89 protein-coding genes and 4 tRNA genes are annotated in these 96006 nt (G+C 44.6%); 81 read left to right on the top strand and 12 right to left on the bottom strand.

Translation table 11 applies throughout. From position 1 onward, the window contains the following. Positions 1-236 precede the first annotated feature (236 nt). The 11 genes from GT1_RS15820 (at position 237) to GT1_RS15770 (ending at position 12088) form a co-directional block, all read left to right on the top strand. Positions 237-1757, top strand: coding sequence for an oligosaccharide flippase family protein (locus GT1_RS15820; protein WP_188399538.1), 1521 nt, complete (start codon positions 237-239; stop codon positions 1755-1757). 42 nt (positions 1758-1799) lie between these two features. After that, positions 1800-2012, top strand: a complete 213-nt coding sequence (locus GT1_RS15815; RefSeq protein ID WP_188399537.1) for a hypothetical protein — start codon at positions 1800-1802, stop codon at positions 2010-2012. After that, complete coding sequence (locus tag GT1_RS15810) at positions 2009-2662, top strand: hypothetical protein (protein WP_188399536.1); 654 nt, start codon at positions 2009-2011, stop codon at positions 2660-2662. Before GT1_RS15815 ends, GT1_RS15810 begins: the two co-directional genes overlap by 4 nt. Before the next feature lie 18 nt (positions 2663-2680). Further along, positions 2681-3454, top strand: coding sequence for a hypothetical protein (locus GT1_RS15805; RefSeq protein WP_188399535.1), 774 nt, complete (start codon positions 2681-2683; stop codon positions 3452-3454). 183 nt (positions 3455-3637) lie between these two features. Then, complete coding sequence (locus GT1_RS15800) at positions 3638-4948, top strand: O-antigen polymerase (protein ID WP_188399534.1); 1311 nt, start codon at positions 3638-3640, stop codon at positions 4946-4948. A 22-nt stretch (positions 4949-4970) separates the two neighbouring features. Beyond that, entirely contained in the window at positions 4971-6170 is a 1200-nt protein-coding gene (locus GT1_RS15795; protein ID WP_188399533.1) for a glycosyltransferase, read from the top strand. Between the two features lie 37 nt (positions 6171-6207). Then, positions 6208-7311 carry a glycosyltransferase family 4 protein gene (locus GT1_RS15790; RefSeq protein ID WP_188399532.1) on the top strand — a complete coding sequence of 368 codons (1104 nt, stop codon included), beginning with the start codon at positions 6208-6210 and terminating at the stop codon, positions 7309-7311. A gap of 641 nt (positions 7312-7952) precedes the next feature. After that, entirely contained in the window at positions 7953-8117 is a 165-nt protein-coding gene (locus tag GT1_RS22785) for an ATP-binding protein (RefSeq protein ID WP_223226301.1), read from the top strand. Positions 8118-8166: 49 nt separating this feature from the next. Beyond that, the gene (locus GT1_RS15780) at positions 8167-8493 is read left to right on the top strand and encodes a YdcF family protein (protein WP_188399531.1); all 327 of its coding nucleotides are present in this window, start codon (positions 8167-8169) and stop codon (positions 8491-8493) included. A gap of 114 nt (positions 8494-8607) precedes the next feature. Continuing rightward, a complete protein-coding gene (locus tag GT1_RS15775) occupies positions 8608-10005 on the top strand; it encodes a sugar transferase (protein ID WP_188399530.1) in 1398 nt (465 codons plus the stop codon). 112 nt (positions 10006-10117) lie between these two features. Beyond that, positions 10118-12088 (top strand): LTA synthase family protein, encoded by a 1971-nt coding sequence (locus GT1_RS15770; RefSeq protein WP_188399529.1) that lies wholly within the window; start codon positions 10118-10120, stop codon positions 12086-12088. A gap of 11 nt (positions 12089-12099) precedes the next feature. Here GT1_RS15770 and GT1_RS15765 read toward each other — a convergent pair whose 3' ends face one another. Beyond that, a complete protein-coding gene (locus GT1_RS15765) occupies positions 12100-12993 on the bottom strand; it encodes a radical SAM/SPASM domain-containing protein (protein WP_188399528.1) in 894 nt (297 codons plus the stop codon). A 203-nt stretch (positions 12994-13196) separates the two neighbouring features. On the opposite strand from GT1_RS15765, the gene GT1_RS15760 reads away from it, so the two are divergent. Then, a complete protein-coding gene (locus tag GT1_RS15760; RefSeq protein WP_188399527.1) occupies positions 13197-13586 on the top strand; it encodes a hypothetical protein in 390 nt (129 codons plus the stop codon). Positions 13587-13668: 82 nt separating this feature from the next. Here GT1_RS15760 and GT1_RS15755 read toward each other — a convergent pair whose 3' ends face one another. Then, a complete protein-coding gene (locus GT1_RS15755; RefSeq protein WP_188399526.1) occupies positions 13669-14328 on the bottom strand; it encodes a hypothetical protein in 660 nt (219 codons plus the stop codon). 172 nt (positions 14329-14500) lie between these two features. Between GT1_RS15755 and GT1_RS15750 the strand changes: the two genes are divergently transcribed. From GT1_RS15750 to GT1_RS15725, 6 genes are all read left to right on the top strand, one after another. Next, on the top strand, positions 14501-15883 hold the full coding sequence (locus GT1_RS15750) for a mannose-1-phosphate guanylyltransferase/mannose-6-phosphate isomerase (protein WP_188399525.1): 1383 nt from the start codon (positions 14501-14503) through the stop codon (positions 15881-15883). Between the two features lie 100 nt (positions 15884-15983). Continuing rightward, entirely contained in the window at positions 15984-17342 is a 1359-nt protein-coding gene (locus GT1_RS15745; RefSeq protein ID WP_188399524.1) for a phosphomannomutase, read from the top strand. A 15-nt stretch (positions 17343-17357) separates the two neighbouring features. Further along, a complete protein-coding gene (gene galU, locus GT1_RS15740; RefSeq protein ID WP_188399523.1) occupies positions 17358-18278 on the top strand; it encodes a UTP--glucose-1-phosphate uridylyltransferase GalU in 921 nt (306 codons plus the stop codon). Between the two features lie 36 nt (positions 18279-18314). After that, positions 18315-19787 carry a glucose-6-phosphate isomerase gene (locus GT1_RS15735; RefSeq protein ID WP_376742011.1) on the top strand — a complete coding sequence of 491 codons (1473 nt, stop codon included), beginning with the start codon at positions 18315-18317 and terminating at the stop codon, positions 19785-19787. Between the two features lie 55 nt (positions 19788-19842). Continuing rightward, positions 19843-20517: a response regulator transcription factor gene (locus tag GT1_RS15730; RefSeq protein WP_075757196.1), complete on the top strand. Its 675-nt coding sequence runs from the start codon at positions 19843-19845 to the stop codon at positions 20515-20517. A 65-nt stretch (positions 20518-20582) separates the two neighbouring features. Beyond that, positions 20583-21065 carry a hypothetical protein gene (locus tag GT1_RS15725; protein WP_188399521.1) on the top strand — a complete coding sequence of 161 codons (483 nt, stop codon included), beginning with the start codon at positions 20583-20585 and terminating at the stop codon, positions 21063-21065. A 33-nt stretch (positions 21066-21098) separates the two neighbouring features. Here the strand turns inward: GT1_RS15725 and GT1_RS15720 are convergent, their stop codons facing one another. Beyond that, positions 21099-21728 (bottom strand): hypothetical protein, encoded by a 630-nt coding sequence (locus GT1_RS15720; protein ID WP_188399520.1) that lies wholly within the window; start codon positions 21726-21728, stop codon positions 21099-21101. Between the two features lie 171 nt (positions 21729-21899). On the opposite strand from GT1_RS15720, the gene GT1_RS15715 reads away from it, so the two are divergent. From GT1_RS15715 to GT1_RS15695, 5 genes are all read left to right on the top strand, one after another. Continuing rightward, on the top strand, positions 21900-23819 hold the full coding sequence (locus GT1_RS15715; protein WP_188399519.1) for an ABC-F family ATP-binding cassette domain-containing protein: 1920 nt from the start codon (positions 21900-21902) through the stop codon (positions 23817-23819). Positions 23820-24314: 495 nt separating this feature from the next. Then, positions 24315-24911, top strand: a complete 597-nt coding sequence (locus GT1_RS15710; protein WP_188399518.1) for an RNA polymerase sigma factor — start codon at positions 24315-24317, stop codon at positions 24909-24911. A gap of 46 nt (positions 24912-24957) precedes the next feature. Beyond that, on the top strand, positions 24958-25182 hold the full coding sequence (locus GT1_RS15705; protein ID WP_188399517.1) for a DUF1659 domain-containing protein: 225 nt from the start codon (positions 24958-24960) through the stop codon (positions 25180-25182). Positions 25183-25234: 52 nt separating this feature from the next. Then, positions 25235-25447, top strand: coding sequence for a DUF2922 domain-containing protein (locus tag GT1_RS15700; protein ID WP_188399516.1), 213 nt, complete (start codon positions 25235-25237; stop codon positions 25445-25447). A 22-nt stretch (positions 25448-25469) separates the two neighbouring features. Beyond that, positions 25470-25613, top strand: a complete 144-nt coding sequence (locus tag GT1_RS15695) for a YvrJ family protein (RefSeq protein ID WP_188399515.1) — start codon at positions 25470-25472, stop codon at positions 25611-25613. Between the two features lie 86 nt (positions 25614-25699). On the opposite strand, the gene GT1_RS15690 is transcribed toward GT1_RS15695, so the two are convergent. Further along, positions 25700-25840 carry a hypothetical protein gene (locus GT1_RS15690; protein WP_158027104.1) on the bottom strand — a complete coding sequence of 47 codons (141 nt, stop codon included), beginning with the start codon at positions 25838-25840 and terminating at the stop codon, positions 25700-25702. A 164-nt stretch (positions 25841-26004) separates the two neighbouring features. Here GT1_RS15690 and GT1_RS15685 point away from each other — a divergent pair, with 164 nt between their 5' ends. Both GT1_RS15685 and GT1_RS15680 read left to right on the top strand, forming a co-directional pair. Beyond that, a complete protein-coding gene (locus tag GT1_RS15685) occupies positions 26005-28179 on the top strand; it encodes an ATP-dependent RecD-like DNA helicase (RefSeq protein WP_188399514.1) in 2175 nt (724 codons plus the stop codon). Continuing rightward, positions 28173-28832, top strand: coding sequence for a ComF family protein (locus GT1_RS15680; protein ID WP_188399513.1), 660 nt, complete (start codon positions 28173-28175; stop codon positions 28830-28832). Before GT1_RS15685 ends, GT1_RS15680 begins: the two co-directional genes overlap by 7 nt. A gap of 1 nt (position 28833) precedes the next feature. On the opposite strand, the gene GT1_RS15675 is transcribed toward GT1_RS15680, so the two are convergent. Then, positions 28834-29436 carry an HD-GYP domain-containing protein gene (locus GT1_RS15675; RefSeq protein WP_075757257.1) on the bottom strand — a complete coding sequence of 201 codons (603 nt, stop codon included), beginning with the start codon at positions 29434-29436 and terminating at the stop codon, positions 28834-28836. Between the two features lie 276 nt (positions 29437-29712). Between GT1_RS15675 and GT1_RS15670 the strand changes: the two genes are divergently transcribed. From GT1_RS15670 to GT1_RS15480, 39 genes are all read left to right on the top strand, one after another. Next, positions 29713-30111, top strand: a complete 399-nt coding sequence (locus GT1_RS15670) for a flagellar protein (protein ID WP_188399512.1) — start codon at positions 29713-29715, stop codon at positions 30109-30111. A 137-nt stretch (positions 30112-30248) separates the two neighbouring features. Then, a complete protein-coding gene (gene flgM, locus GT1_RS15665) occupies positions 30249-30542 on the top strand; it encodes a flagellar biosynthesis anti-sigma factor FlgM (protein ID WP_188399511.1) in 294 nt (97 codons plus the stop codon). Positions 30543-30569: 27 nt separating this feature from the next. Further along, positions 30570-31067, top strand: a complete 498-nt coding sequence (locus GT1_RS15660; protein WP_188399510.1) for a flagellar protein FlgN — start codon at positions 30570-30572, stop codon at positions 31065-31067. 31 nt (positions 31068-31098) lie between these two features. Further along, a complete protein-coding gene (flgK, locus tag GT1_RS15655) occupies positions 31099-33003 on the top strand; it encodes a flagellar hook-associated protein FlgK (RefSeq protein ID WP_188399509.1) in 1905 nt (634 codons plus the stop codon). Between the two features lie 11 nt (positions 33004-33014). After that, positions 33015-34292: a flagellar hook-associated protein FlgL gene (gene flgL / locus GT1_RS15650; protein WP_188399508.1), complete on the top strand. Its 1278-nt coding sequence runs from the start codon at positions 33015-33017 to the stop codon at positions 34290-34292. Positions 34293-34347: 55 nt separating this feature from the next. Next, positions 34348-34911, top strand: coding sequence for a DUF6470 family protein (locus tag GT1_RS15645; RefSeq protein WP_188399507.1), 564 nt, complete (start codon positions 34348-34350; stop codon positions 34909-34911). 126 nt (positions 34912-35037) lie between these two features. After that, a complete protein-coding gene (fliW, locus tag GT1_RS15640; RefSeq protein ID WP_188399506.1) occupies positions 35038-35496 on the top strand; it encodes a flagellar assembly protein FliW in 459 nt (152 codons plus the stop codon). A gap of 1 nt (position 35497) precedes the next feature. Further along, positions 35498-35728, top strand: a complete 231-nt coding sequence (gene csrA / locus GT1_RS15635; RefSeq protein WP_188399505.1) for a carbon storage regulator CsrA — start codon at positions 35498-35500, stop codon at positions 35726-35728. A 91-nt stretch (positions 35729-35819) separates the two neighbouring features. Continuing rightward, positions 35820-36206, top strand: a complete 387-nt coding sequence (locus tag GT1_RS15630; RefSeq protein WP_188399504.1) for a flagellar protein FlaG — start codon at positions 35820-35822, stop codon at positions 36204-36206. A gap of 43 nt (positions 36207-36249) precedes the next feature. After that, on the top strand, positions 36250-36642 hold the full coding sequence (gene fliS, locus GT1_RS15625) for a flagellar export chaperone FliS (protein ID WP_188399503.1): 393 nt from the start codon (positions 36250-36252) through the stop codon (positions 36640-36642). A gap of 30 nt (positions 36643-36672) precedes the next feature. Then, complete coding sequence (locus tag GT1_RS15620) at positions 36673-36984, top strand: hypothetical protein (RefSeq protein WP_188399502.1); 312 nt, start codon at positions 36673-36675, stop codon at positions 36982-36984. Between the two features lie 267 nt (positions 36985-37251). Next, a complete protein-coding gene (locus tag GT1_RS22655) occupies positions 37252-38466 on the top strand; it encodes a flagellin (RefSeq protein WP_188399501.1) in 1215 nt (404 codons plus the stop codon). Positions 38467-38606: 140 nt separating this feature from the next. Beyond that, positions 38607-40511 (top strand): glycosyltransferase family 2 protein, encoded by a 1905-nt coding sequence (locus GT1_RS15610; protein WP_223226299.1) that lies wholly within the window; start codon positions 38607-38609, stop codon positions 40509-40511. Between the two features lie 25 nt (positions 40512-40536). Further along, on the top strand, positions 40537-43098 hold the full coding sequence (locus GT1_RS15605) for a hypothetical protein (protein ID WP_188399499.1): 2562 nt from the start codon (positions 40537-40539) through the stop codon (positions 43096-43098). After that, positions 43085-44428, top strand: a complete 1344-nt coding sequence (locus GT1_RS15600) for a metallophosphoesterase (RefSeq protein ID WP_188399498.1) — start codon at positions 43085-43087, stop codon at positions 44426-44428. Before GT1_RS15605 ends, GT1_RS15600 begins: the two co-directional genes overlap by 14 nt. A 2-nt stretch (positions 44429-44430) precedes the next feature. Then, entirely contained in the window at positions 44431-45780 is a 1350-nt protein-coding gene (locus tag GT1_RS15595) for a Gfo/Idh/MocA family oxidoreductase (RefSeq protein ID WP_188399497.1), read from the top strand. Between the two features lie 22 nt (positions 45781-45802). Then, positions 45803-46567 carry a glycerophosphodiester phosphodiesterase gene (locus tag GT1_RS15590; protein WP_188399496.1) on the top strand — a complete coding sequence of 255 codons (765 nt, stop codon included), beginning with the start codon at positions 45803-45805 and terminating at the stop codon, positions 46565-46567. 122 nt (positions 46568-46689) lie between these two features. Next, positions 46690-47466: a phosphorylcholine transferase LicD gene (locus GT1_RS15585; RefSeq protein WP_223226298.1), complete on the top strand. Its 777-nt coding sequence runs from the start codon at positions 46690-46692 to the stop codon at positions 47464-47466. A gap of 8 nt (positions 47467-47474) precedes the next feature. Next, positions 47475-48155, top strand: a complete 681-nt coding sequence (locus GT1_RS15580) for an NTP transferase domain-containing protein (RefSeq protein ID WP_188399494.1) — start codon at positions 47475-47477, stop codon at positions 48153-48155. Further along, on the top strand, positions 48142-50319 hold the full coding sequence (locus tag GT1_RS15575) for a sugar nucleotide-binding protein (protein ID WP_223226297.1): 2178 nt from the start codon (positions 48142-48144) through the stop codon (positions 50317-50319). Before GT1_RS15580 ends, GT1_RS15575 begins: the two co-directional genes overlap by 14 nt. A gap of 80 nt (positions 50320-50399) precedes the next feature. Continuing rightward, positions 50400-51617, top strand: a complete 1218-nt coding sequence (locus GT1_RS15570) for a glycosyltransferase family 2 protein (RefSeq protein WP_188399492.1) — start codon at positions 50400-50402, stop codon at positions 51615-51617. A 44-nt stretch (positions 51618-51661) separates the two neighbouring features. Continuing rightward, positions 51662-54013, top strand: coding sequence for a polysaccharide pyruvyl transferase family protein (locus GT1_RS15565; protein WP_188399491.1), 2352 nt, complete (start codon positions 51662-51664; stop codon positions 54011-54013). Between the two features lie 43 nt (positions 54014-54056). Beyond that, positions 54057-54650: a hypothetical protein gene (locus tag GT1_RS15560; protein WP_188399490.1), complete on the top strand. Its 594-nt coding sequence runs from the start codon at positions 54057-54059 to the stop codon at positions 54648-54650. A gap of 19 nt (positions 54651-54669) precedes the next feature. Then, positions 54670-55911 carry a glycosyltransferase family 2 protein gene (locus tag GT1_RS15555; RefSeq protein WP_188399489.1) on the top strand — a complete coding sequence of 414 codons (1242 nt, stop codon included), beginning with the start codon at positions 54670-54672 and terminating at the stop codon, positions 55909-55911. A 74-nt stretch (positions 55912-55985) separates the two neighbouring features. After that, positions 55986-57548, top strand: coding sequence for a glycosyltransferase family 9 protein (locus GT1_RS15550; RefSeq protein ID WP_188399488.1), 1563 nt, complete (start codon positions 55986-55988; stop codon positions 57546-57548). A gap of 16 nt (positions 57549-57564) precedes the next feature. Then, positions 57565-58926 (top strand): class I SAM-dependent methyltransferase, encoded by a 1362-nt coding sequence (locus GT1_RS15545; protein ID WP_188399487.1) that lies wholly within the window; start codon positions 57565-57567, stop codon positions 58924-58926. Positions 58927-59027: 101 nt separating this feature from the next. Then, the gene (locus GT1_RS15540) at positions 59028-60614 is read left to right on the top strand and encodes a glycosyltransferase family 9 protein (protein ID WP_188399486.1); all 1587 of its coding nucleotides are present in this window, start codon (positions 59028-59030) and stop codon (positions 60612-60614) included. Beyond that, positions 60607-61797, top strand: coding sequence for a DUF5672 family protein (locus GT1_RS15535; RefSeq protein WP_188399485.1), 1191 nt, complete (start codon positions 60607-60609; stop codon positions 61795-61797). Before GT1_RS15540 ends, GT1_RS15535 begins: the two co-directional genes overlap by 8 nt. Positions 61798-61846: 49 nt before the next feature. After that, a complete protein-coding gene (locus tag GT1_RS15530; RefSeq protein ID WP_188399484.1) occupies positions 61847-64672 on the top strand; it encodes a LicD family protein in 2826 nt (941 codons plus the stop codon). Further along, positions 64669-65100 (top strand): adenylyltransferase/cytidyltransferase family protein, encoded by a 432-nt coding sequence (locus GT1_RS15525; protein WP_223226296.1) that lies wholly within the window; start codon positions 64669-64671, stop codon positions 65098-65100. The genes GT1_RS15530 and GT1_RS15525 overlap by 4 nt, the downstream gene beginning before the upstream one ends. An 11-nt stretch (positions 65101-65111) precedes the next feature. Beyond that, a complete protein-coding gene (locus GT1_RS15520) occupies positions 65112-67427 on the top strand; it encodes an HAD-IA family hydrolase (protein ID WP_188399483.1) in 2316 nt (771 codons plus the stop codon). Positions 67428-67549: 122 nt separating this feature from the next. Next, positions 67550-68422 (top strand): glucose-1-phosphate thymidylyltransferase RfbA, encoded by an 873-nt coding sequence (gene rfbA, locus GT1_RS15515; RefSeq protein WP_376742010.1) that lies wholly within the window; start codon positions 67550-67552, stop codon positions 68420-68422. Between the two features lie 29 nt (positions 68423-68451). Then, the gene (gene rfbC / locus GT1_RS15510; RefSeq protein WP_188399481.1) at positions 68452-69015 is read left to right on the top strand and encodes a dTDP-4-dehydrorhamnose 3,5-epimerase; all 564 of its coding nucleotides are present in this window, start codon (positions 68452-68454) and stop codon (positions 69013-69015) included. A gap of 16 nt (positions 69016-69031) precedes the next feature. After that, the gene (gene rfbB, locus GT1_RS15505; RefSeq protein WP_188399480.1) at positions 69032-70051 is read left to right on the top strand and encodes a dTDP-glucose 4,6-dehydratase; all 1020 of its coding nucleotides are present in this window, start codon (positions 69032-69034) and stop codon (positions 70049-70051) included. Continuing rightward, positions 70048-70878: a dTDP-4-dehydrorhamnose reductase gene (gene rfbD / locus GT1_RS15500; protein ID WP_188399479.1), complete on the top strand. Its 831-nt coding sequence runs from the start codon at positions 70048-70050 to the stop codon at positions 70876-70878. Before rfbB ends, rfbD begins: the two co-directional genes overlap by 4 nt. 20 nt (positions 70879-70898) lie before the next feature. After that, positions 70899-71921, top strand: a complete 1023-nt coding sequence (locus GT1_RS15495; protein WP_188399478.1) for a class I SAM-dependent methyltransferase — start codon at positions 70899-70901, stop codon at positions 71919-71921. Positions 71922-72061: 140 nt separating this feature from the next. Continuing rightward, entirely contained in the window at positions 72062-73666 is a 1605-nt protein-coding gene (gene fliD / locus GT1_RS15490) for a flagellar filament capping protein FliD (protein WP_188399477.1), read from the top strand. 17 nt (positions 73667-73683) lie between these two features. Continuing rightward, the gene (locus tag GT1_RS15485) at positions 73684-74037 is read left to right on the top strand and encodes a hypothetical protein (RefSeq protein ID WP_188399476.1); all 354 of its coding nucleotides are present in this window, start codon (positions 73684-73686) and stop codon (positions 74035-74037) included. 12 nt (positions 74038-74049) lie between these two features. Beyond that, positions 74050-74685, top strand: coding sequence for a hypothetical protein (locus GT1_RS15480; RefSeq protein ID WP_188399475.1), 636 nt, complete (start codon positions 74050-74052; stop codon positions 74683-74685). A 210-nt stretch (positions 74686-74895) separates the two neighbouring features. On the opposite strand, the gene GT1_RS15475 is transcribed toward GT1_RS15480, so the two are convergent. From GT1_RS15475 to GT1_RS15460, 4 genes are all read right to left on the bottom strand, one after another. Beyond that, the gene (locus GT1_RS15475) at positions 74896-76473 is read right to left on the bottom strand and encodes an IS66 family transposase (protein WP_188399474.1); all 1578 of its coding nucleotides are present in this window, start codon (positions 76471-76473) and stop codon (positions 74896-74898) included. 97 nt (positions 76474-76570) lie between these two features. After that, the gene (gene tnpB / locus GT1_RS15470) at positions 76571-76927 is read right to left on the bottom strand and encodes an IS66 family insertion sequence element accessory protein TnpB (protein ID WP_188399473.1); all 357 of its coding nucleotides are present in this window, start codon (positions 76925-76927) and stop codon (positions 76571-76573) included. Further along, complete coding sequence (locus GT1_RS15465) at positions 76917-77294, bottom strand: IS66 family insertion sequence element accessory protein TnpB (RefSeq protein WP_188399472.1); 378 nt, start codon at positions 77292-77294, stop codon at positions 76917-76919. Before GT1_RS15465 ends, tnpB begins: the two co-directional genes overlap by 11 nt. 223 nt (positions 77295-77517) lie before the next feature. Further along, complete coding sequence (locus GT1_RS15460; RefSeq protein WP_188399471.1) at positions 77518-77682, bottom strand: hypothetical protein; 165 nt, start codon at positions 77680-77682, stop codon at positions 77518-77520. A 253-nt stretch (positions 77683-77935) separates the two neighbouring features. On the opposite strand from GT1_RS15460, the gene speE reads away from it, so the two are divergent. Then, complete coding sequence (speE, locus tag GT1_RS15455) at positions 77936-78784, top strand: polyamine aminopropyltransferase (RefSeq protein ID WP_188399470.1); 849 nt, start codon at positions 77936-77938, stop codon at positions 78782-78784. Positions 78785-78899: 115 nt separating this feature from the next. Here the strand turns inward: speE and GT1_RS15450 are convergent, their stop codons facing one another. Continuing rightward, the gene (locus tag GT1_RS15450) at positions 78900-80012 is read right to left on the bottom strand and encodes an aminopeptidase (protein WP_304626425.1); all 1113 of its coding nucleotides are present in this window, start codon (positions 80010-80012) and stop codon (positions 78900-78902) included. A 157-nt stretch (positions 80013-80169) separates the two neighbouring features. Here GT1_RS15450 and GT1_RS15445 point away from each other — a divergent pair. The 6 genes from GT1_RS15445 (at position 80170) to GT1_RS15420 (ending at position 84411) form a co-directional block, all read left to right on the top strand. Next, positions 80170-80245: transfer RNA gene (locus tag GT1_RS15445), tRNA-Asn, on the top strand. A gap of 3 nt (positions 80246-80248) precedes the next feature. Beyond that, positions 80249-80323: transfer RNA gene (locus tag GT1_RS15440), tRNA-Glu, on the top strand. A 110-nt stretch (positions 80324-80433) separates the two neighbouring features. Beyond that, a tRNA-Val gene (locus GT1_RS15435) sits at positions 80434-80509 on the top strand. 108 nt (positions 80510-80617) lie between these two features. Beyond that, positions 80618-82264: a PAS domain-containing sensor histidine kinase gene (locus GT1_RS15430; RefSeq protein WP_188399469.1), complete on the top strand. Its 1647-nt coding sequence runs from the start codon at positions 80618-80620 to the stop codon at positions 82262-82264. Between the two features lie 108 nt (positions 82265-82372). Next, entirely contained in the window at positions 82373-82891 is a 519-nt protein-coding gene (locus GT1_RS15425) for a transcription repressor NadR (protein WP_075758238.1), read from the top strand. 188 nt (positions 82892-83079) lie between these two features. Further along, on the top strand, positions 83080-84411 hold the full coding sequence (locus tag GT1_RS15420; protein WP_188399468.1) for an MFS transporter: 1332 nt from the start codon (positions 83080-83082) through the stop codon (positions 84409-84411). Positions 84412-84623: 212 nt separating this feature from the next. Here GT1_RS15420 and GT1_RS15415 read toward each other — a convergent pair whose 3' ends face one another. Then, positions 84624-86543: a sigma 54-interacting transcriptional regulator gene (locus GT1_RS15415; RefSeq protein WP_188399467.1), complete on the bottom strand. Its 1920-nt coding sequence runs from the start codon at positions 86541-86543 to the stop codon at positions 84624-84626. A gap of 574 nt (positions 86544-87117) precedes the next feature. Between GT1_RS15415 and GT1_RS15410 the strand changes: the two genes are divergently transcribed. From GT1_RS15410 to GT1_RS15365, 10 genes are all read left to right on the top strand, one after another. After that, positions 87118-88428 carry an MFS transporter gene (locus GT1_RS15410; RefSeq protein ID WP_223226295.1) on the top strand — a complete coding sequence of 437 codons (1311 nt, stop codon included), beginning with the start codon at positions 87118-87120 and terminating at the stop codon, positions 88426-88428. 34 nt (positions 88429-88462) lie between these two features. After that, positions 88463-89671: a CaiB/BaiF CoA-transferase family protein gene (locus GT1_RS15405; protein ID WP_223226294.1), complete on the top strand. Its 1209-nt coding sequence runs from the start codon at positions 88463-88465 to the stop codon at positions 89669-89671. A 50-nt stretch (positions 89672-89721) separates the two neighbouring features. Continuing rightward, complete coding sequence (locus tag GT1_RS15400) at positions 89722-90624, top strand: hydroxymethylglutaryl-CoA lyase (protein ID WP_223226293.1); 903 nt, start codon at positions 89722-89724, stop codon at positions 90622-90624. Positions 90625-90733: 109 nt separating this feature from the next. Next, the gene (locus tag GT1_RS15395) at positions 90734-90952 is read left to right on the top strand and encodes a ferredoxin family protein (protein WP_075757259.1); all 219 of its coding nucleotides are present in this window, start codon (positions 90734-90736) and stop codon (positions 90950-90952) included. 150 nt (positions 90953-91102) lie between these two features. Then, complete coding sequence (locus GT1_RS15390; protein ID WP_223226292.1) at positions 91103-92149, top strand: 3-methyl-2-oxobutanoate dehydrogenase subunit VorB; 1047 nt, start codon at positions 91103-91105, stop codon at positions 92147-92149. A 1-nt stretch (position 92150) separates the two neighbouring features. Beyond that, complete coding sequence (locus GT1_RS15385) at positions 92151-92900, top strand: thiamine pyrophosphate-dependent enzyme (RefSeq protein WP_188399466.1); 750 nt, start codon at positions 92151-92153, stop codon at positions 92898-92900. Next, on the top strand, positions 92900-93451 hold the full coding sequence (locus tag GT1_RS15380) for a 2-oxoacid:acceptor oxidoreductase family protein (RefSeq protein WP_075757262.1): 552 nt from the start codon (positions 92900-92902) through the stop codon (positions 93449-93451). Before GT1_RS15385 ends, GT1_RS15380 begins: the two co-directional genes overlap by 1 nt. Positions 93452-93557: 106 nt before the next feature. Continuing rightward, positions 93558-94277 (top strand): hypothetical protein, encoded by a 720-nt coding sequence (locus tag GT1_RS15375; protein WP_188399465.1) that lies wholly within the window; start codon positions 93558-93560, stop codon positions 94275-94277. Positions 94278-94386: 109 nt separating this feature from the next. Continuing rightward, positions 94387-94773, top strand: a complete 387-nt coding sequence (locus tag GT1_RS15370) for a zinc ribbon domain-containing protein (protein ID WP_223226291.1) — start codon at positions 94387-94389, stop codon at positions 94771-94773. Positions 94774-94878: 105 nt separating this feature from the next. After that, a tRNA-Arg gene (locus GT1_RS15365) sits at positions 94879-94953 on the top strand. A 765-nt stretch (positions 94954-95718) separates the two neighbouring features. Here the strand turns inward: GT1_RS15365 and GT1_RS15360 are convergent. Beyond that, on the bottom strand, positions 95719-95922 hold the full coding sequence (locus GT1_RS15360; RefSeq protein ID WP_188399464.1) for a DUF5652 family protein: 204 nt from the start codon (positions 95920-95922) through the stop codon (positions 95719-95721). Positions 95923-96006: the final 84 nt, after the last annotated feature.

The following is a 96006-nucleotide window of genomic DNA, read 5'->3' as shown; positions in this document are numbered from 1 at the left end:
TCAACTTTCACAATGGATAGCGGCCTTGCCCAATTACATCAAGCTTTATTTGCCTATATCTATCTGCGAAAGTTGAGATAGTAAAATTAAAATTACTAGAACCCTTTATATAAAATAATACAATTAGCATAAATGTTAGTCCATTAATTATTAGCTGTGAAAAGAACCAAGGTATCACAATTCAAAACTATATTCCATAATTACAATATATGTTAGTTAAGGATTAAATTTATTTCATGGATAACCAATTAAAGATAGGTGTTTTACTATCGTATGTTAATATTTTTGTTACATTACTCAGAGGCTTACTGTATACTCCTATTTTACTTCGCTTACTGGGACAGTCTGAGTATGGATTATATTCATTAATTGGCTCTTTAATAGTGTATTTCAGCATGTTAGACTTGGTACTGGGGACCGCGATTGTTCGCTATACGGCAAAAAATAGAGCTATCGGTGATAAAAATAGCGAAGCAAATCTTAATGGGATGTTTTTATCATTATATGTTGTGATTGGTCTCCTGACTGTTATTGTGGGCACTGTTTTATATGATAATCTGGACAATCTATTTTATGCTGCTTTAACTAATGAAGAGTTAAGTAAAGCTAAGCTTATGACTGCTCTGTTAATATTCAATTTTGCTATATCTTTTCCTCTCAGTGTGTTCTCTTCATTAATGCAAGCCTATGAACGTTTTGTTTTTTTAAGACTTTGCAATATTTGCCGTGATGTATTGCATCCTATGGTTGTATTACCATTGTTATATATGGGCTATGGTTCGGTCATGATAGTGGCCATTTTTACTATTTTAAACATAGGATGTCTCTTGTTACATGTTTATTATTGTTTTCGATATTTACATATTTCATTTCGGTTTACTTCTTTCGATTTTGTGCTTCTGAAAGAAATTGCAGTGTATTCGTTTTTTGTTTTTTTAAATGTGGTTACTGATAGAGTGTATTGGAGTACAGGACAATTTATTTTAGGCATGATTTCCGGTACGTCAGTGGTAGCCATTTATGCCGTTGCCATGCAGTTTGTGATGATATATAATGCGTTTTCCACTGCTATTAGTGGCATTTTGTTGCCTAAAGTGACTATGATGACAGCCAATAAAGCTAGTAATACTGAGTTGTCCGCATTAATGATTAGAATAGGCAGGCTACAATATATCGTTATCGGATATATTTTTGCGATGTTTGTTTTGTGCGGACGAATGTTTCTTTACTTGTGGGCTGGTGCAGCCTATGAGGAAGCATATATAGTGATAGTCATGATTCTATTAGTGATTAGCTTTCCGTTAATCCAGAATACAGGTATTACTATCTTGCGAGCGAAAAATCTCAATAAATTTATTATGACTGTTTACGCCATAGCAGCCTTTATCAATGTTTTAATTAGTATTCCGCTGGCAAAACAATATGGTGGCTTAGGATGTGCAGCCGCGATAGCTGGTGTCCAGTTAGTTGCCAATGTTTTTATTACTAATACCTACTATTATTATAAGATTGGGCTGGATATGCCTTTATTTTGGAAAAGCATGATGAGAATGTCGCTGCCAATCCTGATTTTATTGATAGTTGGATTTTTAATGAGTCCTTTGTTCAATGAATACACCTGGACTAACATGCTTCTCCAAAGCGGAGTCTTCTCGCTGGTGTATATAGTTGCTATGTTTTTTGTTGGGATGAATCAATATGAAAAAGGGTTATTACAAAAGCTATTTATTGCCCTATATGAGAAGATTAGACTCTGATGGTAGATAAAACTAAAACATTACTAATAGGAGAGTTGTCTAATGGGAGAAAAGCTTAAAGATTTAGGTAGTATTAAAATTAAAGGAACAGAATTTATTATTGAATTAAACGAACCGACAGCGAAAGGTCTTCAGCGGGACATACATATACAGAATGAGTTTTTTCGCTTAGAATTAAAAGAAAAGGATTTTTTTGATATGGCATGTGTAATACTTGCAGCAAAAAAACAGCTTGATAACTTAAAAAGGAAATGAAACTAATGTATATTGAAAGAAAAAAGATAGATAATTTTTTTAAGATGATGAATCAAAGTAAGATTCGCTATGTTTTAATTAAAAATATAGGTAATGAACTGCCTAACCAACTTAAAAAAAATAAAGATATTGATATTTTAGTTCATCCAGAAGATAAAAGAATCTTCAAAATTCTTATGAAACAAAATAAATATTTACGTATTCTTCATCCTTACGGCAAGGAACAAGGATGGACATTTTTGTATCAAATGGATGAATGTTATATGTTTTGTAAAGAGGGACTATACGTCGATGTTTGTTTTCAATTATGTTGTAAGAGTCTAATGCCAAAATCATGGATTCCACTGGATGCTAGTATAAATATTTCAATTTGGGGAAATAGATATTTTGATCAAAGAGAATCATGGTATGTGATGGATGATCAAAATTTATTTGTTTATTTATTAGTTAGATGTATATTTGATAAAAAAGAATTTAGCCCAAAATACATTAAAGAAATTGATAAATATACATTTTTAACTAGGGAGCAGGGAACTACTGAAAAATTGAGTAAAATATTTTTTAAATATACGCCCCATCTTTTAGAGAAGCTTGATAAAAAGCAATATAATCAAATTCTTCAACAATATATTTCGTTTGTGGGTTATTAATATAGAGAGGGAGAAAATATGAGCAATCCTGGTGTTATAAATCTGGCTAGTTTAGTGACATTTGACAAGCTTAATTTTAGGGTGGAAGACAATATTGGAGAAGCAATACATATACACTTTAATAATATTAGAATTGACTTGACCATTGAAGAATTTTATGTGTTCTGTGCAAATATTACAGTTATACTTGATCAGCTTATTGATGTACCAGATTTTTCTGTTAGTGATATTGATCCTATATTTTTATCTGAAATGGGTTCAAGGTTACTTGATTTAGAGAGAGTAACTTGGGATGAAGTACACCTAAGTGAATTATTGATTGATACAAAAGGGGTTTTTAACTTACCAGTTATTAAAAGCCTTGAAAAATCTAGAGTTTTTAGAGCATTAAATGGAGATACAGAAGAGAATTCAAACAAGAAGCAAACTAATTATATTGGTGAAACAAATAGCCAAAGGTTGGAGAATAATTTTAATTTTGTAAAAAGCAATGAATTTAATGTTAATAAGGCACATATTACTCTATATAATAATCAAAATAATATACGTGATGGCCAGCATAGAGCTTCTTGCTTGTATTATCTTTATGGAGATATCAAAATACCTGTAATTCGATATTGGTTTAAAGGTAATAAATATAGCATTAATAAGTATCCATTGCTCCACGCCTTATGCGTATGGAATTATAGTAAATTACGGCGAGTTTTGGCTTTGTTTTATGGGCAGATTAGACAAAAGGCAAAAAGGGTAAAATGCGTAGTATTTAAAATTTTATTTTATTTAAAAAGATGAGATTAAAATCTGAAGCTTAAAGCTGGGAAGCGACTGTGTGTCACGAAAGTGAACTAATACGTAACATCCTGAAACATATTATGAAAATCAAAAAGTAATTGCAAAGAGTTTAACTTATTTTTAAAATTCGTGTTTTGTAAGTGAAGGAGGCACATTTAAAAGTGCTTGTTAAGAAGAGGGTCTATGATTGAAATATTAATAATTACTATGATTATCGGGTTTGCAATACCGATTATGGTACATAAAGAATTAGATGTATATATGCCTAGTTGTTTTTTATTAGTTAGTTATATAATTCCAATTGCAATTGGTACATTATATTATCTGCTTACTGATTTTTTTATAAACACTCATATAGTAATAGTTCTTGGAATTATTACATTCTTCATGACGACTAGTTATGCAGTTTCATATTGTTTTTTTTACAAAACCAGATTTAATATTTTCACTAAAATTTTCAATATTTTTTATTTAGATTTTTCGAAATCTGTAGTTTTAGAGCGTGTACGCTTAAGTTTGTTTTGCTTACTTTTTATCTATTTTTTTCTATTAGTAATACTTATTCAGTTAACCGGCTTGGATCCCATATCGTCACCATTATGGTTTAGAATTAAAGCCAGTCATGAGTATGGTATAATATACGCTCTATTTCAGTTTATTCCACTTTATTTAGTTATTTATGCTTATTATAATAATTTTTTGCGGAAAAAATGGTTAGATAAGGCAATATATTTATTTACATTTATTTTATCGCTAGTATTAATGTTTTTTTCGGGGTCACGAATAATGTTGCTACATGTAATGTTTATTCTATTAATACTAAGAAAGATTTTTGAAATACGAACATTATCCATAATAAAAATAATGCTATTTGGTATCTCTGGAATAATATTTGCAATTTATTATCAATTATATCGACTAAATGATAGCATTAATCTAATTACGTTTGTTGATATAATAACAAATGTAAATTTAGATAATACATTATTATGGGAATTTGTATTACGTTTTGATGGTTTTGCAAATTTATATAAGGTATTAGTGGAGATTGATATAGGAAATCTTGAATTTCTGTATGGGCAATCAATTATAAATTTCTTTTTAATGTTTATTCCCCGGGGGATATATCCTGACAAACCTCTCATGACAAATATGGATATTCATAAACATTTTTTAGGTGAATTTACAGCAGGGGTTGCAGATTTTAATTCAGGATATATGATGGCTGAAGCTTATCTCAATTTTCATATTATGGGTGTAGTAGTTTATTCAATTATCTGGGGTATGTTTGTGGCTGCTCTGGACAGACATTACAAGGTTTGTAAGAAAGACAACAAAAAATCTGGCGGTTTTTTGTTATTCTATCTACCAATTCTATTTTATATGGCCTTTCCCACACATGGCTTTAATGGTATGTTTACACAACAAGTCGTTATTGTTTTTACTTTATCAATAATACAAGTGCTTTTACTACGAACACGTATATTAATTTAATGTAGTAAGCGAGGAATTAATTATGAAGATCTTATATTTGACACCCTATTATCCGTATCCACCAGTTTCTGGTGGAGTTCGATGTATATTAGAAAGAATGAAAATGCTTAATAACGCTGGATTTTGTTTGGATTTGGTGGGGATAACTAATCGTGAATTGACGAAAGAAGATACTGACTGTTTAAAACCATATGTAAATAGTATCGATTATCATAAGAGGCAAGCAGGTTTAATATTAGCTTGGAAGGCTGCTTTTTCACTAGTGGCAGGAAAAAGTTTATTTCTCTCGTTAATTTCAAAAAACTTTTACAAAGTTGTTTCAGAGCTATTAAAGAAGAATATCTATGATGCTGTATTATGTGAGCATACTTACCTAGCATATTGGTTTTTGCAAAAATTTCCAAAACATGAAAGCAAAATGATTACAGTAGTACATAACATTGAGTTTGATTGGTATAATCATATGTATATCAAAGAAAAGAATTTAATAAAAAAACTATATTACTTTATTGAAAAACAAGCTTTCAAAAAGAACGAAGATATATTATTTAGCTCTAAGTCTAAGTTTTTGTTTTTAAGTAGTTCTGAATTATTATGTATATCAAAGAAGTATTCGATATCTTCTCAGAGTCTGATTATTCCTGCGCTTCCTATTGCTCCTAAAAAAAGTCCATACAATCATTTTGAGAGGCAACCAATTATTCTTTTTGTAGGACGTTTGGATTCACCACGAAATACAGATGCTATTAAGTATTTTATTAATGAAATATTAGCAAAACTGGTATTAAAGCTTCCTGAGGTTAAATTAAGGATTGTTGGTAGAGGTGACGATGGTACTTTTTCTAAGTTTGTTTTGAATTCGCCTTATAGACACAATATTTCTTTTCAAGGGGCTGTAGATGATTTAGATTCGGAATATAATAACGCTAAAATAGTAATTGTTCCAATTCACGAGAGTATTGGAGTTCAAACGAAGTTGTTTGAGGCAATCAATTACTCTAGCTTAATCGTTTGTACACCGGCTGCAGTTAAAGGAACGATTTTTAGTCAAGAAAATGGTGTTTTTATAGGTGAGACTGATGAAATTTTTTTGGAAACTTGTGCAAAAATAATTACCAATACATTAGATATTAACTCTAAACTAAATGAAATTACTGACATTTTCAATCGTTACAATAGTTTTGTGTATATAGAATCTTTAAAAAAATTCTTGACTAACTAACATTTATAATCTTGCAATTATAAGGTAGGTTGATATTTTGAATATTGTTATTGTAACGCTTGCTAATGGATCAGATCACCAAAGATATACTAAAGTTGTAGCTAATAGGCTAAGTTTAACGGATAATGTACTGTTAATATGTACGTCCCAGTTTGATGCTGATAATTTAAACGAAAAAGTGAGAGTTAACAAAGCACTTTGTTGTGATAAATCAAGAATAGAGATTAAAGCATTAAATATTAAGACATGGGTAAACATTTTTATGGATGTTAGTAGATTCCGACCTGATGTTATACATTTTTTTTGTGCCCATCCTCTAAATCTTATTTTATCGCTATTGTTTTTTAAGATTAGGAAAATTTATACAATTCATGATTTCAAGCCGCATCCTGAAGAGAATGTAAGTGTTTTTGTTTCGATTTATAACCAAATAGTAAAAAAAATTGCAAATATAATTGTAGTACATAGTCAATTGGCAAAAACAATAATAGATAGTTCGTCTCAAAAAGAAACTATTATATTGCCTTTATGTGGCCCTTCCGTAAAGTCCGATTATAAAAAGGATTGTACAAGTATTCTTTTTTTTGGAAGAATTAGACCTTACAAAGGATTAGAACTTTTTATAGAAGCCGCTGAAGCCGTTATTTCAGAAATTCCAGATGTTAAATTTGTTATAGCGGGAGAAGGCGATATAGGAAAGTATCTTACTTTAATAAAGCATAAGGATAACTTTACTATTTATAATAAATATATTAGCGAAGAAGAGACTGATGCATTATTTGAAGAGTGTAGGGTAGTTGTTTTACCTTATTATTCAGCAACTCAAAGCGGAGTAATACCACTTGCATATTCTTTTAATAAACCTGTAATTGCTTCCAGAGTTGGTGCAATACCAGAGATGGTTGTACATAATAAAAACGGTATCTTGATTGAGCCGGAGATAAAGCAACTGGCTGAATCTATTAAGAGGATTTATAGAGATGATAATTTATATGAAAATATGTGTATTTATATTAAAAAAACATATTTTCAAAATTATTCTGAAGATAATATGGGCAGTAGATTTGAGCAATTTTATAAAAATCTTGACAATCGAATGGTAGAACAGGTGCGTGGAGGAAAAAGACCAAAGCCAAATTAGGCTAGGAATCAACGACTACGCTGGATGAATTGCTATTCATGATGGTACGGGAAGATTTAAAGAGCACTAAGCGGGACATGTTCTGCGAAGAGGTATAAGCGTCAAACCTGCACACGAATTGTAATAGACATGGCTATGTATGACAATAATCCCAGATATAAACGTCAAACGGACACAAGTAAGCCCATTGCCTTCCGTATTAAACAAGGGAAACAATAGGTTTGCAACATTAAGCTGTACCAGACATATAATGAGCAATATGGCACTACCTATATTTTTGTAATGTTGACAAATTTGTATGGGTTGCATGATAATTTTGACCTAATGGGTTTTTCATGTTTTGTCTGCTGTGATGAAGAAGTTTCATGACGCCAAACTGGCAGGTTCTCCAGCGGTTTCATTATGGGCTGCTGGCAATACCAGTGCGTGCTTTTTGTGTTAACCTTAAAATCAGTTGCAAGCTTTATATTGCCCCTAGGAATTTTTATTATTGTTCAATTATTTGTGCCTTTTTATTGCCGTGTATGACGATGGATAGCTATCCGATCGGGATTTTTTTGTTCTGCCCGTGGTCAGTGAGAATCTGCTCCGCAGTCTGAAAAGGTAGCGTCAAGAAGAGCTATAGAGCAAGGGTATTCCGTGTGCTTTACGACCACTGGCAAGATGGTACTAGAGCTATCTTGGATCGAATGCTACATCACGCCTACTTTATTAGTATGCGGGGAGACAGTTATCGGTTAAAGGAACGCAAAGCAGTTTGGTTATATCAATTCCCAGCAGCTCGTTCAAAGGGGCCAGAACCTTAAGCATGATTAGGATTAGTGGCTTAATTTTCAACTGGCCTTAACCACTGGGTTGGGCGTCTCATTGTCAAGTCAGGTGATTATCGAAGCGGCTAGCTTAAATACGCGGCAGAATGCCGAAAATGTTAAGCGAATTTTGAATGAACACGGCTTTCACCGCCCTATCTTAGTAACATCAGCCTTCCACATGCCAAGGGCTATATGGTTTTTCCGGCAGCAGGGTGTAGAGGTTATACCCTACCCGGCAGATTATCAGGTAAATCAGGCATTCAGTTTTTCGGTGCATAAGCTATTTCCAGCAGAAGGTGCCTTATGGAGCAGCAGTTTGGTTTTGCGGGAATATTTGGGGCTTGTGGGGACTAAGCTGCTTTATAAATGAAAAGAACCGTAATTTACATGGATTTGCATACAACGGCAGGAATTTCCTAGCTAATGTCGTATTTTAGTAAAATTGAGTTTTTCCATTTTTTCTTTTGTAAAGGTGGCGTTTGTCATGCATAGGCGATTTCCAATTATTCGCCGGGTAGTTTTGCTATTGGGTGATACGATTCTTATCTTAGCAGGCTTAATCCTTGCGATACTAATTAACGATGCAGCTAAAACTGTGCCGCAGCAGGGGATCTTAGCCTATTATCAATTATTCCCTGTTATCGTTGTTGCGTCTTGGTTGGTACTAACGACGAATAGTCTTTTGTCTATTGTGAGAATGCAGGCGTCACAGGTGATTATTAGTGTAGGCGTGGCTATATTTCAATTGCTGATCATTACAATGGCTGCCAGTTTTTTTCTGTTTGAGTTTCATTCGCGCGGTGTCTTTTTAGTTGCGGCGGTATTTCAATTTGTGTTTCTTTCGCTTTGGAAATATATTAATTGGCGTATCGAAAAAGCCAGATTGAAGCCGAAAAATGTATTGGTTATTGGTTCAGGTCAGGATTGTAACCGGATTATCACACGATTGTCTAGTCAAACCTTTGCGCATTTTTTTGTTCGCTGCTGCTTAGTTTCGCAAACCGAAACCCACGCTTGCTGGCGGCAGGAAATGGAACAGGCGGATTTGATTATCATTGCTTCCGATCTGCCGCTTGCTAAGAAAGCATTGATTGTTGAGCAGGCGCATAACAATGGCAAACAGGTTGCCTTTATCCCGGATTTTTATGAATTATTCTGCCTGAATACGGAGCTTGACAAATATGACGACATCCCTGTGTTTCGTGCCAAATATTTGCGGCCAACGATGGAAACCCGTCTGATGAAGCGAGGGCTTGATTTGGTAGTTGCTGTGGCTGCGTTGACCGTTTTATGGCCTATTTTCGTGGTGGTGGCTGCCGCAATTCGGCTTGAGGGCAGGGGGCCAATTTTTTATACACAGGTCCGGACTGGCCGGAATGAACAAGAGTTCGTCATTTATAAGTTTCGTACAATGCGCACCGATGCCGAGAAACTGACAGGTCCTGTACTGGCTGCGGAAAATGATCCTCGCATTACCCGTGTAGGGAACTTTCTGCGTGCCACCAGATTGGATGAACTGCCTCAGTTATTGAACGTTATTCGAGGCGAAATGAGTATTGTCGGTCCACGTCCGGAACGTCCGGTTTTTGTTGAACAGTTAAAGCGAACTATCCCTAATTATCACTATCGTCATAATGTTAAGCCTGGAATTACCGGTTTTGCTCAGGTTCATGGCAAGTATAATACTTTGCCGCAGGACAAGTTGGTATATGATCTAATTTATATTCAGCGTTGTTCAGTGATAACTGATTTGGAGATTATGTTACAGACTGTCCGGATTCTGTTGATTAAAGACAGTACTGAAGGGGTTACAGTGAAAACAAAGCAGGTACAAGCTGCCCGGGCTGAGTTAGCCGTTGATAGAAAGTCGAGAGGAGCTTAATTCTGGCTACAGGTAACTGGTGGTGCCGGCTATATTGGCAGCCACCAGTTACCTGTATATATGAGCAGGTGAAACAAGCGTCTGAGAAAATGTGTTTGGGAGAGGGATATTCTTGGTCAGATGGGAAATCTTTTTTAGAAACATTCAGCAGGATTTGAAGCTCTTTCTGTTTGTGCTTGGTTTGCTTTGTATTCTGCGCATAGCCTTTGTCGGTATTTTGAGTTCGTACCTGAGCGCGCAGTCGGCAGCGAGTGATATTATTATTTCCTTATTTTACGGTTTGCGGATGAGTCTTAAAAGTGCGGGTGTTGTCACGTTATTATCTTTTCTTTTCTGTACTCTGACTAGTGTAATTGTTCATAGCCAAAAAGTTGAGAAACTGCGATTTGCTCTGGGAAGTATCTATATAAGCCTGCTTGTCCTCCTGTTCCATGCCAGAATTCCTTTTTATCAGGAATTTCATACAGGTTTTAACCAGATGATATTCAATACCCTTAGAGATGATATTACGGCGTTGTTTTATACTTTGGTTACCGATTATGATCTGCCTGCTTTTTTACTTACAACTGCGATTATTTCTTATATTTTCTGCCGGTTGTTGCGAAAGCTGCTGGCTACCAGGACTTATCCGGCGCCCGAGTTTTCACAGGCCTATCAGAAGGTAGTATTTCGGTTTTCTGTAGCGGCTGTAGTTTGCTTTCTTATGATATTTATCCGTTTTGGCGGGAGTTTGACCTATGCGCATTCGTTGCACTGGGAGAATTCAGCTGTATCACGGGATGATTTTTTGAATGAGGCCATTATCGACGATATCCAGGCGATATACCGTGCCTATTGCATTCAGGAGCGAGTTCGTGAAGGGACGGGAGGCATAAAGGTTGATGCCGGGAGGGTATGTAGTTATGGAGCCTTGCTTAAGGACAGTGCTTTTACTACAAATCAAATTGATGATATTTTTGGCAAGCTGGCAGAAGGTCCTAAAATACCTAAGCCCAAGCATATTTTCCTAATCATTGGCGAGAGCTATGCTCAGTGGCCATTGCTGGAACAATACGGTGGCCTGCATATTGCCGATGGCATTAAAGGGATTATCTTACAAGGCAATGCCATTCATATCCCCGCGTTTGTGCCTAATGGGGCATTCACACCCATGGCGGTAACGGCGGTAGTGAGCGGTTTATCGGATGTGGGGTTGTTCCCTAATTATCATCCCGAATCCTATAAAGAGCCTTATTCTACTGCGATTGCGCCGCAGTTTAAAAAACTGGGGTATAAAGTTAATTTTTGGTATGGCGGAGTAAGCTCCTGGGAGCGTATTAAGGCTTTTACCTTGGCACAGGGATTTGATAATTTCTACGGCATAGGTGATTTTTATAGTAAGTCCGGCAATGTATGGGGGAGTGATGACCGGTATCTGTTTGAGGCCATAGTCTCTTCCTTTGCGAGTGATGTTCCTACTCTTACTGTTATCTTAACTGTATCTAATCATGCTCCTTATTCGGTGGACTTGGCCAGGGAAGGCTTTGATGAGGCTCAGACCATAGCGGCATTGCCGGAAGAAGCAAAGGGCGATAAGGAGTTGCTTGAGCGGCTGGGGCATTATTGGTATACCGACCGTCAGATTACGGAATTTGTTTTGAAAATGCACAGCAAATATCCGGACAGCCTGTTTGTGATAACCGGGGATCATGCGGATAGAACGAATATCAGCAAAACACCTACGACTTTTGAGCGGTATACCATTCCTTTGGTGCTTTATGGGGCAGGGATTAATAAGCAAACCATTCCGGCAAATGTTGCTGGCAGCCATATTAATATAGTACCAACGCTTATTGAATTGATTGCCCCCAAAGGGTTTGCATACTACTCTGAGGGTAAAAGCTTGACACGCGGCAGTGATATTGGTTTTAGCCACAATGTATGGATTATTCCGGACGCTGTGGGGAAGATACAAGCCAATAATGCTGAAGCATTTGATGGCAGCTTACTGGCTTCGGTAAAGCCTGAATCTGTTCAACAAAAGATAGATGCCATGCGTGCTTTGGCATGGTGGCGGATTGAAAAGGGAAAAATCGTTGAGTAAAGGTAATGATATTACAACATAGAGTCACATCCGCGGCATAGGTCTATATCATATCTTCCATTGGCTATTTTTTCCTGAATGGCACGATGATTTTCACCATACCATACATCGCCGATAGTTTCTTTTGTTAAATCGCCTAGTGTCATGGTTCCCAAGGCATCATTGCAGCATAAGCTGACTTTGCCGTCAGGACGGATAACCATTTGGCGGAAAGGTAGATAACAACCATAATTGAGAGGTTCGATCTTTTCTTGTTTACGATTGGGAGCTTGTCCGCCGCGGGTACTGAGAACATCATTCAGTTTCCTGAGGCGGATTCTAACTTTATCGAGGTATAATTTTTTGTCTTTACAATAATTGTGGATAGTTTTTACAGGGGTACTCAATTTGAGTTTGTCATTGTAATTATCAATATACATTCTGTCAAGATATTGTATAATCGCCAGGAATTTTTCCAATGTAAGTAATGTTCCATTGGTATATAGATAGAGATGATTGTTAGGGAGCTGTTCTTTGGTCATTCGTGCCAAATCAATGATTCTCTCATCTAAAAATGGTTCGTTGTTAGAATATAGTCCGATTGAGCCGGAATAATTTAAGTCTTTGAGTTGTTGTAAGATAGAGATAAATAGCTGCTGCTCCATAATCTTGAATTCACGGGTATCCGCATTTTTGTTTACAGGACAGAAGGAACAAGTGCTATTACAACGGTTGATGGTTTCGATTTCAACGGTTTGAAACAATGGATACCGGCCTTCAGTTTTGTAAATGCTGCTGTAATTAGCAATTGCCTGCGTAACTCTTTTTTTATATTTTTCCCGCTTGCGGTTTTCTCTCCATTCATGTATTTTAGGGAAATGACTTTTGAAGTAATATTTGAGTATATTTTCGTAATTAATAATCATGGAAAAACTCCTTTTATTTTGGTGGCATTGTATAATGATTGTTCTTAATCTTACTTTATTGTAGCACATCTAGTATAAATGGAAAGTTATTTTGACAATTTTTAACTTAGATTGGTTATCTTATGGTTCTTAACCACTGGCCGTGCTATAATTAAAAGCGAGATTATGGCACCATTTGAACAGGTGCAGCGAGGAGGCTTTCCATGAGTGAGGAACGTTTTGAGCATATTGAGAAAATGCTGGCCCAACTGATTCAAATGGTAGGCCATAATAACGCGGTTACCGAGGAACTGCGTCAGGATGTTAGCGTATTGAAACAGGATGTTGGTGTACTGAAGCAGGATACTGGCGGACTGAAACAGGACGTTGGTGCGCTGAAACAGGATGTTACCGGAATTAAGCAGCATATGGCATCTCTTGAGGCCCGGATGGAGAAGGGGTTTGCCGATATTGTTGGCATGGTTCATGTATTAGGCGAAAAAGTGGATAGAATAGAGGCTACGCAGGCTAAGCATTCAGATTTGTTTGAGGTATTGGCAGTGCGCACTACTCAGCATGAAGCGGAAATTCGCGGCTTAAAGCGGGCGAAGTAATCGCAAAAAAAAATAGCGCTTGCCCCTGACTGTAGGGGTAAGCGCTTTGTCTATTCATGTTCGCGGGCACCGGAAGACGAGATTACACCTCTCTTCTTTTAAACACATACAACGGCTGATTACCCCGGAACTGTTTACTTAAAACCACATTAATCATAAAGCAAAGTACAGCAACATACGCCGCTAATTCTCCCAGTTCCTCAAAAAGCTCTATTTTTGCACCAAACAGACCGCTGCTATGGTGCTCGATCATATCGGCAGTTACCGCAGCGACTATGAGGATGACAAAATCCAGAACAGGGAGTATGCCTTGCTTCAGCCAAAGCACCAGTTCCCGGTGCAAGCCTTTGGCGAAGAAATATCCGAGAGCGGCAACAAGGATAATGGCAATGGTTGGGTAGACATAGGGTCCGAACCAGATATCTTTCAGGCGCAGGAAGCCGCCGGTGCCATTCGGATAGAAAACCCGGCCCCAGCTTAATTCTCTGGCAATGTTTAGCAGCCAGAGGACGCTTGTCCAGGCAAATAGCCGGCGGCGGGCAGGGGATAATCCGGTTTGCAACAGTGCGCTTATCGAGACCAGGGCTGCAGCACCCAGCACGACGACTTGCAGCCATTCTATTGGCCCGTTTTCATTTCCATACTCTGCTGGCAGCAGCCAGCCCAGGCCGATAGAAGCCAAAAATACAGCTAAACAGAGACAAGACGCCGGTGTAATCCAGCGAAACCGATGTGTGTTCAAAAATATTACCTCCAAGTAAGCAGCGATACGATAATAATTACATGATAACTCTTTCTGACGAGGCTGACAAGAGGATACCTTTACCCATGGCAGCGGTGTTGTTTTACCAATAATATGGTATAATAAGGCTATATTTTGCCATTTATCTGAAGCAAAAGGAGACTAATTGTCGATGAAACTTATCATTCTTGCCGGTGGCGGCGGTACGCGCCTGTTTCCCTTATCCCGTACCTGCCTGCCTAAGCAGTTTTTAAAACTGGGAGATTCTGATTCTCTTTTAACGCAAACAGTAAAGCGTTTTCTGCCGTTGATCAAACCAGCCGATATTGTTGTCGTAACCAATAAAGAATATATTCATCATGTTAAGACCGAACTGGCGGCCTGTGGTGCAAGCAGTGCCCACGTATTGCTTGAGCCTGTTGCCCGCAATACGGCACCGGCCATTGCCCTGGCGGCAAGATTTTGTGAGACTGAGCTGGGGGCTGCTGCCGGTGAAGTGTTATTTGTTAGCCCGGCAGACCATATTATCCACCCTGTCGATATTTTCATTAAAAATGTACGGCAGGCCGTTGACCTGGCGGCGCAGGAAAAGGTGGTAACCCTGGGTATTAAACCGGATAAACCTGAGACGGGTTATGGTTATATTCAGGCTGGCAGAACCTTTGGTTCCGGTTATCAGGTGGATTCTTTCCGGGAAAAACCGGATAAGGCGACGGCTGAGGACTATCTTGCCGCAGGCAATTATTATTGGAACTCCGGGATGTTTGCCTTTACTGCAGGGTGCATTATGGAAGAACTGTGCGAACATGCCCCGGAAATTTATCAGCTGGTGTCGGCCCCGCTGCCGGAGGTCATTGAGCATTTTGCGGACATGCCTGCTATTTCGATTGACTATGCGGTAGCCGAAAAATCGGCGCGGGTGGTTATGGCGCCGCTTACCGCCTACTGGAACGATATTGGTTCCTGGGACGCCATCTATGATGTGCTGGCAAAAGACCATTCCGGCAATGCGCTCAAAGGTGATTGCCTGCCCATTGACTGCGTCAATACGCTGATGCTGGGTAAGAGCCGCCTGATTGCGGGCATTGGCCTGGAAGATGTGCTGGTGGTGGAAACCGATGATGTTATTGTTGTCGCCAAACGCGGTGAGTCGCAGAAGGTCAAGGATGTGGTTGCTGAGCTTAAGGAACGCGGACGGCGCGAGGTGGATGAGCATACCACCATGTACCGGCCTTGGGGCAGTTACACGGTGCTGGGGGAAGGCACCGGCTACAAAATGAAGAAGATTGTCGTTATGCCCGGTCAGCAGCTCAGTCTGCAGCTGCACTATCATCGCAGCGAACACTGGATTGTCATCGGTGGTACGGCTAAGGTTACTATCGGTGAGCAGGAGCAGATGGTGCATGTCAATGAGAGTGTATATATTCCGCCTTCTACCAAGCATCGCTTAGCAAATCCCGGCAGGATGCCGCTGGAGATTATTGAGGTGCAAAACGGCAGTTATCTGGAAGAAGATGATATTGTACGGTTTGACGATGTGTACGGGCGGACATAAAGGTTAATTAATATTCCTGGCAGCTTCTGGTTGTACAGGAATATTTTTATGCAGTGTAGTATATAATATAGAGTTGCAATTAAGAGGAGGCGTGGATGATATGGAAATTAAACGTGATGCATTTAAAGCGTATGATATTCGTGGCAAGGTTCCGGAAGAATTGAATGAAGAGATGGCATACCGGATTGGTCGCGCCTTTGTTGATATTTTTAAAGCCAAAAAAGTGGTTGTCGGCAATGATATCCGTTTGTCGGGGCCGGCGTTTAAAAGCGCCTTGATTAAAGGTCTTACGGAAGTGGGCTGCGATGTTGTGGATATCGGCATGTGCGGTACGGAACAGATTTATTTTGCCACCGCTCATTTGAATCTGGATGGCGGTATTATGATTACGGCCAGCCATAATCCGAAGGACTACAATGGCATGAAGCTGGTGCGGTCAGAGTCCAGACCCATCAGCAGTGACAGCGGTCTTAAGGAAATCGAGGAACAGGTGGTTACCGGTGAGTTTGCGCCTGTCAGGGATATTACGCCCGGTACAGTCACTCATGTGAATATTATGCGGGACTATGTCGCCCATTTACTTACCTATGTGGACAGGACCGCCCTGGCACCGCTGAAGGTGGTGGTTAATGCCGGAAATGGCGCTGCCGGCGCGGTCATTGATGCGTTGGAGTCTGAACTGCCGTTTACTTTTATCAAGGTAAATCACAACCCTGACGGCACGTTTCCCAATGGGGTGCCCAATCCTTTGCTGCTGGAAAACCGGGAGGCGACCGCTCAGGTTGTCCGTGAACACGGGGCCGATATCGGTATTGCCTGGGATGGGGATTTTGACCGGTGCTTCCTGTTTGATGAAAAGGGAGAATTTATCGAAGGCTATTATCTTGTCGGCTTTTTGGCCCAGGCTTTTCTCCGGCGCTATGCCGGGGCCAAGATTATCTATGACCCGCGCCTGACCTGGAATACCATCGAAATAGTGGAGAAGGCGGGCGGTGTGCCGGTGCTGTCCAAGAGCGGTCATGCGTTTATCAAAGAACGGATGCGCAAGGAAGATGCCGTGTATGGCGGGGAAATGTCGGCCCACCATTATTTTAAAGAGTTTTCTTATTGTGACAGTGGCATGATTCCCTGGCTGCTGGTGCTGGAGATCCTTTGCCGTGAAGGCAAGCCTTTATCAGAGCTTATGCGGGAAAGAGTGGCCTGCTATCCGGTCAGCGGCGAGATTAACAGCACGGTGGCCGATGCTAAGGCTGTCATCCAAAAGATTGAGGAAAAATATGCGCCAGGGGCGCTGAAGCTGGACCGGGTCGACGGTCTGAGCATTGAGTATGAGAATTGGCGGTTCAATGTCCGGATGTCGAATACGGAACCGGTATTGCGCCTGAATGTGGAATCCCGGTGCGATGTCAGCCTGCTGGAAGAAAAGACGGAAGAATTGCTGTCGCTGATACGTACCTAGAAAGGATCAAATCCTATGCCAAAAAATCACCAGACAATAAAAAAGGCCATTATTCCGGCGGCTGGCCTTGGGACCCGGTTTTTGCCGGCTACCAAGGCGCAGCCGAAGGAGATGCTGCCGATTGTGGATAAACCGGCTATTCAGTTTATTATTGAAGAAGCCATTCAGTCGGGAATTGAGGAAATTCTCATTATCACCGGGCGGAATAAGCGTGCCATTGAGGATCATTTTGACCGGGCGTTTGAGCTGGAGCTTACCTTAAAAGCGCAGGGTAAATATGACCTGCTGGGCCTGGTGGAAGAGTTGTCAGAGGTGACGATCCACTATATCCGGCAAAAGGAAGCCAAGGGGTTGGGGCACGCCGTGTTATGTGCCAAGCAATTTGTTGGCAATGAACCGTTTGCCGTGCTGCTGGGCGATGATATTATCGATGCCAATGTACCTTGTTTGCGGCAGCTGATCGATGCCTATGAGGATTTTCAGGGCAGTATTTTAGGCGTACAGGAAGTACCGAGGGAAAAGGTGTCAAGCTATGGCATTGTAGAGCCTGAGCCGGTGAAGGATAATGTTTGGCGGGCGGTTGATTTAGTGGAAAAGCCGTCGATGGAGGAAGCGCCTTCCCAGCTTGCCGTGCTGGGACGTTATATTATTGAGCCGGAGATTTTTTATCTGTTGGAAGATACGCCGCCAGGCCGGGGTGGTGAGATACAGCTGACAGATGCACTGCGCCGGCTGGCTGCTTTTAAACCGGTGTATGCCTATAATTTTGAGGGGCGGCGCTATGATATCGGCGATAAGCAGGGATATCTTGAGGCCACCGTGGAGTATGCCCTGAAGCGTCCTGACCTTAGGGATAGGTTTCTACGGTATTTGCTGAGGACCGTGGGGCCGCTGGGGACAGACTATGCGGCGACGGAGGCGGAGACGGAAGACTGAGAGCTGAGTGAACAAGGTGAAGCAGGAGGGATGATTGTGGAAAGAACACATCTGGTTTTATCGTCAGGCTTTGCTTTTGATTATACGAATCTTTATGGTCAGGGTCTGGTGACGCAGGCCGATGTGGCTGCTATCGGCGAACGCCTTATGGCGGCTCATCAGGCCATGGAACATATGCGTTCTACCGGCGAAATACGCGGTCATTTATCCAAAGACGGTGCGCCGGAGAAGGTGCTGTTCAGCCAGCTGCCCTATGTGCAGGCAGGCCATCTGAATAGTCCGGCCTCTATTGCCAGGCTTAAGGAGTTCGGACAATCGCTGAGAAACAAGGTGGATGCGGTCGTCTCTTTTGGCATCGGCGGGTCTTATCTGGGCAACAAGGTACTGTTTGATGTTCACTGCGGCGAGTTCTGGAATAGCAAGGGGGCTGAGGAACGGCAGGGATATCCCAGGCTGTACTTCAGCGGCAATAATATTGATCCGCGCCGGACGGTGGAGCTTATCGGGCAGATTAAGTATGAGGCCAGGCTCAGGGCGGTGCACGCCGGGCCGCACGACGGGACTTACCGTGTTGTGCTTGTCGTTATCTCGAAATCCGGCTCAACCCTTGATACTATGTCTACCTTTATGGCAGTCTATGATGCACTTCACCGGGAAACGCCGGCCATCGAGGTGCAGGTGGTGGCTGTCACCGACCTGGCGGAGGGAGCCGGCGAAACGCTGCTGCACAAGCTGGCCGCAGAGCAGGGGTGGCCGATGTTCTCTGTGCCTGACGGTGTGGGCGGACGGTTCAGTATTTTTTCAGAAGTGGGGCTGGTTACGGCTGCCTGTATCGGCTTTGATATTGATGCCTTTCTAGCCGGGGCACGGGCAATGGACGAAGCCTGCAGGCAGGAGGATATCTGGCGCAATCCGGCCATGCTTAATGCGGCGCTTAAGTATCTGGCTGCCGAAAAGTATGGGCAGGATATTGAGGTATTTATGCCTTATGCCGATAATCTTAAGTCGGTTGCCGAATGGTATGTACAGCTTCTGGCCGAATCGCTGGGCAAGCGGACCGACCGTGCGGGCCGTGAAGTATTCTATGGCCGGACGCCCATCGTGGCTGTAGGCACAACCGATATGCATGCGCAAACACAACAGCATCAGGATGGCAGGAAAGATAAAGTGGTGCAGTTTGTCAAAGTGGCCGCCTGGGAGAATGACCCGGTGATACCGGATGTTTTCCCGTCAGCTGACAAGTTGTCCGAGATTGCCGGTTTGCGGCTCAGTCAGGCGCTTGACGCCGCCCGGGAGGCTAATGCTGCTGCCCTCCGGAGTGACGGCCGGTTTAATGCTACGTTTGTACTGCCTGAAATGACGGCATATCATTTGGGTGAATTGCTGTACCTGTTAGCGTTATCGGTGGCTTATGAAGGTGAACTGGCTGATGTGGACGCTTTTGACCAGCCTGGAGTTGAGGCTTATAAACGCCTGTTAGGGCCCATGCTTAAACAACATTCTCCCTGAAAGAAGTAAACGCAGCTAATCCACTTAGTGTTGTACCCAGTAGGAGGTGGCATTTTTGCCAATCAGAATTGTAATTGCCGACGATCATGCGCTGCTTAGACAAGGAATTAAAAATGTATTGTCTTTGGAACCGGACCTTGAGGTGGTAGGCGAAGCGGCTGACGGTGATGAGGCTATCAGCAAGGTGGAGAGTCTTGCACCGGATATCCTGTTGCTTGATGTTAATATGCCCCGGATGACCGGATTGGAAGTGACAAAACGGTTGAAAAAAACCGCCAAGTCACCGGTAAAAGTAATTATTCTCACGATTCATGATGATGAAAGCTATGTAATTGAAGTTATTAAATCAGGGGCGGTTGGTTATCTCTTAAAAGATATTGAGCCAGGCATGCTGGTCAAGGCCATCCGGATGGTACATGAGGGTCATTCCTTTATTTATCCAACGCTGGCCACGCAATTATTTGGCGAACTTTCCCGCCAGGACGAGAAACGTAACGGGGCTCTGGTTATGCTGGAACGTCCCAAGGAAGAACGTCTGACCTACCGTGAAGTGGAAGTGCTGCAATTGATCGGACAGGGAATGAATAATCAGGAAATAGCCCAGACGTTATATTTAAGCGAAAAGACAGTCAAGAACCATTTGACCAATATTTTTCGCAAGATTAATGTCGTTGACCGGACACAGGCGGTATTGTACGCCATTAAGCATAAGATTGTGATCTTAGAGTAAATGATAACATTTTAACCCTATGGTGCATACACTATCCTATCCCAAAGCAAAGGGGGTAGGATAGTTTGTTTTTGTCCTATTCGGTAAGTGTCATTATGGTATCGCTGGCGCTGTATGGTTTGTGGCATCTTATCAGAGATATCCGGAACTGGGTGACTACCTTTGCCTTTGTACGTTTGCCCGGAGCCAGCCTGGTCATTTTGGTGCGTAATCTGGAATATGAAGTTGAGGATTTGATACGGTATTTGGCAAATGAAATGGCAGATGGCGGACAGGAATGCGACGCTGTTGTGGTAGATTGTGGCTCTGATGACCTGACACCCATTATTTTATCGCGGCTGGCAGTGGAAATACCGGCGCTGACGGTGGTAAGCACTGAGCGGGCGGCACGCCCGGTAACTGAGGTCTTGCCGCTTTGCCGGGGAGCAGTAGTACATGTGCTTGATTTGACCAGCAGGCTGCAGGTTGAACAATTTACGGCAGTTGTGGCGTCACTGCTGCGGCAAAACCACCGGGAAGTGGTGATTCGAGGGAAGGCAGAAGGCTGAATGAGAGCAGGGGAGACAGGGTGCCGGAACACTTTACCGGTCACTGCGAGGCAGGGTAGTCCCAGGGTGCTCGCTGCCCTGCTTTATATTTATGATTTCATGGAAGACATCTACCAGCTTGACTGCCAGGGAAAAAAGCTCAGGGGTGTAGCCGGGAAAGGATTCCTGAAAAGCACCTGCAGGCAGTGGCAGCTGCAGGGTGGGGGCGGTGCTGGCAGCCAGGCGCGCCAGTGCCAGTTGGCGGTTGACGGTAGCGGTTGTCCAGATAACCGGGATTTCAGTCTTACCGGACAGTCTGATGGTTGTCTGGTAAGGCGTATTTGGGTTGGCACAGACGGCAGTAACGGCATGAAAATTGACATAGCCGGTGGTGCTGTCACCGGTTATCCGGGGCTTGCGGACTTTAACCGGCACCAGGACAAGGCCGGGTGCCAGGGGTAGCGGCTCCAGGTTTTTCCGTTCGGTGTCGGCCCGGGTTCTGGCTCTCAGCGCCGCCAGGTCGACGGCCCGGCTTTTGGCCAGACGTCCAATAACGGCGCGAACCCGGCAGGCAAGGGTTGTGCTGCTGCCGTCACAGGCAATGACGGTAGTATTGTCGCCTGCGGCGTTATAACAGGGCACAATGGCGGCAATCCGCGCAGGTGCAGGCAGAGGGTTAGTCATAATAAAATACCTCCTGTATCTTGCGAACGTATGTTCTGTAATTAATACTATATTAACAGAAAAGTAATTTATTAACAAGTGCCATTCCGGGAAAGGCCGGGGGGAAGCCGGCCTCTTGTGTATTTAGCGGTGAATCGGTACAATAGTAGGAGGCAGACAGGGAGGTAAGACATGAGCTTATTGGAAGTTAGCGGCCTGAGCAAGGCCTATGGTATACAAAATATTTTTAGCGATATCCAGTTTCAAATCAGGCGTGGGGAAAAGGTGGGTTTGATTGGACCTAACGGTGTGGGCAAAACAACCCTGGTACGCTGTTTACTGGGATTTGAGAAGCCTGACAGCGGGCATGTGGCGTTAACGCCGGGCGAGCGGATCGGGTATGTGGAACAGGACACCGGCCTGGGTAACAATACACTGTATGATGAACTGGTGGGAGCTTATGGTGATGTGCTGGGGTGGCAGCAGGATATGCGCCGCCTGGAGGCCGATATTGCTGTAACAAAAGATCCGGACAAGCTTGACAAGCTGATGAAGGATTATGCGCAGGTTGTTGAACGGTTTGAACGGGGCGGCGGGTATGAATATGAAAATACTGTGCGGCGGGTGGCCTTTGGCCTGGGATTTGCCGCAGAGGACCTGACGCGCCAAACCCATGAGTTTTCCGGTGGGCAAAAAACACGGATCTGCCTGGCGCGGGCGCTGATCCGGCAGCCGGATTTCCTCTTTTTGGACGAACCAACCAACCACCTGGATTTGGGCATGGTTGAGTGGCTGGAGGAATTTTTGCTGAGCTATTCCGGCGCCGTGCTGGTGATTTCGCATGACCGTTATTTTCTCGATAAAGTGGCCGAACGAATCCTGGCCATTGAGAGCGGCGGTATTGCCGATTATAGCGGTAATTACAGTGAGTATTTAGAGAAAAAGGCGGAAAAGCTGGCAGCTCAGGAAAAGGCCTATGGTAAGCAGCAGGCTTTTATTGCCAAAACCGAGGCTTATATTGACCGTTACCGGGCAGGCATCAAATCCAAGCAGGCACGCGGGCGGCAAAGCCAGCTCAACCGGCTGGCGCGTCTTGCCCGTCCGGAAGATGGGACCGGGTTTGACTTTTTCGTGTTTAACCCACCGGCTGAATGTGCGGACCGTGTCGCCGAGCTAGGAGAGACGGTGGCAGGCTATGGGGATAAGACGGTGCTTGCCGGCGTGTCGCTGTTAATCCGCCGCGGTGACGGGGTGGCTCTGGTCGGGCCGAACGGCGCAGGCAAGACTACTTTGTTAAAGCTGCTCACCGGTGAGTTGGAACCAACCGCTGGCAGGGTCAAGCTGGGCAGCCGGGTGCGGCTGGGATATTTTGCCCAGGAGCATGAGACGCTGACTGACACGAATCGTGTGTTGGATGAGATTATGCGTGAATTTGCTTTTAGTGAGGAGCGGACACGCCATTATCTTGGCGCCTTTTTGTTTCGCGGTGATGATGTGTACAAGCTGGTGGGCGATCTCTCCGGCGGTGAAAAGGCGCGGCTGGCGTTATTGAAACTTATGCTGGCAGGGGCTAACTTCCTCATACTGGACGAGCCGACCAACCATTTGGATATTGCGGCGCGGGAAGCTGTGGAAGAGGCCATTATGAATTTTCCCGGTACTTTTTTGACAGTGTCGCATGACCGGTATTTTCTTGATAAAGTGGCTAACCGTATTGTCGAGCTTGAGGGCGGACAACTGACCGAGTATGCCGGCAACTACAGTTACTATCGCGATAAGAAAGCGGCGACAGAAAAGGAGGCTGCGCAGGCGGCCAGCCAGTCTGTTGCCAGGGAAAAGAAACAGAACGGCGGCAAGCAGGAGCGCCCGGTGCAAGCCGACACCGGCAAAGGCAACAGCTGGCGCAAGCCGGATACGGCGAAACAGACTAAAAAGCTGGAAGAAGAGATTGCTTTGCTGGAGCATGAGATAGCAGCCCTGGAGGCCCGGCTGAATGACCCGGCGAGTCATGCTGACGCCGCGCTGAGCCGGGAACTGTCTGACGAATATGCGGTCAGGCAGGCTGAGCTTGATGAAAAGTATATCGCCTGGGTGGAGCTTACCGGGGAGTAGGTTGAAATAGACAATTAAAATAAAACTTTTAAAATTAGTATAAATCGGTTATAATGAACATAGATACTAAATGAACGCCCCTGTGACTGCAGGGACGTTCGGAGAATAGGGAGGCTACTTGGTAGCTTCATGGATGATTTGGTAAATCACCCATAAAGCACCGCTTGAAACGGTTAGCCTGAACCATTTCGTTTTCAAGTGCATAGCACTCACCTCCTTATTCAGTTTAGGACGGGCTCCAATCCCGTCCTAATTTCATTATACGGGAAATCCGGTAAGAATTCAGTACTAAAATTATGATTTTTCTGACAACATCATAACAAGTAGTTCTGTTGCTCATAAAGCGTCCTTCGTGGACGCTTTATGCAGCAAGCCGTCCTGGCTCGGGCGTTGACCTGAGCCGGGACGGCTTTTGTTTTTTCCTCACCGGCGGTGTTACTCTGTAGCCAGGCGCTAATTTCAGAGGGACCGGTTCCTCGCCGACAGGTGAGGATAATGAGTATCGAACAGTTGGTTATACAGGCCCAGGCCGGGAATGAGGACGGAGAGGCTTTTGCGGAAGTTTGCCGGCGGTTTACCGGCTTGGTGAAAAAGTATGCCAATCAGCCGCATGTGGCCGGGATTAAAGAAGAGGCCGCCGCCGAAGGGTGGCTGGCAGTGGCGGCGGCGGTACGAACCTATGATCCGGCCGCCGGGGTCCGGTTTGCCGGCTATGTTGAGAGCCGGGTCAGGTATGCGGTATGGAATTTGTTCAAACGCGAACGGCGGCGCTGGCAGCAGGAACTATTTTTGACCGGCAGTACGGAGGAGGAAGGTAAAGAAAGGCCGGGCTTGCTGGACACTCTGGCAGCAGCCGACAATGTGGAGGCCGAGGCGGAGGCCAATTTTACCGTCACAGCCGTCCGGGAAGCGTTAGCCTTGCTGCCGGCTAAACAGCAGACAGCCGTAGTCAGGACGTTACTGGGAGAAGCGCGGCTGGCAGATATAGCGGCAGAGCTTGGGGTTACGCCCCAGGCCGTCTATAGTCTGAGGCAGCGCGGTTTGGCCCGCTTAAGAAAGCAACTGGCGAAAAATCTTTTGTTACCCATTTAAAACCAATCCTGGCCGGAATGTATGAGAGCATAAGGAGGTGAGCAGCATGGCAGTAGTAAAAATGCCGCAAAGCGGCAAGCTGGTGCTCAAGGTGCAGGCCGGTGTAAACGCTTCCGGTAATCCGGTTTACCGGAACCGGACATTCGCCAATGTCAATCCGGGCGTGGCCGACAGCGATTTGTTCGCAGTGGCCGAAGGGCTGGCAGGTCTGCAGGAGCACACCCTGGCAGACATTGTCCGCCAGGACTTGAACAATCTCGTAAATCAGTAACAGGGGGCGGCAAGCTTCCCCCGGCAGTACGGTAAGAAAGGAGGAATAACTTATGGCTAAGACGCTGCAAATGGTGTTTCTTAACAGTGCCGGCAAAGAGACGGTTATCAGTGTGGCCGACCCCAAGGATGACCTGACATTGGCTCAGGTGCAGGCTGTGATGCAGGACATCATCGACAAAAATATTTTTGTCATCAAAGGCAACACCTTGGCCGGGCAGGTAGAAGCCCGCATCAGCAACCGGGAAACTGTGGCACTGGTGTAAGCCTCTGAAAGGAGGGAGCCTGATGGAACCGATATTCGAGTTTGTTTCCGGCTACGGCTTTCCGATGGTAGTGGCCGTCTACCTGCTGGTACGCATGGAAGCAAGGCTGGAAACACTGGCAGCCAGTATTAACGAACTGGCCAGGGTCATTGCCGAACGGCTGTAGCACAACATAGCAATGCCCTGTTTACCGGTATACGGTAAACAGGGCATTCGTTTGTGTCTATTGCCTGCGGTGGTTAAAATCTTACCTCATGGTTTAAGATAAAGTGCAGCAATACTATACACAATGGAAGACAAAAGTACCAATTGAAAGACAAGACCGGCAATGCGGGACGGGCGCTTAATGGCGCGATTTTGAAAGTAATGGTAGGTGTACATGTTTTCTTTCATAGTTCTGCCTCACAATTTGTAAATCGTTGTAGTAAATGCAATATCTATGTATATAGTACTTTGTTTGTAACGAAAATCCTTCCTCTTCAATGAAAAAATATGCAGGACTTTTCTCGGGGGGTGCGAATTAAGAAAAAGGAACTTATGTTTGGATGTACTAAGCAATGGGAGTTATAACGGTGGATAATAATCTGGAAGGTATTGTAGAGAATATAACATTTCAGGCAGCCGATGGCAGCTTTACGGTATTTCGCCTTAAGCCGGGCAATGAAACGGCAACCGTGGCCGTAACCGGCAGTTTTCCTGCGCCGCTTGTCGGTGAGCAAGTGAAGCTGACCGGAGAATGGGTGGAGCATGCCCGCTACGGACGGCAGTTTAAAGCCGCAGCCTGCCGGCGTATTCAGCCAACCTCCGAGCAGGGCATAGAACGGTTTCTGGCATCAGGGGCGGTTAAAGGCGTTGGCCCGGCTATGGCCGCCAGGCTGATTAAGCATTTTGGCGTGCGGACGCTGGAGATTATTGAACTTTACCCCCACCGCTTAGCTGAAGTGGAGGGGATCGGCAGCAAGAAGCTGGAACAAATCCGCCAGTCCTATGCCGAGCAGGCCGAGCTGAAGGAAGTTATGCTATTTTTAGAAATGCATGGTGTCACCAGCGCCTACGCTGTCCGGATTTTTGCCTGTTACGGCTCAGACTCGGTTGCCGTGCTTCAGACAGACCCCTATAGAATGGCGGAAGAGGTAAAAGGCATTGGCTTTCGGATTGCCGACCAGATTGCCGGCGCCTTAGGCTTTGAGCGGGACCATCCTTCACGGCTGGCGGCAGGAGTGCAGTTTGCGCTGCTCATGACCGGGCAGGCCGGTCACTGCTGCGTGCCGGAGGAGGTACTCACCGAAGAAACGGCCAAACTCCTCAATATTGAGCAAACCGAGATCGCCGCCGTTGTCAGACAGCAAATTGAGCGCGGGAAGCTGTATACCGAGGATTTCCATGGTGTGACCCTGGTATACCCGCGTTATCTCTACCGGGCCGAAAAGCTGGTGACAGACCGCCTGCTCCTGCTCAAGGAGAAAGCCAAGCCCCTGGAGGGCATTGACCCGGAAGCGTTGGTGGACCAGTGGGAGGCCGCTGCCGGAGTTACCCTGGCAGCGGCGCAGCGCCAGGCACTGGCGGCCGCTATGACCCATGGGGTGCTGGTATTAACCGGCGGACCGGGAACAGGGAAGACGACGACTGTCAAAGGTATTTTAGCGCTGCTGGAGCAGCAGGGACTAAAAATCGTATTAGGTGCACCCACCGGCCGGGCTGCCAAGCGTCTGGCCGAGACCAGCGGGCGCGGGGCTATGACCATCCACCGCTTGCTCGAAGCCGGGGGCGGGGCCGATGATGAGCCGATATTTGCCCGGGATGAGCTTAATCCGCTGGATGCGGATGCCGTGATTGTCGATGAAACTTCCATGATGGATATGCTTTTAACCAGTTATTTTTTGCAGGCTGTACCGGACGGCTGCCGGGTGGTGCTGGTGGGTGATGTTGATCAGCTGCCGGCGGTTGGACCAGGCTCGGTGCTCAAGGATATTATCCGGTCGGGTGCCATCCCGGTGGTGCGGCTCACTGAAGTCTTCCGCCAGGCAGGCGAAAGCATGATCGTGCTCAACGCTCACCGGATTAACCGGGCACGCTTGCCTGAATTCGGCAGTAATGATTTTCAGTTTCGTGAAATGCCTGACAGTGAGTCGGCAGCCAAGGCCATTGTCGAGCTCTGCCAAACCGAGCTGACTCAAGAAGGCTTTGATAGCTGGCGCGATGTCCAGGTGCTTTCCCCTATGCATCGCCAGCCCTGCGGGGTCGAGAATCTGAACCGGCTGCTGCAGGCGGCGCTCAATCCGCCCAAGGACGGCAAGGACTACATCCAGAGCGTCAACCAGGTGCTGCGGGAAGGCGATAAAGTCATGCAGGTTCGCAACAATTATACCAAACGGGTTTTTAACGGCGATATTGGCTACATCCTGGCTATTGCCGACGGCAAAGTGCTTGTCCGCTACCCGGAAGATGATGTAGTATACGACAAAGGCGAACATGATGAGCTAACCCTGGCCTATGCCATGAGTGTGCACAAGAGCCAGGGCAGCGAGTATCCGGTTGTTGTCATGCCGCTTACGCCGGGCCATCATATTATGCTGCAGCGTAATCTCTTATACACCGCCGTTACCCGGGCCAAAGAGCGGGTTATACTACTGGGCACCAAGGCAGCCTTGAACACCGCGGTCATGAGTGACCGGACCCGCCGCCGCTATTCGCTGCTGGCCGAACGCCTCCGGGGTGAAGCCTTATGCTAACCGATTGGCTGGAAGCTCTGCTTGAATTGATTTTCCCCCGGCGCTGTCCGTCCTGTCGGCAATGGGCCGGCAGCAGCTACGGCTGGTGCCAGGCGTGTCTTGCTAAGATCGTCACCGTCAGGCAGGTTTCACTGGCTGTACATAAGCTGCAATGGCTGGATGCCTGCCTGACGGTGACCGAATATAACGGTCAGGTGCAGCGCCTGATTCGTGACATGAAATTCCGCCGCATCACCCGTCAGGCCGCCAAACTGGGATACCTGCTGGACTATGGCGTAACGGCAGAGCGATACCGTGGTATTGACGCGGTAGTGCCTGTGCCGCTTCATGCCGACCGTCTCAAAGAGCGCGGCTTCAACCAGACCGCCCTTATTTTCAAACCCTGGGCACTAAGGCGAAACCTGGCCTGGGCCGAGGCACTTGCCCGTACAACCCCTACCCTGCCTCAATGGGAGCTTAGGCTAAAAGAACGCCGCAAAAACATAAAAGGCGCGTTTACCGTAACGCGCCCTGAATTAGTAGCGGGGAAAAGTATTCTGCTGGTTGATGATATCTTCACAAGCGGACTGACTATGGATGAATGTGCAAAAGCGCTCAAAAAATCCGGGGCGCTGGCGGTTAAGGGACTGGCACTGGCCAGCGGGGCGCGGTAACTTATCCCAGTGCATCAATAAACGCCCGGACAACCTCCGGATCAAAGGCCATACCGGACAGGCTCAAGAGCTCGCGGACCGCTTCGCCCTTGGTCTTAACCCAATGCTGTGTGCACGGGTTAATAAACCGGTCATAGTGATTGGCTACCGCGATAATGCGTGCGCCGAGCGGGATGTTTACGCCTTTTAGCCGCTTAGGATAGCCTGTGCCGTCAAAACGTTCATGGTGAAAACGGATATAGGGAATAAGCTCCTGGCAGGAAGGGATATTTTCCAACATGCAACTGCCGGCATTGCAATGATTTTTATACACACTCATCTCACGGGTCGACAAATAAGGCACCTTGGCCAGAACCTGATTGGGCACGGTAATCTGCCCTACATCATGTAACAATGCGGCCAAACGGATACGCTCAATTTCTTCCCGCGGAAGCCTCATTTTTGCGGCAACACTGACCGCATAATTGGCTACCTGATGGCTGTGCAAAAATAGTTTGGCATTCTTTAATTGAATAAGCTGCATAAAATTGGCAATTATGCCATTGACTGTTTCCGTATCTGTGGCATAAATTTCGGGGTCCTGCATCAGCGTCAGCATATACACGACAAACTGCCTTTCCTTGGAGATCAGCATCAATAGTCACTATTTTGTCTGATTTCCATAATTTAAACAACGAAGAATACGATATAAGCACGTATTTTTCAAACCAAAGGGTAAAAAACCGTAAAATAAGCAATAAAGTAATTAGCCAAAAACCGTCATAATCCTGCTTGGTTTTATAAAAAAATGTCCAATATCTTAGAAATGAGCCTAAAGGCCTAGGCTATAGCATGAAAATGCTATATAATAACGATAACGAGAAAAAGGGGGGGCCAACTCATGGGACTTGCGAATTGTTCGGAATGTGGCAAAGTTTATGTTGAAAATGCAGCAAGGGTTTGTCCGGAATGTTACCGCAGGCAAGAAGACGATGCGGAAAAGGTAGTAGAGTATCTGCGCGATATAGACAAAGCTACTCTCGAAGAAATCCACCAAGCCACCGGCGTTAAACACAAGATTATATTGCGCCTGCTTCGCAGTGGCCGCATCATGGGCAGTGCCATTTCTTATCCCTGTGAAACCTGTGGAACCTTGATTGACGAGGGACGCTTGTGCGATAAATGCAGTAAAAATATCCTGGATCAGATACATACGGACGACCAGCATGAAAAGCATGAACCACAAAATTCACAGCGCCAGCGTTCGCGGATGTATGGAAAAGTCTTGGATGATAAATAACGTTGATATCTTGAGAAAAACAGTGAAACAACGCGATATAGCTTAATAATTCGTTCTAATTGCTTGTGGCGGGGATTAATAACCCCGCCATTTTTGACGATAATAAAATAAGAATTCCTGAGTTGTGAGGTGCTCATATGAATATAAAAAATATCCAAAATATTACCAAAGTCTATGGTGAACAAACCAAAGTGTCCAAAGGCGCTAAGAGCCAGGGCGTAAGTCCGACTCAGCGTCCGGATGAAGTCATTTTGTCCAGTCATGCTCAGGAAGTAAGCCAGCATCTCCGGGCGATAAAAAACATGCCTGAAGTCCGGGAGGCCAAAGTACAGGAATTCTCGGATAAGATTGCTACAGGCCAGTATAAGGTCGACTCGCGGGAGCTTGCCGAAAGAATCATTGCCTATTCGAAAAATGAGCGCTGTTATTAGTCACATAAAAAGGAGGCTGTTTAATTCGTGACAGCTGTGTGGGATAAACTTATACTTCTTCTAACCCAGAATCTTCAAATCTATCAGGCGTTGCTGCGACTGAGCCAGAAAAAACGCGAAGTTCTGGTAGCGGTCAACCCGCAGGACCTTGAGCAATTGACCAAACAGGAGGAAATGCTCATCATTGAAGCCGGCAAATTGGAGAAACTGCGCCAAACGCTGACCGGCGAGCTTGCGGCGGCTTTGAGTTTGCCTCCCGGCCAGACGGCCCTGGCGGTGCTTATTGAGCAGGCCGAAGCGGAAACTGCCGCTAAACTGAGAGTCATCAGCGAGACTTTTGCCGGAGTGACTGCCGAACTGGTAGAACTCAATATGGTTAATGAAAAACTGATTAAACAATCCCTGGATTATATTAACTATAACATCAATATCCTGAGCCAAAGCACAGCCGAGCCCACCTATGCGCCCAAAGGGCAGCCGGATACCGGCAGGGCGGGTAAGTCCATGTTTGATGCCAAGGCATAGGAAAACGAGAGACACATAATGGAGGAATTATATGCGCTCAACATTTAGCGGTCTGAATACTGTGGTACTAGGCCTTAACGCTCAGAAGATGTCCCTTGACACCGTTGGGCATAATATCGCCAATGCCAATACCCCTGGTTATTCCCGGCAGAGAGTCAACCTTGTCACTTCAGCCCCGCAAGCCGTCTATACCGGTATTGGCAAGGTGCAGATCGGCACCGGTGTTCTCACCGAGTCGATTGTACGAATCCGGAACAGCTTCATCGATCAGCAGATGTGGAAAGAGACTTCCACGCTGGGCTATGGTCAGACTATATTAGATACCCTGGGGCAGGTGGAAGGTGTATTCCAGGAGCCTACCGAAACCGGCATGCAAACCGTGCTTGATAAATTTTGGAAGGCCTGGAACACTTTATCGACCAACGGGTCGGACAATGGCGCCAGAACCGCCTTGCGCGAACGGGGCGTTGAAGTGGTGGATGCCATTCAGCAGGCCAATACGCAACTAAGAAGCATGGTAGGCGATATCAATACCGTTATTGGCATCCGGGTGGACACAATTAATCAAATTACCGAAGAGATGTTGTCCTTAAACAAGCAGATTGTCCGCGTCGAAATGGGCGGCAGTGCACATGCCAACGACTTGCGTGACCGGCGGGATTATCTTGTGGACCAGTTATCGCAGATTATCAACGTCCGGGTAACGGAAGACAAGGCGGGAAATTATACGGTGCAATCCTCCGGTCTGGTATTGGTGGACGGTTATGCCAACAATAAACTGAAAGCCGAATCACGCAAGGATCCGGATTATGGCTATGAAGTGGTCGATGTTAAGGACGCAGCAACCGGCACCGTCATTAACTTTACCGGCGGTGAGCTTAAAGGGCTGATCGATTCCAGAGATAAGACATCGGCAGATTCGGCAGGCGATGCCCGCGACAGCGATATCAGCGTCAAAGCGTATCTGAACAAGTTGTCCACTATGAGTCAGTTTTTGCTGCAGGAATTTAATGCCGTACACCGGGACGGTTATGGCATTAACAATGACCCTAATGATAACACCGGCTATAACTTCTTTGGCGCGGCAGGCAATGGTACTGCAACCGACTACAATAACTCCAACAACTATGACGCGCTGTTCGGTCCCGGCTATGATAGTGTTGACCATCCGGGTGTACCCAGGGCGCAGCTCTGGATTGATGCGTTGACAATGAATGCCGATCTGTTTAATCCGGCTGACGGACTGAGCCGGATTGCCGCTAAGACCATGGTGGGAAGCCTTGATATTACGCAAGGCAATCCTGCGGGCGGTAAAGCGGTTATTGGCGGGAATTATACCGGCAGTGCTGTTACTCCCAGCTATGAAGTACGGATTGACGGCCGTGATCCCGTTACCGGGGCTGTCACTCAAATAAGCTATCAGATTAAAGATACAGACGGAACAATATTGGGCAACGGTACTTTGAGTGCCGACCCCAATCAGGTGGCAGAACCCAAACAGTTCGTTCTGGGCGACGGCATTACCATCCGGATTAATTCTGACAGCGATAATGCTGTTGGTGATACATATACTTTCACCATCCCCAAAGAGCCTCAGGGCAATGCCGCCGGCGACAATGCAATCAACTTGGGTAATCGCTTAAAAGTAGATATTTCTTCCTTGTTGGGCGGTTCCTCGCTGGATACTTTTTACGGTTCGATGATCGGCGCTCTTGGCGTTCAAACGCAAAATGCCGAACGCCTTACCGAGAATCAGTTAACTCTGGTCAACCAGATCAATAACTGGCGCGAATCGGTATCTGGCGTTAACATGGATGAAGAAATAAGTGATATGATTCGCTTCCAGAAAGGCTATAATGCCGCCGCCAGGGTACTGACCACCATGGATGAAATGCTTGACAAACTTATTAACGGCACAGGCGTTGTCGGAAGGTAGGGAACTAACATATGCGAGTAAGCACTAACATGCTGTCCTTCAACTTCATGATTAGCTTAAATAAAAACCTTGGACGTCAAAACAAAATTCAGCAGCAGCTTTCCGATGGCAAAGCCCTGCACCGCCCGTCCGATGATCCTGTCAAAACCATCAGGAGCCTCAGGTTTAATATTAACCTCAAGGAAAATGAACAATATACCCAGCATGTCAAAGATTCTATTTCATGGATGGAAACAACCGACGGCGCCATGAGCGACCTGGGTTCTCTGACCATTAGGGCCAAGGAACTGGTCATTAAAGCCGTATCCCCTAATCCGGATATGGCACTGGATGCTATTGCCAATGAGCTTGACGGCATTATCAACCAGATGATTGAAATCGGCAACACCAAGATCGGTGATCGCTATGTTTTTGCCGGACAGAATGATAAAATTCAACCTTTTCAGCGGCGTACGGTGACAGCCGCTGACGGAACACAGACAGAAGCTGTCGTGTATTCGGGCGATACCAACAAAATATCCATGCGTATTCAGCCAGGTAGTGTAACCCCTTCGCAGGACAGCGTAAATCTTACCGGGGAAGATGTTTTCGGTTTTCACACAATTACGGAAAATGGCAAAGAAATACAAACCTCCCAGGTGTTGAACGATCTTATCAGAGTTAAAGAAGCCTTGAAAGGCCAGACCTCGGCAAAAAGCAATCCGTCAGGCGGGGATATTAGCCAAACCTCTGCTGATGCGCATAATGCATTTACTTTGAGAATTGAAGAAGTGGATGGAACCGGTCTGCCAACAAAAGTATCCTACTCCCTTGACGGAGGCGTTACCTGGGAGAGCAGCGGAGGCATTCCTCCTAATCCTAAAATCGCAATTGATGGAACAGGCAAGGTCACCATAACCGATTCAGATGGTTTGGGGACAGCAACTGTTGAATATCAATTGACTGCAGCTACTGCTAACAAAACCGGTGACACCTACACCCTGCCGCATACTGCTTCTGACCGGGATTTGCAGTGGCTTTCTAAATCAGGCCTGTACCTGGTAGATAATGCCCACAGCCATATCCTTCAGGCCCAGACCGAAATGGGAGCCCGCATGGCCATGTACATCCAAGCCCAGGCGCTGCTGGAAAAAAACAATGTTGTTATTACCGAGGATGTATCGGCTAATGAGGATCTTGACATTGCCAAAGCCATTATTGATTTCAAAACCAGCGAAAGCATCTACCGTGCCGCTTTGTCGGTCGGCGCCAAGCTTATGCCGCCGTCGCTTGTTGATTTTATGAGCTAAATTGCTGCCGCCAGCGGGCATAGTATGACCGAATATATCACAGGGAGCGATTTCGATGCTTACCCTTAACATTTCCACCCAGCCTGCCAAAACCAGCATAACGACAACCCGCGCCGATATGCGGCTGACCACCACCCGGCCGCAGCTTCGTATCGACAGCGAGCCGGCAACCGTCGAAATCAGTCAGCCAAAAGGTGATCTGGAAATTGACTGGGAAGCCTTTCGCGCTTCGTACGGCAAGAAAACCAACATACGGCTGGCACGGGATCATGCCGATTTAGGCCGCCAGACGGCCTTTGATATCATTGCCCGTATAGCGCAGGAAGGGGATCGCCTGATGAACGCCGAAGTATCAGGTGAAGACCCTATACCCGCTTTGGCGGCAGAGGCCAACACCCAGCTTCCGCCAGAGGTTATTTGGGCTCGCCTGGAACCGCCGGTCATACGCTATACAGCCCACCAGCCCACTTTTAAGCCAACGCCCGGCCGTCTTACCATCGACGTAATCCCAGGCAAAGTCAACATGGACTTCCGGCCGGCGACTGTCGATATCCGGATGGTTCAATACCCCAGCATTAAAATGTGGGTGACAGATAACTCGGTAGATATTAGCGCGTAGTAAAAATAAGGATTGTTACCGTCAAGTATATTAGCTATAATATAAGCAGGCATACTATTGGGCAGAGCGCGGAGAACTCTGCCCAATTCGCTATTATTTATTATGGAAGAAAACAGGAGGCCACCCATGCGCATTAAGTCCACCCGTTTTGGCGAATTAGACATCACCGAGAGCCAGCTTATCCAGTTCCCCCATGCTCTTCCCGGCTTTCCCGAGGAAAAGGAGTTTGCCCTTCTGCCTTATCAGCCGGATAGTCCTTTTTTCTTTCTTCAGTCGCTCAATGAGCCTGATTTGACCTTTGTTATTGCTGAGCCCTTTACCTTCTTCCCGGATTACAGCTTTGCCCTAGACGATGCGGTTGCAGCCGAATTGGGAATAGCTGACGATAACAAGCCCAAAATCTTCAATATCATTCGTATTCCTGACAGAGCCGAGGAAATGACCGCCAATCTGCTGGCCCCGATCCTGGTTAACAGCCATACCCGCAAAGCTATTCAAATTGTTCTGGAAAAGTCCCGCTATACGGTGCGCCACCGCCTTTTTCCCCAGGGACTTCCTGCTCCAACCGGGAAAGGGGGCGAGTAGCATGCTGGCTCTCACCCGCAAAATCGGTGAACGTATCGTAATTGATAATAATATTATCCTAACAATTGTTGATATCAAAGGCGACAGCATCCGTCTGGCCATAGATGCTCCCAAAGAAGTGAAAATATACCGAGGGGAGCTTTATGACGCCATTGTCGCTGAAAATAGACAATCCGCCAGTCCTGCTGTTTTGCCCGGGAACGATATATTACAGAACATTAAGTTGCCGTAACCGGTAAGTGTATTTTCCGAAAAGCTGTTAAAGATTTTGCGGTTTTATTCGATACTATAGTTATAGAATAAACACGGCGAGGTGCTTACATATGGATATTCAGACCACTATCCTGGGCAAAGGCAATACCTCAGCAGCTTTTACTGCGGCCAAAGCCAGCGGCCGCGCGGGCGTGAATACGAAGCCTGAAAGACAGCCTGAGCCCATCGCGGAGGAGGAAAACAAACAACCCGGGTTCAAAGCGCAGACAAAGCTTGAGCAGGATGTTGCCAAGGCAACGGATGACCTCAACAAAATCATGCAATTGTTTAACGCCGATCTTAAGTTTGAAATTCATGAAAAAACCCAGCGGCTGATGGTTCGCCTTGTGGATACCAAAACAGATACAGTGTTGAAGGAATTTCCGCCGCATGAACTCTTGGACACTCTTGGGGCAATCAGGGAGTATATAGGAATTCTGCTGGACAAAAAGGCGTAACCGGCAGCCGGCTACATATAGATAAGAGCAGGAGGATACACCTATGAATGCGGCAAACACCGCCAATGTGTACAAAAATCAGCAAATCATGACAGCTTCGCCTGAGGAACTGACATTAATGCTATATAACGGAGCCATTCGTTTTATCACGGAGAGCATGCAGGCCCTTGGACAAGGCAACCTGGAAAAAGCCAATGCAGCTAATCTGCGGGCTCAGGATATTGTGCGTGAATTTATGTGTACCCTGGATATGGAGTACGAGATATCCCAGAACTATTTTAAGCTGTATGATTATATTGAATACCGTTTGATCCAGGCCAATATCAAAAAAGATAAAAGCCAGCTGGAAGAAGCAAAGAATTTGCTGACAGAGCTTCGCGATACCTGGATGCAAGCCATGAAACTGGCCCGGGGACAGCAGGCTGCGGCTAAATAAAATAGCCGTATAAGTACGAGGGGTGATAATGTGGAAGAATTATTAAAACAGATATTGTTTGAAATCAAAGGCCTGAAAGACGGACAGACTGCTATGCAGAGTGACATTACCGCTATGCGGGGTGACATTAAAGGACTCAAAGACGGCCAGGTTGCTATTCAGGCCGAAATTAAGAACATTAAAGAGGCCGATGCCGCTATACTGGACATGCTTGAAAAAACATACAGGAAAGTCGAAGAAGTAGAAACAAATCAGGACAGAATGGGTGAAAGCATTAGATACTTAATGCGACAAGGTGTGCAGCATGACGAGGATATCAACAGAATACGCAAAGCCCTATAGCCGCTATTGCGGTTTTTTTTCTTAGAAATTTATTAAGTTTTTTATAAACAGTCGAATAATGGAGAAAAACGGAGAATTAATTCATAACAAAGCAATAATGCAAAGAAATGGCGGAATGGGGCTCTAAATTAATAACCGGTATTGCCGATAATACTAGCAGAAGGTCAGTAAACTATTCCTGTACCGGCCGGACAGGAGTTCATACTGAAGTAGATTCTGCCGGGCAAGGATGCCTAGGCTAATAAAATTCAGGGAGGAACCATAACCATGATTATTAATCACAATATGCCAGCGTTGAATACTTATAACCGTTTGTCTAATAACAACACCCAAACCAACAAATCCTTAGAGAAACTTTCTTCCGGTCTGCGTATCAACCGTGCCGGTGACGATGCCGCCGGTCTTGCCATCAGCGAAAAAATGCGCGGCCAGATTCGTGGTCTTGATCAAGCCCAGCGTAATGCCCAGGACTCCATTTCCATGATTCAGACCGCAGAAGGTGCGCTGAACGAAACCCACAGCATTCTCCAAAGAATGCGCGAGCTGGCAGTACAAGCTTCCAATGATACCAACACCAAGGTTGACCGTGGCGAGATCCAAAAAGAAATCAACCAGTTGACTGACGAAATTGACCGGATTGCCAATACCACTGAGTTCAATACTCAAAAACTGCTTGATGGCAGCAAAAAAGGTCAAATAGATGCAGAAGATGGCCAAGCTGCTCTGCAGAACAACAGCAAAGCAACGATTAATTTGGCGAATACGACGGCTAATGAAACTGCTATCAAAGCTGTTGACCAGAGCGATGTTGTTATCATTACGAAGGGGGTAGTTTCCGGTCAGGCTACAGTATCCATTGACGGAAGCACATATAGCGTTTACCACCAAGGCGGTACTACTGCTTTTGATGCCACTAGCGATCTCACTGGCACAACCGTTGCACTTGGCGGTCAAACCATTGCATTTGACAACATAGGTGTGTTGGCAGATGGCGAAAGCATTACCATTACCACCAAGGCTGCAATAGCTTCAAGTTCTAGTGTTGGTAATTCCTTTGCGATGCAGATTGGCGCTAACAGCGGTCAAAATATCATGGTCGGTATCAATTCGATGAAAGCCAGCGATCTCAAGTTGCGCGACAATAATGGCGATGCTACTGATAACGGTGTCAATAAAGGCGCACTGAATGTTGGCAATCACTATAAAGCCAGTGCAGCAATCACTATCATCAACAACGCGATTGAATCAGTATCAGCAGAGCGTTCCAAGATGGGTGCAGTCCAGAATCGTCTGGAACACACTATCAACAACCTGAACACTTCCAGCGAAAACCTCACTGCTGCTGAATCCCGTGTTCGCGACGTAGATATGGCAAAAGAAATGATGAACTTCCAAAAGAACAACATCCTTTCCCAAGCCGCTCAAGCAATGCTGGCACAAGCCAATCAACAGCCTCAAGGCGTGCTCCAGCTCCTCCGGTAATTCGGAATTTATCAGGTATAAAGGCCAGAGTATATACTCTGGCCTTTATTTAGTAAAATTAGGATTTAGAATATGGGATTTAGGTTCTTCTAAGTCCTATATCCTAAATCCTAATCTAACTGAAAGGACAAATGCGTACAATGAAAATATCAGCTTGTATGATTGCCAAAAATGAAGAAAGAGTAATTGCCCGCTGCATTGAGAGTTACCGCATGGTTGTGGATGAAATCATTGTTGTGGACACCGGTTCCACTGACCAAACAATTGCCGTTGCCCAAGAATTGGGTGCCAAGGTCTTTTTTTTCCCCTGGAACAATGATTTTTCCGCCGCGAAAAACTATGCCATATCCAAGGCCCAAGGCGATTGGATTGTCTTTTTGGATGCCGATGAATATTTCGCTAATGCTACAGGCCATAACCTGCGCCCTTGTTTGCAAAACCTGGATAAGAGCTTTCACGCGTTAAGCTGCCGCATGATAAATCTGGATGAAGATACGGGGACAATGCTCAATGAATTTATCCAAATGCGGGTTTTTAAAAACAACAAGCACATCCGTTACATCGGCGCCATCCACGAAAGCCTGGCCTATTTGCAGGATGTATCGAAGCTGAAGGCTTTCTTGCCAGACAGGCAGGAGCTGCTGCTACACCACACCGGTTATTCCGCAACTGGTTTAAAAGAAAAGTCGCAGCGCAACCTGGCAGCGCTGCTGCAACAAGTATCTGGTGACACCTCCGCCAGGCCGGAATATTTTTACTATATCGCCGACAGCTATTCCGGCTTAAAAGAGTGGGGCAAGGTCATCCACTATATTCGCTTGTTCATGGCTACCGGACACCCTATGAATGCCTTGAACGCGCGCGTTTATTCGCTGTTAATCGAAGCCATGCAGCAGAGTGCGTATCCGGACGAAGAGATTCAGGCGGAAGTGTCTAACGCCATTGCCAAATTCCCGCGCCATCCCGTATTTCATTTTTATCAGGCCATGTTTTTTTATGAGGACAGGCGCTATGAAGCGGCCTGGCAGACAGCACAGTATGCCAGGCAATTGCATGAAAGCTATACCGACATGGGTATGAACGACATGCCTGCCCACATGGGCAGCCTGTACAATATGCTGGGGGCGATCAGTGAATTTAAGAATGATGCCAGTACGGCGCTGGGCTATTACCTGGAAGCACTGCAGCAGGATAAGTATGAAGCGCTTATCTTTGACCGCATTATTAAGCTGATTCGTACCCAACCGTCAGAGGACATCATTGCTTTCCTGAATACTGTATATGACCTTGAACGACAAGCTGATCTGGACTTCTTGGCAACAAGACTGACTCATCATGCCGTACCCCGGGTATTGGCCTACTATACGACAATGCGGGAGAAAAAATATCCCCAGCAAGATTATGTACTATTGCAAATGCTGGTGGCTAATGGTCACTATGACAAAGCTTTCAATACTATTTTGGCCTGCTATGCCGCAGAGCAGGATAACAGCCTAGGGCTGCTGGCCGCAGCAACAGCACTCTTAAGCGGCAAGGAAGAATATATGACCGCTGCCTTAACTGTTCTGCCGCCTGCCTATGCGCATATTCTGGAGGCTTACCAAGGCGCCCCCAGCTTGTTTACTGCAGAAGACCAAGCCGCCTTCTTGAGCTTGACCCGTCTTTTCATTCGTTGGGCTGATGAGGCAGCACAGCATAAGCTCCTGGCTCTAAGTAATCGCTTCCCGGACCAACTAACTATTGCCATCGCCGGCATCTTCCTGAAAGAAGGGCACTACAAAGAAGCACTGGCCTATTTTTACAATGCGGCAGAACATGCTGTAAGCAGAGGCTTGGTTGTGCATCCGCTGCTGTATTATAACCAAGGCTATTGCCTGCACCGTCTGAGCCATCCGGTGGCTGCTGCAGAGAATTTTGTCAGAGCCTTTGAGGCAGGGTATCGCAGCAACAATATTTACGACTACCTCCGTTGGAATGTTGACAAACTGGATGACGGCAGCGTGAAAGCGCGGGTTGAGGAAATATTAAATTCCGTGAAGAACTAGGCATTGCCGGAACAGGAGGGCTTGGATGGACAGGCTGGTTAGAGCGCAGCTTATTGAGTTATTATCAACAGTGGAGGAAGGAATCCGCTATATACAGACATCGGGGCAGACCGCGATGTTTGCAGAATGTGCAGCAGGAATAGCTGCCATTGCGAAGGCTTGTCAGGACGGTTTATCCGCAAGGCAGTATAGCAGCCGCTATGCAAAGCTGTTTGACAGGTTGATCCATGCTATGCAGCCGAGCAGCGAGGTAGTTCTATCCCCGGAATGGCTGGATGAAACCTGCAAGCTGCTGCAGATGGCAGCAACAGAGCTGCAACAGGAAGGGAAAGCCAAAAAAGAAATTTTGTTCCTGCCCTATAAGGCCTCCATGTGGGACAGCCTGGAGAGTATCTGGCTGGCTGCGCGGGAGGATGAAGAACATTGCGATGTCTATGTGGTGCCGATACCGTATTGTGACAGAAATCCTGACGGGACAGCCGCTAAGTGGCACTATGAGGCTAATTTGCTGCCCGATTATGTGCCGGTAACGGATTACCGTGAGTATGATGTCGCTGAGCGCAGGCCGGATGCAATTTATATTCATAACCCCTTTGACGGCTGCAATCTGGTCACCTCTGTTGATTCGAGGTATTATTCGCAGGAACTGAAAAAGCATACCGATATGCTTGTCTATGTGCCGTACTTTATTTTGGGAAAAGAATGGCCGGAATCGCATGTGCAGCTGCCGTGTTATCAGTACATGGATAAAATGGTTGTGCCGCAGGAGAACATGCAGATCCGGATGACGCAAGGCCAGCTGTTGGATGCCTGCTTGCATGATTATATACCAGCCAAGAAGCTGGTGCCACTGGGTTCTCCCAAGGCGGACAGAGTATTTTTCTGTGAAAAAAACAAAAAAATCCCCAACGCCTGGGAAAAGGTCATTCGTGGAAAAAAGGTTATTTTATACAATACAAGCCTGTCGAGCGTGCTGCGGTTTGGTGAGCAGGCACTGCAAAAGATGAAGCTTATTTTTGCAAGCTTTGCCAGGCACAAGGAGATTGAGCTGCTTTGGCGCCCGCATCCCCTAATGACTGCTACACTGAAATCAATGAGACCTGAGTTGTATGCCAAATACAAAGCGCTGGAAAAAGAGTTTGTCACCAAGCGGTTGGGGGTGCTGGATGAGACTCCGGATATTAACATGGCGGTAGCTATTGCCGACGCCTATCTGGGAGAAAGCACCTCTTCGGTTGTTCATCTGTTTGGCATTGCCGGCAAGCCGGTATTTTTTACGAACGAAATGATGCTCTGGGATACTCCGACGCCAGATGAAGCAGCGTCAGTACGTTTTGGGCACACGCTGGCTGAGAATGGCGAGGTGTGGTTTATTGCTGAGGGATATAATGCCTTATGCAGAATGAATCTTGTGTCAGGCCAAATAACGCCGGTCGCGAAATTTGACGATTTTCCGGTGCTTGCCGGACTATACAGCCGATTTTTAAAAATGGATAATATCATTTTATTTTCTCCGGGAAATGCCAAGGAAATTTGCGAATACAGTCTGGAAACAGGGGAGTGCAAAAAAATTCCACTGGAGAATCCGCTGGAATATGGGAATTTCGGTCATATCGTCCGCTATAAACAATATGTATTTTTGCTGCCGTGGCGATATCCGGCTATTTTGCGCATGTGCTTGATGACAGGGGAATGCAGGTATTATACCGAATGTCTGCAAGAACTGTTAGCATGCAGAACCCAGGAGAATGATGGGTTGCTAGGCGATTATCGCATCAGAGGGCAGAAGCTGCTGCTGCCTGCTGTCCAAACAAATAAGCTTTTGGAATTTGATATGGAAACCGGTAAATACCAGTTTCATACGGTAGGTCAGGAGCAGGCAGGCTATGCTTTTATGATCGAAAATGGCGATGAATACTGGCTGATTCCCCGGAAAACAAGAGCGATTGTAAAATGGAACAGTCAGACCGGTGACTGGAAAACATATGCTATTTATCCGGAGGACTTTACCTGCGACGCCGACTGGAACAGTGGTGACACCTACATGTTCAGCAGCGCGGTAAAAATGAATGGTGCTATCTGGCTATTCCCTTGCTACGCGAATAAGGTTATTCGTCTGGACTTGTCCACTGAAACCCTTGAGCAGGTTGATCTGGCACTTCCTTACGGGATTGGTGAGCGTAAATCGGCCTTTTATAAGCAGCAGCCGAACTTTTTTAACGCGTTTGCCGGTGGCGATAATATAATCATGGCTTTGTCCGCCTATGATCGCAGTTTAGTTGTTGTTGATACGGTGACGAAAACCTGCAGGCTGCAGCCATGCCGGTTAGCTGAAGCTGATGTACAGGCCTTATCCACCCCGATAGAGCAGTCTTTTGGCTGCATAAGCGCGGCTGCCCCTTATATGACAGCTGAAAATGGTCTTTGGCGCAATGTGGAGAGTTTTATAGAGTATGTGGTTGCCGGACGTCATGACAAGCAGGCACAGCAGGAGGCTTACGCCGGCTTCATCAATAACGCTGATGGTAGCTGCGGGAAAAAAGTACATCAATATATTATGGGACAGGTGTGCGATGCGGGAGACTAAACTGGCAGTGAAGGCCGGTATAACGATATACGCTTCCACAGGCATGATAGGAAAAAATCAGCCTGACCGGATGTCCAGTCTGCAATTTTATCCGGCAGATAAAGGAAGCCGGTTACAGCTTTTGGATAAACAGTATTATTTTAATGTGGCAACTTATACACGGGAGTTTGAACATAAATATCTGCATACCTATGAGTACGCCCCGGAGCAGGCCTGGGTCTCTTATGCCGGGGATTTAAGCGGCGACAGCTACCGGCAAGAGGATTATGTATTTGCAACTGCATGCTATTTCCGCATATGCCTGAAGCGGCTTGACGGTGCTGCGTTTTGTCCGCAGGAAGCAGAGCGGATTAATGAAATTTTAAGATTTGTGTCTACCGTCGGGGACGATAAAAAAATACAGGCTGTTTTTTTGCCGGAAGTCGAAGATACGGCGCAAAAAGTCCGAGCTTTGAAGACAGACGGGGCTTTAGTGCTGGCCGTTATTGCCGATACGCACTATACTGTCAACGGTACCTGGCAGGACACGGCGAAAAATTTGCAGGCAGTGCATCAGGCGGCAGGCTTTGACAGTGTCGTCCATTTGGGTGATTTGACGGACGGAATGGTGCCGGGGGAGCTTACCAGGAAATACGTGAACAGAATGCTTGCCGACTTGCAGCGGCTGTCTATTCCTATTCATATTGTGCTTGGCAATCATGATGCCAATTACTTTGCTGGCAATCCGGATGTATTTTCGCTGGAAGAGCAAATTGAATTGTATCAGCAGCATAGTAAAAGCTATAAAAGTGATCCTGCCCTGCCATATTATTACACTGACTATCCTAGGCAGGAAATCCGCTGCATTTTCTTGAATGCCTATGATAACAATGAGAAAATTCGTTATGGCTTTGATACGGCGCAAATTAGGTGGCTGGAGCGCATATTACAAATCAGCCCGGAGAGATTTGCTATCCTAATTTTCAGTCATGACGCTCCTTTGGCAAGACTGGATTACTGGTCAGATGAAATCCGGGGCGGGAACGCACTGATGGCTGTCCTGGAAGGACACCAGCGCCAACAAAACAACATTCTGGCCTATATTCACGGGCATGCCCATTCTGACTATGTTTACCGCGATAGATTGTTCCCGATTATTTCAATTGGCTGCGCCAAATGTGAGGATATGCAGGAAAAGAAAGCGCCGGGCTTTGTTACTGAGAGACGTGAGCTTGGCATGATTACCCAGGAATTGTGGGATACCCTGATTGTCAGTCCGGATAAAAAGCGGCTGGACTTGGTGAGGTTCGGTGCCGGACCGGATCGAACGATATATGTAAAGGACGAGTGACGATGAAGAAAGTGATAACCTACGGCTCGTTTGATTTATTCCATGAAGGACATTACCGGCTGCTGCAGCGGGCCAAGGCATTAGGCGATTATCTGATTGTCGGCGTAACCACCGAACACTACGACGAAAGCCGCGGTAAGCTCAATATTGTGGACTCTCTGATGGAACGGGTTGAAAATGTCAAAAAAACCGGCTTTGCCGATAAAATCATTATCGAAGATCATACCGGGCAGAAGATTGAAGATATTCAAAAATACCAGGTGGATGTTTTTACAGTGGGTTCTGATTGGATAGGCATGTTTGATTATCTTAAACACTATTGCGAGGTCGTGTATCTGGAACGGACAAAGGGCATTTCCAGCACCATGAAGCGGGCCCAAAACTATAAAATTATCCGCCTGGGCATTGTTGGCAGCGGCCGGATTGCCGGGCGCTTTATTCCTGAGGCGAAGTTTGTTAGCGGACTAAATATCGAAGGGGTTTACAATCCGCGCCGGGAAAGCGCCGAGAGGTTTGCTGCCGAACATAGCCTGGCTTTTGCCACAGATGATGAAGAAGAATTCTACGAGCATGTGGATGCCGTCAATATTGCTTCGCCGCATGAGACGCATTACGGTTATATTAAAAGAGCATTAGAGCATGGCAAGCATGTATTATGTGAAAAGCCGATGCTCTTGCAAAAAGCGCAGGCGGAAGAAGTATTTGACTTGGCAAAGGAAAAAAACTGCATTTTGATGGAAGCTTTAAAAACGGCCTATGTCCCCGGCTTCATCCGTTTAATCAGCCTGGCGAAGAGCGGTGTTATTGGCGAAATTCGCGATGTGGAGTCCTGCTTTACCCGGTTGACGCCCTCCCACTTGAGGGAAGTGACAGATATTCGAAACGGGGGAAGCTTTACCGAGTTTGGCAGCTATACATTACTGCCGATTATAAAGCTGTTGGGTACGGACTATCAGGATGTTTACTTTAAAAGCTTTTTGGCGGATAATGGCGTGGATATTTATACGAAGGCGTATTTTAACTATGGTGGCAATATTGCCACATCAAAAACCGGGTTGAAGATAAAGTCTGACGGACATTTGCTTATTTCCGGTACCAGAGGGTACATTTTTGTACCTGCTCCCTGGTGGCTAACTAAGGAATTCGAGATTTGCTATGAGGATTTTACCCAGAACGAAAAGGTGTATACCAAGTTTCTGGGTGATGGTCTGCGCTACGAACTCAGCGATTTTATCGCGACAATTAACGGTCACAGCAGCGGCGGCTTTAAGCTTACGCGTGATGAATCAGTTGCGTTAGCTGGGCTTATGGAAAAATTTCTGGAACAGAGAAGTCAGCCGGTTAAAACCTGATATGATTTAAGGAGAGGAAATAATGGCAAAGACCAAGGTATGGGCGCACCGCGGAGCGGCGGGCTGGGATACCCAGTATGCGCCGGAAAACACTATGCCGGCGTTTGAAAAGGCGGTAGCCATGGGTGCGGACGGTATCGAACTGGATGTGCAACTGACGAAAGACGGCCAGCTTGTCATTATTCATGATGAGACCATCCAGCGCGTTAGCGATGGAGCGGGCTGGGTTAAAGATCTGACACTGCGGGAACTAAGGCAGTTCAGCTTCAGTAAAACCCGTCCGGAATACGGATTTATGGCTATCCCGACGCTGGAAGAGTTTTTTGAAATGATGCAGGGCAATAACCTGGAAATGAATATTGAGTTTAAGAATAATGTCGTTTTTTACGATAAAATGGAAGAAAAGACAACCGCCTTGGCGCAGAAGATGAGGCTGGCGGAACGCATTATTTATTCGTCGTTTAACCATTATTCGGTACGAAAGATAAAAAGCCTGGCCCCGGAATCAAGGACAGGCCTTTTGTATATGGATGGCTTTATTGACGTACCGGCCTACGGCAAAGCGTTGGGGGTGAATGCGCTGCATCCCAGAAGGCATTTGCTGGATTACCCCGGTTTTTGGCAAGAGTGCAAACAGCAAAAACTGGCAGTTCATGTGTGGACAGTGGATGTGAAAACCGACATGAAAAAGCTGTGCGAGCTGGGTGTGGAGGTGTTTATTACGAATTGCCCGGATCATGGACGAAGAGTTGTGGATGAGTATGAAAAAGGACTGAACATAGAATAAACCGCTCACAAATTGTAAGCGTTGAGCAATGCTTGTTCTCGGCAAATGGATAAATATGAAAACGTACAAAAGGATGAATGCGGTTGCTACAGCTAGATAACGATACATTACGAAAACTGCAGATGATAGAACTGGAAATGTTGATTGAAGTAGACCGTATATGCAAAAAATACGGAATTAAGTACAATATTATTGGTGGTACTTTATTAGGCGCAGTCCGTCACGGCGGCTTTATTCCATGGGATGACGATGCGGATCTGGCCATGCTGCGACCTGAATATGAGAAATTTAGAGAGGCTTGTAAAAAAGAACTTGATCACGACCGGTTTTATTTTCAGGACTACCGTAATACGCCGGGATATCGTTGGGGATATGGAAAATTACGGCGAAAAGGTACTGTTTTTTTGCGTGAGTATCAGGAACATATGCCTTATGAGCAAGGCGTTTTTATTGACATTTTCCCGCTGGACGGGGTACCGGATTCTTTTATATTACGGAGATTAAAGGATATAGAATGCTTTTGCATTCGTAAGATTCTGTGGTCGGCAGTTGGTAAATATGCAGATAAAAGTATGTTTTGCCGACGGTGGTATAGTCTGTTAAGCAATATACCGGAAACGATGATATTCAGCTATTTAAATAGGTTAATAGTGAGAAGCAATAAGAATAATACGCAACGTGTACGAATCCTTTTAATGCCTTCTCCTAACAAAGAATATTGTTATTATCGTAAATGGTTTGAAACTGGGGCCGACATGAATTTTGAAGGATATCCTTTGCAAGGTATTGTGGATTATGACGGATTTCTAACTTTTGAATTTGGTGATTACCGACAACTTCCGCCTATAGAGAAACGCAAAGTTCATCCAGTATCTGCCATACAATTAATAGAGGTTTAGGAGAGATAATGAAAGCAATTATTTTAGCTGCGGGTCAAGGAAAGAGACTAGGCCAATATACGCAAGGAAAACCGAAATGCCTGCTGCCGTTAGGTCAAGAAACAATTCTATCAAGGGAAGTCCGTCTATTACAAGAAGCCGGCATTGCTGAAGAAGATATCTATGTTGTAGGCGGATACCGGTATGATTTGCTGCAGGAGCATGTTCCTAATTTAATAGTGAATACATTGTATGATAAAAAAGAGAATTCCTACAGCCTGGGGCTGGCATTAGAAAGTATGGATGATGACATTTTGATTTTGGATGCGGATTTGTGTTTTGAAGTAGATTTATTACAGGAACTTTTACTTTCGCCGGATCCGAATATATTAATGAGCAAAGTTTCTGATGATTTAGAGGAAAGTACAGGAATTGTGACTGACGCTGCCGGATATGTGACAGCGATTGGAAAGCAATACATGAATACAGGCCTGGTATATATTAGTATTTTTAAAATTGCCCGAGAAACCATCCCTGCGTTTCGGGAGGCTCTTCTTGACGAAAGGCACGGTGCCACCTGGTATACGGCGGCAATCACGAATATTTGCAAGGAGTTTCCGTTTGTTAATCTAGTGACAGCGAAAAAATGGCATGAAATTGATTTTGTTGAAGACTATTTAGAAACAATAAAGCTATTTGGATTGGATTGAAGATATGAAAGTTGTTATTTTGGCTGCCGGAAAAGGGAGCGGCTTGGGTAACCTTGCCGCCCATCAGCCCAAATGCATGCTGCAATTCGGACCAGAAACAATTATTGAGCGGCAATTGCGGATGTTGCGGCAAGCGGGAGTTGATGATTCACAAATTATTTTAGTTACGGGATATAGACAGGAAAAACTTGCAGACAAGTTTCCTGTTCAAACGGTATATAATCCCTATTATGCAGAAACTGACAATGCATACAGCTTATTTCTAGCCTTGCAGCAAGTTGATGAAGATACGTTGATTCTCGACAGCGATTTGGTATTTGATGAGTCTGTTTTACTTGTGATGCTAGGTCAAAAAGAAAATACTGTATTGGCTAAAAATAATGATAACTATAGTTATGGAGCTACCGGCATAGTTGTAAAAAGTAACCATGTAGAAGAGATTGGGAAACATGTGCAATCATCGCTAACTTATGAAAGCATAATCTATTTGAAAAAAGATACAGTAGATTTATGGAAAGAAGAATTAGCTAAGCCGAAAAATGCTCAGACTTGGTATTCAATTTCTTTAAATAAAATTGTTAAAGAAACAGTCTTTCGCGTTGCTGTGACAGACGAAAGAATTATGGGGATTGACACTTACTTTGATTACATTGCGGCAAAGCGTAGCTTTAAAATCGAAGACTTTTCAATCTTGGTGACAGGGGCATCCGGTCTACTGGGAAAAAAAGTATTTCATATATTAAAAAGAAGATATACTGTCAATGGTATTCAACATAAAGCAGTTCCGCAGGTGTTTCCTTCTCTTAATTTGACGGATAGTCAAAAGGTAAATGCGTATATTGAATTAAACCGTCCGCAGATCATTATTCATACAGCGGGAATTGCTGAACCAGAAATTTGTGATCAGGATAAGGATATGGCGCGCGAACTCAATCTTGAAGTGGTGAAAATTTTAGTTGAGGCATGTAGGAAATACCATATCAAGCTGATTCTTATTTCTACAGATTATGTATTTGACGGTGAGAGAAGCCAGGAATATTCCCATACGACGGAGCGTCATCCTAAAAATTATTATGGGGAAACAAAGAAAGCCGCTGAGGATGTTGTTAGCGCCTATGAGAATAGTCTGATTATCCGTATGCCGATTCTGTATGGCTATAATGATGATACTGATAAATTGACTTTTCCGATAAAGGTTATCCAAAGTTTAGCACAGAGACAAACTTTATACTTGGACAATAAGCAAATTCGTTATCCAGTATTGATTGATGAGGTTGCCTTTAGCATAGAAGCAGCATTGGCTAAAACTGGGATTATTCATATAACCAGTGAGTTTCCCTGTACGAAATATACTTGGGGGAGATTGATTGCCCAAAAATTTGGTTTTGATTCGGTGCTTATTCAGGAGGATACAAAAAGTAAGCTACACAATCGTCCGTCTCATGTTAAATTGGAAGTTGTTGATCGGGATTATCTTGTTAGTGACATTCAGCGAGGGACGGATATTTTACGAAAACAGTTGCATTGTGTATTTAAATTGATTTATAAAAGTGATCCGACCGCATATGCCAATGAGAAGAATATCGGATCTTACCGGTATCAGCTTGGCATGGCATTGGGCAAGGTATTGCCTGCAAACATGGTTAACGAATTAGACTGTGTCATGCCGGTGCCGTCCTCTGGATTATATTATGCAATGGGACTTGCAACCGAGCTTAAAGTTCCGTATGTGCAGGGCTTGGTTAAACCAGATGCGTCTGTACGTAGTTTTCAATTAGCGGATCTGGCGTTGCGGGAACAAACAATCCGTTCGAAGATTGTCCCTCTACCAGATTTTATTCAGGATAAGACGATTGCGTTGGTTGATGAGGCGATATTTACGGGAATCACCTTAAAGGTGGTTTGTGATATGCTCAAGGCTTGCGGCGCTCGAAAAATCTATATATGTATTCCAACGCCGGTTTGCAATTATCGTTGCAGACAATATATACAGCCTGAACGGGAATTGCTTTTAGAGGATATTTGCGAAGAAAAGCTGAAAAATTATTTTGGTGTTGCAGAAGTGTATTTTCAAGTGTATGAAAAATTTGAGCAATCTATAGCTGATATGGCGAATATCTGTTGTGAGTGCTTTGAGGGACGTAGAAATACGGATAAAGTATAATAATTTTGTGACCTCACAACACTTACACTGGATAGATTTCTCGCAGCAGAATAATTTAGCTCAGAAGCAGGGGGCGAATTATGCAAGGGGATTTGATAAGTATTATCGTTCCTATATATCGAGTGGAATCTTTTTTGGACGAATGTATAACAAGCATTCTTAATCAAACTTACCGGAATATAGAAATTATACTTGTGGATGATGGATCGCCCGATACGTGCCCCGCTATGTGTGACAGGTTTGTGCGGCAGGATTCTCGCGTTAAAGTTATCCATAAAGAAAAAAATAAAGGTCTGGTTAGCGCGCGAAAAACGGGTATTGTAGCTGCTTCAGGGCAATACATTGGTTATGTGGATGGCGATGATTGGATAGAACCGGATATGTATGAGAAAATGCATGATCTTATAAGAAAACACGATGCTGATGTGGTTGCAACCGGACATTTTCGCAATGTTGGTGAAAATTATACGATCGTAAAGAATGGACTTCCCTCAGGTGTATATAGAGAAAGAAATTTATTGGAGACGGTATATTCCAAGTTGATATATACAGGAGAATTCTATCAATACGGTATACGAGTCAATTTGTGGAATAAGTTGTTCAAAAGAGATATTTTGCAGTTAAACCAGCTTGCTGTAAGTGACGAAATAAGTTACGGTGAAGATATTGCATGTGTTTTGCCGATCCTTCTTGCCGCGAAATGCATTGTAGTAGAGAATAGCCCTTATTATCATTATCGTCAGCGCCCAGCTTCCATCACTAAAAAGTACGAAACAGACGAAAAAGCAAAATTAAAAATCTTGTTTCGCTATCTATACCAATACGTTTGCGATTCTGTAGCTCCAAAGGTTTTATTATCACAATTACATTGTTTTGAATTCTATAAAATTTTATACCGATGCCCGGAAATATTTTGGACCGAAAATTCTTTGATCCCTTATGATTGTGTTACTCGGGACAGCCGGATTATTCTATACGGAGCGGGAGATTTTGGACGTATACTTTATTCAGCCATTATTTCTTCTGGGTTTTGTAAAATCGAACTATGGGTTGATCGCTTGGCTGAGGCCTATATGGTGCAAGGGCTTCCTGTCCATCATGTGGAGTCCGTCCAAGCTAAGGACTATGATTACGTAGTGATGGCAGTTATGAATTTGCCCCATAGTGCTCAAGAAGAGACAAGGGAGATGCTGATCCATTATAAGGTGGCTCCCGAAAAAATAGTATGGATTAATGATAAATACACAAAGAATCCCGAACTGTTAATCCGGGATATTATACTGGAAACTGAAAAGTAATAATAGTTTGGGGGTGAAGGTACAACAGGTGTTGTATCAATGATATGAATGACGTGCTTGAGAGTAAAACTATTATTTTGTTTGGGTTAGGCAATAATTTCTTTTCGTATTTTAATAGGTTAAGCAGCATAATTAAAATTGAGTATTTATGTGATAATAATAAAAAGAATTTAGATATATTTTCCAGAATGAAAATATATCCCTGCATTTCACCAAGAGGACTTCAAGCACTGAGAGATCCTTTTGTAATTATTACATCTGGTACTGAAGAAGCAATAAGCTCTATTCGAAATCAAATGAGTGAGTTGGACATTCCCTGTTGCCATGCAGAAGAGGCTCTTGCTGAAAGGGATTCTTATCAATTGCTAAATAAGCTTCCAGGCGAATGGTTGCATAAGTATAACAGAAAATTTGTCGATATTTCATTAGACGGGACAATGGCTTGTAACTTCAGATGTGAGTATTGTTACCTGAAAGATAGAGCGTTAGCTTATTCGGGCCAAGTCAATACTTCTCTTCATACTCCGCAGAAAGTTCGGAAAGGCTTATCTCAAAAACGCTTGGGCGGGAAGTGCTTTATTAACATTTGTGCAAGAGGAGAAACCTTACTTTCTGAAGACATTGTTGAACTTGTCTATGAATTGCTCAGCGAAGGACATGTGGTTTCTATTGTGACTAATGGGACAATTTCCGAAAAATTTAATCAATTTCTCACCTTTCCTTCTCAGTTGCAAAAGAATCTTTTTATTAAATTTTCTTTTCATTATATGGAGTTGCTCAAACACAGCTTGCTGGAAGTTTTTTTTGACAATGTCAATAAGATCAAAAGTTCCTGTAGCTCATATACAATTGAAATTACGCCATGTGATAGTATGGTTCCGCATATTGAAGATATTAAACTCATATTTGAGAAATACGCTAATGGGGCAATGCCACATATATCGTTTGCACGGGATTCCTCTAAAGAAAGTCTTGCTGTTCTTACTTCTTTGTCATTGGATGAATATAATCGGGTTTGGGGACAATTCCATTCAAAAATGTTTGAGTTAAAAAGCTTATGGTATGATAAAAAAATCGAGGATTTTTGTTATGCCGGAGATTGGAGTTGTAGGATCAATTTAATGGAAGGCAGCATACAATCCTGTTATCATCATAAATCAATGGGCAATTTATTTCGAGATATGGATAAACCCTTCCCGATTCAATTGGTTGGGACGAATTGTCAAATGCCGTACTGTTTCAATGATCATGCCTATCTAGCTTTTGGCTGTGTTCCATCAATTGATTGTTATTCTTATTTGGACATGCGGGATCGCGTGGATAAGGACGGAAATCATTGGGTTAAGCCGGAATTGGGTAGCTTTATCAAGGCGAAGCTTTATGACAACAACCATCAATATGATGACCAGTATAAATTTTTGGATGGATTTTTTAGCCTTGACAGGAACCCGGCATTTATAGTTCTTAATTCACCGGACTATCCGAATATTGGGGATCACGCAATTGCTCTGGCCGAAAGGAGCTTACTAGAGGGGCTGAACTGTTCACGCGAAATATATGAAATCACAAGTACTTATTACAAAAATAGCAATGTCCGAGAGTATATAAAGAAAGAGGATGTTTTACTGTTTACAGGCGGAGGGTATCTTGGATCATTATGGATTAATCTTGAGGATACCGTGCGTTTGGCAATTGATAACCATCCGGATAACGCGATAATTATTCTCCCACAGTCCCTCTTTTTTGAGAATTCGGCCTTTGGGAGAAGAGAGTGTCAGTTGTCGCAAGAGATATATAATCGGCATAAAAGATTATATATGTGTCTGCGTGATCCTTTTTCCTATCAATTGGCGAACAGGATTTTTGATGATCATATCGGAAAAATGTTTTTACCAGATGCTGCTTTGCTCTTAAACTACAGCGAGGAGGAATTTCTACGAACTGGTGCACTTCTTTGCTTAAGGGAGGATAGAGAAAGCACGATTGCCAAGGAAAGCAGAGACCTTATACATAGGGAATTACAGAAGCGTTTTACAGATGTGGGGATCATTTCCAATATTGTCAGTGAACCATCCTCAATGACTAAACGAGAAGAGGCGGTCGACAGGTTCATCAGAAGGATTAAAACGGCGGAGGTTGTTGTGACAGATCGGTTGCATACCATGATTTTTTGCGTAATTAGTCGGACGCCCTGTTTAGTGTTAGATAATATCAGCAATAAGGTGTTCGGGGTATATGGGTGGATTAAGCATCTGGACTATATTAGCAAATTGGACAATCCGTTTGAGATAGAGCAAAAGCTAAATGGTGTGATAAACTCAAATTCAAGATTTGATTCCGAACGCTATGATATGGAGTTTGAACAGCTCAGAAAGCTTCTGCGGGAATTGGCATAGCGTTACTGGGTTTGTTTGCTCCATGCAGAGGGAGCACTGAAAAATGAAAAAGATACTATTGCTGGGTGATTCTATTCGGCAGTGCTATGATCAATATGTACGCGAAGAACTGAAAGACAAGGCAGACGTAAGATTTCACCATGATAATGGAAGGTTTTGCCAATACACCCTGCGCTATGTTCACGAGTGGATCAATAAACTGTATGAGCCAGAACAAAGAGATATTGACATTATCCACTTCAACTGTGGCCTTTGGGATGTCTTGAGGCTTACAGGTGACGACGACAATTTGATACCTATAAGTTCATATGCAGAACAGTTAACAAGAATAGTTCATATGCTGAAGCATCTTTGTCCGGATGCGATCATCCTGTTTGCCCTGACGACGCCGGTGATTGAACCTGGGTTTGCCCCAGGCCCAGATATCGGCATTAGACTGAATGCCGATATCAAAAAATATAATGCTACGGCAGTTGATGTTTTGAAGCCTTGGGAGATTGGTATTAATGATCTGTGGACGACAGTGAGCAAGGCTCCCAAAACGGTTTATTCAGATCAGGTGCATTTTCAGACCGAGTTAGGAATTCAGACTCTCGGGAAAGCTGTGAGCTCTTTTTTAATACCCTATCTTGAGTAAATGAAAGGACCGGTTTAATTTGAATCCGAAGATTTCAGTTATTGTACCTGTATACAATACAGAGCTTTACTTACGAGAATGTATGGAAAGCCTTTTGAGCCAGTCGCTCAAAGAAATCGAATTTATTTGTATTGATGACGCTTCCACAGATTGTTCGTATGAGATTCTATGTGAATATACCGAACGAGATTCTAGGATCAGGCTTATCCGCAATCCAAACAATGCCGGTGTTGGGGAGACCAGAAACAAAGGGATTGACCATGCTCGAGGAGAATGCCTTTATTTTATGGATTCGGATGATACGTTAGAAAGTCATGCATTGGAAAAGTTGTACGAGCAATTACATATAAACCAGCTGGATATTTGCTATTTTAAAACGTATATTCATTATGAAATAGATCGGGTTGAATGTAGTGTATATGCCAAAAAGGGGATTATCAGTTCCTACAGCGGATGCTGTACAGGTCCGAAGAGAATGTCTGATTTTCTGAACAATGGCGATTTTTTTTATTATCCATGCTTAGCTTTGTACAATAAAAAATTCATAGATAACAATCATTTAAGATTTGCAAAGTTGAAAATTGGTGAAGGCGGTTTGTTCTCCATTAGTGCCATTATCCGGGCAAAGCGTGTAGCAGTATTGGATGATAGGCTGTATCATTATAGGATTCGTTCTTTTTCAGCAACGACTTCTTTAGATGCAAAAAGGGATAGCGTATTTGGACAGTTTATTCAGTATGTAGAAGTCTTGAAGCTTCTCGCAAAGGAATGCTGTCCTGTGGCGTCGCAAGCTTTGAAGCAATTTTTAGAGCAGCAAGTCAGTAAGGTTCAAGGGCACTTGAGAAATTCCCCTAAGTTAGCGGAATTTATTAGCAGCAACCTTGACGCTGATTATGAAAGGCATATTTTAGCTGAAGTATGTATGCCGAGCAAGGCTTACTTCAAAGGTTTTGATAGCGAACAAGAAGAAAAGATTCTTTGTGCTCATACGCTTATCGTGTATGGTGCCGGGTTGGCCTCTTTAGACGTTCTCTGTGCGCTTAATGCCTTAGAAAAAGAAATACTTGGGTTTGCCGTAACCAATAAACCTTTAAAGACTTCTCTCTATGGACACCATCTTTACATGATAGACGAGTTGACGGGATATTCAAGACAAGCGCTGGTGATTGTCGCCACCAATCGGTGCTATCATCAAGAAATCGAGGAAAAATTAAAAGGTTTGGGATTTTTTCAGTATATAATGTTGAATATTATCATTTGAGAATACTGTTGCCTTAACAGCACAGTTCTTGTACATCAGTTTAAGTAATTTGTGGAACAAAGGAGCAAATTTGGGTGTACGAAATAAGCAATAATGATTTTTTTATAGTTGAAGAAACTAAGGAAAGATTGCTTGAGTTTTGCGCTCAACATAAATATATTTTTTTATATGGTGCCGGAAAATATGGCGAAATATGTTTACATATTTTAAAGGAACATCATATTTGTGTGGAAGGATTCCTGGTAACTGACGACTCCGCTCATGAGTATCTAGGACTGCCGGTATATTTGGCAAGAGAAAAATTATTGAAAATGTGTCCTCAAACTGGGATTGTTTTTTCTCTAAAAAAAGCTTTTCAAGAAGAGATAAAGAAAGCTTTAATAAATATCAATAATGTTACATTTTTTGAACTAGAAGATTCCTTTTTTCATTTATATAAATTAGAAATGATGAAGAGCTTAAAGTATATAGCTAGCAGGCCTGAAAAAATGCTGTTTAATAGGCCGAAAGATTGGCGAAAAATTTTGATCATTCGGCTGGATGCTGTAGGCGACATGATTTGGACGACCGCTTTTTTTAGAGAATTGAAGAGAAAATTTCCTTGCTCTAAGATCACATTATTAGTTCGGCATGCTATTTTTCCATTGATAAAAAATTGTCCTTATGTCGATAAATTTCTCACATATGAAGGTACATTAAGGGAAGTAGCGGCGTGTGATAAAGAAGACGCAATGTCTTTTGCACAACAGAATTTAGTTAAAGAGCAATATGATGTCGTTTTTTTGCCTAAAGTGTTATCTATATGGTGGAATTCTAGATTGGATGTTCTTTTAGCTATGTATAGCGGTGCTAAGTACCGCATCGCCAGGGCGCATCATATTGAACCCTTGGAAAAGAAGGTATGTCTGGCAATGGAAGAGATGTTTTCCGTTGTTGTAAGGCATGATACAGTTGAGCATGAGGTTTTGCGTATTCTAAAGCTCTTAGAGGTTTGCGGTGCTACGATTGAGAGTGACAGAATGGAGTTATGGTTAAGCACTAGTGATGAGAATTTTGCTAAAAACCTCATAGAACGCGATGAAGAGGACGAAACATTATTCATTGCTGTTGCACCGGTTTCGAATGATGCGAATCGTTCGTGGGATGCTTTAAATTATATAGAATTACTCAAAGGGATTTTGAATACGTTTGGCAATAAGATCAGGTTTGTTTTGTTGGGAGGAGAAAATGCTGAACATGTAAGCAATCCAATAGAAGAGGCTGGATTAGGAGCGGATGTTCTAAATATGATCAATAAAACAACTTTATCACAAGCGGCAGCAGTGGTAAAATATTGCGATATATATCTGGGGGCAAACACCGGAATTCTGCATATGGCATCAGTTTTTGCAAAGCCTGTTATTGAAATTTCGGCTCATTTGCGAGGCGGTAAAAGTACTGATCCCCTTAACCCTGAGAGGGTAGGAGCCTGGCATGTATATAACAAAGTAATCAGACCGGAAGGCGTAGATAATTGTCAGGACTATTGCCGAAAGTCATACGCCCATTGTATAAACCAGATTACCGTAGAGGAAGTTCAGCGTGAAGTAGAAGAGATGATTGAATATTTACGAACAAAGAAATTAAACAATTTATAAGTAGAGAAGGGATAGGATGATGATACAAGAGAAGTTTGACTTTGAGGTTGAATGCTTTCATAAGACAAAGGATGAATTAATTGCTTTTTGTAGGCACTTTAATCAAGTCTTTTTATATGGGACCGGAGAATATGGCAAGCAATGTTTTTCCTTTTTAACAAAGCATAACATCGCTATAAAAGGATTTATTGTTACTCATAAACAAGAAAGCGAATGCTTTGGCTTGCCGATATTTGCGGCGGAAGAAATAATTCCCTCGCTGACTCCTCAAACGGGTATTGTGCTTTCTTTAAAGAAAACTTTCCGGGACGAAATAAGAAGTAAGTTCATCAATACTGATACTGTAAAGATTTTTGAAATGGAGGATAGCTTTTTTGCGCATTGTGCTTGGATATCTAAAATTGGAGAATTTCAAAAGTTTATTGCTGAAGCATTTACCAAAATAAAAGCTGGATGTCTTGAAAAGGAAATTATTGCAGGTAGAGATTTAATAACAGATCTTGCTATAAAAAGAGAACTTGCTAATAATCCTACTATTTTTCATTTGATTAATCTATTTATCTCTTTAACAAAGCATAAGGCAACAATAAAACCTATATTAACTGGTTTTGAACCCCCCATGAAGGTCGAATTATCCCAGGATCCATCATTAAATCAATACTTGCTTGAACATGTGCAAATCTATTGGAAAGGCATAGGAGTAAAAGAACCGTATTGGTCTGTATTAACTGCAGAGAAATTTTTCATAGATAATATTCAGTATACGAAAAAAGAATTTTATAATAGTGGCAAAGGTGATGTGGAGAAATTTCTTGTCACCTTGGAAAGAAATAATATTAGATTAGCTAATAATAGAACTTGTATTGATTTTGGCTGTGGTTTGGGGAGATTGACGATATGGCTGACAAGAAATTTCGATAAGGTTTATGGATGTGATATTTCTGATTCGCATCTTGAGATCGCCAAGCAGAATTTAGGTGGGTCGGGCATTTTTAATGCTGAGTTTTTTCAACTCCAAGAGCTGAATGATATTGAGCGTTTACCTAAAGTGGATGTCTTTTTCTCTTTAATCGTGTTGCAGCATAATCCACCGCCGATAATGTTGAAAATGCTTGAAAAACTAATCGGGCGTTTAAATACAGGGGGTATTGGCTATTTTCAAATTCCTACATACCGCCATAAATATCAATTTATTCTGGAAGATTACTTAGCGGCGACATCTAATGAAGAAAAGCGCATGGAAATGCATTGTATTCCTCAATTAGAGCTCTTTAGATTCTTTGAAATGCAAAAAGTTACTGTACTTGAGGTTATGGAAGATACCTATACAGGTGATCAGACTGGGCGGTCCAATACATTCTTGATCCAGAAAAACTAAGATACATTATTCGTTTTTTGCGTCTCCTGTTTGACGGTAGATTGATCAAGCTTTAAGAGACGGTGCACTGCAGGCTGTCACAATGGAGGTAAATGGTTTTAATGGATAAAGAAAATGCCAATCGTGAGGTTGAATACTTCAATCACACCAAAGAGAGTTTGATCGAGTTTTGTAGAATGCATAAGCGAATTTTCTTATATGGTGCTGGAATATATGGTGAGTGGTGTTTTCATTTTTTAAAAGAACAAAATATTCATGTGGAAGGATTTCTAGTTACTGATAATCCTAACGTTGAGTATCTGGGTATTCCTATATATCTGGCAAACGAGAAAATACCATTGATGTGTTCTGAAACAGGTATTATATTCTCCTTAAAAAAGAGCTTTCGCGAAGAAATAAAAAATATGCTTATCAATGTAAATAATGTGGATTTTTTTGAAATAGAAGATTGTTTTTTTCAACAGTATCAGTTAATACGTATGGTTGAAGCCATCCAAAGAAACGGGCTAGAAAGTATTCCTGTAAAACTTGAAAAAAAGTCAATGGATTGGCACAAGATTTTGGTCATCAGGTTAGACGCTATAGGTGATATGATTTGGACAACTCCTTTTTTTAGAGAATTAAAACGAAATTTTCCTGAGTCTGAAGTTTCATTGGTAAGCAGAAAGGATATTTCTCTATTATTAGCAGCATGTCCCTATATAGATAACAACCTCATCTATGATTGCACTTTACATGAAGGGGCAATCTCTATTCAAATGGAGAAACGGGCAAAGTCATTTGCAAAACAGTATTTGCAAACGGAGAAATATGATGTTGTTTTTTTACCGAGGCATTTGCCAACGAGCCCGTCAGACTGTCTGGAGAATGTTTTGCTGGCATTATATAGTGGTGCGAAATATCGTGTTGCTAGGGCTGACTATGTAGAAGAGGCAGAGAAGAGACTATGCGACAGGTTAGAGAATTTATTTTCTGTTGTTGTAAAACATGAACAAGAGGAACATGAAGTTTTACGTACTTTGAGACTTTTAGAAGCTTGCGGCGGCAGGATTGAAAATAACAAAATGGAAATCTGGCTGCATGAGAAAGATATTGATTTTGCCCATAATTTGCTAAGTAGAGAAGACGGCTGGCCGATTCTTATTGCTGTTGCGCCAGTTGCCAACAGTAAACTTCGTTCTTGGGATTCTGTAAATTATATTCATGTTATCAATGACATTGCGAAAAGATATCGCGAAAATGTTCGGTTCGTTTTATTAGGAGGAGCAAATGCCAGTCATGTACATGATCTTGTGGCAATCAGCCAGTTAGATAATGTATTAAACTTAATTAACAAAACGACGTTGCTGCAAACGGCAGCAATAATAAAAAATTGTGATATGTACCTAGGCTCAAATACTGGGCTTCTGCATATGGCATCTGTATTTGAAAAGCCTATTATTGAGATTTCAGCGTGCCTGCGCAATGGAAAAAAAACGGGCCTGCTGTCCCCAGAACGAACAGGCGCATGGCGTGTACATAGTGAAGTTATCCGGCCCACAGGCTTGGATGAATGTAAAGATTGGTGTAGGAAGCCGTATGCTCATTGCATAAATCAGATTACGATTGAAGAGGTTCTGATAAAGTTAGAGCAAATGATCACGATGCTTAAAAAGCAGAGATGTACCACAGGATGCAATCATGAATAAATTAGTAGCTGTCGGAATTCCTATCTACAAACCTAGACTAAATAATTTTGAAAAAATTTCTTTGCAACAAGTGAAGGGGATTTTAGGTCGGTATCCTATCGTGTTTATAGCGCCGGAATTTTTACAATTTCAGTATGGTTCCGAATATAATCATTTTACTGTCGAGCGCTTTCCTGATCAGTATTTTCAAAGTACGGCTTCGTACAGTCAATTGCTTCTATCCAAAGAATTTTATCAACGCTTTTGCGATTATGAGTTCTTATTGATCTATCAATTGGATGCATTTGTTTTTTTAGATCAATTAGAAGCTTTTTGTCAAATGAATTTTGATTATATTGGTGCCCCGATTCCCCGATATTGCTGGCCACAGACAGAGTTATTTTCCAAATACAAGAAAAGTGTGGTTGGAAATGGCGGAGTATCCTTAAGAAAAATTAAAAGCATGATTCGAATTCTAGATAGGAAGGAAGAGCTTTATTCAGTTCCTTTCTTAGAAAAGGAGTTTAATAAGGCAGAAGACTTATTTTTCTCTTTTTGCGGCAGTAAGCGAGAGTTTGCATTCAAGGTTCCTTCAGTGCGTGTAGCTTCGCAGTTCTCAATAGAACATGCTTTTAGTAAGCGTGTTTCAACATTACCCTTCGCATGCCATGCTTGGCATAAACTTCATTTTGACAAATGGAAGCCACATATAGAAACATATGGTTACCAACTGGATGCTTTGCAGGGCGAAAATTTAGGTCAAACATTATTACAGTATGAAATGATAAAATTAAAAAGAAGATTGTCTAAGTATCTATCAAAGCGAATTATTCGGGCGGGAAGGTTGGAACGGCTTCAGCGTGCCATTGACAGTCATCTTAATATAAACAAACGGTATAGAATCTGGGGCGGCGGGGAAGATGGCAGACGGTGTGTGGGTTTGTTACAGCGGGCCAATGTTGCTATTGAGTGTATATATGATTCGAGGGCTAAGGAAGATCAATGTGTATCCGGTATCGTATTACGAAAGCCTTCTGATCATGAAATAAAAGAAAAAAGGTCAATGATTATCATTGCCACGAAGACTTACGGGCAGGAAATCGTTGACCGGCTAATAAGCCTAGGACTTGAAAAGGAAGCAGACTTTTTGTTTTTTGATGAGATTGAACAAGCAATTGTAAAGGATTATTACATCAATACATAGCGTTATTGTTAGCCTATAGGGCTAATTGACTGACAGGAGAAGAAATACCATGGCAGTGCTAAATACCAGTTTCTTGAAACTAAGAGAGCATACAGTTGTGATCACCGATGTTGAGCAAGATATTCGCCGATATATACAAAACGGTTATAGTTATTATGATGAAATGATCAAGGACGATGTCCGCTGGGATGTGTTTTTCCACTTGAGTTCTCTACGCGCCTCGTTGCTAAACTGGTATGAGTTTAATCTAGACGGCGCTGTGCTGGAAATTGGCGGCGGCTTTGGCGCATTGACCGGGTTGCTGTGCGAACGGTGCGCACAAGTGACGGTGACGGAAAGTTCATTGTTCAGGGCGGAGGCTATATGCGCCAGATATTCCGACAGGAATAACCTGCATGTCTATGCCGGAAACTGGTATGATATAGCCTGGGCTCAGCAGTTTGATTATATCGTTATTGCCGGCAGCTTAGGGCAGGTTTTGGGCCATGAATCTCAGGCCGAGTGCCTGCGCAGCGCAGCCGGATTGTTGAGACCGGGCGGCAAGCTGCTGCTGGCGGCGGATAACCGCTATGGAATCCGCTATTTCTGCGGCGCTCCCGAGCCGGAGACGGGCAGAGCTTTTGACGGTATCAACCGGAAGGCAAGCAGCAGCTCTTTTTCGCGGCAGGAGCTTATTGATATGGTGATGCAGGCGGGATTTTCTCATTATCAAATGTATTATCCGCTTCCTGATTATAGTATTCCACATTTGATTTATTCTGACCGGTATTTACCGGAAAAAAATATAGGGGAACGTTTGATCCCCTATTATCCTCGTAGTGACACACTATTAGCTTACGAAAAAGATATCTACGACGATATTATTGATAATCAGGTATTTACCTTCTTTGCTAATTCTTTTTTGCTAGAATGCAGCTATGACACGAAGCTTTGTCCGGTTATCTATGCGACCGTATCGGCTGACAGAGGGCGGGAGCGGGCTTTTGCCACCGTAATTTATGATAATGGGACGGTAAAAAAGAAGTCATTGTATCGTGAAGGTGAGGAAGCAACCAAGGCTCTCTATCGTCATATTCAGGAGTTGCATCAGCGGGGAGTGCCGGTTGTGCCACATCGCTGGGAGCAAGGTGCATTGGTGATGCCTTTTATTCAAGGGCTGACGCTATCGAATTATCTTAAGGAAATTGTCAAGACAGATACGAGGCAGTTTTTACAGATACTTGATCAGTTATATACATGGATTCTGGCCTCTTCAGAGGCGGTGCCGGCGGAGTCTAACGCTTTGTGTAATGAAGAGACAAAGCAATTGGACTGGGGGATTATCCTAAAGACGGCATATTTTGAGTTGATTCCTCTAAATAGTTTTTTCGTTGATGATCAAATTCTTTTTTTTGATCAGGAATTTGCTGCGGCGAATTATCCAGCCAAGTATGTCTTATTTAGGGCGCTACGCAATTTATATTCCTTTGCGCCTCATATTGAAAGCTTTGTGCCATTATGCGAGTTAAAGGATAAATACCGTATAGCAGAGCTGTGGGATATCTTTATGGCAGCGGATAATCACTTTTTGGCTGCTGTACGCAAGCATGCCACGTATTCGCAGTTTTATCGATGGGCCCAGGTTGACCGGCGGCAGATGCAGCGTAATGCTGAATTGCTGGGGGCCGGGGAGCGTATGATGCCTAGCTATCACGTGACAGAAAAGATGAAACAGATTTGGGCGGTGCAATTCGATCTCCTCAATACCATACAAGCAGTTTGTGAGCGAAACGGCCTGAACTATTTTATGATTAACGGTACGCTGTTGGGTGCGGTGAGACACAAGGGCTTTATTCCGTGGGATGATGATATTGATATCGCGATGCCCAGAGTCGATTACGATAAACTGCAGGCAATTGTCGCAACAGAACTTTCGGCACCTTACTTTTTACAAACGCCGGAGAATGATCCTGGCTGTTTTTATGGCGGTTACTGCCGGCTGCGAAACAGTAACACGACTGCTATTGCTCTGCGGGATATCGGCCACGACTGCAATCAGGGAATTTGGATTGACATTTTGCCGCTTGATGATTGTGTGGCGGATCCTGAGAAGCGGAGGAAAAAAATCCGGCGGATCAGAAAGGTGCAGCGCCTGTTATATGCTAAGGTATATGGGGATGATTGCGATACATTTATGCATCTGGATGAAGAACAGTGGGACCATTACCGCCGTCAGGCGAAGCGGTTTACCCATCAGCATTTGTGCCGACGATTGCAAAAGGCACTAACACTGTATCGGGATGCTGCATCAGACTACCTGGCAATATTTGCATTAAACGCGAAATATCAGATATTTGTCAAAAGTGATTTTGTGGCAGAGGTACCTCTTATGTTTGCTGGAAGGGAGTTTGCCGCACCAGTCGGCTATCAGCGTTGCCTGGAACTGTCAATGGGCAAAGACTATATGGCCTATCCCCCCATAAGTGAACGCAAGCCACGGCATATAGGCATTTATGCGCCTGCTATTCCTTTTTACAAATACAACAAGCTGTTTGCGAATACATTCCGTGATGCAACAGCTAAGACTATTGTGGTGTTTGGCGCCGGCATGATGTTTGAAGATTATTGGCGTAAATACGGAGAACGATACCGGCCGGTCTTTCTAGTAGACAATGATCGGGCAAAATGGGGAACGGAGAAGCAGGGGCTTGTTATAAAAGCCCCCCAAGAACTATTGCGTATTTCTTCGGAAAATCTGTGTTTGATTATTTGCAGCATGCACTATCGCCAAATTGAAGAACAACTCAGGGAAATAGGGATTTCTGAATACCGTATTTATATCCAGGAAAAGCATTGGATATTGGAGGCAGAGGAACAAGAAAGGAGTTTTACATGATGAAAAAGGCATATCAAGTAGGGTATTGTCCGGGTTCGTTTGATTTGTTCCATATGGGACATTTAAATTTACTGCGTCGCTCCAAGGAGCGCTGCGAGTACCTGATTGCCGGAGTTGTGAACGACGACTTATTCCGGTTTTTTAAGGGGAAGGATCCGTATGTTCCGTTTGAGCAGCGTCTTGCGATTGTAGAGGCGATCAAATACGTTGATAAGGCTGTGGAGGTGTCTTTACAAAATACGGATAAAATTGACGCATGGAAGCTTTATCGTTATGATTGCCATTTTGCTGGCGGCGATCATGCGCAGCATTGGGCGGAAGAAAAGCAATATTTACAAACCGTTGGCGCAAATATGGAGTTCTTTCCGTATACGCAAAGTATCAGTTCCACTAAGATAAGGGAATTAATCGAGCGCTCTTTACTTTAACGGGGGTCGGAATGCTTTATTCATTTGATATTTTTGATACACTAATTACAAGAACAACGGCAACACCCAAAGGGATTTTTGCTATAATGCAGGAACGGCTGATCTCTGATGAAACGTACCGGGATATTTCTGAATATATCAGATATAATTTTTTTTCCTTGCGGATATATGCGGAAGAACTGTCTATATTTTTCTGTAGGCGTAATGGGGATGAAGATACCAGCATAAAACAAATCTATGAGACGATTGGTCGAACAGGTAATCTGAGTTTGGCTGAAGCAGAGCAACTTATCTGTCTGGAAAAAGAGATCGAATATGATCATGTTGTTGGTGCAACAGCTAATATTGCTAAAGTGCGAGGGTTGTTGCAACAGGGACAGCGTGTTGTATTGATTTCAGATATGTATCTTGAGGCCGGAACGATACGAAGGTTGCTGGTGAAGGCAGACCCCCTTTTTGCGGAGATTAAAATATATGTATCATCAGAATACAAAAAGGGTAAAGGCTCAGGTAATTTGTTTCGTATAGTTAAGCAGTGCGAAAACGTAGAATATAGTGACTGGATTCATTGTGGCGATAATCTTGCTTCCGATATAGAAGCAGCCAGAAAGTTGGGCATTCGGACGGAGTATTGCCCTTCCGAGGCATTAATGGATTGTGAGGTTAACGCACTGAAGCACGGAGAAATGAATAGCTTTGTACAATTAACTCTGGGAACGGCGAAAAATGCCCGTTGGATGCATAGTTTAACCGGGACTGCTGCTTTCGGATGCTCTGTTGGTGGGGCGGTTTTATTTCCCTATGTATGGTGGGTGCTTCAGCAAAGTATTGCCAATAAGATTAAGCGGCTTTATTTTATTGCGCGGGACGGATATGTTTTAAAAAGAATCGCGGATATCATTATTGAAAAGTTGGGTTATGATATTGAAACCCATTATATATATGGCTCGCGTAAAGCATGGAGAATATCTTCATTTAGTGAAAGCAATGATGACACGCATCGATTTGTTGAGGCGTATGACTCGATTAAAGATATCGGGGATTTAGCAAATGTTTTTCAGATTCCGGTTGCGGACTTTAAGCATTTTCTTTCCGATCCTTATGATAAAACAGATACTGTACTCACACCGCAGGTTGTTGGTGCACTGGGGAGGAGATTGAACGGCAGTGCGGCATTTAAGCAATATTTATGGGACAGGCATAAGGATAAGCGAGCGTTGACAATTGCTTATCTGAAGCAAGAGATTGATACAAGTGATCATGCGTTTGCATTTGTTGAATTATTTGGTAGTGGCCTGACTCAAGAGTGCTTGGGCGCTATGATGCAGGACTTTTATGACGGAATAAACACGACTTTTTTTGCACACGTATTTTGGTCTAAAGATACAGGAAAGCAGCGTTATTGGAGCTTTTTCCCCAATAAGATTGAGGATTTTGGCTTTTTTATTGAGTTGTTGTGCAGAGCTCCGCATGGTCAGACAGCTGGCTACAGGATGAGTGAAACTGGTAGGGTTGTGCCTGAAATACAGGAAACAGAAGGGGATATTCTGGTTAATCAAGGCTTCGACCAATATATGCGGGGGGTTGAGGCTTTTGCCGGAAGATATGCTGATCTTATAGCGAATACTGCAATTCGAGTGGAAAATCTTACTCTGTTTTTGCATTTGATGGAGTATATTGTACAAACACCTGATGAGGAGATGCTTTCTTTTTTAGGTGATATGCCTTACAGTGTGAGTGGCCGGGATCATTCGATTGTTCGGTTTGCTCCACGCCTATCCTGCGAAGAATTGCGGTCCTTATTTTTATTGCGGACGCGAGAGCCAATAAGGACATATTATCAAGGGGCAAGTCTTAAATATTCATTGATGCGCTGCACAGAGGGTGAGCGAAAGCAAATTGAATTCTATCAAGCACATCATGATTCCTGGCTGGGCAGGCTGGCTCGCTGGTGGCAGCAAATAAACGGAAATGATCCGGCATATCCCTATCTGGCATACGGGTTCCCATGTGAGGCTTTGGCAGGGCGAGTTGTCTTGTATGCGGCGGGAAAAATGGGCTGCGAATTGTATCAAAAAATAAAAAGGTCTAAAACGAGCACGGTGATCCAATGGGTGGATCAGAATTTTGAGAAATATCGGGAGCAGGGACTGCCGGTATCGCACCCTGATACGATTGGACAGATAGAATATGATCAGATCGCCATAGCTGTGCTGGATAGCGATCTGGCGGATGTAATACGTAGCAGTTTAACCCGGAAAGGGGTTGCGCGAGAAAAGCTTATTTGGTTGGATGGAACTTATGAGAGCGTGTGCAAAGAACGATGACGAGCAAATTGTAAGCAGTATTGCACTTGTTGGATAGCGTAATCAATTCTTCTCGGATTATTTCGTCATCATATAATATTTAGTATTATTTATTTTGGCTGCAAATTACAGGAGAACAAGTGATGACTAGAAAAGGCATTGTTTTAGCAGGCGGTGCGGGTACGCGCCTGTATCCGGTTACGCAGGCTGTCAGTAAGCAGCTACTGCCGGTTTATGATAAGCCGATGATTTATTATCCGCTGACTGCCTTGATGTTGGCCGGTATCCGCGATATTCTGGTGATTACTACGCCGCATGAGCAGCAAGCGTTTATCAGGCTGTTGGGCGACGGGAGTCAATGGGGGCTGAGCATTTCGTATGCGGCGCAGCCTTCGCCTGACGGTTTGGCACAGGCGTTTATTATCGGCGAGCGTTTTATTGAGGGAAGCCGCTGCGCCTTGGTACTGGGCGATAATATCTTTTATGGACATAATTTTAGCCAACTGGTGCGCCAGGCGGCTGAGCGGGAAGCCGGTGCGACGGTATTCGCTTATTTGGTTAAGGATCCGGAGCGTTATGGCGTTGTGGAGTTTGACACGGTATATCAGGCTGTTAGCTTGGAAGAAAAACCGCGTCAGCCTAAATCGAGCTTTGCTGTTACCGGCTTGTATTTCTACGATAGACACGTGGTTGAGCTTGCCAAATCGCTGAAACCATCGGCGCGGGGGGAATTGGAAATTACCGATTTGAACCGGCTTTATTTGGATCAGGGTACTTTGCAAGTGGAGATTATGGGGCGGGGTTATGCATGGCTTGATACTGGTACGCAGGAATCGCTGCTGCAGGCCGCACAATATATTGCGACGATTCAGGAGCGGCAAGGGCTGATGGTTGCCTGTCCGGAGGAGATCGCTTACCGGATGGGGTATATCACTAAGGCGAAGCTGGAAGCGTTGGCAATGCCGATGAGCAAAAACAGTTATGGGCAATATTTGCTGCGGATAGCAAGTGAATAGGCCTGCAGCGGAAAGGGTGCGATGAAAAGGTGAAGGTTATGGAAACCGGCTTGCCCGGTGTGCTGGTTATTGAGCCGAAAGTCTTTGGCGACAGCCGGGGATTTTTTTTAGAAACCTGGCAGCAGGAGCGGTATGCTTCGTATGGTATTGCAGCTTCGTTTGTCCAGGATAACTTGTCTTTTTCTGTACGGGGGGTTTTGCGTGGACTTCATTTTCAAAATCCAAATCAGCAGGGGAAGCTGGTGTCTGTCATTACCGGTGAGGTGTATGATGTAGCGGTTGATGTACGTATTGGCTCGCCGGATTTCGGCAAGTGGACAGGGGTGTTCCTGTCGGGGGACAATCACCGGCAGCTTTGGATTCCGCCAGGCTTTGCCCACGGTTTTTGCGTAGTAAGCGAAACGGCAATTTTTAGTTATAAATGTACGGATGTCTATAATCCGGCAGCGGAAGGCGGCATTGCCTGGGATGATCCGGAGATTGGCATTACCTGGCCGGTTGCGGATGTGACTTTATCCGGTAAGGATGCACTGTATCCACGGCTGCGGGATATTCCGGCGGGCAGGCTGCCGGTATATGGAAGGGATAATTGAATAGGGGGGGAACGTAATGCGGCTGATGGTTACAGGCGGGGCCGGTTTTATCGGCAGCAACTTTATCCGGTACATGCTTTCGCAGTGTGAGGAATACACGATTATTAATTACGATGCGCTGACTTATGCGGGAAACCTGGAAAATCTGCGGGACTTGGAAAGAAACCCGGCCTATACGTTTGTTCGGGGTGACATTACGGATGCGGTGCTGGTTGACCAAATTGCCGGCAGCGGCATTGACGCTATTATTAATTTTGCCGCCGAATCGCATGTTGACCGCAGTATTGACGATCCTGGAATATTTGTGAAGACTAATGTTTTGGGGACACAAGTGCTGCTTAACGCAGCGAGAAAAAATGGAGTAAGCAAATTTATCCAGGTTTCCACCGATGAGGTATATGGTTCATTAGGCAATGAGGGATTGTTTACTGAGACGAATCCCTTGGCTCCCAACAGCCCGTATTCTGCCAGCAAAAGCGGTGCCGATCTACTTGTGCGCTCCTATCACGAAACCTATGGTATGGATGTCAATATCACGCGCTGCTCGAATAATTATGGCCCTTATCATTTTCCGGAAAAATTGATACCGTTGGTGATTACCAACGCGCTGGAGAACAAGGAAATCCCTGTTTATGGAGACGGTTTGCAAGTGCGGGACTGGCTGCATGTGAAGGATCATTGCGCGGCCATCGCTTTGGTGCTACAGTCCGGGCGGAGCGGCGAAATGTATAATATTGGCGGCAATAACGAGCGTACGAATCTGCAGATTGTTAAGACGATCCTTCATGAACTGGGCAAACCGGAATGTCTTATCCGTCATGTGGGTGACCGGCTTGGCCATGATCGGAGATATGCGATTGATGCGGCAAAAATCCGGTCTGAGCTCGGTTGGCAGCCGCAGTACCGGTTTGAGACAGGAATCCGGGAAACGGTTGAGTGGTATTTGCAAAATGAGCCTTGGTGGAAACGCGTAAAATCCGGCGATTATATGCGCTATTATGAAAAAATGTATGGTAGCAGGCTGGTGAAAGCATGAAGGTATTAATTACTGGGGCGAACGGGCAGTTGGGCCGGGCGCTTGTAAAGCGTCTGCAGGGGTGCCAGATTTTGGCGTTAGGCTCGGCGGACATGGATATAACGGATTGTAAGAAAACCTTTCAGACGATTGTTTCTTACAGGCCTGAAGCGGTTATTCATGCTGCTGCCTACACGAGTGTTGATGCGGCTGAGACTGATGTTCATTTGGCGTACGCTGTTAATGCCATTGGTACGCAGAATGTTGCCGCCGCATGTTTGGAATGTCGCGCTAAGCTGGTATATGTCAGCACCGACTATGTGTTTGACGGTCTGTTGGGCAGGGCTTATCATGAGTTTGATCAGACAAATCCGCAGTCGGTTTACGGCAAGTCGAAGCTGGCGGGAGAGAGGCTGGCCAGGCATATCGTTAACCGGCTGTTTATTGTCCGTACTTCCTGGCTGTACGGTGACGGCAATAACTTTGTAAAAACCATGCTCAGGCTGGGACAGGAAAAAGAGGAACTGAGAGTGGTCAATGATCAGTATGGCTGTCCCACCAATGTGGCGGATTTGGCCGGTGTTATTGTGCAACTGATTGAGGGGAAACGGTATGGGGTGTATCATGCAGCGAATTTCGGTGTAACAACCTGGTTTGATTTTGCCCGAAAGATTTTTGCATTGACCGGCAACCAGCAGATACGGCTTTTGCCTCAGAGCACGAGCGAGCTGGGCAGACCGGCGCCGCGACCGGCCTATTCTCCATTGCACAATTTTATGCTTGAATTAACGTACGGCCAGCAAATGCGGCCGTGGGAAGAGGCGTTAAACGAGTATTTGGCGATCTGATTTTTTATTTTGGAGGTAATATGAATATTATAGAAAAATTTAACCGGGCAACCGCTCTAATGAACGAAAATAAATTAGAGGAAGCGGCAGAAATATTTCTCTCGCTAAATATGACAGAGCTAGCTCCATTCTGTTATTATCGCCTTGCCCAGATTTCGAACATGACGGGTGATCCGGAGGTTGCCTATAATCTTTATTACAAAGCATTTACTGCAAAACCGGATTTGGCCGCCACCCTTTACGGTAAGGAGCATTCAAGTTTTACGTATGTTTTTTCAGGGATGAAGGAAGAAAAGGAAATTACTGACTGCCCTTTGTGCGGAAGACAAGGTAGTCCTCGCTGGACATATCCCTTAGCAGAGGCTGGCGGGTACAATCCTTTTTTTAACCCTGTCCGTATGTGGATGTATTGTGCGGATTGCAACCATATGTTTGCCCGTCATTTTCCTGAAAAGCTTTTTCTTCATAATGATTCTCCAAGGAATGCTAATCCAGGTTTTTTCGCTTATTATTCCAATGTCCTGCATAAAATTAGGCAATATGCACAGGGAATGACCCTGTTTGAAGTAGGGATCGGTGCCGGTGAGTGTCTGTTGTCAGCCAGGGAAATCGGGTATGAATGTTTTGGTATTGATGTTATACCACGTCATGTGGATGAGTTGCGTAATAAGTATGGTTTGGACGTGGCGACATATGATTTTGTCGAATATGAGACCGATAAAAAATGGGATGTTATTATTATGGGTGATGTGTTGGAGCATGTCAGCGATCCAATACAGGCCATAAAAAAGGCGGCAGATATACTGACTGAGGATGGGGCGCTATGGGTTTCCACTCCGAATTTTGAAAGTGCTTTTTCCCAGGCAGTCGGACACAATGACGCTATGCGCAGGCAACAATACCATGTTAACTATTTCTCGCGGGAATCATTTTATATGTTGCTTGAGAAAGCAGATTTGATACCTGTGGATTATCATATATCGCAGCACTATAACGGCTCTATGGAAGTTATTGCTGTAAAGTCATCCCGTATAAAAAAATAATATGGGATACGAAAAAATACAAGGAGACGATTCTTGAGAAGTACTAAAGATTTTATAAATATTTTCGATATAATAGGTAAGAGTATGCAGCTTTAAAACTTTAAGCAACCAGAAGCATGGATATAATGGGGGGAGAATATATGGCAATTCGTACCTATGGTTTAAGCGGTTCAGGTATGGACATTGACCAAATGGTCAAGGATTTGATGAAAGCGCGCCGGGCGTCCTACGATAAAGTATGGCAGCAGAAAACCCAGGTTGAGTGGAAAAAGAAAGATTTTAATACGCTATATACACTGACGCAGGATTTCCGCAATAAAGTTGTTTTTGATTTCCGCAAACAGAGCAGTCTCCAGCCTAAGGCGGTTAGCTCTACGAATGAATTGGTGGTTTCGGCCACGGCTAACGGTGATGCCGCCAATGTGACGCATTCGTTGATAGTAAAAAGCCTAGCGGAAGGAGTTACCTGGACAAGCTCCGGGAGTATCACCGCTACCGGCAAGTCGAAAGATTCGCTGGTGAAGCAGTTTGACAGTGTCACCGGTACGGGTGATGCGGCCACCATTGCTATCACAGCCGGCAGTACACTGGATTTTACTATTAATGGTAGGCAGATCAAGCTGGATGTCACAGAAAAGACTTCGCTAAATGATGTTGTCAGCCAGATTAATAATGCGGGGGCTGGTGTCAAGGCCAATTATGATGCCACTTTGGACAGGTTCTTTTTGTATTCCGATAAAACAGGTGCTGCTGCCGACATCGATTTTACCGGCAGTTCGCCGGATGGCCTGAAGTTTTTAGCCAATAACCTGCAATTGGGTTCGGATATGGTAAGCGATCCGGATAAACAAAAAAGAAGCGGTAAAGACGCTCTTATAATTTTGGATGGTGTAGAGCTTAACCAAAACTCTAATGAATTTCAAATCTCGGGTGTTTCCTATAATTTAAAGAGCGTTAGTGCCACGTCGGGCACAGATGCCGACGGCAATCCTATTTATGTTTCCACTCAAATTAATGTTAAAGCGGATATTGAGAAAACAATTGCCAACGTGAAGGCGTTTGTTGAGGATTATAATACGTTCCTTTCCGTATATAACGGCGAACTGAGGGAAGATAAATACCGCGATTTTATGCCGCTGACTGACGCGCAACGGGCGGATTTGAAGGATAGCGAAATCACGGCCTGGGAAGCCAAAGCCAAAAGCGGCATGTTGCGGCAGGACCCTATTTTGAACCAGACAGTCAACTCGTTGCGGCTGAGTTTTGTTGAGCCGGTGAAAGGCTTGACCGGCGCATACCGGAGTGCGGTAGATATTGGGATTGGCACCGGTGCATATGTTGATAGTGATGGTAAGTTTAACGCTGCTGATTCTAAAAATCCCGGCAAGTTATATGTTAATGAGAAGACATTAAGAGAAGCTCTGGAAGAAGATCCTGACGCGGTATTTAAGATTTTTGGCACCAGCGCCGATACGGCTGAGGATAGCGGTGTGGCCAATCGTTTATACAGCCAATTGAATACCGCCATGAGCCAGATAAAGGATGAAGCCGGTTTGCCTGATGCTGTTGATGTTCAGAGCAATCTCGCCAAACGTCTGACATCGTATAGTGACCGCCTGACAAGTATGATGAATAGCCTGGCTGCTGCTGAGGAACGGTATTATAATCAATTCAATGCTATGGAGACTGCCTTATCCCGCCTAAGCTCGCAGAGCTCCTGGCTAATGCAGCAGTTTAGTCAGTAATAATGGGCGAGGAACACATGGTGAATAGCTCGCAGCGAACAGCGGCCGAGTTATGGCAGGACTATTTATTTTTGTCACGCGAGATGCTGAAGTTTCTTGAGCGGAAGGAACATGAGCTTTTTTTTGAACTGATGAGCCAGCGGGAAGCTGTGCAGCATATGCTGGATGAGCTGGCGAAGGACGACTTTAAGCATACGGCGCAAGGCCAGGCATTGTTCTTAGAGCTCCGTGGCTTGAATCTTAGTATTACGCAGAAGGTTCAGCTGTTTCTTAACCATGCAAAACAGAAGCATAGTGCTTCAAAAGCTTATGACGGTTACGGGGAGGCCGGGGGTGACGCCGGCAGCCGGTTTGATCGGCTTATAAAATAGCGGAGGGTAAGTATGACGGGAATGCGGACAATCACGGGGTTTGCAGCGGAGGGCTTAGCCAGTAGTTATGGCGCTAATTCCACAGCCGTTGCCGCGGCAGGAAAACAGGCCACTGCCGCACAGACCGAAGATGCCTTTTTTCAAATACAGCAGACTGCGGTCGGTAAGCAGATAACTGAGTTTGCAGAGTCTGTACAGGTTTTAAACCGCAGGCTGCGGGTCTTTTCTTCCGGTGGCATGTTTGAGCTTTATTATAGCAAGTCGGGAAGCGGTGAAGGTTTTAGCAGTTTGGCCCGTAATTCGCTGCGCAGCCTTGTTGATGCGTATAATAGTGTAAACGGCATGATTAAATCTTCCGGCTATGTGACGGAGGAAGGCAAGCGGCTGCTGGACGGTGTGCAAGGGTTGCTGCAAGGCAAAGAGGGTCAGGATTATTTGAACATGGGGCTTACGGTGGACAAAGACACTGGCATGATTAAACTGGATGAGCAAAAACTTGCCGGCTTCTTAACCGAGAATGCTGCACAAGCCAAAAAGTTATTGATGGATAAAGGATTCCTGGCACCTACGCTGCAAAATATTGTTCAGGATGTTTTGGGGAAGAAGGAAGATTATTATTTTTGTCGCCCGTTTTCCGTATATGTATAAGTGGGATACAAGGTGATGGTTTTGTCGTATCCAATTTAATAATGATAAAGAAGCAACATATCAGGGCAGACAAGTCATGTCTGCCCTGATATGTTGCTTAGCAGGGGATAAAATCCAATGGCCTGATGTTGCTTCCATAATTGGTTCCTGGCGTTCTCCATGGTAAGCGTCAAACAACAAAGTGGCTAGACAAAAATTAAAACCGGCTTCTCATTTGCCGGTTTTGGTTGAAGCGCATTTCTTTTGAATGTCTGGATTCCATGGAAGATAATCATCTAAACTATTAGGGTACTGCCGAAATGGAACGCCAGGTAAATCTCCCAAAATATACTCTAAATAATGGTGCGGGTTTAATCCGTTGGCTTTAGCTGTCTCAATTAAACTGTAGATGGCAGCACTTGCAGTTGCCCCTCTGGGGCTGCCACTAAACAACCAGTTTTTTCGTCCAATCGTAAAGGGGCGAATACTGTTTTCTGCCAGATTGTTTGAAATCGAGCAGTTTCCGTCTTTGAGATAATTCATCAACCCGGCTTTATGGTTTACTGCATATTGTATGGCTTCACTGGTTTTGCTTTTGGGAGGCAAGGTGTTTAGGGCGGAATCCGCCCATGACCAAAAAGCCTCTAACGCAGGTAGTTGCTTGGTTAGACGCTCCTGATGCCGTTCTTTTGCCGAGAGAGTGGCCAAAGCCTTTTCCATAGCAAATAGCTCATTGCAAAATTGTATGCCCTGGGCAGCCATCGTTGCTTCCGGCGATTTCACATCTTTCGGCAACACATCGACAAATTTTCTTCGCACGTGGGCCCAGCAGTAGCAGCGGACTATCTTCTCGACCTTGTCATAGCCGCGGTACGCATCGGTATGTAAATATCCTTGAAATCCTTTTAGAAATTTCTTTGGATAACTGCCTCCGCGCCCCGGCTGATACTCAAAAAGCCGAATGGGATGTGTCCCGTGTTGCCCTGTGCTGTAAACCCACATGTATGAGTCGGTCGTGTTTTTCCGTCCTTCTTCCTGCAACACTTGAATGGGTGTCTCGTCCACATGCAAGTAAGTTTCTTTGACCAGCTCCTGATGCAGGCGCTCTACGACCGGCAGCAGCCAATCACGCGCTGCCACCATCAGCCAGTTCGACATGGTAGCCCGGCTCAAGGTAACGCCGAGCATTTGCCATTCTGCTTCCTGCCGATAGAGGGGAATAGCATTCACGAACTTCTGGTGCATGATCCAGGCGAGTGTTGACGGAGAGGCTAAAGAGTGCAGAATCACCGGATCCGGCAGCTCTGCTTTTTCCATATAGGGACGGTCATTTTTTCGGCAATTCCGGCATTCTAAGGTTTCGCGATAATAATCAATGACCCGGACTTGAGCCGGAATAAATTCCAGCTCAGATCGGACAAATTCTTCACCCACTGCAACCAGTTCTGTGCTGCAGGTATCGCAGGAGCGGTCTCCTTCGAGCCGATGATAGACTTTTTTCACATGTTCCAAATGGCTGATTTGATCTTTCCGTTGGCCTTTGTACCGTTTCTTAGCAAATTTAGCCGCCTCTTCTTGTAAATCCGGCTCAGGCATTTTCGCATTTGCTTCCGTTTCTGCTTCATCAAAGACCGATGGCAGCTCATCAAAAAGAGACACCTGCTCCTTTGATAAGGAGGATGTCTTCTCGGAACGCTTGCCAAAGAGTTGTTTTGTCAAATAAGCTACTGTATCGTGCAGCCGTTTGTTCTCTTGTTCAAGCTCTGTTATGCGTTTTTCAAAAGCGTTCATCTGGTCCGAAAACGACATGTTATTGATTCCTCGGTACGATTTTTCTACTATATTATTATACCATAGAAACCGTAATAAACCTAGGAATTATAAGGATTCAACGGCATTTTTCCGTCTAAATCCATGCCGAAGTATCAAGTTTTTGTACCGCCTTGGGAGGATCCATGCACAGACCTTCTAATAGCCAGCGAAGTTGTTGAGAAGTAATGGTCCGAACTGCTTCGGCACTGTTTGGCCATTGGAAACGGCCTTTTTCCAGGCGTTTGTACAAGAGGACAAAACCGTCACCTTCCCATAGCAGCGCTTTCATTCGATCACGCCGGCGACCGCAGAACAAAAACAGGCTGTTTTGAAAAGGATTGAGCGCCCAGTGTTGCTTGATGAGCAATACCAAGCCGTCAATTGATTTTCGCATATCGGTGTAACCGCAGGCAATATAGATTTGATTGGCTTGGGTAATGTCACCGAACATGAGTGATAGCCTTTAGCGTATGGGCAATCAGTTCTGGCGATGCGCCATTACGAAGTTCTAATGTGGCCGAGCCTATGCGAAGAACGAGAGGTGCAGGCGCTCCGATAATAACCGGAGCAACTGAATCTGTTTTATGCAGAGAACCGGACAGTGTAACTGGCACAATGCTTAACTCATTGCTTCCACTCGTCGGCAAACGTTCACAGGCTGCCATACGCACACACCGCAGCCAATAGTAGTATCGTTTGGGATTAATGTTATTTTCAGCACACCAAGCGGAAACCGTCTGACCGCTGCTGCGGCACTGGCGGACGATCTCGATCCACTGGTTCAGTCGGTGTTGCCGTTTTACTTCCTGGGTATCCAACTCTAAACCTCCTTTGGGAGTTTTTTGACTTACTTTAAAAACTCCATATTGCGTTTAGAGTTATTATCCCATAGTCAATTCTGAGTTTCTATCCACTGCCTTTTTAGACGCTTACTCTCCATGTATAGTACATGTTCCTATTTCCCCGCATAAAAGAACAAGGCTCTTTTGTCATTTATCCGTATTACTTACGAATCAACAACGAAAGAGCTTTGTAGGCTTCTTACTCTAATGCAATTGTAGGTTCAGGCTGGGTGCGTCGACTGATGTGATAGGGCAACGTGATGAAAAACCAAATCGGCGAGGTAAAAATTAGCAAAAGCAAGAACGCGAAAAACAGCGGGCTGACAATTGCCAACGTCAGGTAAAACACCAGATTCTTGAACACAAGCTCACCCCCTCCCTTCGAATAGTAAGCCAAACGTAGAAAGGTAACTGGACCTGATAGGCTTATTATACACCATTATTATTGTGAAATAAAGTACAAATTTTACAATAAGCTAAAACTTTTTCAAATTTATTGGCTGTTTTGACGAATTTGTCTTTAAATAGAATAATTTGTATGATAAAATCTATGCTTAAACAAATTATATAAGGTAGAATAGATATAAGGTTAAAATAACGCAAGGAGGAAGCTATCCATGGAGTTGTGGTATACAGAATATCAAACCGAAAACTTGGGGTTTACCGTCAGGATAAAAGAAACACTTTATACAGGCCGGTCGCAGTTTCAGGAAATTGCGGTAGTCGATTCGTACGAATTCGGCCGGATGCTGGTATTAGACGGTGTTTTTCAAACATCTATTGTGGATGAGTATATCTACCATGAAATGATTGCCCATGTGCCGCTATGTGTACATCCTAACCCTAAGACTGTCCTGGTTATCGGCGGTGGTGACGGCGGTACGATTCGTGAAGTGGTTAAGCACCAGTCGGTCGAGGTGGCGGAAATGGTAGAGATTGATGGCACGGTGGTTGAGGTTTGTAAAAAGTATTTGCCGGAAATCAGTGTGGCGCTAAATGAAAGCCATCCGAAGCTGCGTCTTACAATTGGTGATGGCATTAAGCACATGCAGGAAGTGGAAAACAAATACGATGTTATCATTGTCGATTGTTCTGATCCTATTGGTCCCGGCGAAGGCCTGTTCACCCATGCCTTCTACCAGAATGTACATAAGGCCTTGAAAGCAGATGGACTGTTTGTACAGCAGACAGAGTCGCCGTTTTATCATCAGGAACTGATAAAACGGCTGCAAACCGATATTTCCTCACTGTTCCCGATTACGCGCTTATACCTGGCAAATATTCCGATTTACCCGAGCGGTCTGCACTGCTTTACCATCGGTTCCAAGCAGTATGACCCGGCTGCAGTCGATATCTCCCGGATACCGGAGATTGCCGATACCCGCTACTATAACCGGGATATACAAAAAAGCTGCTTTTCCCTGCCGAACTTTGTGCGGGAATTATTGAAGCAAGCTTACGTGTAACGGAAAAAGCGCGATGCCACACTATGACTGCTAAATGACAGCGGGAAAGGAAAGCTGCCGGTCATGCAGGCTGTTGTGAGGCAATCGCGCTTTTGGTAATTTACGGAGCAATGTACTACATCAGGTTTTCCGGATTTAGCCCTGCCAGTGCAGGCAGTACGAACCGGCCGTCTTTACGGATGAGCTTGTCGTCAAAGTAGATTTCACCGCCGCCGTATTCGGGATTTTGAATGCAGACAAGATCCCAGTGAATGGCTGATTTGTTGCCATTAAAGGCAACGTCATAAGCATTGCCGGGAGTAAAGTGGAAGCTGCCCTTGATTTTTTCATCAAAAAGAGTATCTTTCATCGGGGTTTCAATATAGGGATTAACGCCCAGGGCAAATTCGCCAATATAGCGGGAGCCTTCGTCGGTGTCAAATATTTTATTGATTTTTTCGCTGTTATTGGCAGTAGCCTTGACGATTTTGCCGTTTTGGAATTCCAGGCTGATATTTTCGTAGGTGAAGCCTTGATATACTGCCGGCGTGTTATAGGTAAGGACGCCGTTTACCGAATCTTTGACAGGCGCGGTATAGACTTCGCCGTCCGGTATATTTCTGAGTCCGGAGCATTTTACAGTCGGAATGCCTTTTATGGAAAAGGTGAGGTCGGTGCCGGGGCCGGTAATTTTGACTTTATCGGTTTTTTCCATAAGCTCAATTAAGGGGTCCATAGCTTTGGCCATTTTGGCATAGTCAAGGTTGCAGACATTGAAATAGAAGTCTTCAAAGGCTTCGGTGCTGCTGTTAGCCAGTTGTGCCATAGAGGCATTAGGCCAGCGCAAAATGCACCATTTGGTGTCGGGAACGCGGATGTCAAGATGTACAGGCTTAACCCAGTTTTGCTGGTAGCTTTGCAATTGAGCAGAGGGGACATCAGCCATTTCGGTAATATTAAAACTGGCTCTGATGGCAATATAAGCATCCATCTCTTTCATCCGGGCCTGTTCCCAGGAGGCAGCCAATTTCAGTTGTTCCGCTGAGGCGCTCATCAGCAGCGCGCGCTGTAACTGACTGTTTTTAATTTCGAGAAAAGGGATGCCGCCGGCGGCGTAAGCTTCATCAACAAGGGCTTTAGCCAGCGGAAGAGCATCGTCATACATTTCAATTAATATTTTTTCGCCAGGCTTAAGGCTGGTTGAATAGCCAATCAGGTTTTTGGCGAGAGTTTTGATTCTTGGATCCAAAATACGACCTCCTTACAGGTTGTTAACTATCCTATATCAGTATTTGATGTTTTAGCAAAAATATCCTTTGCATTTATTGGGCTATTACATAAAAAAAATGCCGTAAGTGCTTGCAATTTTATTTTTCCTAGTATATAATTCATTATGTCATAATAATTCCTCGATAGCTCAGTCGGTAGAGCAATCGGCTGTTAACCGATTTGTCGTAGGTTCGAGTCCTACTCGAGGAGCCATATGGCCCGTTGGTCAAGCGGTTAAGACACCGCCCTTTCACGGCGGTATCAGGGGTTCGAATCCCCTACGGGTCACCATAAGCAGCGAACCAGGTTCTCATGAGCTGATAGGCGAAATGAGAACCTGTGTAAGTCGCTTACTTCCGAGCGGAAGTGAGGAAGCGTATTCCTTGATCAATTAATTAAATGGGCGATTAGCTCAGCCGGGAGAGCGCCTGCCTTACAAGCAGGATGTCGGCAGTTCGATCCTGTCATCGCCCACCATAGAAAAGCTTCAGATATCATAATATATCTGAAGCTTTTCTGTTTTTTGCTTGTGAAAAAGCACACCAATGCCGTAACTTGCAGGAAAAGTATGAATTTTGGCGAATCATGTCAAAAAGGTGGTGGAATTTGGTGCAGCTTTCCAAATCTAAACATACCGTAGCGATGCTGTTTGTTGGTATAGGACTTTTAGTAATAATGTGTGGACTTATTGTGAATTATTATAATTATCAATACCAAAATGTAGTGGCAACTGAACGGGAACAGCTGGCTACAGTTGCCGAGTATTTGAACTTGTATTTTGATACTAAATTAATAGGTCTAAAAGTGTTAGCCGGTTCTCCTAATGTACGCAGTCTTGAAGTGGAACGGGTTCGCAGTGATTTGCTGTCAGCCGCCGCAGTGTTGGGAGTAGATAATGTTGCTGTATTTGACCCGAAGGGTAACTTAATTGCTGATTATTACTCCAACTCCGGTTCTGTACCGTCGGCGGCCGGCGATCCGAAGCTGGTGGAGACGTTTGCTGCACCACTGGCAGGGCAGACAGAGATATCCGGCAGGATCGTGCATCAGAGCCTGGAAAACGCTTATATAAACTTGCGGGTTCCTGTCATGAATGAGAATAAGGTTATTGCAATATTAGTAGCGTATGTACCGATTAGTGATATGTCGATGGCGCTTTTCCAGGGAAATATAGCCGAATGTCAGTATATCTTCATTCTGGATGCCAGCGGCCAGTTTATTTATCATTCGCGTCTGGCTGAATTGTATCCGGAAAACTCTTTATTAAAAGATCAGCTAAGTGGCCTGCTGTTTAACGGAGAAGGTGTAGTGCAATTTAATTCGATGGTGGATGGGGTAGACAAGCTGCTGATACATACTGCTTTGAATAATGCCACCTGGCAGGTGGCAACGGCTGTGCCTCTGCATGTTGTATATGCCAGAGTGCTGCGAGAATCCATGGATGATGTAGAGAATCTCCTGCTGCTCTTGGTTTGCTTTGGCCTCTTATATGGTGTGTGGCGGCAGGCAAAACGCCATGAGCGTGAGCGTGAGCAGCTCAGGCTGGAGCGCATGAAATGTGTTAACCAATTGGCGGCTGGAATTGCCCACGAAATCAGGAACCCGCTTACCTCCATAAAGGGCTTTATTCAGCTTATGGCCCGCCGTACCGACAAACCGCCAACGCCGGAACACCTGGAAATTGTGCTTGCTGAAATTGGCCGGATTGATAATCTGATCAGCGAATTTCAAATGCTGGCGCGTCCGCTTAAGGAACCGGTGTTTGAAGAAGTGAATATCTGTAAATTATTAGAAAATGTAGTTTTACTTATGGAAAGCCAATTGCATACTAAAAATATTACCTTGCAATTGCAGTTGCCTCAGGGACACTGTTTGACTTTTGGGGATATATCGCAGTTGAAACAGGTATTTATTAATTTATTGAAAAATGCCATAGAAGCTGTGCCGTTTGCCGGCATTATCAGTCTTGCCGTCAGCAGACAGCAGGATATGCTGGCAGTGACGGTGGAGGATAATGGTGAAGGCATTGCGGCAGCAGTTGTCGAAAAACTGGGAACTCCCTTCTTTACTACCAAAGAAACTGGTTCCGGTTTGGGGCTTTCGGTATGTTATCGCATAATCCAAAATCATGGCGGGACTATCAAGGTTTTTAGTGAGCAGGGGAAAACGACATTTACCGTGTTTTTGCCGGCGGCTGTTGAAGATGAAGCTGTTGAGGCGATATGCTGTTAGCAGTCTGCCAAGTTTAGATTTTTGGTGTATAATATAGTTATATATGCTAAAGCAGCCGGAGGGGAGCTGCGGTTTCACCAGAGTTGGTTTGGAGCGGGGGGTGTTGGTATGGAAGCAAAAGAACGGCGTGAAAAAATTGCCGGTTTGCTAAAAGCAAGCGGGCAGCCGATAACCGGTACGATACTGGCCAGACAGTTAGGAGTAAGCCGGCAGGTTATTGTGGGGGATATCGCCATTTTGCGGGCAGCAGGGCTTGATATCTACGCTACTCCTCAGGGTTATGTTATGTTACCGGCGACTGCCGCTCCGGCGGTTATTACCGCCAAATTTGCCTGCCGTCATGGCGTTGAGCAGATGGGGGAAGAACTGGCAATAATTATTGATAATGGCGGCAAGGTACTTGATGTCAGTGTGGAGCATCCGGTATATGGGGAGATTAAAGCCAACTTAATGCTGGCTTCCCGGCGTGACTTAGCCGAGTTTTTACACAAATCAGCAGAAGGCGGGGCTGCACCGCTTTCCCTTGTTACCGGTGGTGTGCATTTGCATACAGTGGAAGCCGCATCAACGGAAATTATGCAAAAAATCGCAGCAGAGCTTAAGAAAACCGGAATATTGCTGTACTAACTCTGGTTTATAAAAACAACGCTGTCAGTTTACGGAAGCTGACAGCGTTGTTTTTTTTTTGCTTTGGTGCTAAAACTAAGTTAGTTAGTGCAGATTATCTATAGTTTTTTAAAAAAAGTAGTTGTCTTTCACGCAGAAGAGAGCTATAATAGCTGACAAGACAGTTGTAAAGACATGGGGGTTTTGGTATGGATATAATACATCGGTTGGAGCGGATTCCGGTTAGTCGCTTTCATTATAAGCTGCTGGTTTTGACCGGATTAGGCTGGCTGTTTGACGCTATGGACACAGGCATTATTGCTTTTGTGCTGCCTGTATTGGCAAAGGAGTGGGGATTATCTGCCACGCAAATGGGTTTTATCGGCAGTATGGGGCTGTTGGGAATGGCAGTCGGTGCGGTACTTGCCGGTTCGGCGGCCGATCGGTTTGGGCGCAAAACGGTATTTTCGGTTACTTTGGTTGTTTATAGTGTAGCTACCGGCTTGTGCGGACTGGCCTGGAATTATGAATCTTTACTTTTTTTTAGATTTCTGGTAGGTTTTGGTCTGGGGGGAGAACTGCCGGTAGCGGCAACACTCATGGCCGAATATTCGCCGCCTGCCAGCCGGGGGCGGTTCATTGTCTTATTGGAAAGCTTCTGGGCGGCCGGCTGGTTGGCAGCAGCACTCATCTCTTACTTTATTATTCCCCGGTACGGCTGGCAGATGGCCTTTTTCATTGGTGCGCTGCCGGCGCTGTATGTGTTTTTTATCAGATTGGCCATGCCTGAATCCATTCGCTTCCTCATGGATAAGGGACGCCAGCAGGAGGCTCTGGCGATTGTCGGCAAAATAGAACAGTCGGCAGGGGTTGCGCCAGCTGTACAGCCTGCAGCTATGTCTAACACCACTGTAGAATCTGCCGGCACTAAGGTGGTATTTAAGGAACTATGGACTCCCCGGTTTGCCAAACGCACAATTATGCTCTGGATCATCTGGTTTGGCATTGTTTACTCCTATTATGGTATTTTTACCTGGCTGCCGTCGCTGATGGTTCAGCAGGGGCATACGGTAATTAAGACTTTTGAATATGTATTAATTATGACGGTGGCGCAATTGCCCGGTTATTTTAGTGCGGCTTACCTGGTTGACCGTATCGGCCGGAAAGCAACTCTGGCGATCTATTTGGCGATGAGTGCGGTCAGCGCTTATTTCTTCGGTCAAGGCGGCAGTGCGGAAGTCGTGCTTCTCTGGGGCAGCCTGATGTCGTTCTTCAATCTCGGCGCCTGGGGTGTCGTCTATACGTATACCCCGGAACTGTATCCCACCCGGATACGGGCCTTTGGCTCAGGCTGGGCGGCGGCAGTCGGCCGGTTCGGCGGGATATTGGCACCGACTATTGTCGGTTACATGATTGCCGGCCAGCAGGGAATGGAACAAGTATTTACCATGTTCACCGGTGTCATGCTGGCTGTGGCGATTGCCGTATGGCTGTTTGGTGAGGAGACCAAAGGCCGGACGCTGGATGAAATCAGCAGTTAAGTCCTATAGAAGGACAAAACGATAGTAAAGCCATGCTCCACCTTATTGGCAAGAAATCAGAGGAAAGAACTGTCGAACCATCCACCCAATAGCACGAATACCCGGCCTTATAGGCCGGGTATTTTTATCTTAACAGAAAGCATAAGTTTCGTCGATTTGCTGGAAGACTTTTTTGTTTAGCGGCTAAGGTATTATCACCGGCTATAATTGACCTATAGCGTCGGCAGAGAATCCGATAGCTGGCTTTCACGGATTTTTTTCAGCTTGCGGGTGAGGGTTGATCTCCCTATTCCCAGATGATTGGCTGCTTCTTGTAAGGTCTTGTGTTCAGCGACGGCTTTCAGAATTAACTCGTGTTCAAGATCTTGTATTTGAGGGCGGATTTGGGATTTGTCATCTTCAGCAGAAGTAGCTATTGCCCTCAATATATTTGGTGCCACCAAGCGGAGAAAGTCTTTAACATCCTCTTCTGCTACAAAGGATTCCACAAAAAAAGATAACCGCTGGATGGTATTGTGTAATTCACGGATATTACCAGGCCATGTATATTTTTCAAAGTACGGTAGTATTTTCTCAATTATCGGTCGCAATTGCTGCTTGTTTTCTTCGGGGAGAAAGTGCTCGCATAAATGCTTGATATCTTCACGGCGTTCAGCCAGTGTCGGCAGTTCAAGCCAAAGTACATTCAGCCGGTAAAAAAGATCTTCCCTGATAATATTCTTTTGCAGTAAGTCTTCAGCGCTTTTATTGGAGGCTGCTATTACGCGGATATTTATGGGAATGATCGATTCTCCGCCAATTCGTAATACCTCACGTTCTTGCAGCACCCGCAGCAGTCGTGCTTGCACTTCGATCGGAAGAGCATCAATTTCGTCGAGAAATATGGTTCCGCCATGTGCCAGCTCAAACAAGCCGTGTTTGCCCTTGCGGCGGGCTCCGGTAAAGGCACCTTCTTCATACCCGAATAACTCACTTTCCAGGAGGGTAGGGGGTAAGGCGCCGCAATTAATAGCTACAAAAGGATTTTGGGCACGTTCGCTGGCGTTATGAATACTCTGGGCAAAAAGCTCTTTGCCTGTTCCTGAAGCTCCATAAAGCATTATGGATAAGGGTGATTGGGCAAAGTTTCTCGCTATTTTCTTTTTTACCTCCAATATTTTCGATATGCCGATAATATCTGAGAACGTTGCTTTGGCTTTGAATTGGCTCTGGGAGGTTAACTCTTTACGGATTTTGTGCTCAGCTTGTACCACTTTCGAAGACTCCATAAAAGTGGCAACAGCACCAACAATTTTTGCACCGTATTTTACCGGGACGCGGTTAGTAAGTATGCGGGTATTGTTGGTATCCTGCAGTTCGCCTGCTTCCGCTTGCCCTGTATGAAGGACATGGTCAAGTCTGGAATTCGGAACAATGTCTGCTATGTTTTTACCAATTGCTGCTGCGGCGCGAATATTCAGGGTCTTTTCTGCTGACTTGTTAAATATTTCAATTGCGCCACAGGCGTCAACGGCAATAATTCCGTCATAGGTTGCGTTCAGGATAGCTTCCAGGCGGCGTGATTTTCTCATCTCTTCCCTTCGCAGTGAAGTTAGTTTCTCAGCTTCGAGAAAGGCTGAGTGCAATGTTGCGCGATTGGTTTTTAGAAAAACATTGGGCAAGCCAAATTTTTGGGCATAGGCAACAGAAGGCCCTCCCCCAACGACACAGTAATTTCCGGAAGCAAGGGAAGCAATTTGCTGTTCCAGCGTTTTTAAATCAGTAATGATAACTTCTGTAATAGAAATGTCTAATACCTTTTCCATGAGCGGCAACCCTATATACCGCTCTCCATATGATGTTATCGCAATATTTTTACGAAATTGCCTGGCTTCATTTAGTGCATCTAAAATTTCATAAGGTCCGGTATTGACAGGGATGACGGGGATGGGAAATTTTTCAGCCAGGAATTTGGCTGTTCCGCCACGGCTCATAAGTATATCAATTGGCGGGCCGCTCAAGTTTTCAATGATTTTACTGGCTTGGTCCAGCCACCCTTCATAGAACTCTACCGTTAGTCCCAGCTCTTTCGCCACTGACTGTGCCATAGCAGATAATTCTTTATAAGAAGATATGAAAATAATACGGTTCACACAGACACCCTCTTTCCGGCGATGAGTTATAATAACTTTTCATCTAGAATACCGTTTATGTGCATTAGGATCATTATATCATTACAAATAATTAAAGCATTTTTCATGCCAACAATGGCAGATAAAGTCTTGTTTAGAAAGACTTTATGATTTTACTTATCAATCGCTGGGGTTTGGATGCCAGAAAATTAATACTATACAAAATTATGTTTAAAAGCTAAGTCAGGCTCAAGCTCATGCGTGGGCCTTGACTATAGAAGAGAGGCTCATAAATGAGCTTCTCTTCTCGTTGTTTTTGGCACAAAAAAGCCTAAAACAGGCTGTTGGTGAGTTGGCATGATTCTTGCTTAATTATGAGATAGCTGCAGCTTATCCGATGACTAACTTGCTCTAAGACTCCCATCTTTCCACGTGGGAGTAAGAGCGACTAACCTCAGATGGGGTTAAAACCCCACCTGAAGCTAAGTCTACTTTATGGAGCATGGGTAGAGAGGAGTGACAAATGTAAAGTAGGACATACTGCAAGGTACTGCAACTTATTTGTACTGCTAGATTAAAAAATGGAGGTTTCGAAATGAAGGAGAAAAAAAGTGGGTACCGCTGGGTTGTCATGGCATTGCTTTTTATACTCTATACGGTAGCAAATGCTGACAGGGCAAATATTGGTTTTGCTTTGCCTTATCTCCGTAAAGAGTTTGCTATGACTAATACTGAGGCGGGAGCTATCATCAGCTTGTTTTTTGCAGGGTATGCGCTTATGCAGATTCCTTCAGGTTTTTTGGTTAAAAAATTTGGTATGCGGACAATGTTTTCGGTAGGTATGTTATTCACCTCCCTGTTTACAGGGATGATCGGCATGGCAAATTCTGCTTTTGCGCTTAAAGCGTTACGCATAGGGGTGGGAGTAGCCGAAGCACCGGTGGCGATTGCCTGTACAACTGCGATTAATAATTGGTTTCCAGCTAAGGAAAAAGGTACAGCATCAGGTATTTTTCTTGCCGGATCCAAAGTTGGTCCTCTGATTGTGCCGCCGCTTTGTGCCTGGATTATTTCAGTTTGGGGTTGGCGGGAAATTTTTTATGTATTTATGGTGCCTGGATTGTTATTATCTATTGTATGGTATTTAATGGTAACGAATAAACCGGCTGACAGTAGGTTTGTTTCAGCGGCTGAGGCCGAATATATAGCCGATACTTCGGTAGCGCAAAAAGAAGAGAAAAAGCGTGAATACAAGCTCTGGTGGGTAGATAAGCTTGTTCGTGCCAAGAAGGTCAATCTTCTTACAAATTCGTCGCAGGTATTTAAATGCTGGGACATCTATGGGGCTGCTATTGGTTATTTCTTTATGGTGGGAATTGTAAGTGTGCTGATGTCCTGGCTGCCAACTTATCTGGTTACAGTAAAGCAGTTTGCGATTATGAAAACGGCTTTCGTTTCATCAGCGCCTTTTGCCGGGACTGTGGCAGGCAATTTTGTCGGCGGCTGGGTTTCGGATAACATTTTAAACAAGCGTCGTAAACCGATGATGATGGTCACCGCTCTGTCGACAACAATCATGATGTATTCACTGATCAATGCGCCTGCTGATGCCACCCTGCTGGCAATATTGCTGTTCGCAACAGGATTCTTGCTTGCTTTGGGCTATTCAGCCTTTATGGCCTATCCGATGGGACGTGTAAATAAAGAAAGCTATCCGGTTGCTTTTAGTATTGTCAATACTGGCGGCCAATTGGGCGGAGCAGGAGCGCCGCTATTTGTCGGCATGATTTTAGATAAATTTAATTGGGATGCAGTATTTTTGGCTTTAGCAATTGGTTCATTCATCTGTTTGGCTGTTGTTGCAACCATTATTGAGCCTGTTGAAGATCCGGTAGCACGGACCTAGAACATAAAATTTATACACATCAGGGGGAAAACGTATGTTAGCAAATGCAATGACACCCGGTGCCCTGGAAGGGGTAACGGTACTGGATTTGACAAGAGTTTTGGCAGGACCTTACAGCACGATGCTGTTGGCTGATATGGGAGCAAATGTTATCAAGATTGAAGAGCCTGTCAAGGGTGATGACACCCGCCATTTTGGCCCGTTTAAAAATGAAGAAAGCATTTACTACATTACCAATAACCGTAACAAAAGAGGTATTACCTTAAACCTAAAAGATCCAAAAGCAAAAGAAATGTTTAAAGAGATGGTAAAAAAGGCTGATATTGTTACAGAAAACTATCGGCCAGGCACTATGGAAAAGCTGGGGCTTGGTTATGATGTGCTGAAGGAAATCAATCCTGGGATTATCTATGCTTGTATCTCCGGTTTTGGTCATTATGGCCGCTATAAGGAGCGCCCGGGTTATGACATTATCGCTCAAGCCATGAGTGGATTAATGAGCACTACCGGTTGGCCAGGCGGACCTCCCACACGCACCGGCACAGCAACCGGCGATGTATTAGGCGGGTTGTTTATGGCGATTGGGGTATTGGGAGCCCTGAACTATCGTCAAAGAACAGGTATCGGCCAAAAGGTTGATGTGGCACTGGTAGATGCCGGGGTATCTGCTATGGGCAATGTCAATATGTTGTATTTGGCTGACGGTTATCTTCCCCAAAGGATCGGTAATCGCTATGAATCAACCTATCCGTATGACTCCTTTGAGTGTGCCGACGGCAGTTGTGTTATTGGCGCGGCAAACGACAAGTTCTGGCAAATACTGTGCGGAGTTATTGAAAAACCGGAAATTGCAGAATTACCCCAGTTCCTGCGTATCCGGGACCGTTTGAAAAACCATGTTGCAGTTAAAGAGCAGATTGAAAATTGGACAAGGACCAAGCCGACTAACGAGGTTGTGGAGGCTTGCCTGGCAGCCGGAATACCGGCCGCACCGGTATATGACATTAGTCAAGTGGCAGTAGATCCGCATATTGCGATCGACCGGGAAATGTTTGTTGAGCAAGAGCATCCTAAAGCAGGAACAGTTAAAGTTACAGGAACCCCGTTTAAACTGTCGGCTACTCCTGCGACCGTCAGAACTATTGCACCAGATCTTGGTCAAGACAATATCGAAGTTTACAAGGAACTTTTGAATTTAGATGAACAGCAGCTGGCTGAATTAAAAACAAACGGTGTAATTTAGCGTTTTGTGAAGTGGTTATTGATAAGAGACAGATGAAAGAGGCGATCATTTTGAAGCTCCCGCAAGAGGTTGAAATCATTGAGGTCTGTCCGCGAGACGGATTCCAAAATATAAAAACACCCATTCCGGCTGAGACCAAAATAGAGATTATTGATAAATTAGTAGGTTGCGGTTTTAAATGGATTGAGGCAACATCTTTTGTTCATCCCAAAGCGATACCACAAATGGCAGATGCCGCTCAAGTGTTACAGACTGTCAAAGAAAAACATGCAGGCAAGGTTAGTTTTATTGCCCTTGCCCCCAATTTATTCGGCGCACAACGGGCAATAGAAGCCGGTGCTGACGCAATTACCTTCGTTATTTCGGCCAGTGAGAAACACAACCTGGAAAACACCAAGCAAACTATCAAGCAATCGGTTGCCGCATTAACTGAAGTTTGTAAAATCAAAGGCGATTGCAAGGTGCGTCTGGCAGTGGCGACCGCATTTGACTGCCCTTTTGCCGGCAAGGTAGAACCAGGGCAGGTTATCAGTCTGATTGAAGCAGGATTGGCTGCCGGAGCCGACGATATTGTGCTGGCAGATACGATCGGTACGGCGACTCCTTTGCAAATGGAAGCCTTGCTGAAGCCGCTAACGCAAAAGTACTCACAGCTTTCGTTTATTTTGCATATACACGATACGCAAGGCATGGGACTTGCAAATGTTGTCACTGCACTCAGTCTTGGCGTGACACGGTTTGAAACAGCGGCATTTGGCCTGGGGGGATGCCCGTTTGCGCCGGGAGCAGCTGGCAACATTGCTACCGAGGACTTGGTTAATATGCTGCATAAGATGGATATTGCCACCGGGCTAAATTATGAAAAAATCTTGCAGGTTGCTCACTGCATTCAAGAAAAATTAAGGATTCCACCGATGGGACATCTGGCTAGAATTGCCGCTTGTCAAGGGTAAGGTCCTGTCGTTATTGATAATACAGACTTTAGCTTCAGGCGGGGCTTCAACCTCGTCTGAAGCCAAGTCGCCGGATAAATAGCTGTTTTTATTAAGAGAGGAGATAATTATGCCTAGACCTGTGTTTAACACCGAAAAATGCAAAGCCTGTGAAATGTGTATTCAGGCTTGCCCCAAGAAACTGCTGGAGCTTAGCGATAGTTACAACAAGAAGGGCTATTGTACTGTACGCTGTAATGACGACGATGCCTGTATCGGTTGTATGTTATGTGCCAGAATGTGTCCTGACGCTGTAATCGAAATTTATCCGATGGCTAACTCGCTCTAAGACTCCCGCTTCCATAAGCGGGGGTTAAGAGCGAGTAAGCCCCTGGATAATTCCGACTAGGATTCAGATGGGGTTAAAACCCTATCTGAATCAAGTCTCCATTTATAAATAAAACATATAGGAGTTGACATAAATGAGTGAAAAATCCTTTTGAAGGGTAATGAGGCTATCTGCGAAGCTGCAATTCTTGCAGGCTGCCGGTATTACTTCGGGTATCCGATAACACCGCAAAGTGAGATTCCTGAAGTTATGGCCAAAAAACTGCCGACAGTTGGCGGCGTATATTTGCAGGCCGAAAGTGAAATTTCAGCAATCAACATGCTCTACGGAGCGGCAGCAGTCGGGGTACGGGCGATGACCTCCTCCTCAAGTCCGGGTTTCAGTTTAAAACAGGAAGGCATTTCCTATATTGCCGCAGCCAGTTTGCCTTGCCTATTGGTGAATGTTCAGCGCGGCGGCCCCGGGCTTGGCACAATTCAACCAGGTCAAGCCGATTACTTCCAGGCAACCAAAGGCGGCGGCCATGGCGACTATCGTTTGCTCGTTTTAGCTCCTAATAGTGTCCAGGAAATCTTTGACCTTACGGTTGAAGGGTTTGATTTGGCCGATAAATACCGGATTCCGGTACTTATTCTGGCAGACGGCGCATTGGGACAAATGATGGAAGCCGTTTCTACAGAAGTAAAACCCGCGCTGCAAGTGGAAAAGCCCTGGGCTATTACTGGCCGTAACGGTAGAAAAGACACTAATGTTATCAACACCTTGTCATTTGATAACGATGCATCAGAGCAAACCAACCGGGATTTGCAGGCAAAATATGCTGCCGTCAAACAGCAGGAAACTCGCTGTGAAGAGTTTTATACAGATGATGCTGAACTGGTGCTTGTAGCCTATGGTATTACCTCACGGATTGCCAAGTCGGCTGTAGACAAGGCCCGTGCGCAGGGATATAAAGTTGGACTGGTAAGACCCATTACTCTTTGGCCGTTCCCTTCGGTTGAGCTTCTGCAGGTAGCTCAAACAGCAAAAGCCTTTTTGGTGACTGAACTTAGTACCGGGCAGATGATTGAAGATGTTGAACTGGCTATACGATGCCAGAAACCCGTGCATTTCTATGGTCGTACAGGCGGCAATATGCCAACCACCGATGAACTGTATCAGGAAATACTGAAGATTGTCGCTGAAGGAGGAAAGTAGGATGCAGGAGAAACTGTTTGCCATTACTAAAGGTCTAAAAGACACACCAACCCATTATTGTCCTGGCTGTCATCACGGCATTGTTCACAGGCTGATTGCGGAAGTAATTGAGGAACTGGATGTTCTGGAAAAGACAATACTGGTTGATCCGGTAGGGTGCTCTGTTCTTGCCCATAACTATTTTAATTTTGACGCCATTCAAGCTGCGCATGGGCGGGCGCCGGCTGTGGCTACCGCGGTTAAACGGGTGAAGCCTGAGGCGGTGGTATTTACCTATCAGGGAGATGGTGACCTGGCAGCCATTGGCTGTGCGGAGATCGTTCATGCTGCCATGCGTGGTGAAAATTTTACCGCAATATTTATCAATAATGCTATTTATGGTATGACCGGCGGACAGATGGCTCCCACGACGCTTGTGGGTCAGGTTACGGCAACTTCACCTTATGGGCGCAAGCAAGAGTTGACCGGTAAACCGATGAGGGTATCGGAAATGCTGGCCACACTGGAAGCACCACAGTATATCGCGCGGGTTGCGGTAAACACACCGGCAAATGTTAACAAAGCCAAAGCGGCAATCAAAGAAGCTTTTACCAGACAAATTCGTGGTGAAGGATTTTCCTTTGTAGAAGTGTTGTCTACTTGTCCGACGAACTGGGGGATGAGTCCGCTCAAATCAAATAAATTTGTTGAAGAAAGCATGATGCCCTACTACCCCCTGGGAGTTTTTAAGAATTCGGAGGGAAAACAATAATGACACATGAAATAATTTGTGCTGGCTTTGGCGGGCAGGGAGTATTACTCATTGGACGTCTGGTAACTTATGCAGGTATGCTGGCTGACAAGCAAGTATCCTGGATGCCTGCCTATGGTCCGGAAATGCGCGGCGGCACTGCATCCTGTTCGGTGATTATTTCAGATGCTGAAGTTGCCTCCCCGGTTGTATCGCAGCCAACGGTTTTGGTTGCAATGAATCAGCCTTCGCTGGAAAAATTTGAGCCAACCGTTCAAGCCGGCGGAGTGGTAATAATCAATAAATCCCTGATTGAGGTTTCCGCTTCACGGGATGATGTAACCGCTTATTGCGTGCCGCTAAACGAACTTGCCCTGGAAGTCGGCAATGCCCGCTATGCCAATATGGTTGCCTTAGGGGCATTGATTGGTGCGACAGACATGGTTCCCCTTGAAGAAGTCAGAAAGACGCTTGCTAAAAATTTTGCCAAGAAACCGGAAGTGGTTGAACCTAACATGCAGGCAGTTATGCGCGGCGTACAGTTTGTACATGACAGCAAAAATTCCAAGTAGTTTAAAATATAGCAATTAATAAGTTGCTGTGCAATAGTTATAGGCAGGAAAACATGACTCAGACTGTTTCCCTGCCTATATTAATAAGATAAGGTGGTGAACCCGGATGGAAGATAGAAGTGACAAGAGTATATTTTATAACAGTGGTCCTAAAGTAAAGATATTTCTTGGCGAGTATGGCAGCGGGAAAACGGAGCTTGCAATAAATTATGCGGTAAAAATAAAGAAGCTGGGCTACAAGACAGCACTTGTTGATATGGATATTGCAAAGCCCTACTTCCATAGCCGTGAGCATAGGGCCTTACTGGAACAGCGGGGAGTAGAGGTTATAGCAGCAGATCAAAGGCTAACCAACGCGGAGCTGCCTGTACTTCCTCAGGATTTAAATAAAGTATTTTGTCAGAAGGATTACCGGGTGGTAATGGATGTTGGCGGAGGAGATTCTGCCATCGTACTGGGACAATTTTTTGAGAAGATTGCAGATAGCCCATATCAGGCTATGCTGGTGATAAACGCATTACGTCCTTTTACCAGTACAGTTGAAGGCGTAGTGGAAGTATATCAGCGGATTGAAAATGCATGCGGACTTAAAATATCCAGTCTAATCAGCAACACCAATCTGGGTATTGACACAGCCCATCATCATATTCAACAGGGTATTGAGTTAACAGAGGCTGTGTCGAAACGCTTAAGGCTGCCCATTCATTCGGTAGTGGTACCCGAATGTCTGTGGCGGTGGCAAGGTAACAAGATACGAACAGAACATAACATTTTCCTGTTACATCCGTATACACAATATCCCTGGCAAACAGGACCCACAGTGTAACAATAGCGGCTTGCGCTTTGCTGTAAACCTGGTGCAAGCCGTGTTTTCTTTACCCCCTGGCTGGGACATGCTATAATTGTACATATGCCGGTTAAGGGGGAACTGTTTTATGATGACATTAAGTTTGTTAATTGGTGCAATTGCTGCCTATTGGGTATATAATGACGCCAGAGGCCGCGGCCATGATTTGACTACCGCTCTGTTATGGTCTGTCGGCACCTTAGCGGCGCTGTATATATTTTTACCGCTGTACCTGCTGCTTGGCAGAAAACAGCCGGTACCGCCCAAACGGATTGAAGAAGTGATCGATGTTGAGGCAGTGCCGGTGGAAGAAACCATCAAATGTCCCATGTGCGCCCGCCGGGTAAAAGACGATTTTAAAATGTGTCCGTATTGCGGTTTTTCATTAAAGCCTGCTTGCACTTCGTGCGGCCAGGAGCTTAACCGTGAATGGCGGGTATGCCCTTATTGCCAGACTCCTGCTGATACTAAGTGATCAGTAGTGGCTGTAAAAAAATGCAAGAAAAAAATATAATAAATAGATTGGACAGAGTGCCATTGGGTGTGTTATAATCTTATTCGTGGCTGAAGTCACGATAACGCGCCCGTAGCTCAGGGGATAGAGCACCGGCCTCCGGAGCCGGGAGCGCAGGTTCGATTCCTGCCGGGCGCACCATAAGGAAATTAAGCACTTGTGAGTTAATTACAAGTGCTTTTTTCATGCCTTGGGGAACAAACTGGGGAACTATATTTACAAGTTACATAGTTTTCTGTGGTTTTTTATATAAAATCGCCGTAAACTAGTCTGCTCTATTTACTGTTTCAATAATTTTTGTGGGGTAGGTTGAGCATGAACTGTATCAGAGAAGCAGAGAATTTAGCGAAAATCAATTATGCTTGTTAAATTAGTTCTAAATGGGTTATAATGTGAATAGAAACAAATGAACGCCCCTGGTGCAAACAGGGACGTTCGGGAATAGGGAGGCTACTTGAGCCAGACAGTGATTGCAACCGGTTTAAGCAAGATTACCGTTAGGGCGATAATCAACCAGACAATCACTCGTGGAGAAATCCACATAGGAAATCACCTCCTTATTCAGTTTAGGACGGGCCGTGAACCCGTCCTTTACACATTATACCATAACCGTCCTTTGGGACGGTTTTTGTTTTGCCTTTTTACAGGAGATACATTTTCTCTTCCGAAATATGTAAAAATGGTAGAGGAGATGATGTTATAGATAGAGAAAATGTACTTGTCAGGGCTTCCGGATCCGGGAGTGCAGGTTCGATTCCTGCCGGGCGCACCTAAGGAAAAAAGCCTTCTCAGATTTACTGAGAGGGCTTTTTTCGTGCCTGGGGCTTAATTTGGAGCCTTAATAAGTGCAAAAGGCAAGGTACATGAGGGGTATCCGGGTATGCCCTATGCCGGGTACGCAGGATATTAACGTTTCCTTTTCGAAAAGAAGACAAGATAGATAATTTCCAGCACGCCAATAGTGTTAATAATGAATAGTGCAATAAACCAACCTAATTGACTATTACGGGCGGCATGCCAAGTGGCTATAGCCTTCCAGGTTATACTCCATACAGTAATTACAGCAAGCAGCCAGGGGTTATATTGGAGTGTGGACAATATACTATCCATAAAAAATCTCCTCGTATTATAAAGTAGTAGTTATTAACGCCCCTCTTCAAGGGCAATGTGCTACACTGTAAGGGATACTGTGGA

The organism is Sporomusa sp. GT1, assembly GCF_014634905.1.
GTDB classification, from domain to species: domain Bacteria; phylum Bacillota; class Negativicutes; order Sporomusales; family Sporomusaceae; genus Sporomusa; species Sporomusa sphaeroides.
This window is presented reverse-complemented; position numbering and strand designations above follow the sequence as displayed.

Bases quoted from the DNA above. Each gene is read 5' to 3' on its own strand.
- GT1_RS15820 (WP_188399538.1), top strand. From the start codon at position 237: ATGGATAACCAATTAAAGATAGGTGTTTTACTATCGTATGTTAATATT.
- GT1_RS15815 (WP_188399537.1), top strand. From the start codon at position 1,800: ATGGGAGAAAAGCTTAAAGATTTAGGTAGTATTAAAATTAAAGGAACA.
- GT1_RS15810 (WP_188399536.1), top strand. From the start codon at position 2,009: ATGAAACTAATGTATATTGAAAGAAAAAAGATAGATAATTTTTTTAAG.
- GT1_RS15805 (WP_188399535.1), top strand. From the start codon at position 2,681: ATGAGCAATCCTGGTGTTATAAATCTGGCTAGTTTAGTGACATTTGAC.
- GT1_RS15800 (WP_188399534.1), top strand. From the start codon at position 3,638: ATGATTGAAATATTAATAATTACTATGATTATCGGGTTTGCAATACCG.
- GT1_RS15795 (WP_188399533.1), top strand. From the start codon at position 4,971: ATGAAGATCTTATATTTGACACCCTATTATCCGTATCCACCAGTTTCT.
- GT1_RS15775 (WP_188399530.1), top strand. From the start codon at position 8,608: ATGCATAGGCGATTTCCAATTATTCGCCGGGTAGTTTTGCTATTGGGT.
- GT1_RS15765 (WP_188399528.1), bottom strand. From the start codon at position 12,993: ATGATTATTAATTACGAAAATATACTCAAATATTACTTCAAAAGTCAT.
- GT1_RS15760 (WP_188399527.1), top strand. From the start codon at position 13,197: ATGAGTGAGGAACGTTTTGAGCATATTGAGAAAATGCTGGCCCAACTG.
- GT1_RS15750 (WP_188399525.1), top strand. From the start codon at position 14,501: ATGAAACTTATCATTCTTGCCGGTGGCGGCGGTACGCGCCTGTTTCCC.
- GT1_RS15745 (WP_188399524.1), top strand. From the start codon at position 15,984: ATGGAAATTAAACGTGATGCATTTAAAGCGTATGATATTCGTGGCAAG.
- galU (WP_188399523.1), top strand. From the start codon at position 17,358: ATGCCAAAAAATCACCAGACAATAAAAAAGGCCATTATTCCGGCGGCT.
- GT1_RS15720 (WP_188399520.1), bottom strand. From the start codon at position 21,728: ATGACTAACCCTCTGCCTGCACCTGCGCGGATTGCCGCCATTGTGCCC.
- GT1_RS15715 (WP_188399519.1), top strand. From the start codon at position 21,900: ATGAGCTTATTGGAAGTTAGCGGCCTGAGCAAGGCCTATGGTATACAA.
- GT1_RS15710 (WP_188399518.1), top strand. From the start codon at position 24,315: ATGAGTATCGAACAGTTGGTTATACAGGCCCAGGCCGGGAATGAGGAC.
- GT1_RS15705 (WP_188399517.1), top strand. From the start codon at position 24,958: ATGGCAGTAGTAAAAATGCCGCAAAGCGGCAAGCTGGTGCTCAAGGTG.
- GT1_RS15700 (WP_188399516.1), top strand. From the start codon at position 25,235: ATGGCTAAGACGCTGCAAATGGTGTTTCTTAACAGTGCCGGCAAAGAG.
- GT1_RS15695 (WP_188399515.1), top strand. From the start codon at position 25,470: ATGGAACCGATATTCGAGTTTGTTTCCGGCTACGGCTTTCCGATGGTA.
- GT1_RS15690 (WP_158027104.1), bottom strand. From the start codon at position 25,840: ATGAAAGAAAACATGTACACCTACCATTACTTTCAAAATCGCGCCATT.
- GT1_RS15685 (WP_188399514.1), top strand. From the start codon at position 26,005: ATGGGAGTTATAACGGTGGATAATAATCTGGAAGGTATTGTAGAGAAT.
- GT1_RS15680 (WP_188399513.1), top strand. From the start codon at position 28,173: ATGCTAACCGATTGGCTGGAAGCTCTGCTTGAATTGATTTTCCCCCGG.
- GT1_RS15670 (WP_188399512.1), top strand. From the start codon at position 29,713: ATGGGACTTGCGAATTGTTCGGAATGTGGCAAAGTTTATGTTGAAAAT.
- flgM (WP_188399511.1), top strand. From the start codon at position 30,249: ATGAATATAAAAAATATCCAAAATATTACCAAAGTCTATGGTGAACAA.
- flgK (WP_188399509.1), top strand. From the start codon at position 31,099: ATGCGCTCAACATTTAGCGGTCTGAATACTGTGGTACTAGGCCTTAAC.
- flgL (WP_188399508.1), top strand. From the start codon at position 33,015: ATGCGAGTAAGCACTAACATGCTGTCCTTCAACTTCATGATTAGCTTA.
- GT1_RS15645 (WP_188399507.1), top strand. From the start codon at position 34,348: ATGCTTACCCTTAACATTTCCACCCAGCCTGCCAAAACCAGCATAACG.
- fliW (WP_188399506.1), top strand. From the start codon at position 35,038: ATGCGCATTAAGTCCACCCGTTTTGGCGAATTAGACATCACCGAGAGC.
- csrA (WP_188399505.1), top strand. From the start codon at position 35,498: ATGCTGGCTCTCACCCGCAAAATCGGTGAACGTATCGTAATTGATAAT.
- GT1_RS15630 (WP_188399504.1), top strand. From the start codon at position 35,820: ATGGATATTCAGACCACTATCCTGGGCAAAGGCAATACCTCAGCAGCT.
- fliS (WP_188399503.1), top strand. From the start codon at position 36,250: ATGAATGCGGCAAACACCGCCAATGTGTACAAAAATCAGCAAATCATG.
- GT1_RS22655 (WP_188399501.1), top strand. From the start codon at position 37,252: ATGATTATTAATCACAATATGCCAGCGTTGAATACTTATAACCGTTTG.
- GT1_RS15610 (WP_223226299.1), top strand. From the start codon at position 38,607: ATGAAAATATCAGCTTGTATGATTGCCAAAAATGAAGAAAGAGTAATT.
- GT1_RS15605 (WP_188399499.1), top strand. From the start codon at position 40,537: ATGGACAGGCTGGTTAGAGCGCAGCTTATTGAGTTATTATCAACAGTG.
- GT1_RS15600 (WP_188399498.1), top strand. From the start codon at position 43,085: ATGCGGGAGACTAAACTGGCAGTGAAGGCCGGTATAACGATATACGCT.
- GT1_RS15595 (WP_188399497.1), top strand. From the start codon at position 44,431: ATGAAGAAAGTGATAACCTACGGCTCGTTTGATTTATTCCATGAAGGA.
- GT1_RS15590 (WP_188399496.1), top strand. From the start codon at position 45,803: ATGGCAAAGACCAAGGTATGGGCGCACCGCGGAGCGGCGGGCTGGGAT.
- GT1_RS15585 (WP_223226298.1), top strand. From the start codon at position 46,690: ATGATAGAACTGGAAATGTTGATTGAAGTAGACCGTATATGCAAAAAA.
- GT1_RS15580 (WP_188399494.1), top strand. From the start codon at position 47,475: ATGAAAGCAATTATTTTAGCTGCGGGTCAAGGAAAGAGACTAGGCCAA.
- GT1_RS15570 (WP_188399492.1), top strand. From the start codon at position 50,400: ATGCAAGGGGATTTGATAAGTATTATCGTTCCTATATATCGAGTGGAA.
- GT1_RS15565 (WP_188399491.1), top strand. From the start codon at position 51,662: ATGAATGACGTGCTTGAGAGTAAAACTATTATTTTGTTTGGGTTAGGC.
- GT1_RS15560 (WP_188399490.1), top strand. From the start codon at position 54,057: ATGAAAAAGATACTATTGCTGGGTGATTCTATTCGGCAGTGCTATGAT.
- GT1_RS15545 (WP_188399487.1), top strand. From the start codon at position 57,565: ATGATGATACAAGAGAAGTTTGACTTTGAGGTTGAATGCTTTCATAAG.
- GT1_RS15540 (WP_188399486.1), top strand. From the start codon at position 59,028: ATGGATAAAGAAAATGCCAATCGTGAGGTTGAATACTTCAATCACACC.
- GT1_RS15535 (WP_188399485.1), top strand. From the start codon at position 60,607: ATGAATAAATTAGTAGCTGTCGGAATTCCTATCTACAAACCTAGACTA.
- GT1_RS15530 (WP_188399484.1), top strand. From the start codon at position 61,847: ATGGCAGTGCTAAATACCAGTTTCTTGAAACTAAGAGAGCATACAGTT.
- GT1_RS15525 (WP_223226296.1), top strand. From the start codon at position 64,669: ATGATGAAAAAGGCATATCAAGTAGGGTATTGTCCGGGTTCGTTTGAT.
- GT1_RS15520 (WP_188399483.1), top strand. From the start codon at position 65,112: ATGCTTTATTCATTTGATATTTTTGATACACTAATTACAAGAACAACG.
- rfbA (WP_376742010.1), top strand. From the start codon at position 67,550: ATGACTAGAAAAGGCATTGTTTTAGCAGGCGGTGCGGGTACGCGCCTG.
- rfbB (WP_188399480.1), top strand. From the start codon at position 69,032: ATGCGGCTGATGGTTACAGGCGGGGCCGGTTTTATCGGCAGCAACTTT.
- rfbD (WP_188399479.1), top strand. From the start codon at position 70,048: ATGAAGGTATTAATTACTGGGGCGAACGGGCAGTTGGGCCGGGCGCTT.
- GT1_RS15495 (WP_188399478.1), top strand. From the start codon at position 70,899: ATGAATATTATAGAAAAATTTAACCGGGCAACCGCTCTAATGAACGAA.
- fliD (WP_188399477.1), top strand. From the start codon at position 72,062: ATGGCAATTCGTACCTATGGTTTAAGCGGTTCAGGTATGGACATTGAC.
- GT1_RS15485 (WP_188399476.1), top strand. From the start codon at position 73,684: ATGGTGAATAGCTCGCAGCGAACAGCGGCCGAGTTATGGCAGGACTAT.
- GT1_RS15480 (WP_188399475.1), top strand. From the start codon at position 74,050: ATGACGGGAATGCGGACAATCACGGGGTTTGCAGCGGAGGGCTTAGCC.
- GT1_RS15475 (WP_188399474.1), bottom strand. From the start codon at position 76,473: ATGTCGTTTTCGGACCAGATGAACGCTTTTGAAAAACGCATAACAGAG.
- tnpB (WP_188399473.1), bottom strand. From the start codon at position 76,927: ATGTTCGGTGACATTACCCAAGCCAATCAAATCTATATTGCCTGCGGT.
- speE (WP_188399470.1), top strand. From the start codon at position 77,936: ATGGAGTTGTGGTATACAGAATATCAAACCGAAAACTTGGGGTTTACC.
- GT1_RS15430 (WP_188399469.1), top strand. From the start codon at position 80,618: ATGTCAAAAAGGTGGTGGAATTTGGTGCAGCTTTCCAAATCTAAACAT.
- GT1_RS15425 (WP_075758238.1), top strand. From the start codon at position 82,373: ATGGAAGCAAAAGAACGGCGTGAAAAAATTGCCGGTTTGCTAAAAGCA.
- GT1_RS15420 (WP_188399468.1), top strand. From the start codon at position 83,080: ATGGATATAATACATCGGTTGGAGCGGATTCCGGTTAGTCGCTTTCAT.
- GT1_RS15410 (WP_223226295.1), top strand. From the start codon at position 87,118: ATGAAGGAGAAAAAAAGTGGGTACCGCTGGGTTGTCATGGCATTGCTT.
- GT1_RS15405 (WP_223226294.1), top strand. From the start codon at position 88,463: ATGTTAGCAAATGCAATGACACCCGGTGCCCTGGAAGGGGTAACGGTA.
- GT1_RS15395 (WP_075757259.1), top strand. From the start codon at position 90,734: ATGCCTAGACCTGTGTTTAACACCGAAAAATGCAAAGCCTGTGAAATG.
- GT1_RS15385 (WP_188399466.1), top strand. From the start codon at position 92,151: ATGCAGGAGAAACTGTTTGCCATTACTAAAGGTCTAAAAGACACACCA.
- GT1_RS15380 (WP_075757262.1), top strand. From the start codon at position 92,900: ATGACACATGAAATAATTTGTGCTGGCTTTGGCGGGCAGGGAGTATTA.
- GT1_RS15375 (WP_188399465.1), top strand. From the start codon at position 93,558: ATGGAAGATAGAAGTGACAAGAGTATATTTTATAACAGTGGTCCTAAA.
- GT1_RS15370 (WP_223226291.1), top strand. From the start codon at position 94,387: ATGATGACATTAAGTTTGTTAATTGGTGCAATTGCTGCCTATTGGGTA.
- GT1_RS15360 (WP_188399464.1), bottom strand. From the start codon at position 95,922: ATGGATAGTATATTGTCCACACTCCAATATAACCCCTGGCTGCTTGCT.